General features: G+C 71.0%; 109 protein-coding genes, 1 tRNA gene and 1 pseudogene (1 of these 111 cut by a window edge). 51 read left to right on the top strand and 60 right to left on the bottom strand.

Annotation, left to right across the window (positions count from 1 at the left end; genetic code table 11):
* The 7 genes in view from AB0C38_RS36275 to AB0C38_RS36245 are tightly spaced (at most 17 nt apart) and all read left to right on the top strand, a layout consistent with a single transcriptional unit that may run on beyond the window.
* Positions 1–93: the 3' portion of a type II secretion system protein gene (locus AB0C38_RS36275; protein WP_360682251.1), read on the top strand. It extends 765 nt beyond the left edge of the window; the window shows 93 of its 858 coding nt (coding positions 766–858); its start codon lies beyond the left edge, outside the window; the stop codon is at positions 91–93.
* Positions 90–941, top strand: a complete 852-nt coding sequence (locus AB0C38_RS36270; RefSeq protein WP_360682249.1) for a type II secretion system protein — start codon at positions 90–92, stop codon at positions 939–941. The genes AB0C38_RS36275 and AB0C38_RS36270 overlap by 4 nt, the downstream gene beginning before the upstream one ends.
* Before the next feature lie 12 nt (positions 942–953).
* Positions 954–1,148 carry a hypothetical protein gene (locus tag AB0C38_RS36265; protein ID WP_360682247.1) on the top strand — a complete coding sequence of 65 codons (195 nt, stop codon included), beginning with the start codon at positions 954–956 and terminating at the stop codon, positions 1,146–1,148.
* Complete coding sequence (locus AB0C38_RS36260) at positions 1,148–1,519, top strand: hypothetical protein (protein WP_360682245.1); 372 nt, start codon at positions 1,148–1,150, stop codon at positions 1,517–1,519. The genes AB0C38_RS36265 and AB0C38_RS36260 overlap by 1 nt, the downstream gene beginning before the upstream one ends.
* The gene (locus AB0C38_RS36255) at positions 1,516–1,938 is read left to right on the top strand and encodes a hypothetical protein (protein ID WP_360682243.1); all 423 of its coding nucleotides are present in this window, start codon (positions 1,516–1,518) and stop codon (positions 1,936–1,938) included. The genes AB0C38_RS36260 and AB0C38_RS36255 overlap by 4 nt, the downstream gene beginning before the upstream one ends.
* Positions 1,935–2,348 carry a pilus assembly protein TadG-related protein gene (locus AB0C38_RS36250; RefSeq protein WP_360682241.1) on the top strand — a complete coding sequence of 138 codons (414 nt, stop codon included), beginning with the start codon at positions 1,935–1,937 and terminating at the stop codon, positions 2,346–2,348. Before AB0C38_RS36255 ends, AB0C38_RS36250 begins: the two co-directional genes overlap by 4 nt.
* A 17-nt stretch (positions 2,349–2,365) precedes the next feature.
* The gene (locus AB0C38_RS36245) at positions 2,366–4,870 is read left to right on the top strand and encodes a BTAD domain-containing putative transcriptional regulator (RefSeq protein ID WP_360682239.1); all 2,505 of its coding nucleotides are present in this window, start codon (positions 2,366–2,368) and stop codon (positions 4,868–4,870) included.
* A 25-nt stretch (positions 4,871–4,895) separates the two neighbouring features.
* Here the strand turns inward: AB0C38_RS36245 and AB0C38_RS36240 are convergent, their stop codons facing one another.
* Positions 4,896–5,513, bottom strand: coding sequence for a hypothetical protein (locus tag AB0C38_RS36240; RefSeq protein ID WP_360682238.1), 618 nt, complete (start codon positions 5,511–5,513; stop codon positions 4,896–4,898).
* Positions 5,514–6,028: 515 nt separating this feature from the next.
* Here AB0C38_RS36240 and AB0C38_RS36235 point away from each other — a divergent pair.
* Positions 6,029–7,324: pseudogene (locus AB0C38_RS36235) on the top strand (recombinase family protein); the annotation flags it as partial.
* 614 nt (positions 7,325–7,938) lie between these two features.
* Here AB0C38_RS36235 and AB0C38_RS36230 read toward each other — a convergent pair.
* Positions 7,939–8,012: transfer RNA gene (locus AB0C38_RS36230), tRNA-Leu, on the bottom strand.
* Positions 8,013–8,184: 172 nt separating this feature from the next.
* Here AB0C38_RS36230 and AB0C38_RS36225 point away from each other — a divergent pair.
* Together AB0C38_RS36225 and AB0C38_RS36220 are read left to right on the top strand one after the other, a co-directional pair.
* The gene (locus tag AB0C38_RS36225; RefSeq protein WP_360682236.1) at positions 8,185–8,799 is read left to right on the top strand and encodes a response regulator; all 615 of its coding nucleotides are present in this window, start codon (positions 8,185–8,187) and stop codon (positions 8,797–8,799) included.
* 34 nt (positions 8,800–8,833) lie between these two features.
* Complete coding sequence (locus AB0C38_RS36220) at positions 8,834–9,373, top strand: DUF4352 domain-containing protein (protein WP_360682234.1); 540 nt, start codon at positions 8,834–8,836, stop codon at positions 9,371–9,373.
* A 42-nt stretch (positions 9,374–9,415) separates the two neighbouring features.
* On the opposite strand, the gene AB0C38_RS36215 is transcribed toward AB0C38_RS36220, so the two are convergent.
* The 5 genes from AB0C38_RS36215 to AB0C38_RS36195 all read right to left on the bottom strand — a co-directional run bounded on the left by AB0C38_RS36215 (position 9,416) and on the right by AB0C38_RS36195 (position 14,251).
* Positions 9,416–10,129, bottom strand: a complete 714-nt coding sequence (locus AB0C38_RS36215) for an ABC transporter ATP-binding protein (protein ID WP_360682232.1) — start codon at positions 10,127–10,129, stop codon at positions 9,416–9,418.
* Entirely contained in the window at positions 10,119–10,892 is a 774-nt protein-coding gene (locus tag AB0C38_RS36210; RefSeq protein ID WP_360682231.1) for an ABC transporter ATP-binding protein, read from the bottom strand. Before AB0C38_RS36210 ends, AB0C38_RS36215 begins: the two co-directional genes overlap by 11 nt.
* Positions 10,889–12,016, bottom strand: coding sequence for a branched-chain amino acid ABC transporter permease (locus tag AB0C38_RS36205; protein ID WP_360682229.1), 1,128 nt, complete (start codon positions 12,014–12,016; stop codon positions 10,889–10,891). Before AB0C38_RS36205 ends, AB0C38_RS36210 begins: the two co-directional genes overlap by 4 nt.
* Positions 12,013–12,984 carry a branched-chain amino acid ABC transporter permease gene (locus AB0C38_RS36200; RefSeq protein WP_360682227.1) on the bottom strand — a complete coding sequence of 324 codons (972 nt, stop codon included), beginning with the start codon at positions 12,982–12,984 and terminating at the stop codon, positions 12,013–12,015. The genes AB0C38_RS36205 and AB0C38_RS36200 overlap by 4 nt, the downstream gene beginning before the upstream one ends.
* A 112-nt stretch (positions 12,985–13,096) precedes the next feature.
* Positions 13,097–14,251 carry a branched-chain amino acid ABC transporter substrate-binding protein gene (locus AB0C38_RS36195; RefSeq protein WP_360682225.1) on the bottom strand — a complete coding sequence of 385 codons (1,155 nt, stop codon included), beginning with the start codon at positions 14,249–14,251 and terminating at the stop codon, positions 13,097–13,099.
* Positions 14,252–14,812: 561 nt separating this feature from the next.
* Between AB0C38_RS36195 and AB0C38_RS36190 the strand changes: the two genes are divergently transcribed.
* A complete protein-coding gene (locus tag AB0C38_RS36190; RefSeq protein ID WP_360682223.1) occupies positions 14,813–15,625 on the top strand; it encodes a prolyl oligopeptidase family serine peptidase in 813 nt (270 codons plus the stop codon).
* On the opposite strand, the gene AB0C38_RS36185 is transcribed toward AB0C38_RS36190, so the two are convergent.
* On the bottom strand, positions 15,591–16,562 hold the full coding sequence (locus AB0C38_RS36185; RefSeq protein ID WP_360682221.1) for a LysR family transcriptional regulator: 972 nt from the start codon (positions 16,560–16,562) through the stop codon (positions 15,591–15,593). The genes AB0C38_RS36190 and AB0C38_RS36185 overlap by 35 nt on opposite strands.
* A 3-nt stretch (positions 16,563–16,565) precedes the next feature.
* Positions 16,566–17,006 carry a hotdog fold thioesterase gene (locus tag AB0C38_RS36180; RefSeq protein ID WP_360682219.1) on the bottom strand — a complete coding sequence of 147 codons (441 nt, stop codon included), beginning with the start codon at positions 17,004–17,006 and terminating at the stop codon, positions 16,566–16,568.
* A gap of 62 nt (positions 17,007–17,068) precedes the next feature.
* Here AB0C38_RS36180 and polA point away from each other — a divergent pair, with 62 nt between their 5' ends.
* The 3 genes from polA (at position 17,069) to AB0C38_RS36165 (ending at position 22,287) form a co-directional block, all read left to right on the top strand.
* Positions 17,069–19,819, top strand: a complete 2,751-nt coding sequence (gene polA, locus AB0C38_RS36175) for a DNA polymerase I (RefSeq protein WP_360682217.1) — start codon at positions 17,069–17,071, stop codon at positions 19,817–19,819.
* Between the two features lie 197 nt (positions 19,820–20,016).
* Positions 20,017–20,550 (top strand): EF-hand domain-containing protein, encoded by a 534-nt coding sequence (locus AB0C38_RS36170; RefSeq protein WP_360682216.1) that lies wholly within the window; start codon positions 20,017–20,019, stop codon positions 20,548–20,550.
* Between the two features lie 126 nt (positions 20,551–20,676).
* Entirely contained in the window at positions 20,677–22,287 is a 1,611-nt protein-coding gene (locus tag AB0C38_RS36165; protein ID WP_360682214.1) for a trypsin-like peptidase domain-containing protein, read from the top strand.
* A 173-nt stretch (positions 22,288–22,460) separates the two neighbouring features.
* On the opposite strand, the gene AB0C38_RS36160 is transcribed toward AB0C38_RS36165, so the two are convergent.
* From AB0C38_RS36160 to AB0C38_RS36135, 6 genes are all read right to left on the bottom strand, one after another.
* Positions 22,461–23,033 (bottom strand): TetR/AcrR family transcriptional regulator, encoded by a 573-nt coding sequence (locus tag AB0C38_RS36160; protein WP_360682212.1) that lies wholly within the window; start codon positions 23,031–23,033, stop codon positions 22,461–22,463.
* Positions 23,030–24,925, bottom strand: coding sequence for a YhgE/Pip domain-containing protein (locus tag AB0C38_RS36155; RefSeq protein ID WP_360682210.1), 1,896 nt, complete (start codon positions 24,923–24,925; stop codon positions 23,030–23,032). Before AB0C38_RS36155 ends, AB0C38_RS36160 begins: the two co-directional genes overlap by 4 nt.
* Positions 24,922–25,611, bottom strand: a complete 690-nt coding sequence (locus tag AB0C38_RS36150) for an ABC transporter ATP-binding protein (protein ID WP_360682208.1) — start codon at positions 25,609–25,611, stop codon at positions 24,922–24,924. Before AB0C38_RS36150 ends, AB0C38_RS36155 begins: the two co-directional genes overlap by 4 nt.
* Before the next feature lie 192 nt (positions 25,612–25,803).
* The gene (locus tag AB0C38_RS36145; protein WP_360682206.1) at positions 25,804–26,724 is read right to left on the bottom strand and encodes a GNAT family N-acetyltransferase; all 921 of its coding nucleotides are present in this window, start codon (positions 26,722–26,724) and stop codon (positions 25,804–25,806) included.
* A 20-nt stretch (positions 26,725–26,744) separates the two neighbouring features.
* The gene (locus tag AB0C38_RS36140; RefSeq protein ID WP_360682205.1) at positions 26,745–27,656 is read right to left on the bottom strand and encodes a GNAT family N-acetyltransferase; all 912 of its coding nucleotides are present in this window, start codon (positions 27,654–27,656) and stop codon (positions 26,745–26,747) included.
* The gene (locus tag AB0C38_RS36135; RefSeq protein ID WP_360682203.1) at positions 27,653–28,504 is read right to left on the bottom strand and encodes a class I SAM-dependent methyltransferase; all 852 of its coding nucleotides are present in this window, start codon (positions 28,502–28,504) and stop codon (positions 27,653–27,655) included. Before AB0C38_RS36135 ends, AB0C38_RS36140 begins: the two co-directional genes overlap by 4 nt.
* A gap of 301 nt (positions 28,505–28,805) precedes the next feature.
* Between AB0C38_RS36135 and rpsA the strand changes: the two genes are divergently transcribed.
* Positions 28,806–30,305: a 30S ribosomal protein S1 gene (gene rpsA / locus AB0C38_RS36130; protein WP_360682201.1), complete on the top strand. Its 1,500-nt coding sequence runs from the start codon at positions 28,806–28,808 to the stop codon at positions 30,303–30,305.
* A 211-nt stretch (positions 30,306–30,516) separates the two neighbouring features.
* On the opposite strand, the gene AB0C38_RS36125 is transcribed toward rpsA, so the two are convergent.
* Positions 30,517–31,131, bottom strand: coding sequence for a WHG domain-containing protein (locus tag AB0C38_RS36125; RefSeq protein ID WP_360682301.1), 615 nt, complete (start codon positions 31,129–31,131; stop codon positions 30,517–30,519).
* A 168-nt stretch (positions 31,132–31,299) separates the two neighbouring features.
* On the opposite strand from AB0C38_RS36125, the gene AB0C38_RS36120 reads away from it, so the two are divergent.
* On the top strand, positions 31,300–31,920 hold the full coding sequence (locus AB0C38_RS36120) for an HD domain-containing protein (protein WP_360682200.1): 621 nt from the start codon (positions 31,300–31,302) through the stop codon (positions 31,918–31,920).
* A gap of 5 nt (positions 31,921–31,925) precedes the next feature.
* The gene (locus AB0C38_RS36115) at positions 31,926–32,372 is read left to right on the top strand and encodes an OsmC family protein (protein ID WP_360682198.1); all 447 of its coding nucleotides are present in this window, start codon (positions 31,926–31,928) and stop codon (positions 32,370–32,372) included.
* A gap of 33 nt (positions 32,373–32,405) precedes the next feature.
* Here the strand turns inward: AB0C38_RS36115 and AB0C38_RS36110 are convergent, their stop codons facing one another.
* Positions 32,406–32,654, bottom strand: coding sequence for a hypothetical protein (locus AB0C38_RS36110; protein WP_360682196.1), 249 nt, complete (start codon positions 32,652–32,654; stop codon positions 32,406–32,408).
* Positions 32,655–32,795: 141 nt separating this feature from the next.
* The gene (locus AB0C38_RS36105) at positions 32,796–33,038 is read right to left on the bottom strand and encodes a hypothetical protein (protein WP_360682194.1); all 243 of its coding nucleotides are present in this window, start codon (positions 33,036–33,038) and stop codon (positions 32,796–32,798) included.
* Between the two features lie 142 nt (positions 33,039–33,180).
* On the opposite strand from AB0C38_RS36105, the gene coaE reads away from it, so the two are divergent.
* Complete coding sequence (gene coaE, locus AB0C38_RS36100; protein WP_360682192.1) at positions 33,181–34,365, top strand: dephospho-CoA kinase; 1,185 nt, start codon at positions 33,181–33,183, stop codon at positions 34,363–34,365.
* Here coaE and AB0C38_RS36095 read toward each other — a convergent pair.
* The 7 genes from AB0C38_RS36095 to AB0C38_RS36065 all read right to left on the bottom strand — a co-directional run bounded on the left by AB0C38_RS36095 (position 34,362) and on the right by AB0C38_RS36065 (position 42,551).
* Positions 34,362–34,985 carry a response regulator transcription factor gene (locus tag AB0C38_RS36095; RefSeq protein WP_360682190.1) on the bottom strand — a complete coding sequence of 208 codons (624 nt, stop codon included), beginning with the start codon at positions 34,983–34,985 and terminating at the stop codon, positions 34,362–34,364. The genes coaE and AB0C38_RS36095 overlap by 4 nt on opposite strands.
* Positions 34,982–36,253: a sensor histidine kinase gene (locus AB0C38_RS36090; protein WP_360682188.1), complete on the bottom strand. Its 1,272-nt coding sequence runs from the start codon at positions 36,251–36,253 to the stop codon at positions 34,982–34,984. Before AB0C38_RS36090 ends, AB0C38_RS36095 begins: the two co-directional genes overlap by 4 nt.
* On the bottom strand, positions 36,250–37,758 hold the full coding sequence (locus AB0C38_RS36085) for a glycosyltransferase family 39 protein (RefSeq protein WP_360682187.1): 1,509 nt from the start codon (positions 37,756–37,758) through the stop codon (positions 36,250–36,252). The genes AB0C38_RS36090 and AB0C38_RS36085 overlap by 4 nt, the downstream gene beginning before the upstream one ends.
* A gap of 94 nt (positions 37,759–37,852) precedes the next feature.
* On the bottom strand, positions 37,853–39,358 hold the full coding sequence (locus AB0C38_RS36080; RefSeq protein ID WP_360682185.1) for a glycosyltransferase family 39 protein: 1,506 nt from the start codon (positions 39,356–39,358) through the stop codon (positions 37,853–37,855).
* Positions 39,349–40,092, bottom strand: coding sequence for an ABC transporter permease (locus AB0C38_RS36075; RefSeq protein WP_360682183.1), 744 nt, complete (start codon positions 40,090–40,092; stop codon positions 39,349–39,351). Before AB0C38_RS36075 ends, AB0C38_RS36080 begins: the two co-directional genes overlap by 10 nt.
* 10 nt (positions 40,093–40,102) lie before the next feature.
* Complete coding sequence (locus tag AB0C38_RS36070) at positions 40,103–41,008, bottom strand: ABC transporter ATP-binding protein (protein ID WP_360682181.1); 906 nt, start codon at positions 41,006–41,008, stop codon at positions 40,103–40,105.
* Positions 41,009–41,123: 115 nt separating this feature from the next.
* Positions 41,124–42,551: an MFS transporter gene (locus tag AB0C38_RS36065; RefSeq protein WP_360682179.1), complete on the bottom strand. Its 1,428-nt coding sequence runs from the start codon at positions 42,549–42,551 to the stop codon at positions 41,124–41,126.
* An 87-nt stretch (positions 42,552–42,638) separates the two neighbouring features.
* On the opposite strand from AB0C38_RS36065, the gene AB0C38_RS36060 reads away from it, so the two are divergent.
* Positions 42,639–43,271 (top strand): TetR/AcrR family transcriptional regulator, encoded by a 633-nt coding sequence (locus AB0C38_RS36060; protein ID WP_360682177.1) that lies wholly within the window; start codon positions 42,639–42,641, stop codon positions 43,269–43,271.
* Here AB0C38_RS36060 and AB0C38_RS36055 read toward each other — a convergent pair.
* Positions 43,268–43,786, bottom strand: coding sequence for a DUF402 domain-containing protein (locus AB0C38_RS36055; protein ID WP_360682175.1), 519 nt, complete (start codon positions 43,784–43,786; stop codon positions 43,268–43,270). The two genes, AB0C38_RS36060 and AB0C38_RS36055, sit on opposite strands and share 4 nt — an antisense overlap.
* 103 nt (positions 43,787–43,889) lie before the next feature.
* On the opposite strand from AB0C38_RS36055, the gene AB0C38_RS36050 reads away from it, so the two are divergent.
* The 6 genes from AB0C38_RS36050 (at position 43,890) to AB0C38_RS36025 (ending at position 49,397) form a co-directional block, all read left to right on the top strand.
* On the top strand, positions 43,890–45,395 hold the full coding sequence (locus AB0C38_RS36050) for a DUF5685 family protein (RefSeq protein WP_360682173.1): 1,506 nt from the start codon (positions 43,890–43,892) through the stop codon (positions 45,393–45,395).
* Between the two features lie 12 nt (positions 45,396–45,407).
* A complete protein-coding gene (locus AB0C38_RS36045) occupies positions 45,408–46,013 on the top strand; it encodes a carboxymuconolactone decarboxylase family protein (RefSeq protein WP_360682172.1) in 606 nt (201 codons plus the stop codon).
* 46 nt (positions 46,014–46,059) lie between these two features.
* Positions 46,060–48,216, top strand: a complete 2,157-nt coding sequence (gene uvrB, locus AB0C38_RS36040; RefSeq protein ID WP_360682170.1) for an excinuclease ABC subunit UvrB — start codon at positions 46,060–46,062, stop codon at positions 48,214–48,216.
* Positions 48,217–48,385: 169 nt separating this feature from the next.
* Positions 48,386–48,658: a type II toxin-antitoxin system VapB family antitoxin gene (locus tag AB0C38_RS36035; RefSeq protein ID WP_360682168.1), complete on the top strand. Its 273-nt coding sequence runs from the start codon at positions 48,386–48,388 to the stop codon at positions 48,656–48,658.
* Between the two features lie 20 nt (positions 48,659–48,678).
* A complete protein-coding gene (locus AB0C38_RS36030) occupies positions 48,679–49,053 on the top strand; it encodes a type II toxin-antitoxin system VapC family toxin (RefSeq protein WP_360682166.1) in 375 nt (124 codons plus the stop codon).
* Positions 49,050–49,397 carry an MmcQ/YjbR family DNA-binding protein gene (locus AB0C38_RS36025; protein ID WP_360682164.1) on the top strand — a complete coding sequence of 116 codons (348 nt, stop codon included), beginning with the start codon at positions 49,050–49,052 and terminating at the stop codon, positions 49,395–49,397. Before AB0C38_RS36030 ends, AB0C38_RS36025 begins: the two co-directional genes overlap by 4 nt.
* On the opposite strand, the gene AB0C38_RS36020 is transcribed toward AB0C38_RS36025, so the two are convergent.
* Entirely contained in the window at positions 49,394–49,783 is a 390-nt protein-coding gene (locus tag AB0C38_RS36020) for a VOC family protein (RefSeq protein ID WP_360682163.1), read from the bottom strand. The genes AB0C38_RS36025 and AB0C38_RS36020 overlap by 4 nt on opposite strands.
* Before the next feature lie 70 nt (positions 49,784–49,853).
* Complete coding sequence (locus AB0C38_RS36015; protein ID WP_360682161.1) at positions 49,854–51,257, bottom strand: S28 family serine protease; 1,404 nt, start codon at positions 51,255–51,257, stop codon at positions 49,854–49,856.
* Positions 51,258–51,484: 227 nt separating this feature from the next.
* Here AB0C38_RS36015 and AB0C38_RS36010 point away from each other — a divergent pair, with 227 nt between their 5' ends.
* Positions 51,485–51,988, top strand: a complete 504-nt coding sequence (locus AB0C38_RS36010; RefSeq protein ID WP_360682159.1) for an SRPBCC family protein — start codon at positions 51,485–51,487, stop codon at positions 51,986–51,988.
* On the opposite strand, the gene AB0C38_RS36005 is transcribed toward AB0C38_RS36010, so the two are convergent.
* The 3 genes from AB0C38_RS36005 to AB0C38_RS35995 form a co-directional block, all read right to left on the bottom strand.
* Entirely contained in the window at positions 51,985–52,719 is a 735-nt protein-coding gene (locus AB0C38_RS36005) for an enoyl-CoA hydratase/isomerase family protein (protein ID WP_360682157.1), read from the bottom strand. The genes AB0C38_RS36010 and AB0C38_RS36005 overlap by 4 nt on opposite strands.
* Positions 52,720–52,783: 64 nt before the next feature.
* Positions 52,784–53,716, bottom strand: coding sequence for an ABC transporter permease subunit (locus AB0C38_RS36000; RefSeq protein WP_360682155.1), 933 nt, complete (start codon positions 53,714–53,716; stop codon positions 52,784–52,786).
* Positions 53,713–56,574, bottom strand: coding sequence for an alpha/beta fold hydrolase (locus AB0C38_RS35995; RefSeq protein ID WP_360682153.1), 2,862 nt, complete (start codon positions 56,572–56,574; stop codon positions 53,713–53,715). Before AB0C38_RS35995 ends, AB0C38_RS36000 begins: the two co-directional genes overlap by 4 nt.
* A gap of 305 nt (positions 56,575–56,879) precedes the next feature.
* Between AB0C38_RS35995 and AB0C38_RS35990 the strand changes: the two genes are divergently transcribed.
* Genes AB0C38_RS35990 through AB0C38_RS35980 form a run of 3 tightly spaced genes read left to right on the top strand, consistent with a single transcriptional unit; the run spans position 56,880 to position 60,216 of the window.
* Positions 56,880–57,842 (top strand): TerC family protein, encoded by a 963-nt coding sequence (locus AB0C38_RS35990; protein ID WP_360682152.1) that lies wholly within the window; start codon positions 56,880–56,882, stop codon positions 57,840–57,842.
* A 52-nt stretch (positions 57,843–57,894) separates the two neighbouring features.
* Positions 57,895–59,841: a S9 family peptidase gene (locus AB0C38_RS35985; protein ID WP_360682150.1), complete on the top strand. Its 1,947-nt coding sequence runs from the start codon at positions 57,895–57,897 to the stop codon at positions 59,839–59,841.
* Between the two features lie 42 nt (positions 59,842–59,883).
* The gene (locus AB0C38_RS35980; RefSeq protein WP_360682148.1) at positions 59,884–60,216 is read left to right on the top strand and encodes a YciI family protein; all 333 of its coding nucleotides are present in this window, start codon (positions 59,884–59,886) and stop codon (positions 60,214–60,216) included.
* Positions 60,217–60,364: 148 nt separating this feature from the next.
* On the opposite strand, the gene AB0C38_RS35975 is transcribed toward AB0C38_RS35980, so the two are convergent.
* From AB0C38_RS35975 to AB0C38_RS35960, 4 genes are all read right to left on the bottom strand, one after another.
* Positions 60,365–61,021 (bottom strand): RES family NAD+ phosphorylase, encoded by a 657-nt coding sequence (locus AB0C38_RS35975; RefSeq protein WP_360682146.1) that lies wholly within the window; start codon positions 61,019–61,021, stop codon positions 60,365–60,367.
* 51 nt (positions 61,022–61,072) lie between these two features.
* On the bottom strand, positions 61,073–61,654 hold the full coding sequence (locus AB0C38_RS35970; RefSeq protein ID WP_360682144.1) for a DNA-binding protein: 582 nt from the start codon (positions 61,652–61,654) through the stop codon (positions 61,073–61,075).
* Between the two features lie 420 nt (positions 61,655–62,074).
* Positions 62,075–63,052, bottom strand: a complete 978-nt coding sequence (locus AB0C38_RS35965) for a LacI family DNA-binding transcriptional regulator (protein ID WP_360682142.1) — start codon at positions 63,050–63,052, stop codon at positions 62,075–62,077.
* Between the two features lie 105 nt (positions 63,053–63,157).
* Positions 63,158–64,183: a helix-turn-helix domain-containing protein gene (locus tag AB0C38_RS35960; RefSeq protein WP_360682141.1), complete on the bottom strand. Its 1,026-nt coding sequence runs from the start codon at positions 64,181–64,183 to the stop codon at positions 63,158–63,160.
* Positions 64,184–64,193: 10 nt separating this feature from the next.
* On the opposite strand from AB0C38_RS35960, the gene AB0C38_RS35955 reads away from it, so the two are divergent.
* From AB0C38_RS35955 to AB0C38_RS35945, 3 genes are all read left to right on the top strand, one after another.
* Positions 64,194–64,619: an NUDIX domain-containing protein gene (locus AB0C38_RS35955; protein ID WP_360682140.1), complete on the top strand. Its 426-nt coding sequence runs from the start codon at positions 64,194–64,196 to the stop codon at positions 64,617–64,619.
* Positions 64,620–64,739: 120 nt separating this feature from the next.
* Positions 64,740–65,213, top strand: a complete 474-nt coding sequence (locus tag AB0C38_RS35950) for an MmpS family transport accessory protein (RefSeq protein ID WP_360682139.1) — start codon at positions 64,740–64,742, stop codon at positions 65,211–65,213.
* Positions 65,214–65,229: 16 nt separating this feature from the next.
* A complete protein-coding gene (locus tag AB0C38_RS35945) occupies positions 65,230–65,997 on the top strand; it encodes an ABC transporter permease (RefSeq protein WP_360682138.1) in 768 nt (255 codons plus the stop codon).
* Here the strand turns inward: AB0C38_RS35945 and AB0C38_RS35940 are convergent.
* Together AB0C38_RS35940 and AB0C38_RS35935 are read right to left on the bottom strand one after the other, a co-directional pair.
* Positions 65,960–66,646 carry a histidine phosphatase family protein gene (locus AB0C38_RS35940; protein WP_360682136.1) on the bottom strand — a complete coding sequence of 229 codons (687 nt, stop codon included), beginning with the start codon at positions 66,644–66,646 and terminating at the stop codon, positions 65,960–65,962. The genes AB0C38_RS35945 and AB0C38_RS35940 overlap by 38 nt on opposite strands.
* Before the next feature lie 10 nt (positions 66,647–66,656).
* Positions 66,657–68,540 (bottom strand): Na+/H+ antiporter, encoded by a 1,884-nt coding sequence (locus tag AB0C38_RS35935; protein ID WP_360682134.1) that lies wholly within the window; start codon positions 68,538–68,540, stop codon positions 66,657–66,659.
* A 72-nt stretch (positions 68,541–68,612) separates the two neighbouring features.
* Here AB0C38_RS35935 and AB0C38_RS35930 point away from each other — a divergent pair, with 72 nt between their 5' ends.
* On the top strand, positions 68,613–69,998 hold the full coding sequence (locus tag AB0C38_RS35930; protein ID WP_360682132.1) for a carboxylesterase family protein: 1,386 nt from the start codon (positions 68,613–68,615) through the stop codon (positions 69,996–69,998).
* Positions 69,999–70,031: 33 nt separating this feature from the next.
* On the opposite strand, the gene AB0C38_RS35925 is transcribed toward AB0C38_RS35930, so the two are convergent.
* The 4 genes from AB0C38_RS35925 to rnhA form a co-directional block, all read right to left on the bottom strand.
* On the bottom strand, positions 70,032–73,103 hold the full coding sequence (locus AB0C38_RS35925; RefSeq protein WP_360682131.1) for a carbohydrate-binding protein: 3,072 nt from the start codon (positions 73,101–73,103) through the stop codon (positions 70,032–70,034).
* A 233-nt stretch (positions 73,104–73,336) separates the two neighbouring features.
* A complete protein-coding gene (locus AB0C38_RS35920) occupies positions 73,337–73,753 on the bottom strand; it encodes a hypothetical protein (RefSeq protein ID WP_360682129.1) in 417 nt (138 codons plus the stop codon).
* A complete protein-coding gene (locus AB0C38_RS35915) occupies positions 73,753–74,133 on the bottom strand; it encodes a YchJ family metal-binding protein (RefSeq protein ID WP_360682128.1) in 381 nt (126 codons plus the stop codon). Before AB0C38_RS35915 ends, AB0C38_RS35920 begins: the two co-directional genes overlap by 1 nt.
* Positions 74,134–74,185: 52 nt before the next feature.
* The gene (rnhA, locus tag AB0C38_RS35910; RefSeq protein ID WP_360682126.1) at positions 74,186–74,647 is read right to left on the bottom strand and encodes a ribonuclease HI; all 462 of its coding nucleotides are present in this window, start codon (positions 74,645–74,647) and stop codon (positions 74,186–74,188) included.
* A gap of 74 nt (positions 74,648–74,721) precedes the next feature.
* Here rnhA and AB0C38_RS35905 point away from each other — a divergent pair, with 74 nt between their 5' ends.
* From AB0C38_RS35905 to AB0C38_RS35890, 4 genes are all read left to right on the top strand, one after another.
* On the top strand, positions 74,722–75,429 hold the full coding sequence (locus AB0C38_RS35905; RefSeq protein ID WP_360682125.1) for a Crp/Fnr family transcriptional regulator: 708 nt from the start codon (positions 74,722–74,724) through the stop codon (positions 75,427–75,429).
* Positions 75,430–75,806: 377 nt separating this feature from the next.
* Positions 75,807–76,772, top strand: coding sequence for a hypothetical protein (locus AB0C38_RS35900; RefSeq protein WP_360682124.1), 966 nt, complete (start codon positions 75,807–75,809; stop codon positions 76,770–76,772).
* A 3-nt stretch (positions 76,773–76,775) separates the two neighbouring features.
* On the top strand, positions 76,776–77,381 hold the full coding sequence (locus AB0C38_RS35895) for a hypothetical protein (protein WP_360682123.1): 606 nt from the start codon (positions 76,776–76,778) through the stop codon (positions 77,379–77,381).
* A 20-nt stretch (positions 77,382–77,401) separates the two neighbouring features.
* Complete coding sequence (locus tag AB0C38_RS35890) at positions 77,402–78,184, top strand: DUF1684 domain-containing protein (RefSeq protein WP_360682121.1); 783 nt, start codon at positions 77,402–77,404, stop codon at positions 78,182–78,184.
* A gap of 15 nt (positions 78,185–78,199) precedes the next feature.
* Here AB0C38_RS35890 and AB0C38_RS35885 read toward each other — a convergent pair whose 3' ends face one another.
* The 4 genes from AB0C38_RS35885 to AB0C38_RS35870 form a co-directional block, all read right to left on the bottom strand.
* Positions 78,200–78,691: a hypothetical protein gene (locus tag AB0C38_RS35885; protein WP_360682120.1), complete on the bottom strand. Its 492-nt coding sequence runs from the start codon at positions 78,689–78,691 to the stop codon at positions 78,200–78,202.
* A gap of 105 nt (positions 78,692–78,796) precedes the next feature.
* Positions 78,797–79,075, bottom strand: coding sequence for a hypothetical protein (locus AB0C38_RS35880; RefSeq protein ID WP_360682118.1), 279 nt, complete (start codon positions 79,073–79,075; stop codon positions 78,797–78,799).
* A 206-nt stretch (positions 79,076–79,281) separates the two neighbouring features.
* Positions 79,282–79,512 (bottom strand): hypothetical protein, encoded by a 231-nt coding sequence (locus AB0C38_RS35875; protein ID WP_360682117.1) that lies wholly within the window; start codon positions 79,510–79,512, stop codon positions 79,282–79,284.
* A 524-nt stretch (positions 79,513–80,036) separates the two neighbouring features.
* Complete coding sequence (locus tag AB0C38_RS35870) at positions 80,037–80,714, bottom strand: MBL fold metallo-hydrolase (protein WP_360682115.1); 678 nt, start codon at positions 80,712–80,714, stop codon at positions 80,037–80,039.
* A gap of 109 nt (positions 80,715–80,823) precedes the next feature.
* Between AB0C38_RS35870 and AB0C38_RS35865 the strand changes: the two genes are divergently transcribed.
* Entirely contained in the window at positions 80,824–82,029 is a 1,206-nt protein-coding gene (locus AB0C38_RS35865; protein ID WP_360682113.1) for an acyltransferase, read from the top strand.
* Positions 82,030–82,105: 76 nt separating this feature from the next.
* Positions 82,106–84,967 (top strand): excinuclease ABC subunit UvrA, encoded by a 2,862-nt coding sequence (gene uvrA, locus AB0C38_RS35860; RefSeq protein ID WP_360682112.1) that lies wholly within the window; start codon positions 82,106–82,108, stop codon positions 84,965–84,967.
* 4 nt (positions 84,968–84,971) lie between these two features.
* Here uvrA and AB0C38_RS35855 read toward each other — a convergent pair whose 3' ends face one another.
* Complete coding sequence (locus tag AB0C38_RS35855; RefSeq protein WP_360682111.1) at positions 84,972–85,571, bottom strand: fibronectin type III domain-containing protein; 600 nt, start codon at positions 85,569–85,571, stop codon at positions 84,972–84,974.
* Between the two features lie 222 nt (positions 85,572–85,793).
* Between AB0C38_RS35855 and AB0C38_RS35850 the strand changes: the two genes are divergently transcribed.
* From AB0C38_RS35850 to AB0C38_RS35835, 4 genes are all read left to right on the top strand, one after another.
* The gene (locus tag AB0C38_RS35850; RefSeq protein ID WP_360682109.1) at positions 85,794–86,297 is read left to right on the top strand and encodes a hypothetical protein; all 504 of its coding nucleotides are present in this window, start codon (positions 85,794–85,796) and stop codon (positions 86,295–86,297) included.
* 146 nt (positions 86,298–86,443) lie between these two features.
* Positions 86,444–86,995, top strand: coding sequence for a sigma-70 family RNA polymerase sigma factor (locus tag AB0C38_RS35845; protein WP_026469270.1), 552 nt, complete (start codon positions 86,444–86,446; stop codon positions 86,993–86,995).
* On the top strand, positions 86,992–87,711 hold the full coding sequence (locus AB0C38_RS35840; RefSeq protein ID WP_360682107.1) for a zf-HC2 domain-containing protein: 720 nt from the start codon (positions 86,992–86,994) through the stop codon (positions 87,709–87,711). The genes AB0C38_RS35845 and AB0C38_RS35840 overlap by 4 nt, the downstream gene beginning before the upstream one ends.
* Positions 87,712–87,739: 28 nt before the next feature.
* Positions 87,740–88,183, top strand: coding sequence for an SRPBCC family protein (locus AB0C38_RS35835; RefSeq protein WP_360682105.1), 444 nt, complete (start codon positions 87,740–87,742; stop codon positions 88,181–88,183).
* 64 nt (positions 88,184–88,247) lie between these two features.
* Here the strand turns inward: AB0C38_RS35835 and AB0C38_RS35830 are convergent, their stop codons facing one another.
* Positions 88,248–89,666: an MFS transporter gene (locus AB0C38_RS35830; RefSeq protein ID WP_360682103.1), complete on the bottom strand. Its 1,419-nt coding sequence runs from the start codon at positions 89,664–89,666 to the stop codon at positions 88,248–88,250.
* Between the two features lie 105 nt (positions 89,667–89,771).
* Between AB0C38_RS35830 and AB0C38_RS35825 the strand changes: the two genes are divergently transcribed.
* Positions 89,772–90,173: a helix-turn-helix domain-containing protein gene (locus AB0C38_RS35825; protein ID WP_360682101.1), complete on the top strand. Its 402-nt coding sequence runs from the start codon at positions 89,772–89,774 to the stop codon at positions 90,171–90,173.
* 100 nt (positions 90,174–90,273) lie between these two features.
* Here AB0C38_RS35825 and AB0C38_RS35820 read toward each other — a convergent pair whose 3' ends face one another.
* Positions 90,274–91,641, bottom strand: coding sequence for a cation:dicarboxylase symporter family transporter (locus AB0C38_RS35820; protein WP_360682100.1), 1,368 nt, complete (start codon positions 91,639–91,641; stop codon positions 90,274–90,276).
* Positions 91,642–91,732: 91 nt separating this feature from the next.
* Here AB0C38_RS35820 and AB0C38_RS35815 point away from each other — a divergent pair, with 91 nt between their 5' ends.
* Positions 91,733–93,370: a sensor histidine kinase gene (locus tag AB0C38_RS35815; RefSeq protein ID WP_360682098.1), complete on the top strand. Its 1,638-nt coding sequence runs from the start codon at positions 91,733–91,735 to the stop codon at positions 93,368–93,370.
* Complete coding sequence (locus tag AB0C38_RS35810) at positions 93,367–94,035, top strand: response regulator (protein WP_360682096.1); 669 nt, start codon at positions 93,367–93,369, stop codon at positions 94,033–94,035. Before AB0C38_RS35815 ends, AB0C38_RS35810 begins: the two co-directional genes overlap by 4 nt.
* 4 nt (positions 94,036–94,039) lie before the next feature.
* Here AB0C38_RS35810 and AB0C38_RS35805 read toward each other — a convergent pair whose 3' ends face one another.
* Positions 94,040–94,687: a hypothetical protein gene (locus tag AB0C38_RS35805; RefSeq protein ID WP_360682095.1), complete on the bottom strand. Its 648-nt coding sequence runs from the start codon at positions 94,685–94,687 to the stop codon at positions 94,040–94,042.
* Between the two features lie 63 nt (positions 94,688–94,750).
* On the opposite strand from AB0C38_RS35805, the gene AB0C38_RS35800 reads away from it, so the two are divergent.
* Positions 94,751–96,505 (top strand): M64 family metallopeptidase, encoded by a 1,755-nt coding sequence (locus AB0C38_RS35800; RefSeq protein WP_360682094.1) that lies wholly within the window; start codon positions 94,751–94,753, stop codon positions 96,503–96,505.
* Here AB0C38_RS35800 and AB0C38_RS35795 read toward each other — a convergent pair whose 3' ends face one another.
* The 8 genes from AB0C38_RS35795 to AB0C38_RS35760 all read right to left on the bottom strand — a co-directional run bounded on the left by AB0C38_RS35795 (position 96,506) and on the right by AB0C38_RS35760 (position 106,489).
* Positions 96,506–97,876, bottom strand: a complete 1,371-nt coding sequence (locus AB0C38_RS35795) for a beta-N-acetylhexosaminidase (RefSeq protein ID WP_360682092.1) — start codon at positions 97,874–97,876, stop codon at positions 96,506–96,508. It lies immediately after the preceding gene.
* Between the two features lies 1 nt (position 97,877).
* Complete coding sequence (locus AB0C38_RS35790) at positions 97,878–98,732, bottom strand: carbohydrate ABC transporter permease (protein ID WP_360682090.1); 855 nt, start codon at positions 98,730–98,732, stop codon at positions 97,878–97,880.
* On the bottom strand, positions 98,723–99,667 hold the full coding sequence (locus AB0C38_RS35785; RefSeq protein ID WP_360682088.1) for a sugar ABC transporter permease: 945 nt from the start codon (positions 99,665–99,667) through the stop codon (positions 98,723–98,725). Before AB0C38_RS35785 ends, AB0C38_RS35790 begins: the two co-directional genes overlap by 10 nt.
* 2 nt (positions 99,668–99,669) lie before the next feature.
* Positions 99,670–100,953, bottom strand: coding sequence for an extracellular solute-binding protein (locus tag AB0C38_RS35780; RefSeq protein WP_360682086.1), 1,284 nt, complete (start codon positions 100,951–100,953; stop codon positions 99,670–99,672).
* A 72-nt stretch (positions 100,954–101,025) separates the two neighbouring features.
* Positions 101,026–102,153, bottom strand: a complete 1,128-nt coding sequence (locus tag AB0C38_RS35775; RefSeq protein WP_360682084.1) for a lactonase family protein — start codon at positions 102,151–102,153, stop codon at positions 101,026–101,028.
* A gap of 48 nt (positions 102,154–102,201) precedes the next feature.
* Positions 102,202–103,590, bottom strand: a complete 1,389-nt coding sequence (locus AB0C38_RS35770) for a gluconate:H+ symporter (RefSeq protein WP_360682082.1) — start codon at positions 103,588–103,590, stop codon at positions 102,202–102,204.
* Complete coding sequence (locus AB0C38_RS35765) at positions 103,587–105,182, bottom strand: D-aminoacylase (RefSeq protein ID WP_360682080.1); 1,596 nt, start codon at positions 105,180–105,182, stop codon at positions 103,587–103,589. The genes AB0C38_RS35770 and AB0C38_RS35765 overlap by 4 nt, the downstream gene beginning before the upstream one ends.
* A complete protein-coding gene (locus tag AB0C38_RS35760; RefSeq protein ID WP_360682078.1) occupies positions 105,182–106,489 on the bottom strand; it encodes an amino acid deaminase in 1,308 nt (435 codons plus the stop codon). The genes AB0C38_RS35765 and AB0C38_RS35760 overlap by 1 nt, the downstream gene beginning before the upstream one ends.
* 113 nt (positions 106,490–106,602) lie before the next feature.
* Between AB0C38_RS35760 and AB0C38_RS35755 the strand changes: the two genes are divergently transcribed.
* From AB0C38_RS35755 to AB0C38_RS35745, 3 genes are read left to right on the top strand one after another with little or no spacing between them, the layout of a single operon-like run.
* Positions 106,603–107,577: a sugar kinase gene (locus AB0C38_RS35755; RefSeq protein WP_360682076.1), complete on the top strand. Its 975-nt coding sequence runs from the start codon at positions 106,603–106,605 to the stop codon at positions 107,575–107,577.
* Positions 107,574–108,332 carry an IclR family transcriptional regulator gene (locus AB0C38_RS35750; RefSeq protein WP_360682075.1) on the top strand — a complete coding sequence of 253 codons (759 nt, stop codon included), beginning with the start codon at positions 107,574–107,576 and terminating at the stop codon, positions 108,330–108,332. Before AB0C38_RS35755 ends, AB0C38_RS35750 begins: the two co-directional genes overlap by 4 nt.
* The gene (locus AB0C38_RS35745; RefSeq protein ID WP_360682073.1) at positions 108,332–108,715 is read left to right on the top strand and encodes a RidA family protein; all 384 of its coding nucleotides are present in this window, start codon (positions 108,332–108,334) and stop codon (positions 108,713–108,715) included. Before AB0C38_RS35750 ends, AB0C38_RS35745 begins: the two co-directional genes overlap by 1 nt.
* A gap of 37 nt (positions 108,716–108,752) precedes the next feature.
* On the opposite strand, the gene AB0C38_RS35740 is transcribed toward AB0C38_RS35745, so the two are convergent.
* Genes AB0C38_RS35740 through AB0C38_RS35730 form a run of 3 tightly spaced genes read right to left on the bottom strand, consistent with a single transcriptional unit; the run spans position 108,753 to position 110,797 of the window.
* Positions 108,753–109,748: a 1-aminocyclopropane-1-carboxylate deaminase gene (locus AB0C38_RS35740; protein WP_360682071.1), complete on the bottom strand. Its 996-nt coding sequence runs from the start codon at positions 109,746–109,748 to the stop codon at positions 108,753–108,755.
* On the bottom strand, positions 109,745–110,389 hold the full coding sequence (locus AB0C38_RS35735) for a GntR family transcriptional regulator (protein WP_360682069.1): 645 nt from the start codon (positions 110,387–110,389) through the stop codon (positions 109,745–109,747). Before AB0C38_RS35735 ends, AB0C38_RS35740 begins: the two co-directional genes overlap by 4 nt.
* 48 nt (positions 110,390–110,437) lie before the next feature.
* Positions 110,438–110,797 (bottom strand): DUF1844 domain-containing protein, encoded by a 360-nt coding sequence (locus tag AB0C38_RS35730; RefSeq protein ID WP_360682067.1) that lies wholly within the window; start codon positions 110,795–110,797, stop codon positions 110,438–110,440.
* 148 nt (positions 110,798–110,945) lie between these two features.
* On the opposite strand from AB0C38_RS35730, the gene infC reads away from it, so the two are divergent.
* Positions 110,946–111,623, top strand: coding sequence for a translation initiation factor IF-3 (gene infC, locus AB0C38_RS35725; protein ID WP_360682066.1), 678 nt, complete (start codon positions 110,946–110,948; stop codon positions 111,621–111,623).
* The last annotated feature ends 182 nt before the right edge of the window (positions 111,624–111,805 follow it).

Here is a 111,805-nt window from a genome sequence, read left to right as displayed (position 1 = left end):
GTACTTGGCGTCGTCGGCATCGCAGTGGTGTGGCTGCGGCGGCTCGGTGTCGAGCCATCGGCACCGCGGTTCCTGCACCGGGAGTCGACATGAGTACCGAGGCGGCGCTGATCGCCTTGGCGATCACGGCGGCGATCGGCGTGACGCTGATCGTGGCGGCCTTCGCGCCGACGCGGCCGCGCCTCGCCGACGTGCTCAACGAGACATCGCAGGGCTCGCGTGGACTGCGCGATGTCGCGGTTGCCCACGCCGACAGGCTGAAACTGATCGCGAAGCCGGCTGACCTCGCGCTGGTCGGGCAGTCGAGCGAGTCCCTTGTGGCCCAGCGAGTCGGCTTCCTGCTCGTTGGTGCACTGTGGATCCCGGTGCTGACGACCGTCCTCGTGTTCGTCGGGGCCATGACGCCGATGGTGCTGACCGGCGGGGCGTCCGTGGGGTGTGCGCTCGTCGGGTGGCAGCTGCCGGTGCTGGTGCTGAAGAACAAGGTCAAGCACGCGAGGGCGACGTTCGCCGGCGCGCTGGCTGCCTATTGCCGGCTCGTCGCGTTAGGGAGGCTTGGCGACCGTGGTCCCGTCGAGGCGCTGCGCTACCCGGTCACCCTCGGCACGGGCTGGGCGTTCCGGCGGATCAAGCTGGCTATCGACGAAGCTGTGCTCCGTGGTCGGATGCCGTGGGCCGGATTCGCCGAGCTGGCCGAGGAGACCGGCGTCCGCGAGCTGAAGGACGTCGGGCACATCATCGCCAGCGCCGGCCAGGACGGCGCCAGCATCGTCGACACCCTCCGCGCCAAGGCCTCGGCCCTGGACGAGAAGCAGCTCGCAGAACGCAAAACCGGCTCGGCGATCCGCTCCGACCGCATGGACATGCCCGTCGCGCTGCTCGGGCTTGCGTTCATCGCCTTCCTCGCGTTCCCCGGCCTCTACCTGATGCTCCACACCTGAGAGGAGAAGATCATGCTCGGCAAGATCACGTTCTGGTGGCTGTACCTCCAGGCGCGCCTGAGTCAGTTCGCCGCTGAGGGCGAACGCGGCGACGAAAACATCACCAAGGCCTTCTACGCCGCGCTCGGCATCACCGTCGCCACGCTGATCGGCGCTGGCATCACGGCTTTCGTCAACGGCAAGCTTCCGCTGATCGGCGGCCACTGATGCTCGCGGGCGAGCGCGGCGACGACAACGTCGCCGCCGCGGTCATCTACAGCGCGATCTTGCTCGTCGCGTGGGCGGGCATCCAGATCGCGTTCGTCCTTCTCGGTCGCGGCGTCGCGCTGGAGGCCGCGCGGGACGGCGTGCGGTCGGCCCGACTCCCGCCGGCGAATCCGGCGACCGCAGCGTCGGCCGCCGAGACGTACACCCGCGACGTCACCGGCACCTGGCTTTCCGACGTGCGCGCGCGGGCCGGCACGGACGGCGACCACATCACCGTGACCGTGACCGGCGAGGCGGCTTCGCTCGTGCCGTTCGCCCGGTTTCCTATCAGCCAGACGGCGTCCGGCCCGATCGAGCGGATCGAGCCATGACCGGCGACGAGCGCGGCGACGTCACCGTCGAAGCGGCAGTCGGCGTGACTGCGTTGTTCCTGCTTCTAGGGCTGGGACTGGTCGGGGTCCGCGTTTTGGTCGCCGACGCGGCGATCGACGAAGCTGCGCGGTCGGCTGCCCGCGCCGCGTCCATTGCCCGAGATGGCGACGCCGCAGCTGTGGCCGCCGAGCACCGCGCCCGCGAAGTGTTGGCCGAGCAGCAGTTGACCTGCAGCAGCCTCAAGGTTGCGGTCGATGCCGAGGACTTCGCGAAGTCCCTCGGCGAGCCTGGATATGTCACCGCCACGATCACCTGCGACGTCCCGCTGGACGGCCTCGCGATCCCCGCTATTGGGGGTTCGAAGACGCTACAGGCGCAGTTCTGCTCGCCGATCGACCGCTACGGCTCACGATCATGAAGCCCCGCGGCTTTCTTCGCGATGAACGCGGCTCGGCGTCGGTACTGATGCTCGGCCTCTGCCTCGCGCTGCTCATCGCGGTCGGCTTCGCCATCGACGGAACACGCAAGGGCCTGGCCTACTCGCAGGCGACAGCCATCGCCGAAGAAGCCGCCCGCGCTGGCGCGCAGGCCCTGCACGCACGCTCCCTCGCGAACGGCTCTGACGCCGACGTCGAGCCGGCCGTCGCCGAGGCAGAGGCACAGCGCTACATCGCGTCGGCTGGAGTCACCGGCACTGCCCACGCCGACGAGCGCGAAGTCGTCGTCGACACCGTCATCAGCCGCACCACGATCTTCCTCGGCTCCGTCGGGATCGCCGAGTTCACCGTTCACGGCCACGGTGCCGCCGTCCTCGTCTCGGCGGACTGAGCCGGGAGGAGCACACCATGCGCATCACACTCCGGACTCTCGCCGGACTCACGGCGATCAGCGCCTTGATCGGGGGCCCTCCTGCCGCGCTGTGGCACTTCCGCACCGCGTACCTGCCTGACCGGTTCGACGACGTCTTCACCTGGCTGACCACTCGCGACGACGGCAGCCTGTTTCTCCTGCTGCTGGTGGGCATCGGCCTGATCGCATGGCTCCAACTGCTCGTCGCCTTCGGCGTCGAAGCCGCAGCGACCCTTCGCGGGACACGAGCTCTGCGACTGCCGGGCTTCGGCTGGGCTCAGCGTCTCGCTGCCGGAGTGCTGCTCCTGCTGCTGGCCGGCACGGCGACGGCCGAAGCCGCCGAGGTACCGCCTCACATCGTCGTCACCGGCGACAACCTCAGCTCGGTCGCCGCGGCCGAGCTCGGCGATGCAGGTCGCTACCGCGAGATCTACGAACTCAACCGCGGAGTCCCGCAGCCCGGCGGCGGCGCGCTTCGCGACCCAGAACTGCTGAAGCCCGGCTGGGTTCTCCAGCTGCCGGAGTCCGGCGAGGTCACCGTCCGGCCCGGGCAGACCCTGTCCGAGATCGCCCGTGACCGGCTCGGCGACGCTCACCGCTATCAGGAAATCTTCGACCTCAACCGAGACCGCCCGCAGCCGTCCGGTCGCCCGCTCACCAGCCCGGACCAGCTGCACCCCGGCGATGTCCTCCGGCTGCCGGGCCACGACCCGAAGCCCACTCCGAGTGCGCCACCAACTCCGGCTCCGGTGCGTACGCCGGCCCCATCTCACCCCGCAGCCGTCGTCCCGCCTGCGACGCCACGTCCCGCCGAGGCCGCGCCTGCCGTCGAACAGGACAGCGGCGTGCCGCCCGCGCTGCTCGCCGGCGCCGGGGGAGTGCTGGTGGCGTCTCTGCTCTTGCTGATGTCCGCGCGGCGCGGGCGTGTGCGTCAGCAGGCCGTCGTCGAAACGCCGTCAGTGCAGCAGCTCGACCGCGCGCTGCGAGCGATGGCCCGCAACGCTCGCCGAGACGGATCTGAGCTGCCCGCGGTCGCTGGGGCAAGCATCGGAGCAAACGGGATTCGCCTCCGGCTTGCTCGACCCGCCGAAGTCATCCGTCCGTTCACCGCTCTGACGGAGACCGAGTGGCTGTTGAGCGAGCAGCCGAGTGCGTCCGAGGTGGACGAAGATCTGGCTCCCTATCCAGCTCTGGTCTCCCTGGGCCACACGAGTGAGAGCGATTTGGTGCTGGCGAACCTCGAGCAGGCGGGCCTGATCGCGGTGCGAGGTGGCCCGGAGGACGTCGGCGCTGTGCTGGCCGCGATGACGTGGGACCTTCTCTCCGCCCGCTGGACCAGCGACATCATGATCGTCCTTATCGGAACAGGCATGCGCACTGCCGCCTGCAATGCCGACCAAGCTCGATTCGCCGAGAACTGGGGCGAAGCTCTCCAGACCGTGGCGACCGAACCTCGTCGCTCCGTGATCCTCTCGGCTGTGCCGGTAAACCACGCTCAGCTCGGCGACCTTGCAGCTGTAGATGAGCGAGTCGCCGCCATCGTGGCGGTCGTCCCGGACGGCGAGGTCCTCCCGGGGGCGTGGAGCCTGGATGCCGGAACTGGTCGCACCCTCGTCGCCGAGCTCGACATGGATGTCGAGCTGCAACGGCTGACGCCCGACCAGGTCACCCAGCTCACCGCCGGCCGCACTGAACCGGAAGCCCCCGAGCCAGAACCTCAACCCGAGCCGATGCCCTCACCTTCCGCTGTCGCCCGCGAGGTCCGGGCTCCCGCGATCAGGCTGCTCGGCCCGGTCAGCTTGATCGGCGTCGACCCCGCGGCCGTCGAGGCGAAGAAGATCAACCGGCTGACCGAGCTGGCGGCCTTCCTCAGCCTCCACCCCGGAGCGAACGCGGACGAGATCTCGCGGCAGCTCGGCACCGACACCGCACCGTGGTCGCCGGCGACCCGCCAGGGCTACATCTCGCGCCTGCGCACCTGGCTCGGCCGAGACTCCGACGGCGAGCTGTACCTCCCGAACGTCGACGCGAGACGAGGCGGCTACCGGCTCTCGGAAGCCTTCGAGAGCGACTGGGACCAGTTCCGAGACCTGTCTCGCCGTGGTCTCGCAGACCCCGAGACCTCGATCGACCAGCTGAAAGATGCCATGGAGCTGGTATCGGGCTTGCCGTTGAGCAACGTCCCGTCAGGCCGGTACGCATGGAGCTCGTGGATCCAGCGGGAGATGATCGACGCCGTTGTCGATGTAGCGCATGCGCTGGCCGCCGCCAGCTACGACGCCGGCGACCTCACGACCGCGCGCCGGGCAGCTGTCCGCGGACTCCAGGCCGACCCGGTCAGCGAACTCCTCTATCGAGACCTACTCCGAGCCGAACACCGCGCCGGCAACGTGGCAGGACTGCGCGAGATCGCCGACAGACTGGATTCATTTGCCGTCTCGCTCGACATCGAACTCGACGAGGAGACGACTCAGCTAGTGACCGCCTTACGGCCTGGCTGACGAACTCGCTGCGTCGAAGTTAAGTTCAGGAACGTATCTGTTCGGGTGGTTGGGAGCCGATGCGCCGCCATTTCGTTCCGCCGACGTCCTCGAAGACGACCTCGATCTCCGTGTTACCGCCGCTGGCCTCGATGTCAGCTATCGTTTCCTGTAATCTGCCGTCATCAGGCAAGGCCCACGGCTCCCAGGGGGCGTCCTCTCTCAGGAGGACCGAGCGCTTTCCGTCGGTGGCTCTGCACAGAATTTTGCGATCTTCCGACGGTAAGTGAACATGGATCGCAGCAACGTCCACTTCGATGATCGGTGACTCGCCCCGGTTCTCGATCTGCACTCGGACGCCTTGGCTCGCGACTTGTACCTGTGACACCTTGACGTAGAACGCTTGCACCCGTGCCTGTTCCCATTCTCGTCGGTTCTCGCGAGTGGTTTCTTTTCGTGAGATGCGAAGGGCTGCCCAGGCCGCAAAGAATGCTCCGAGGCCGCCGAACCACTGGCCGAGCCCCGCCCACCCATCCGGGTCGTGGTCGAACGGCCAGTAGCGGGAGCCGATCATCACGACAAGACCGGACAGTAGTCCGGCCAGGAAGCCCCACCTGCCGAAGAGGAAGCGGTTGGTCTTGATGAAGATCTGATCCGTGGGCATCGTGCCTCCGGCAAGTCTGTGAGACCTGATGTGCGGACTTCTGCCCTGCGTCAGTCGTTGCGAGACCAGTTGTTGTTACGAGGGGTCGATCGGTGCATGCCTTCTGTCATCGGTCTCGCGAATGAATGGCAACGTATTTACTGCTTGTCTCGGAGAAGGGCGTCACTCTCTGATGGGTCTCGCGAGCGACCGGCTTATTTGAGCGGTGAGTCTCGTCGGTCTCGGTCAAAGTCTCGGGGCAGGTCTCGGTGGATGAAGAGGTCGACAAGCCAAAGGTGCAGATGCAGCGGTGCGATGCAGGGTTCGCAATGCCACCGAGGCGGGCTGAGTCCAAATCGTGTTACGGTAAGGAACGCTCACGCGGTGAAACCTGCTGTTTCAGTGGTCGTGTCGAGCTAATTCACGGCGTAAGCGCAGAAAACCTGCGCTCCCGACTTGCTCGCGTATCGGCAGACCTCCTTCGCTGGGCTGCGGAAGCGCATCCTGCTGAGTCTGCTGAGGACACCTGACCCGTCATGACTTCATACGATCGAGTGCACATCAACCCGCCGGCTCCGGGCTTGAGCGGCTTCGGCCAGCGAGACCACGGCCCCGGTGTCTCGGGGCCGTCGGGACTCTCCGACCATGCTGTCTCACCCCTCGGCATGCCCCTTGCCCTGCTGCGTGACGAGGTCCGTGTCGCCTTCCTGGGGCGGACGTCCACCGAGGAGCAGCAGGACCCCCGGCAGTCGATCCTCCGCCAGCTGGGCAACTCCAAGGCCGCGTTGCCCCAATCCTGGGTCATCGTCGCGCACTTCTACGACGTCGAGTCCGGCCGGATGGAACTCGAGCGCCGCGGCCGTGGCGACCACTACGACCGGTTCGACATCCCGATTGCCCGCGATGGCGGCATTGCCGACCTGCTCTCGGAAGCAGCGAGCCCGGACCGCCGGTTCGACGTCGTCATCTGCGAGAGCATCGCGCGGGTGGCTCGCCGCGCTTACGAGGGACTCTCGGTCGAGCGAGACCTCGAGCGGTGCGAAGTCTCGCTGTTCGCGGCCAACGAGACCATCAGCGTCTCGGGCAGCCGAGCCCAGCGGATCCTGCAACGCCGGATCAACCAGTCCGTCGCCGAGTACGAAGTCCTGAACACCCTCGAGCAGTCCTGGGGCGGCCTCTGCACCCACGTGCGAGAAGGCTGGAACATCGGCAAGCCCTGTTACGGCTACAAGGCCAAGACCTTCCGGCACCCGAACCCGGCGAAGGCGGCCAAGGGCATCACGAAGACCCGCCTCGAGCCGGACGGACCTTGCGGTGAGACTGTGACGCAGATCGCGGCCTGGGTCTACTACGACCACTTGGGCACCGACGTGATCGCGGACTTGCTCAACCAAGACCTCGTGAAGCACCCGCCGCCGAGCCCACCCGGTGGTCGTCGAGCGAGGGGGTGCTGGAGCAGGTCGAGCATCAACGACATCCTCCGGAACCCCAAGTACACCGGCTACCAGGTCTACAACCGCCGTGCCACCCGGTCGGGCCGAGGCAAGCACAACGACCCGGTCAAATGGATCTGGTCGCCCGAGCCCGCCCACGAGCCGCTCATTCCGAAGTGGATGTACGACGAGCTCATCGGTCGCCGGCAGAGCAAGCAGCGGTCCCGTGCGAGCAACGCGCCGAACTCGCACCCGCAGACGAAGCGAACCTACCTCTTCCGTGGCAAGATTTTCTGCCCCTGCGGGCGTCGGATGGTGGGGGAGATCCGTCACGACCGGGCCTACTACCTGTGCCGACCGAGCAACAACAACCGCGGTCGGCCGGACAACTACCTCGGTCATCCCAAGACGCTCTACTTGCGCGAAGACGCGCTCCTCGACGCCGTCGCCGCCTTCCTCGCCGACCGCGTCTTCGGCCCAGAACGCCGGGCGATCCTCGATGCCCAGCTGGCGGGTATGGACACCGGTGAGGCCGACGAGCGTGAAGCTCAACGTACGCAGCTGCAGAAGGCCATGGATGGTCTTGTCAAGAAGCAGGAGTCTGTCCTTAGGCAAGCGATGGATGGAGACCCCAACGATGCCTTCACGAAGGCCCTGAGAGGGCGGTACAACGATCTCGAAGCCCAGCGCGCGGACTTGGCTGCGAAGCTGGCCGCCGTCGTCCAGGCAGCCGGGAATGTACCCGGCAAGCCGAGCGACCAAGCGCTCTCGCTCCTTGACGCGCTGCCGTGCCTGGCGGTGAACCTCGCGAAGGCGCCCGAGGATCTACTGAGGACCCTCTTCGAGGTGGTTCAGCTCAGCGTCCAGGTCCACGACGAGGGCGAGCATGCGACAATGACGATCACCCTGCCCGCTGACCAGCTCATCAAGGTGGCGGGCGCAGCAGAGAGGATTGGCGACCAGATGAACCCGCAAGGGACGCCCGAGGGGCGCGCCCGTGGGGTTCTGGATCGTGCCCCCGGTGAGATTCGAACTCACACTGGACGGGTTTTGAATCCGTTGCCTCTGCCAGTTGGGCTACGGGGGCGCGACGCCGCGACTCTACGGGATCACCGGACTTCGGCCGCTACCGGGGCGGAGTGTCGCGTGAGCCACTACGTGGTGAACGCCATCTCTTCTTCTGGATCGTTCCCGGTAGGCTTCAGGTTCGCGGGAAGCCGCGAAACCGACCGTCCCGCCGAGTATTCAGGAGGACCCCGGTGACCGATCAGGCTACCGAGGCCAACGGTGCCGCCACCGTGCCGCAGCGTCGGGTGCTCGTCGCCGAAGACGAGGCGCTCATCCGGCTGGACCTCGTCGAAATGCTGCGCGAAGAGGGGTATGAAGTCGTCGGCGAAGCCGGGGATGGCGAACAGGCCATCGCGCTCGCCACCGATCTCAAGCCCGACCTCGTGATCCTCGACGTCAAGATGCCCAAGCTGGACGGCATCGAAGCCGCGGCCAAGATCACCGGTGACCGGATCGCGCCCGTCGTCATCCTCACCGCCTTCAGCCAGCGTGACCTCGTCGAACGGGCGCGGGACGCCGGCACCATGGCCTACCTCGTCAAGCCCTTCGCGAAGCGGGACCTCGTGCCCGCCATCGAGCTCGCCGTCAGCCGGTTCTCCGAGCTGCAGGCCCTCGAAGCGGAGGTCGCCGGCCTCACCGACCGGCTCGAGACGCGGAAGGTCATCGACCGCGCCAAGGGCTTGCTCATGAGCAGGCAGGGCCTCACCGAACCCGACGCCTTCCGCTGGATCCAGCGCACCGCCATGGACCGCCGGACCACCATGAAGGCCGTCGCCGAGGCCGTCGTCGAAAGCATCGGAACCTAGCCGGACCGACGGCCGGCGGGGCAGAATCACGAGCGTGAAACTGCGCCTGCCGGCCGTCGTCGTCCTGGGACTGGTACTGGTACTGACCGCTGGCTGTGACGCCGCCGCGCCGAGCACTCCTGCGCCGACGACCTATGAACTGCCGCCGCGTCAGGTCCGGCCCGACGAGACCGCCCTCAAGGTGCCGCCCGCGAAGAACGGCGACACCGAGTTCACGCTGATCGGCCTGGCCGCCGGGCTGCCCAGCATCACCGGCAGCCACACCGAGATGCCCGCCAAGGGCCAGTACGTCCGGCTCCGGCTCGTCATCGCCAACACGGGCACCTCGAGCGTCCTTTTCGACCCGAAACGGCAACTGCTCGTCGACGACCAGGGCGCCACCCACCCGCCGGACGAGCAGGCCATGCTGATCAAGCGCCAGCCCGCCCAGTTCGACCTCGGGCACGGCGTGCGCGTCGAGTTCGACCTCTACTGGGACATCCCCAAGGACCGGAAGCCGGTCGCCGTACGGGCCTTCGGCGGCCCCACGATCAGCGACATGAAGAACGTCGACGGCACCGACATCAAGCTATGAGAAAGGGGCCCGGCACGAAGCCGGGCCCCCTTGCGAAAACACTCAGACGCCGAGGTCGCCACCGAGGTAGGCGGCCCGCACCTTCGGATCGTTGAGCAGGTCGGCCCCGCGGGCGCTCTGGACCACGCGGCCCGTTTCGAGCACGTACGCCCGGTCCGACAGCTTCAGCGCCTGCTGGGCGTTCTGCTCCACCAGCAGCACCGTCGTGCCGCGCTTGTTGATCTCCCGGATGATGTCGAAGATCTGCGCGATCAGCATCGGCGCCAGGCCCATCGACGGCTCGTCGAGCAGCAGCACCTTCGGCTTCGTCATCAGCGCCCGGCCGATGGCGATCATCTGCTGCTCGCCACCGGACATGGTGCCGCCGAACTGGGTCTTCCGCTCCGCGAGCCGGGGGAACAGCTCGTAGACCTCGGCGAGGTCGGCCTGGAGGTCGTCCTTGCGGGTGTAAGCACCCATCAGGAGGTTCTCCTGCACCGTCATGCCGGGGAACACGCCCCGGCCTTCCGGCGACTGGCCGATCCCGAGCAGCACGCGCTTGTGCCCCGGGGTCTTCGAGATGTCCTGGCCGTTGAACACGATCCGGCCGCTGGTCAGCGGCCGCAGGCCCGAGATCGTCTTGAGCGTCGTGGTCTTGCCGGCGCCGTTGGCGCCGATGAGGGAGACGATCTCACCCTCGTCGACCTGGATGCTCATGCCCTTGAGGGCGGCGATCTTGCCGTAGTGGACGTTGATGTCCTCGACCTCAAGAAGCATCTTCGGACACCCCCAGATACGCCTCGATCACCTTCTGGTTGTTCTGCACCTCTTGCGGCAGCCCTTCTGCGATCTTCTGGCCGAAGTCGAGCACGGCCAGCCGGTCGCTGATGTGCATGACCAGGCCCATGTCGTGCTCGATCAGCAGCACGGTGCGGCCGTCGTCCCGGATCTTGCGGATCAGCGCCTGCAGGGCGTTCTTCTCCGCCGGGTTCATGCCCGCGGCCGGTTCGTCGAGCAGGAGCAGCTTCGGGTCGGTGGCCAGGGCCCGCGCGATCTCCAGGCGACGCTGGTCGCCGTAGGAGAGGTTCTTCGCGACGTTGTGCTCGACCCCGCCGATGCCGACGAAGTCGAGCAGCTCACGTGCCCGCTCCCGGCCGTGCTTTTCTTCCTTGCGGTGCCACGGCAGGCCGAGGGTCGCGCCGATCGCGCCCGTCTTGTGGTGCGCGTCGACGCCCACCATGACGTTCTCCAGCGCCGACATGTTGTGGAACAGCCGGATGTTCTGGAACGTCCGGGCGACGCCGCGCTTGGTGACCTTGAAGCGCTTCATGCTGTCGATGCGGTCGCCGTCGAAGCGGACCTGGCCCTCGGTCGGCTGGTAGACGCCGGTGACCACGTTGAACACCGTGGTCTTGCCCGCGCCGTTCGGGCCGATCAGGGCGAAGATCTCGCCTTCGTTGATGCTGAGGTTGACCTCGCGCAACGCCGTGACGCCGCCGAAGCGCATGGTCACGTTGTCGAATTCGAGCAGTGCGCTCACTTCGTCACCTCCGCCGAAGCCTCGGAGTCCGGGCCGGCCACTTCCGCGCCCATGGCACCCATGCCGCCGGTTCCTTCCCGTAGTTCGGCCTTGCGCTGCCGCGACGGCAGCAGGCCCTCCGGCCGCAGCGCCATCATCAGCACCAGCACGGCACCGAAGATCAGGACGCGGTAGTCGTTGAACTGCCGGAACCGCTCCGGCAGCCAGGCGATCACGAACGCGCCGAGGATGACGCCGGGGAGGTTGCCGGACCCGCCCAGCACGACCGCGGCCAGGATGGTCGCGGACAGGATGAACGGGAAGTTCTCCGGCTGGATGAAGATCGCCTTGCTGGCGTAGATCGTGCCGGCGAAGCCGCCGATCATGGCGCCGATGGCGAAGGCGAGCAGCTTGAACTTGAACGTCGGAACGCCCATCAGCTCGGCCGCGTCCTCGTCCTCGCGGATCGCCGCCCACGCCCGCCCGACCCGGCTCTTGGTGAGCCGCACCGAGAAGATGATGACGAGGACGATCGCGAACACCATCAGGTAGTAGTACGGCGCCGGGTCGAGGAAGAACTCCATCCCGAAGATCGGTTCCGGGTGCGGGATGTTCGTGATGCCGGGGGCGCCACCGATGGCGGTGGTGTTGTTCGCCGTGATCCGGACGATCTCCCCGAACCCCAGCGTCACGATGGCCAGGTAGTCCCCGCGTAGCCGTAGGGTCGGCGCACCGAGGATGACGCCGGACACCGCGGCCAGGAAGATCCCCAGCACCACCGTCGGCCAGAACGACCAGCCGTACTTCGTGCCGATCGACGCCCACGTGTAGGCGCCGATGGCGAAGAACGCGACGTACCCGAGGTCGAGCATGCCCGCGTGGCCGACGACGATGTTGAGGCCGACGGCCAGCAGGATGTACGTGCCGACCGGGAAGATCAGCACCGTCGTCCAGTCCGAGTACGGGGACATGAACGCCCCGATCCAGGGCGCGGGCAGGATCAGGACGATGACGATCAGTGCGAGGTAGACGCCGTAGCGCTGCCAGTGCGGCGCGTCGGCCCACCAGTCGCGCATGCCGTCGATGGGGTGGAAACCCTTGCGCGCCGGGGTTTCGTTGTTGTCTGCCACTCCGTCGCCTTTCATGCGCGTGCCCGCTGCAGGGATTCACCGAGGATGCCGGTGGGCCGGAGCATGAGCACGAGGACGAGGACCACGAACGCGGTGACGTCCTTCCACTCGGAGCCGAGGAAGATCGAGCTCCAGTTCTCGACCAGGCCCAGCACGATGCCGCCGAGGAGGGCGCCGCGCAGGTTGCCGATACCGCCGAGCACGGCCGCGGTGAACGCCTTGATCCCGAGCAGGAAGCCGACCCGGTAGTCGGTGTTCTCGTATTCCATGACGTAGAGCGCCGCGGCGACGCCGGCCATCGCCCCGCCGAGCAGGAACGTGATCCGGACGATGCGGTCGATGCTGACGCCCATGAGCACGGCGGCTTCGGGGTCCTGGGCGGTCGCCCGGATGCCGCGGCCGATGCGCGTGCGGCTGACCAGCTGGTCGAGCACGATCATCACGACCACGGCGGCGATGATGACGAAGACGTGGTCGGTGCGGACGACGCCGTTGCCGATCCGGAACAGCTCCTCGTGCGGCACGAACCGGGGCGCGTTCTGCTGAACCTTGCCCGCCTTGTCCGAAAGCGCGGGGATGATCGCGAGGCCGAACAGCTCCTGCAGGAACAGGGAGGCGCCGATCGCGGAGATCAGCGCGGCGAGGCGGGTCGCGCCCTTCTTGCGCAGCGGCCGGTAGGCCAGCTGCTCCAGCACGATGGCCGAGCCGCCGGAGACGGCCGCGGAGGACACCGCGATGAGCAGGAGGATGCCGATCATCCCGACCACGCCGACGGTGATCGGGGCGGTGCCACCGGCGATGGCGATGAGGATGAACAGGGACGTCATCGTCCCGATCATGAAGATTTCGGAGTGTGCGAAGTTGATGAGCCGCAAGACGCCGTAGACCATCGTGTAGCCGAGGGCGATGAGGGCGTAGATGGAGCCGGCTACCAGGCCGCCGATGGTGCTGCCCAGAAACTGGCTCTGCAGATCTTGGAACATGACGTAGTTGCCTTACCTGACGGGGCGAGGATGGTCGCCACATTGGCGGGGAGCGGGGGTGCTGTGTCCGTACACAGCGCCCCCGCTCCCGTTAGGTGTTTCTACCGCTCCGTCAGCCGGTGATCTTGGCTTCGGTCGAGGCGCCGAGGTTCTTGATGACCCCGCCGACGACCTGGTACACGTAGATCGCGTTGGTCTGCGGCTCGCCGTTGTCCTTGAACTTGATCTGCTTCGACGCGCCCTTGAAGTCCTCGGTCTTGAGGAAGTCGTTGATCTTCTCGCCGGTGGTGTTGCCCGCCTTGACCGCGTTGATGATGGCGGTCGCGGCGTCGTAGCCCTCGGTCGCGTAGATCGCCGGGGCGACGTTGAACTTGGCCTTGTACTTGGTGGCGAAGTCGTTGGTCGCACCCGCGTCCGGGATGTTGCACGGGCAGCCGACGACGGCACCTTCGGCGGCCGCGGCACCCGCACCGGAGACCAGCTGCGGGTCGAGCGAACCGTCACCGGTGGCGAAGACGGCCTTCACGCCGCCGTCACGGAGCTGCTTGAGCAGCCGGCCGGCCTGGGCGTAGTAACCGCCGTAGGTGATGACGTCCGGGTTGGCCGCCTTGACCTTCTGCACGGTCGACGAGTAGTCCGACGCGTCCTTGGCGAACTTGTCGCGCTCGGTCGTGATGCCCTTGTCCTTGAAGGTCTTCTCGAACGCGTCCGCCAAGCCGACGCTGTACTCCTGGTCGTCCGAGAGGACGTAGGCGTTCTTCGGCGACTTCGCCGTGATGAGGAAGTTCGCGATGCCGGGGCCCTGGTCGTTGTCGTTCGCGACGACGCGGTGCCAGTACTTCCAGCCGTTCGCGGCGAGACCCGGGTTGGTCGCCGACGGCGACACGCTCGGGATCTTGCCCTGCTCGAGGACGCCGCCGACGGCCTTCGACTCGCCCGAGAAGGCGGGGCCGATGAGCGCGGTGATCTTGTCCGTTCCGATCGCGGTCTGCACCAGCGAGGTGGCCTGCTCCGGCTTGCCCTGGCTGTCGTAGTTCTTCAGCTCGAGCTTCACCGAAGGATTCGTGGCGTTGTACTCGTCGATGGCGAGCTTGGCGCCGTTGTTGGGCGGGATCACGATCCCGGAGTTCTCACCGGTCAGGTCGCCCATGAACCCGATCTTCAGCGTGCTGCTGTCACCGCTGCCCGACGAGCTGCTGCCGCCGGCACAGCCCGCCAGCGCAAGCGACGTCGCCGCCGCGAGGGCGAGAACCCGTCCAAAACGCACTCCTGACACCGACTACCTCCCATGACCAACCAGCCGCCGGTAGGCGTTGCCCCCGACACAGGGGCTAGGTTAGGGCAGGAAGATATCCCTCTCGCCCGTCATGTGCACAGGCGGCCTCACTACTCTGTGTCCACATCGTGACGATCGCAACCGACACGAATTGCACGAAAAGGCGAACGACGTTTCGTTACAGCTCGCCGCTGGTCACGCAGCGATGCTAAGTATCGGCGCTCGTTTGGCGAATGGGTGACAGCTGTGTTTCACCGGTATGTCATCGCCCATTTCGGCGGCCGGTGCGTGGCCGGTTTCCCGGCGATCCGCTGTTCACCCTGGCGGGGGCCTCGCGAGGGGGGCACCGCCGTAGGGATGCACCTTACGTCCGGTTCGGGCGGCCGAACGGACCACCCCCGCTCACCGGGACCGGCAGGTCTGCCCGAACGGCCGCCTCTTCGGGCACCACGGTCACAACCAGCGGTTGTCGTGGGCGCCGGAACGGCTGTTGGACCCGCCCCGCCACCCGGCGGTTGGCTGGGGACACAGCCGAGAGACAGGGAGAGCGGGATGCGGATCGCGGAGCGGGAAGTGGTCGAGGGCGTCGCGGCGGGAGTGCCGTTCGTGGCGGTGCCGCCGAGGGACCCGGGGGCGCCGGCGGCGCTGGTGGCCGGCTGGCACCTGATGGACGCGCCGGCGAGTGAACGAGCAATGGCGGCGGCGCTGCCGATGGCGGGGCTGCAGGCGTGGCGGGTGTACTTCGGGCTCCCGCTCAGCGGGGCACGGCTGCCCGAAGGCGGCTACGACGAGGTCTTCCGCCGGGCGAGCGAGGACGCCGTCCTGAACATCTACGCGCCGGTCACCGACCAGGCGGCGGGCGAGTTCCCGGCGGCGCTCGCCGAGCTGCGCGACCGGCTGCCGGGCGCCGACGGCCCGCTCGGGGTGTTCGGGGGCTCGGCCGGCGCCGCCGTCGCGCTGGAGGTGCTGGCTCGCGGAGACGCCGGCATCGCGGCCGCCGCGGTCGTCAGCCCGGTCGTCCAACTGGCCCCGGTGATCACCGCCAACGAACGGCGCTTCGGCGTGACCTACACCTGGACCGAGCGATCTCGCACGGCCGCGGCGCGCTTGGACTACGTCAGCCGGGCCGCCGAGCTGACGGCCCCGCTGCTGCTGGTGACCGGCTCCGGCGACGACATCGCGATCCGGGAGCCGGCCGCGGCGCTGTGCGAAAAGCTCGGCGACCGGGCCGAACTGGTGACGGTCGAGGGCATGGCCCACGACTTCGCGGAGGCGCCGGGGCTCGAGCCGGCCCCGCAGACGCCGGACGCGGCCCGCGTCGACGCGGCGTTCAGCGAGTGGTTCGCGCGGCGGCTGCCAGCCTGAGGTCCTCCTCCGGCAGCCAGGCGTGCTCCGGGTCGTAGGCGCACCAGTCCTCTTCACGGCTGGTGCGCCCGGCCAGGGCGAGGAGCCGCCGCAGCGCCGGGTGCGGCTTCCCGCGCCGCCAGACCAGCGACCACGGGAACAGCGGGGACGGCTCGAACGGCAGCACCTTCAGGTTGAGGTCGGGCGCGAGCTCCATGTCGGCGCCGGCGAGGGTGACGTGCCGCTTGCCGTACCGCGTCTGCTCGAGCGTGTGCCGCAGGTCGTAGCTCACGCCGGAGTCGTCGATCGGCACGTCGAACCGGGCGCACATCGCCTGCAGGTAGGACAGCCATTCGGCGGCCCCGCCGGACCCGGGCAGCCAGATCCCGTCGGCGCGCAGCTCGGCGAGCGGCAACACGGCCAGCTGGGCCAGGGGGTGTTCCGGGGCGAGCAGCGCGACCAGGGGTTCGAGCCGGATCGGGCGGTGCTCCAGCTCTTCGGGCAGCGGCCCGCCGAAGCCGGTGACCCGGCCGACGGCGGCGTCGAGGTGGCCGGACAGCAGTGGCTCGACGGCGTTCGCGAACCCGCCGCCGGCGACCCGGTCGATCCGCAGCGCCGGCTCCCGCGCGGCGAGCCGGCGCAGCAGGAACATGGGGGACAGCCGGAAGTCGACGACGTCGAGGCGCAGCGGCCGGTCCTCGGCGCCCATGGCGGCCACCGCCGCGTCGGCCACCCGCACCAGCTCGCGCGCGTGCGGGAGGAAGCGCTCGCCCTCGGCGGTGAGCTCGACCGAACGGTTGGTGCGCAGGAACAACGGCGTGGCGAGGGTGTCCTCGAGCTTCCGGATCCGCTTCGACAACGCCTGCTGGGTGAGGAACAGCGCCTGGGCCGCGCGCCCGAAGTGGCGCTGCTCCGCGGTGACGACGAACGCCCGCACCTGGGCGAGGTCGAGGTCCACGGCTCAGGCGCCCGGCGGGCGGTCCCGGACGACGCAGGTGAGCCGGGCGGTGCAGGTGCGCCGGCCCTCGTCGTCGGTCAGCACGATCTCCGCGGTGATGGTGCCGCGGCCGACGTGCAGCGGCGTCGCGACACCGGTGACGGTGCCCGCGCGGACGGCCCGGTGGTGCGTGCAGGACAGCTCCAGCCCCATCGCCGCGCGGTCCGGGCCCGCGTTCAGCGCGGCGACCGTCGAGCCCAGCGCTTCGGCGAGCACGGCGTTGGCGCCGCCGTGCAGCAGGCCGTACGGCTGGAGGTTGCCCTCGACCGGGATCGTGCCGACCACGCGTTCGGCGGTCGCTTCCAGCAGCTTCATGCCGACCTTGTCGTTCAGCTGCTGGTCCGCGGCGGCCGGGTCGATGCCCGACAGCCGGTCCACGTCGATGGGGGCGGCACTTTCGATCACGCAAAGCTCCTGTTCCTATGCGACACGTAAGAGTGTCGGACCCTCAGCCTAGACTCGGGCCCGTGAGCCCGAGTGAGAAGACGACCGTTGCCAACGCCACAGGAACGACCGCCACCGGAATCGGCACGGAGCGGCCGAAGCTGCTGCTGATCGACGGCCATTCGATGGCCTACCGCGCCTTCTTCGCGCTGCCCGCCGAGAATTTCAAGACCAAGACCGGGCAGGTCACGAACGCGGTCTTCGGGTTCACGTCGATGCTCATCAACCTGCTGCGCGACGAGACGCCGACCCACCTGGCGGTGGCGTTCGACCTCTCGCGCAAGACGTTCCGCTCGGAGACGTTCGCCGACTACAAGGCGAACCGCAGTGCGACGCCGGACGAGTTCCGCGGCCAGGTCGACCTCGTCCGCGAGGTGCTGGACGTGCTCGGCATCCCGTCGCTGACGAAGGAGAACTTCGAGGCCGACGACATCATCGCCACGCTCACGACGCAGGCGACGGCCGAAGACTTCGACGTCCTCATCTGTACGGGCGACCGCGACGCGCTGCAGCTGGTCACCGAGCAGGTCACCGTGCTGTACCCGAAGCGCGGCGTCTCGGAGATGACGCGGTTCACGCCGGACGCCGTCGAGGAGAAGTACGGGCTCACCCCGCGGCAGTACCCGGACTTCGCGGCGCTGCGCGGCGACCCGTCGGACAACCTGCCGAACATCCCCGGCGTCGGCGAGAAGACCGCGGCCAAGTGGATCAAGCAGTTCGGCTCGCTCGACGACCTGATCGACCGCGTCGACGAGGTCAAGGGCAAGGCGGGGGAGGCGTTGCGCGCGCACCTCAGCTCGGTCCAGCTGAACCGCCAGCTCACCGAGCTGATCCGCGACGTCGAGCTGGAGATCGGCCCGTCGGGGCTGGAGCTGCGCCCGTGGGATCGCGAAGCCGTGCATGCGCTGTTCGACGAGCTGGAGTTCCGCGTCCTGCGGGACAGGCTGTTCGCGACGCTGCAGAGCGCCGAGCCGGAGGCCGACGAAGGCTTCGAGGTCTCGGGATCCGCGCTCGCGCCGGGCGCCCTTGCGGCGTGGCTCGCGGCGCACGCGGGCGAGGGCGAGCCGGTGGCGCTGGCGTTCCGCACCGTGGGCACGTCGGTCCGGTCCGACCTGCGCGCGGTCGCTTTCGCGTCGGCCGACGGCGAAGGCGCGTACGTCGACGTGACGGCGATGGACCAGGCCGACGACGCGGCGCTCGCCGCGTGGTTCGCCGACCCCAAGATCCGCAAGACGGGCCACGACCTCAAGGTCCCGCTGCACGCGATCCACTCCCGCGGCTGGGTGCTGGCCGGGCTCGCCATGGACACCGCGCTGGCCGCGTACCTCGTGCGGCCCGGGCAGCGCACCTTCGAGCTGGACGACCTCGCGCTGCGGTACCTGCACCGCGAGCTGCGCTCGGAGACCGACGGCGGCGACGGGCAGCTGTCGCTGCTCGACGGCGGCGCGGAAGGCCTGGAGCAGAAGGAGATCGACGAGGAGCTGGTCAAGGCCCGCGCGATCTTCGAGCTGGCCGGCGCGCTCGACAAGGAGCTCGAGAAGATCGGCGGCGCGCGGCTGCTCGCTGAGCTGGAGCTGCCGCTGCTGGAGGTCATCACGGCGCTGGAGATCGCCGGCGTCGCCGTCGACCTCGAGCAGCTGACCTCGCTCGAGGCGCACTACCTTTCGCGCGTGACGCAGGCGGCCGACGAGGCGTACGCGGTGATCGGCAAGCAGATCAACCTCGGCTCGCCGAAGCAGCTGCAGGTCGTGCTGTTCGACGAGCTCGGCATGCCGAAGACCAAGCGCACCAAGACCGGCTACACCACCGACGCCGAGGCGCTGCAGGGCCTGTTCGAGAAGACCGAGCACCCGTTCCTGCAGCACATGCTGGAGCACCGGGACGCGACGAAGCTGCGCACGACCGTCGAGGGCCTGATCAAGGCCGTCGCCGACGACGGGCGCATCCACACGACGCTGCTGCAGACCATCGCGGCCACCGGGCGGCTGTCCTCGACCGAGCCGAACCTGCAGAACATCCCGGTCCGCACCGAAGAAGGCCGCCGCATCCGCGACGCGTTCGTGGTCGGCGAGGGCTTCACCGAGCTGATGACCGCGGACTACAGCCAGATCGAAATGCGGATCATGGCGCACCTCTCCCAGGACGAGGGCCTCATCGAGGCGTTCAACAGCGGCGAGGACCTGCACACGTTCGTGGCGTCGCGGGCGTTCTCGCTGCCGCCGGAGGAGATCACGCCGGAGCTGCGCTACCGCGTCAAGGCGATGTCGTACGGCCTCGCGTACGGCCTGTCGGCGTACGGGCTTTCGCAGCAGCTGCGGATCTCGACCGACGACGCCAAGTCCCAGATGGAGGCGTACTTCGACCGCTTCGGCGGCGTGCGCGACTACCTCCACTCGGTCGTCGGCGTGGCCGCGAAGAACGGGTACACCGAGACGGTCTTCGGCCGCCGCCGTTACCTGCCCGACCTCAACAGCGACAACCGTCAGCGCCGCGAGATGGCCGAGCGGATGGCGCTGAACGCCCCGATCCAGGGCAGCGCGGCCGACATCATCAAGGTCGCGATGCTCAACGTCCACCGCGCGCTGGTCGAGGCGAAGCTGAAGAGCCGGATCCTGCTGCAGGTCCACGACGAACTGGTGCTCGAGGTCGCCGACGGCGAGCGCGACGAGCTGGAGAAGCTCGTGCGCGACGGCATGGGGTCGGCCTACGAGCTGGCGGTGCCGCTGGAGGTCTCGGTCGGCTACGGCCGGTCCTGGAACGACGCCGCGCACTGACGCTTCGCCGTTTCCGACGAACCCCGCGCCGCCTGGTGCGGGGTTCGTTCGCGTCCGGGCGCCTACGGAGTGTCGCCGCGCGAATCACCGGGTCGTGGCGCGGATCTACTCGGCCGGACGGCGCCGGGGACTGGTCGTCACGACGATGCTGGGTGGCCCGAACAGCCCAACCCGGGCCCGGCCGGAAGGACCAGCACATGGCCACCGACTTCCAGCGGCGCAAGATTTCCGGCGTCTTCGGCGCCATGGACGCCGACGACGACGGCTACCTGACCGAATCCGACTTCCGGGCGCTCACGACGAGATGGCTCGACCTCCGCGGCACCGACGGCAGCACGCCCGAAGGGGAGCAGCTCGCCGCCATCATGATGGGCTGGTGGGCGACGCTGCGCGACGCGTCCGACCGCGACCGCGACGGCAAGGTGACCCTCGACGAGGTCCTCGGCGTCGTCGACGAGCTCCCGAAGATGTCGGGCGCCGTCACGGGAACCGCCGCGGCGATGTTCGAAGCCGTCGACGAAAACGGTGACGGCGCCATCTCCGCCGACGAGTACCACCGCTTGATCGCGGCGTGGAGCGGCGTCGACACGCCCACCGAGGAAGTCTTCGCGCGTCTCGATCTCGACGGCGACGGCAGGCTTTCCCACGCGGAGTTCACCGGGCACTGGTACGAGTTCTGGGCCGGCGACGACCCGGCCGCGCCCGGCAGCTGGGTGTTCGGGCGGGTCTGACCCGCTCACCGGCACCGGAGTCCCCAGGCGTTGCGACGAACGGCGGAGTCCGTTCGGGTGAGCCATTACCGCTGGGTAGGGAGGTCGGCGCCCGAGGCAAGGCGATCACGGCGTAGGGTCCGCCGAATGGGGTTCGAGCGTGAGCGACGACGCTGGCGGGTCCGGCTGCACGACGAACTCGGCCGGGTGTGCGGTGCGGGCACGGTGCTCGACGAGTACCACGTCCTCACGAGCGCGCACGTCGTCGAAGCCGCCGGGGGTCCGCGGTCCGCGCTGAGCGTCGACTTCGTCGGCCTGGCCGAGGCGATGCCCGGCACCGCCGCCGTCGTCGAAGGCTGCTGGGTGCCCTCCGATGGCGGCGGTCGCGGCGACCTCGCCGTGCTGCGCCTCGAACGGCCCGAATCCCGCGTCTTCCGCGCTCCGCTGCACCGCATGCCGCTGGGCGAGCACCAGCTCGTCCGGGCCTTCGGCTTCCCGCCGGGTTCGGTCGGCCGCTGGATCCACGCCCGGCTCGGCGGCCCCGAGCACCCCGGCAGCGCCGGCGGCGAGTGGGTCCGGCTGTTCCGCACCGCCGAAGCCGAACCGATCGGCCCCGGCTTCGGTGGCACGGCGGTGCTCGACGAGGCGACCGGCCACGTCGTCGGCGTGGTCGTCGGCAAGGACACCGGCACCTGGATGATCCCGGTCGAGACCATGCTCGGGCACCTGCCCCAGCTGAGCATCTGGACCTCGGGCAGCCCGGCCGTCGACGCCAGTTTTTCGCGGCCTGTGGGCGAAGCCGTCGACGTCTCCTTCGTGCAGCGCGTCGCCGACTGGTTCGCCAAGGCCGAGCCCGGCACCGTCTGGGTGGTCGACACCGGGGAGGCCGGTTCGCCCGTCGCCGCGGCGCTGCGGTTCGGGATCGTCCTCGCCGACCGCGAACGCTCCCTCGGCGTGCCCGGCCTGCCGCCCACGCTCGGCGAGATGCCGCCGGCGGGCAGCGTCGACCTCGCCGTCGATGCCACCGGCCGCACCGCCGACGCCGTCCGCCACCGGATCGCCGACCGGCTCACGACCGGTGTCGCGGGCCGCACCCTCGTCATCGACGCGATCGACGACTCCGCCGAACCCGACCGGCTCGTCGGCGAGGTGCTGGCCCCGCTCGCCGGCCGCGCGGCCGAGCTCGGCATCCGCCTGCTGCTCGGGTTCCGGGAGGAGTCCTCGCCCGGCGTCGCGGCGGTGCAGGCGAGCACCCTCGGGGCCCGCCCGGCGCCGGACGACCTCGCGGGCCGCCTCGACGTGCTGACCCAGTCCGTGGAGGAGCTCGCCGAGATCGAGGCGTACCAGCTGCGCGTGGCGACCCGGTTCACCGGCGTCGCGATGCTGCCGGCCCGGGCCCAGCGGCTGCGCGGCGCGCTGAAGCAGCTGCGGTCGGCCGAGGTCGACGGCGACGCGGAGTGGGTCGAGAAGCACATCGGTGGCCACGAGCACGCGGTCGCCCCGGCGGTCGAGGACGGCCGCCGCCAGCGCGCGGTGCTCGACGGTCTGGTCGCCCGCCGCGAGGAGCTGCGGGCGCGCTTGGCCGCGGACAACGAACTCGCGCGCGAGCAGGGTTTGGCGGGCGATCCGGAGCTGGAGCAGGCGTACGTGCCGGCGAAGAGACTCCTGATCGACGGCCCCTGCGAGCTGACGGCGGCGGCCACGGCGGTCGACACGTACGCGGCCGCGGTCCGGGCCCGCATCGAAGACCGCGGCTAGCGCTCCGCCCGCCCGCGACCCGGACTGTCATCGGCCGCACGCTCTTCGCCCGACCCGGAACTGTCGGTGCCGGCCGGTAGCGTGGAAAACGGGGGCGCCCCCGCGGGCCCGGGTGGGCGGCGGCCGGCGCACCAGCCCGGGTGGGCGGCGGCCGGCGCACCGCGAGGCCCGGCTCAGCGGCGGCCGAGGCCGCGGATCAGCACCATCACCGCTTCCCGCACTTCGGCCCGCGTCCGCTGCGGCCCGAACACCTGCCAGTCCAAGGCCACCACCAGCATCGTGCCGAACAGGCCCGCCGCCGCCGTCGGGATCTGTACCCCGTCCGGCAGCCGGCCGGCCTCCTCCAGGCGGGCGAGCTGGTGCTTCACGATCGAGATGATCTCCTCGCGCAGCAGGGAAAGCGTGCCGTGCCACTGGCCCGGTGTCCGCCACAGCTCGCTCACCAGGATCTGCGAAAACCCCGGATAGGTCGCGATGAACTCCAGCGTCGTGTCGACCTGCGCCTCGATCACTTCGAGGGGATCCGCGTCGGTCACGGCGGAGCGCAGCCGGCCGGCGAGCATGTCCACCCCGTACCGCAGGAGCCCGTCGACCAGGCCGTCCTTCGAGCCGAAGTTGTAGTAGACCGTGCCCTTCGCGACGCCGGCCTCGGCGGCGATGTCGTCGACCGTCAGGCCGACCAGGCCCCGGCTCTTCGAGAGCCGCAAGGTGGCCTCGAAGAGCTTCTGCTTCGTCCCGCCGCTCACAGGCTCAGCTCGGGTTTGAGTGCCGACACCGTCCAAACGCGACGTTTGCGCGCGGCCAGGGTGGACACCAGGATCCCGCCGGCGAGGTACGCCAGCAACACTCCGATGTCACCCAGGATCTGCACGGTGGCGCCACTGTAGAACAGGTGGCGGAAGCCGTCGATGGCGTAGCCCATCGGAAGCACGACGTGCAATGGGTACAGCGCGTCCGGGATGGTCTGCCACGGGAACGTCCCGCCCGCGCTGACCAGCTGCAGCACCAGCAGCACCAGCCCGAGGAACTTCCCGACCGCGCCGAAGAACGCGTTGAGCGCGTGCACCACCGCGGTGAACGTCAGCGACACCAGCACGGCGAACCCGATCGCGCCCAGCGGGTGCGCGATGTGGATGCCGACCAGCCACGTCACCGCGCCGAAGAGCACGACCACCTGCGCGATGCCGAGCAGCGCCGACGACAGCCAGCCGCCCACGGCGACCCGGAACGGTGCCGCGCCCGCGGTCAGCGCGCGCGTCGAGAGCGGGCGCAGCAGCAGGAAGAGCACGAACGCGCCGATCCAGGTGGCCAGCGAGATGAAGAACGGCGCGAGACCGGCGCCGTACGTCCCCGCCGACGCCTCGCCGTTGGCGTTCACCGCCACCGGGTCGGCGATGGTGTTGGCCGTCGCCGAGCGGGTCGGGTCGTCCGGGTTCGGGATCTCCTTGAGCCCGGCCGAAAGCCCGTCACGCAGCTTCACCGCGCCGTCCGCGAGCTGGTTCGTGCCCGTGACGGCGGTCTTCTCGCCGTCGTTCAGCTTCGCGGCGCCGTCGCGAAGCTGGTTCGCGCCGTCGGACGCCTGGGCGATGCCGCTCGTCAGCTGCGGGGACGCGGCGGCGAGCTTGGCCGCGCCGTCGGAGACCTGCCGGGCACCGTCGGCCAGCTTCGCGAGGTCGCCGTTGGCCTGCTGGATCGTGGTGTTGGCCTGGTCGACGGGGGAGCGCAGCTGGTCGGCCTTGGCGACGATGGCCTGGACTTGGGCTTCCGGCACGCCGGCGTCGCGCAGGTCCGTCACGAGCTGGGTGCGGTAGGAGTCGAGCTTGCCCTGGATGCCGGACGACGCCGTGGCGGCCACCGACGCCGCGTCGGCGACCTTCTGGTCCCCGGTCGCCACCTGCGAAGCGCCGTCGGCCAGCTTCTGCGTCTGCGACGGCAGTTCCGCGGTGCTGCTCTTGAGCGTGCCCAGGCCGGTCGCCAGCGTCGACGAGCCGTCCGCGAGCTTGGCGGCGCCGTCGGCCAGCTGCTGCTGCCCCGACTTCAGCTGGTTGGCGCCGTCGGCGAGCTGGGACGCACCGGTCGAGGCTTCCTGGATCTTGGCGTAGATCGTGGAGAAGCCGACCAGGAACCGGTCCGCGGCCTCGCTGCCGACCTTCTCCGCGATCGTCTTGCGGACCTGTTCGGCCACCTGTTTCGCGATGGTGCCGGACAGGTAGTTGTTGGCATCGTTGGTCGTCAGCGTGATCGTCGCCTGCTGCGGCTGGAAGGTGCCGACTCCCAGCAGGGCGGCGGAGAAGCCGTTGGGGATGCCGATCGCGAACGAGTACTTGTCGTCGCGGACGCCGTCGCGCGCCTCCTGCTCGGACACCTCGTGCCACTGGAAGGTGCCGGACTTGACCAGCTCGTCGGTCACCTCGCGGCCGACGTTGCGCTGCTGGCCGCCGGCGTCCTTCGCGCCGCTGTCGCTGGTGAAGACGGCGGCGGGCAGCTTGTCGAGGCGGCCGTACGGGTCGTAGTTCGCGTAGAGGTAGAAGGACGCGTAGAGCAACGGCACCAGCACGAGCGCGACCAGCGCGAGCTTGGGCATCGTGCCGGTCGAGAGGCGGCGCAGCTCGTTGCGCGCGATCCGGAAGGCGTTCATTCGGGGACTCCGTCAGTGCTCTCGGGGAGCTCTTCGGTGGGGGCGGGTTCGGGGGCGTGGTGCTGCGGCTCGGGCTGCTCGGCCGAGCCGAGGCGCGCGGGCGTGAAGGGCAGCGCGGACAGCGGCGTCGTCGCGGTCAGGACGACGACGGCGAGGCCGCGTTCGGCCTGTTCGCGCGCGAGCTCGGCCCAGCTGCCGACGTCGCTGGTGTGCCGGTCGGGGGTGTCGAGGACGAGCAGCCGCACGCCTTTGCGCCCGGCGGCCAGCTCGGTGAGCAGCCGCGTGCGCAGGGCCGGGGCGAGGTTCTCGAACCGCGCGCCCGCGAACGGCGCGGCGTCGTGCTCGGCCAGCCAGCGGGCGACGTCCTCCTTGCCCGCCGGGCGGTGGGCCAGCGCCAGCTCCTCGCCGACGACCACGCGCAGGGCGAGGGCGTCGTCGGGCTCGCTGACGCCGGGGGCGTCGACGACCGCGACGAGCTCGGGCAGCCCGGCGTCGGTTCCTTCGGCGTGCACCGTGCCGGTGGTCGGCTTCAGCCGCCCGGCCAGGGCCAGCCCGAACGCGGTGACGCCGACGCCGGGTTCGCCGTGCACGATCGCCAGGTCGCCCTCGCCGACGGTCAGCGAGGTGGGCGGTAACAAGGGGCCGTGGTGCCCTTCGAGGGACACCCGATCGGCTCGGACCTGCACGGTTACTCCAGCGTCGGAACTTTTGAACTGACCGGTCAGTTCAAAAGCTAGCCCTCGCGGAGGGGTACGGCAAGATCATCGGACGCACGTCACACCCGTGGGTGACACGGGGAGTCCGCATCGTGGCCGACTTTCGCATTCCGTGAGCCGCGCCGCCGCCCGGCGGCCCCGGGTGGGGGAGAGCGAGCCGCGCTACCGGAGCGCCGAGGCCGGCCGAACCTCCCAGCTGGTCCACAGTGGACGGTAGCCCTGCCGGTGCCAGAACACCGAGGACAGCGGGTTGGTCGGGTTGTAGTAGAGGTAGGTGCGGGTGGCGCCGCCCCGGTGCAGCTCCCGGTGCACGTGGGCCATCAGCGCCCGGCCGAGGCCGCCGCCGCGGCGTCCGGGCGCGGTCACGACGTTGTTCACGTAGCCCCAGCGCCCGGCGGGGAGCAGCTCGCCCGCTTCGTTGCCGTCGGTCGCGTCGACCCACGCGCAGTGCGCCAGGGAGCGGACCTCGCCGTCCTCTTCGGCCAGCCACACCGGCGGCTCGTCCTCGGCCAGCGCCTCCCGCAGCGCGGGGGCGAGCAGCTCGGCCGTGTTGGTCCGGCGGGCCGCGGCCACGAGGCCGGTGTAGTCGAACGTCGCCGTGGCCAGCTCCAGCGCCGCGGCGAAGTCGCCGGGCCCCGCGCGGCGGACGGCCACCGCCGGGTCCGCCTCGATCGGGGGACCGGTGCGCACGCCCAGCGCGCCCAGCGGGACCAGGCCGTGGTCGAGGAAGGCGCGGACCGCCTCGGCGTCGCGGCTCGGCCAGACGACGACGCACGACGAGTCGTCGCCGACCTCCTCGTCCTCCACGGCGTCCTGGAGCCGGCGCAGCAGCAGGCCGGCGCCCTCGGTGCCGGTGTCGCCGAAGTACGGGAACAGCTGCCAGGTGTCGGCCGCCGACCACAGCATCGGGACGTCGCCGGGTTCGAGCCGGTGCCGCTGGAGGACGCCGGCGACCCGGGTGCCGTCCGCGGTCGCGGCGTCCAGCCGCCGGCCCACGGCGGGGGGCGCGGCGGGCGGCAGCAGTGCGTCGACCGCCGCGAACCGCGCGCGGTTCGCGGCGAGCAGCGGCTCGGCGATGTCCATGGACCCCCCTGGTGCGTCGATCAGGACCAGGCGGGTCGCCGGATCCACATCGTCCACAGTGGACGATAGCCCTGCCGGTGCCAGAACACCGGCGAGAGCGGGTTCGCCGGGTGGTAGAAGAGGAACGTACCGCGCACCTCCGGCAGGAGCAGCCCGCGATGGGCCACCGCCATCAGGGCCCGGCCCACGCCGGCGCCGCGCGCGCCGGGCGCGACCGACAGCGTGTCGACGTACCCCCAGCGGCCCGGTTGCAGCCGGCCGTGGATGCCGTCGCCCGGCGCGGGCGAGGTCGGGACGCACGCGGCCAGGCCCACCGGGACGCCGTCGTCCTCCGCGATCCAGACCAGGCCGCTGAAGCGCAGCGCGCGCACGACCTCCGCGCGCAGCAGCGCCCGTGCACCGGCTCGCGGCACCGCGGTGCCGACCAGCGACGTGTACTGCCATTCCGCCACCCGCAGGTCCGTGAGCGCCTCGACGTCGCCCTCACCGGCGAGACGGACGGTCACCCGCGACGGCCCCTCGTCCGCGGGTGGCGCGGGGAGCCGCACCGCCAGGCACGTCATCGGCGCGAAGCCGTGGGCCAGCAGGACCGCCGACGCCTCGGCGTCGCGGCTCGGCCAGGCCAGCGTGCAGCCCGAGTCCGGGTCGGGCCGCGTCCCGCGCATCCGGTCGCGCCAGGCCCCCAACAGCGCGGTCAGGCCCGCCGCGCCGCTGTCGCCCGGCACCGCGGTCAGGTCCCAGATCTCCAGCGGGCCCCACAGCGCCGGCCACGCTCCCGGCGCGTGCACGACGTGCGTCAGCAGGCCACCCGCCCGGCGCCCGCCGGTGGTCACCACCAGCGGCTCGCTCACCGCCGGCGGGGCGGCGATCGGCGGCAGCAGCGGGTCGAGCGCGGCGAACCGGGCGTTCTGCTCCCTTTCCAGGGGGTTCACGAGCGGCGCGTGCGGAAGATCGCGGTGCCCGGGAAGAGCCGGCCCCGCAGCGGGCTCCACTGGCCCCAGACCCGCGTGTGCCCCTCCGGCCACTCGGGCTCGACCAGGTCGGTGAGGGTGAACCCGGCGGCGGCCAGCGCGTGCACGTAGTCGCCGAGGGTGTGGTGGTATTCGACGTAGGTCGCGGTGCCCTCGTCGTCGACCTCCACGTACGGCGTGCGGTCGAAGTACGGCTGGGTGACGGTGAGCCCCTGCGGGCCGGGGTCGTCCGGGAAGATCCACCGCATCGGGTGCGTCACCGAGAACACCCACGGCGCGCCCGGCCGCAGCACCCGGTGCACCTCGGCGAAGACGGCGTCCACCGAGGCCACGAACGGGATCGCGCCGAAGGCCGAGCAGGCCGCGTCGAAGCTCCCGGACGCCAGCGGCAGGTACTCGGCGTTCGCCTGCACCAGCGGGACGGCGGCGCCGGTGCGCTCGTTGCCCTCGCGGGCGTGGCGCAGCATGCCGGCGGACAGGTCGGTCGCCACGGCGCGGGCGCCCTGCGCCGCCAGCCAGCGCGAGCACGCGGCCTGCCCGCAGCCGACCTCCAGCACGCGCTTGCCGCGGACGTCGCCGAGCAGCCGCGCGTCCGCCTCCCGCACGCCCTCGGGGCACCAGACGAAGTCGGCGTCGCCGAGGAACCCGCCGTGTTCGGCCTGGTAGTCGTCGGCGTCGGCGTCCCACCAGGCGAGGTTCGCGGCGGCCGCTTCCGGGCCCCCGACCTCGCGGTAGGCGACGGCCGTGGTGCCCAGCCGGTGCTCGGCCGCGTCGTGGCGCCCCGGCGCGGGCGGCTCCTCCGGTGGCATGATGGTGGTCTCCGGTCCCTGCGTCCTGGTGCCTGCGGTTTGCTTCCGCGAGGACCTTAGCGACCGAGGGGGACCCTGATTGTGCCGCCTAGCGGCCGCCGCGTAGGATAAGCGTTAGCGCAGTGGGTTCGCGCTGCCTTCCGCTCAGCTTCTGGTCGGGCTCGGGTCGCGCACCGTTTGCGGGTCATGCCGCGGTCGTTCACTGGTGGACGTTTGCTCGCAGGGTCGTCGCATGCCGTAGCACCCCATCGCGCCGACAACTGCCAACCCTCGATTCCCATCCACCGGAGCAACCCGCCTAATGACCATCGACACCGCCACCGCCCCGACCGCCCCGAACGCGGCCCCGCAGGTCGCCATCAACGACATCGGGTCGGAGGAAGATTTCCTCGCGGCTATCGACAAGACGATCAAGTACTTCAACGATGGTGACATCGTCGAAGGCACGATCGTCAAGGTCGACCGCGACGAGGTCCTGCTCGACATCGGCTACAAGACCGAGGGCGTCATCCCCTCGCGTGAGCTGTCCATCAAGCACGATGTCGACCCGGCTGAGGTTGTCACCGTCGGCGATGAGGTCGAAGCCCTCGTTCTCCAGAAGGAGGACAAGGAAGGCCGTCTGATCCTGTCCAAGAAGCGCGCGCAGTACGAGCGCGCCTGGGGCACGATCGAGGAGCTCAAGGAGAAGGACGAGCCCGTCAAGGGCACCGTCATCGAGGTCGTCAAGGGCGGCCTCATCCTGGACATCGGCCTGCGCGGCTTCCTCCCCGCGTCCCTGGTCGAGATGCGCCGCGTCCGCGACCTGCAGCCGTACGTCGGCCGCGAGCTCGAGGCGAAGATCATCGAGCTGGACAAGAACCGCAACAACGTGGTCCTGTCCCGCCGTGCCTACCTCGAGCAGACTCAGTCCGAGGTGCGCAGCGAGTTCCTCAACGCGCTCGCCAAGGGCCAGGTCCGCAAGGGCGTCGTGTCGTCCATCGTCAACTTCGGTGCCTTCGTGGACCTGGGTGGCGTCGACGGCCTGGTGCACGTTTCCGAGCTGTCCTGGAAGCACATCGACCACCCGTCCGAGGTCGTCGAGGTCGGCCAGGAGGTCACGGTCGAGGTCCTGGACGTCGACATGGACCGCGAGCGCGTCTCGCTGTCGCTGAAGGCGACCCAGGAAGACCCGTGGCGCCAGTTCGCCCGCACCCACGCGATCGGCCAGATCGTGCCGGGCAAGGTCACCAAGCTGGTTCCGTTCGGTGCGTTCGTGCGCGTCGAAGAGGGCATCGAGGGTCTGGTCCACATCTCGGAGCTGGCCGAGCGCCACGTCGAGATCCCGGAGCAGGTCGTCCAGGTCAACGGCGACGTCATGGTCAAGGTCATCGACATCGACCTCGAGCGTCGTCGCATCTCGCTGTCGCTGAAGCAGGCGAACGAGGGTGTCACGCCGGACACCGAGTTCGACCCGGCCCAGTACGGCATGGCCGCCGAGTACGACACCGAGGGGAACTACATCTACCCCGAGGGCTTCGACCCGGACACCCAGGAGTGGCAGGACGGCTTCGACAAGCAGCGTGAGGAGTGGGAGCGCCAGTACGCCGAGGCGCACACTCGTTACGAGGCCCACATGAAGCAGGTCGTCAAGGCCGTCGAGGCCGACGCGGAAGCCGCGGCGGACGCGGCGACCGGCATCGAGGGTGGCGCGGAAAGCTACACCTCGGGCTCGGCCCCGGCCGACACGAAGAGCACCGGTGGCACCCTCGCCTCCGACGAGCAGCTCGCGGCTCTCCGCGAGAAGCTCTCCGGCGGTGCGTGAGCACTAGCGCTCTGAGCTGACAGCGAACCCCCGGTCCCCAGCGGATCGGGGGTTCGCTGCGTTCCCGGCCCGCCCCGGCCGGTTCGCTGCCGCCGGGCCCAAGCGCCCCAATGTGGCCTTCGGTGCGTTGAACGCACCGAAGGGCCCCTTGGGTGCGTTGGACGCAACCAAGGCCACATTGGGGCGCTGGCCGGCGGAACCTCGGTCCGGCTCAGGGGTTGCGCAGGCCCAGGCCGGTGATGATCGCGACGACGCCGCGGCGGTAGATCTGCTCGTTCGCCTCTTCGGTCGGCGGGATGAACCAGTCCGGCAGCGGCCTCCGCGAAGCCATCAGCAGCTCCGCCCCGACCAGGCCGTGCATCGCCGTCCACAGCTGGTACGCCGCCTCGCGGGCGTCCACTCCCGGTGGGCACACCCGCTGGACCCGCGCGGTGAACAGGGAGAACGTCGTCCGCAGGACCGCTGACCGCAACGCCGGGTCGGGGTCGAACCCCGGCACCGGGCGCTCGAACATCAGCGCGTAGCGGACCGGGCTCTCCCGGGCGAACAGCCGGTACTCGCGCGCCAGGTACAGCAGGTCGGCGATGCCGTCCGGGCTCGCCGGCGGCAGGCCCTCCAGCAGCTCCCGCAGCGAGTCGAACGTGCGCTCGTACAGCGCGTCGAGCAGGCCCGCGCGGCCGCCGAAGCGCGCGTACACCGAGATCGTCGACGCGCCGGCCGCCTCGGCCACGCCGCGCACCGTCAGCCCCGTGACACCGCGGTCGAACAGCACCGCCAGCGCCGCGTCCAGGAAGCGTTCGCGGTTGCCCTGCTCGGCGGGGCGCATCGACAGATGCCTGGTGGCCACGGCGCACCCCCTTCGCGCACAACGACGCCCGCAGCAGAAGATACGATATCCGGCGCGTCTTGGGAATGCGCCGGATGTCCGGATCTGCGGGGTTCCCGTCCGGCGGACGCATGTCCGGGCAGCTCGCGGGCGGGCATCGTCGGCGTCATGACCATCGACGTCCCCGACACCGCCCTCGCCCGTGAAGCCACCGAGTACGTCCGCGACACCGTGGGCCCGCTCCTGTACGACCATTCCGCGCGCGTCTACCAGTTCGGCGCGCTCCAGGGCCGGCGCCGCGGCCTCGGCTTCGACCCCGAGCTGCTCTACGTGGCCGCGCTGTTCCACGACCTCGGGCTCGTCGAAGGCCACCGCACCGACCGGCGCTTCGAGCTCGACGGCGCCGACGAGGTCCGGCGCTTCCTGCTCGGCCACGACGTGGACCCCGAGAAGGCCCGGATCGCCTGGACGGCCATCGCGCTGCACACCACCCCGGGCATCCCCGAGCACATGGAACCCGAGGTCGCGCTGGTGACGGCCGGGGTCGAGTACGACGTCCTGGGCATCGGCTACCACGACCTCCCCGCCGAGGCCCGGGCCGCGGTCGTGGCCGCGCACCCGCGGCCGGACTTCAAGCGGCGCATCCTCGCGGCGTTCACCGACGGCATCCGTGACCGGCCCGACACGACTTTCGGGAACGTCAAAGCCGATGTCCTGGCCCGGTTCGTGCCAGGCTTCGAGCGGACGGACTTCGTCACCACGATCTTGGCATCACCCTGGGAGGACTGACGCGGATGGAGCACCCCGAGCCCGGCACGGTCGTCGTCACCGCGAGCGGCGACGGCACCTACACGCAGCAGGTCACGACGGCGACCCACGAGCTGCTCGTCGACGAACCGGTCGCGGTCGGGGGCGCCGACGCCGGCCCGAACCCGTACGAGCTGCTGCTCGCGTCGCTGGGTTCGTGCACGGCGATCACGCTGCGGATGTACGCGAACCGCAAGGGCATCCCGCTGACCCGGGCGACGATCCGGCTCCGCCACGACCGCATCCACGCCGAGGACTGCGAAAGGTGCGAGACCGAGCACGGGATGCTGAGCCGGATCACGCGGGAGATCGAGCTGGACGGCGAGCTGGACGACGACCAGCGTGCCAAGCTCATGCTGATCGCCGACAAGTGTCCGGTGCACCGGACACTGTCCGCGGAGATCTCGATCGAGACGAGCGAAGCCGGTCGCTGAGGCGAGGGCGCCGGCGAGGCCGAGCGGAGTGCGTCAGGCGGCCTGGGCGGTCGCCGGCCGGATCGTCACGGTGCCCACCGCCGGAACCCAGATGCGCTCGAGCGCCGCGGCGCGCGCCTTGCGGCGGAGTCCGGCGAAGCTGTGCTTGGCCGGGACGAGCAGGGCGCTGAGCCAGGTCCGGCGGTAGTCCGCCAGCGCGTCGGCCACCGTGTGGTGCAGAAGGCAGTGCACCAGCCCCGGCTTGCCGAGCCGGTGCCTCCCGACGTGCTTGCTGTCCGCCATCGTTCCTCCGTGTGGGCGACCCTGTCGCGCGCACGGTACGCAGTTGGCCCGGCGTAGGTGGGTAAGCAACCCGGCGTGTCCGGATATCGGTTGAGTCACGCGTCACGATCGGCTTGCGGATCACCCGTTCGTGTGCAGTGGTCAGGCCGTCAGGCGACCCGAGGCCCTGACCTCGCTCTTCAGGCACGTCGTGGTGAACGGGATCCACTCGCTCCGCACCGCGTACAGCGTGCGGGACGGCTGGACGTGGACCCGGTAGACACCGGACAGGCAGCGGGCGGCCGGCTCGGCCGGCTTCGCCGTCGTGACCTCGGGCACCGCCACGGCGAGCCCGCCCACCCCCAGCAGCACGACCGCCGCCCGGCTGATCCTCGTCATCTCCATGGTCCCTCCCCTGACCCGGCGGGCCGGTGACCCGCTGCCAGTCGCATCGGTAAACGATTACCCGCGTTACGGGGTGAGCCGCTGTGTCCCACGAATGGGCGCACCACCCGGTACCCCAGGTGGCTTGGCTAGGGTGATCGGCATGTTGCGCGTGGGGCTGACCGGTGGCATCGGGGCCGGCAAGTCGACCGTGGCGAACCGGCTCGCCGAGCACGGCGCCGTCCTGATCGACTCCGACCGGATCGCCCGCGAGGTGGTCGAGCCCGGGACCGCGGGGCTCGCCCGGCTCGTCGAGGAGTTCGGCGAGGAGATCCTGGCCGCCGGCGGTTCGCTCGACCGGCCCGCGCTCGCCGCGAAGGCGTTCGCCGACGACGAGTCGCGCCGCCGGCTGAACGCGATCGTGCACCCGCTGGTCGGGGCCCGCACCGGGGAGCTGATGGCTGCCGCCGCTCCGGACGCCGTCGTCGTCCACGACATCCCGCTGCTGGTCGAAGGCGGCCTCGCGACCGCGTACCACCTGGTCGTGGTCGTCGACGCGCCGGTCGAGGTGCGGGTCCGGCGCCTGGTGACGGCGCGGGGGATGGCCGAGGAGGACGCGCGGGCCCGGATCCGCGCGCAGGCGAGCGACGAGCAGCGCCGCGCCGTGGCGGACGTCTGGCTGGACAACGGCGGTGCCGAAGACGCCGTGCTCGCCGACGTCGACGCGCTGTGGGCCGACCGGCTCGTGCCGTTCGAGGCGAACATCCGGCTGCGCCGGCCGCGGCCGCCGGTGTCCCCGAAGATCGCCGAGTACGACCTCACCTGGCCCGCGCAGGCCGAGCGGGTGCTCGCCCGGGTCCGCGCCGCGGCCGGGCAGCTGGCCCGCCGCGCCGACCACATCGGCTCCACCGCCGTGCCCGGCCTGCCCGCCAAGGACGTCCTCGACTTCCAGCTGACCGTGGCCACTTCGGACGACGCCGACACGCTGCGGGAGCTGCTGTCCGACGCCGGGTTCCCGCGGCTGGAGGGCGACTGGGTCGACGACGCCCAGGACGGCACCGGGACGTGGCCCAAGCGCCTGCACGTCGGCGCCGACCCGAAGCGCCCGGTGAACCTGCACGTCCGGTCCGAAGAGACGCCCGCGTGGCGGCTCGCGCTGCTGTTCCGCGACTACCTGCGCGCGAGCCCGGAGGAGCGCGACGACTACCGCGACGTCAAGCTGCGGCTGGCCGGCGCGCACGCCGAGGACGGCAACGTCGCGGCCTACGCGGACGAGAAGCAGGAGTTCGTCAACGGCGTGTTCGCCCGCGCGGAGAAGTGGGCCGCGACCACCGGCTGGAAACTCTAGGAGCCCAGCAGCCCGCGCTCGAACGCGACCGCGACGGCCGCCGCGCGGTCCTTCACGCCGAGCTTCGCGTAGGTGTGGATCAAGTGCGTCTTGACCGTCGCTTCGCTGATGAATAGCTTCTTGGCCGCTTCCTTGTTCGTCGAGCCGCGGGCGACCAGGGTGAGCACCTCGAGCTCGCGCTGGGACAGCGTTTCCCGCACCGGCTCGCGCATCCGGCCCATCAGCCGGCTGGCGACCGCGGGGGAGAGCACCGCCTCCCCGCGGGCGGCGGCCTCCACGGCGCGGAAGAGGTCCTCGCGCGGGGCGTCCTTGAGCAGGTAGCCGGTCGCGCCGGCCTCGATGGCGGGCAGGACGTCGGAGTCGGTGTCGTAGGTCGTGAGCACCAGTACCCGCGCCGGGTTGCCCAGCCGGGCCAGCTCGGTGATCGCTGCGACGCCGTCGGTGCCCGGCATCCGCAGGTCCATCAGCACGACGTCGGGACGCAGCCGTTCGGCGAGCGTGACGGCTTCGGTGCCGTTCGCCGCCTCGCCGACGACCTCGAAGCCGCGGCCGGTGAACATGCCGCGCAGCCCGTCGCGGACGATCGGGTGGTCGTCGGCGATGAGCACGGTGATCGTCATGCGGAGACCTCCGGCGGGTACTGGACGGCGGGCAGGACGGCCGAGATCGCGGTGCCGCCGCCGGGTTCGGACTCGACGTGCAGCGTACCGGCGAGCCGCTCGACGCGCCGCCGCATCCCGGGCAGCCCGAAGCCGGGTCCGGGCCCCGGGGTGAAGCCGGCGCCGTCGTCGCGGACGTCCAGGGTCGCCTCGTCGTCCATGTAGGACAGCGTGATCCCGACGCGTCCCGCCGCGGCGTGCTTGTCCACATTGGACAGGGCTTCCTGGGTGACCCGCAGGACGGTCGACTCGATCTCGGGGTGCAGCGGCCGCGGGTCACCGGTGGCGGTGAACGCGGCGGGTACGCCGGTCCGCGCGCTCCACCGCGCCGCGACGTCGGTGAGCGCCTCGGGCAGCGTCGCGGTGTCCAAGGGCTCCGGGTGCAGGGCGTGCACCGAACGACGGGCGGCGGTGAGGTTCTCCCGCGCCAGCGCGATCGCGGAGTCCAGGTGCCGCTGCCGTTCCGCGGGCTCGTCCGTGGCCTGCGCGGCGGCTTCGAGCTGGGTGATGATGCCGGTGAAGCCCTGCGCCAGGGTGTCGTGGATCTCCTGGGCGAGCCGTTGCCGCTCGTCGAGGGTCCCGGCTTCGCGGGCCTGGCTGAGCAGCTGCCGTTGCAGGCCTTCGTTTTCCGCGTGCGCCGCGGCGAGGTCGTCGAGCATCCGCCGGCGGTCCTCGCTTTGCCGGGCGACGGCGGCCGCGATCGCGGCGCCCCCGCCGATGGCCGTCGTCTGCACCAGGACCAGCGTGATCCAGATGCCCGGCCGCTCGCGCAGAGCCTGCACAGGGCCGCCGTTGCCGACGGTGTTGATCAGCAGCGACGTCGCCGCCAGCCCGATGAGCGCGAGCCACATCGGCCGCAACCTCAGCGCGGCGAGAAAAGCGAAGATGGTGAAGATGAGGAAGGTGGGATCCCGGGTCTGCAGCTCGGAGGCCACCGCCAGGGCGCCGCCGAACGTCAGCAGCGTGGCCGCCGGGTGCTCGCGCAGCCGCGGCGGTGCCAGCGTCACGGTGGTGAGCAGCCACAGGACCGCCACGCCGACCAGCGGCGCGGTCGAGGCCCACCAGCCCAGGTCGTGCCCGCCGATCGCCGCGCTGAGGACCGTCGCGAGGGCCAGCAGGAGGAAAGACAGGTACTGTTCGACCCACTTGAGGCACGGCTGCCAGGCACCGGTCGCCGTCCCCGAGAGGGGCGGCCACATCGACCGGTTCCAGTCGACCTTGAGGCTCACGCGCTCATGTCCTTGAGCCGAGGCCAGATCGCCGCCCAGCTCGCGGTCCGGCCGGTGAGCTGCCAGACCGGCATGTGCTCGCTCGCGTTGGCGACGCCGAGCCGGTTGCCGACCTGCCCGACGATGTGCGTGTCCCCGAAGTACTTCGCGAGCTTCGACGGGTCGTAGCCGACGAAGAGCACGGTGTCGGCGTCGTCGGCGGGCCGGCCGAAGTACCAGAAACCCCGGCTCGGGCTGTAAGCCCCGGGCAGGCCGTGCTCGGGCCCGTACCGGTCGAGCGCTCCGGCCTGCCAGTAGCCACCGGTGACGACGGCCGTGTCCGGCGGGGCGGTCCGGTACAGCGCGGCGACGTCGCCGGCGAGGTCCGGCCAGCCGATCTCTTCGGCCGCGTAGGCGGGCCGCGGTGCGCCGGGGTGGTCGGCCAGCCAGTGCGCCGGCCAGAGCGGCAGCGTGAACGGCAGGCTGAACAGCGCCGACAGCACGAAGACCGGCCAAGTCGGCACCCACCTCCACCACAGCGCGGGCTCGCGTCCTTCCAAGTGCACCGCGGCCGCGGCCCACAGCACGCCGAACATCCCGGCGGCGTAGTAGTACCGCCCGTTGGCGATCAGGAAGACCGCGACGACGCCCAGCGCCGTCCAGCCGAGGAACCGGTACGACCGCAGCTGTTTGCTCCCGAGCAGCACGGCGACGCCGTAGAGGACACCGAGCGCGCCGATCACCCAGCCGGCGCCGGCCAGGAGGTCCGGGACGAAGCTCTCGCGGCCGCCCGCCGCGTCGACCTCCGCGCCGACCGCGTCGCCCATGCCGAGCTGTGGCCAGCCGTTCGCGCGCTGCCACAGCAAAGTCGGCACCAGCGAGGCGGCGGCGATCAGCGCGCCCGGCCAGAGTTTCGGGCGGCGAAGCAGCTCCCGCGGTCCGAACACGGCCACCGCGAGCCCGGCCACCACCCAGAACGCGCCGATGAGCAGCTTGTCGTTGAGCGCCACGGCCGTCACGACGCCGAGCCACACCAGGAGTGAGTCGCTCCGGGTGCGGACCCAGCGGACCAGCAGCCACAGCACGAGCGTCCAGAGCAGCGGGTCGATCGTCGAGGTCGCCAGGTAGTGGCCGCTGCCGACGAACTGCCCGCAGATCGCGTACGCCGCCGCGGCGCGCGCCTGCGCCTTGCGCCGCCCGCCGAGCTCACGCGCGATCAGCGCGGTGACGACCACTCCGGCGGTCGTCGCGGCGATCGCGGGCAGCCGGAACACCACCAGCGAGCCGGGCGCGACGGTGTTCATGGCCCAGGCCAGGAACGGGACGAGCGGCGGCTGGTCGGCGTAGCCCCACGCCAGGTGCTTCCCGGCGGCGAGGAAGTAGAGCTCGTCACCGAAGTAGCCGTAGCGGCCGGCGGTGAGCAGGAGGACGGTGGCCGTGCCGAGCGCGAGCAGCGCGACCGGCAGCCGGGCGAACGGGGCGAGCCCGGCTTTCACCTGGCCTGGGGCCGTGGCTACGGCGTCCATCGTGCTCCTTGTCCTGGGTCGGCGCCGGTCCTTCCCGCACCCTACGGGGGGCCACCCGGCGCCACCGTGCGGATGGTGACGCCGGGCACGTGCCTCATGTGTGGGTGTTCACCAGCTTCGGCCACAGCGTCGACCACGGCTCGGCCCGGCCGGTCGCCAGCCACAGCGGCACGCCGTCGAAGTGGCTCGGCTTCGCGGCACCGGTGTCCACCGCGCCGATCGGCCGTACGTCGGCGAAGTGCCCGGCCAGCGACCGGGGGTCGGCGCCGACGAACAGGACGTCCGTCGCGCCTTCGGACGGCACCACGAGGGTCGCGTATCCCCGGTTCCCGCTGGCCGGCTCGGGCAGGCCGAGGTCGCGGCCGAAGCGGTCGAGCGCACTGGCTTGCCAGTACGTCTCGGTCAGCACCGCCGTGCGGTCCCGGCCGGGCAGCCGGGCGAACGCGCCGGCGACCGACCGGGTGCCCTCCGGCCAGCCGATCTCGGCGAAGGCGAACGTCGGCGCCGGCACCGACGGGTGCTCGGTCAGCCAGGCCCGCGGCCAGATCGGCAACGCGATCGGCAGCACCAGGACCACCGCGAGCGCGTAGGCGGGCCAGGTCGCGATCCACCGCCACCAGCGCGCCGGCTCCCGGCGCTCGAGCGCGACCGCGGCCACCGCCCAGCAGAGCGGGTACATCCCGGCGACGTAGTAGAACCGGCCGTTCACCGCCAGGAACACGACCGTCAGTGCCAGCGTCGTCCAGCCGAGGAAGCGCAGCTCGCGGCTGCGCAGCAACCGCCACAAGCCGTAGCACAGCAGGACGGCACCCACCGGGAGCCCGGCGGTGACCAGGGCCGTCGGCAGGAACGTCAGCCGGCCGCCCCAGGTCCCGCCGACCTCGTGGGAGATCGCCGCGCCCATGCCCAGCTGCGGCCAGCCGTGCGTGGCCTGCCAGGCGAGCGTCGGCACCAGCGCCACCACGGCGATCCCCGCGCCGAGCCACAACGCGGGCCGGCGCAGGAGTTCGCGGGGACCGCAGACGACGAGCGCGATCCCGGCGGCGAGCCAGAACCCGCCGATGAGGAACTTCGCGTAGAGCGCGACCGCCGTCACGACGCCGGCCCAGACGAGCAGGCCGTCGGCGCGGGTGCGCAGCCACCGGACGAGCAGCCACAGCAGCAGCGTCCACAGGAACGGGTCCACTGTGGACGTCGCGAGGTAGTGCCCGCCGGCCAGGAAGTTCGTCGCCACGGCGAAAGTCGCGGCGGCCAGTGTCTGGGCCTTGGCGCCGCCGCCGAGCTCCCGGGCGATCAGCGCGGTGAGCACGACGCCGCCGAGCATCGCCAGCATCGCGGGGATCCGCAGGACGAACGGCGACTGCCCCAGCTCGTCCATGATCCTGGCGAGCAAGGGAAGCAGCGGCGGCTGGTCGACGTACCCCCAGGCCAGGTGCCGTCCCGCGGCCAGGAAGTAGAGCTCGTCACCGAAGTAGCCGTACCGGTTCGCCGTCAGCAGCAACGGGATCGCCATCAGCGTCGTGACGATCACCACTCCGGTGACGGCGACCGGGGCGATCGGCCGGACCCGGGCCGGGGCGGGCGCGGTCGTCACTCCCATCGGAACACCTTCACCGCGATCGTGGTGCAGACGACGGCGAACGCCGCCATCGCGCCGAGCTGCAGCAGCTCCGGGGCGTCGCCGGCCCACGTGGCGCGCAGTGCGTTGAGCGTGGCCCCGAGCGGCAGGACGTCGGCGACGTGCTGCAGGAAGACCGGCAGCTGCTCCTTCGGCACCCAGACCCCGCCGAGCGCCAGCATCGGGAAGAACAGCGCGCTGCCGATGCCGCTCGCCGCGCGGCCGGTCGGGGCGAGGGCCGCCACCAGCAGGCCGACGGAGAACAGCGCCAGCGCGCCGAGCACGATCGACAGCAGGAAGCCGCCCGGGTTGCCCGGCAAGGGAATGCCGAGCACGAGCCCGCCGACGCCCGCGATGAGCAGGACCACGACGACCGCGGCCGCCAGGTTGACCAGCAGCTGCGCGGCCAGCAGCCGGCTCGGCGGCACCGGGCTCGCCGAAAGCCGCTTCAACAGGCCCTTTTCGCGGTAGGTGGCCATCGCGTTCGGGAACAGCGTGAGCGCCAGCATGGCCAGCAGGATCGTGACGGCCATCGGCGCGATCACCGTGGCCAGTGCGCTGTGGCCGCCGTACTTCGGGTCCGGCTGGTTCGCGCCGGGCATCAGCCCGAACACCAGCAGCAGCGCGAGCGGGATGCCGATGACGACGGCCGGGGCGCCCGGGTCGCGCAGGAACACCTTGGCCTCGGCGGTGGTCAGCTTGGTCAGGACGGACATGGTTCCCCCTTCATTCCGGCCGGTGGCCGGTGAGCGCGACGAAGGCGTCGTCGAGGCCGGCCTGCTCGACGCGCAGGTCCCCGGCGATCACCCCGAGCCGGGCGAGCAGCGACGTCACCGCGTGGAGCACGTTCCCGCCGCCGCTGACTACGAGGCGCTCGCCCTGCCGTTCGGCCTTCCGGACCTCCGGCAGCGCCTCGAACACACCGGGGTCCAGCGGCGCCGACGGCCGGAACCGCACGACCTGCTCGTCGGACACCCGGGCGACCAGCCCGGCGGGCGAGTCGACCGCGACGACGCGGCCGGCGTCGATCAGGGCGATCCGGTCGCAGAGGCGTTCCGCTTCGGCCATGAAGTGCGTGACCAGCAGGATCGTCACGCCCTGGGCGCGCACGGCCTCGATGAGGTCCCACGTGTCGCGGCGGGCCTGCGGGTCGAGGCCGGTGGTGAGCTCGTCGAGCACCGCCAGCTCCGGGCTCCCGATCAGCGCCAGCGCGATGGAGAGCCGCTGCTGCTGGCCGCCGGAGAGCTTCTTGTACGCGGTGTCGCGGTGCTCGGTGAGCCCGAGCGTGGCGAGCAGCCGCTCCGGATCGGCGGGTGCCCGGTAGAAGCCGGCGTAGAGGTCGAGCAGCTCGCCGACCCGCAGCTTGTCCTGCAGCCGGCCCTCCTGGAGCTGGACGCCGACGCGCTGGCGCAGCTCCGCCCGGTCGCGGCGCGGGTCGAGGCCCAGCACCGAAAGCCGGCCGCCGTCGGGCGTCCGGAGGCCCTCCAGGCACTCGACGGTCGTGGTCTTGCCCGCGCCGTTCGGGCCCAGGATCCCGAAGATCTCGCCGCGCTCGACGGTGAACGACACGTCGTCGACCGCGACCTTGTCCCCGTACCGTTTGCGGAGGTGCTCGACTTCGATGACCGGCATGGCGCCGTCCCCCTTCGATCCGTTTTCCCTGGATCGAGAATCCCGCGCCGGCCCGGTCCGGGGCGTCATCAGAACGGTCCGCATCGCATCCTCCGTTCGGAGGATGCGCGGCCGGTCAGGAGCTGCGCCGGCCCTCGCGCCGGTGGGACGCGAGCACGATCAGGAAGGTGAGCACGATTCCCCCGGCGATGACGAACACCGCCGTCCTGATCCCGCCGCCGGTCGCCACCCGCAGCGCGTCGCCGTCGAGGTCCCGGGCCCGGGCGTTGGCGATCAGGACCAGCACCGCGAGCCCGGCCGCCGCACCGATGCCGGAACCGGTCGTGACGATCCCGGAGGCGACGCCTTGCTGCGGGCCGGGCACCCGCGTCGCCGCGGCGATGTACATGGCCGTGAACACCATCCCGTCACCGGCGCTGACCGCGACCAGGCCGGGCACCAGCGAGGCGTAGGAGCCGTCCGGCGTGAGGGTGAGCCCGAGCAGGCACGCGCCCAGCGCGCCGGCGGCGAGCGCGCCGAGCAGGGTGCGGTGGACGCCGATCCGGGTCACCACCGGCCCGGCCAGCACCGAGCCGGCGACCACCACCGCGGTGGGCAGCAGGAACCCGAGGCCGGTGGCCAGCGCGTCGTAGCCCCACACGTCCTGGAAGTGGAGGGACAGGAAGTACAGGAGCGAGCCGAAGGTGGCCGTGAACATGAACGCGACCACCAAGGCCAGCCGGAGGGTGGAATTGGTCAGCAGGTGACGCGGCACCAGCGGGTCGGCGCTGCGCCGCTCGATCACCGCGAAGGCGCCGAGCAGCAAGGCTCCGGCGACCAGCGCCGCCACGATCCCGGGGGAGGCCCACCCCGCGTCCGGGCCCTGGACCAGCGCGAACGCCAGCAGGGTCACCGCTCCGGTGACGCTCAGCGTGCCGGCCAGGCCGAACCGGCGCCCCGGCTCCCGGAGCCGGTCGGGCCCGATGAGCGCGAACGCCGCGACGAGCGCGACGCCGGCCAGCGGAACGTTGCCGAAGAACACCGCCTGCCAGCCGAAACCCCGCGTGAGCACACCACCCAGCAGCACGCCGACGACCAGGCCGGCGGCGCCGGCTCCGCCCCACACGCTCAGCGCGCGGTTGCGCTCGCGGCCCTCGGCGAAGGTCGTGGTGATGATCGCCAGGGTGCTGGGGAACACCAGTGCCCCGCCCAAGCCCTGGAGCGCGCGGCCGGCGAGCTGGAGCAGCGGCACGGTGGCCAGCCCGCCGACGACCGACGCGATGGCGTAGAGCGCCAGGCCGGTCACCAGCATGCGGCGCCGGCCGAGCAGGTCCGCGGCCCGGCCGCCGAACAGCAGGAACCCGCTGGAGGCGATCGCGTACGTGCTGATCACCGCTTGGAGGGTCTGGGCGGAGTAGCCCAGGTCCCGGCCGATCTCGGGCAGCGCGACCACGACGATGTACTGGTCGAGGGAGACGATCAGCATCGCGAAGGCCAGCAACGCCAACCTCGCACCTGGGTGGTCGCGGCGCGCCACCGATGTCGATTCCGGGTGGGTCAGCATGGGTTCCTCCTGGTCGTCAACCTGAACTGTACGCTTCAGTTCATGTGAACTCAACGGTACAGTTCAGTAGCTTGGTATGCTGCGACGGTGACCGAGACGCGACGGCATACCCCCACCGGCGAGCGCGCCGAGCTCAAGCGCCGGGCGATCGTGGACGCCGCCCGCGAGACGTTCCTCGCCCGCGGCTTCGAAGCCGGCATCGACGTCATCGCCCGGCAGGCCGACGTGTCGAAGGTGACGATCTACAACCACTTCGGCAGCAAGAGCGAGCTGTTCCACGCGGTCATCCACGACGCGCTCAAGGAAGCGCTCCAGCAGTCGACGCTGGCGCTGGAGAAGAGCCTGGCCGAGTCCGACGACATCCGCGAGATCCTCGTGCGGACGGCGAAAGGCTGGGTGGCGGGGATGGCGCAGCCGCAGGTGCTCGCGCTCCGCGCACTCGTCGCCGGCGAGGCGCAGCGGTTTCCCGAGCTCGGCCAGGCGTGGAAGGCCAACGGCCCCGACCTGACCTCCGCCATCCTCGCCGGGGAGTTCCGCAAGCGCATCGACGCCGGCGAGCTCGCCATCCCCGACGTCGACCTGGCCCTGGTGCAGCTCTACGCGCTGGTCCTCTACCCGCACTTCACCCACGCCGCCTACGGCGAACGGATCGGCGAGCAGCGCACCGATGACCTCATCAACCGAGGTGTCGACATGTTCCTGGCGTACTACTCGGTCTAGGGGTGCCGCCGCCAGGTCAGGGCGATGTCCTTGGTGGCCAGCCAGGCGGTGAGGTCGTAGCCGTGCGCGGCCAGCCCTTCCACCGCCGCGTAGGTGGTCTCGAGCGCGTATTGCGCGTCTTCGGCGGTGAGGAGACCGGCGGCGTGGGCCTCGAGGAGCTCGTCGGTGTCGATCACCCGCAGCGACAGCTTGTCCTTGAGCACCAGGTCGACGTAGAGGTCGGTGGCCACCCAGCGTGGGCCGTCGCGGCGGACGCGGACCACGTCGAGGTAGAAGTCCTGGTCGCGTTCGTGGCCGGGGGAGAACCAGAAGTCGGTGAAGCGCAGGCCGAGCCCGGGCACCAGCCACGACTCGAGGTAGTGGAACTGGGCGCGGCCGGGGGCGGGGCGCGCGAGGTACAGGCCGAACGGCTCCTCGCGGTACTCCTCGACCTCCCGGCGGATGCCCTTTGGATCGATGTTCACGCGCTCGGCGGGGTCGAAGAGCTCGACCTTCGGCGGGTGCAGTTCAGCCATGCGGTCATCCTGCCGGGCGGGTCACGAATCGCGAACGTGCGACGCGCGTTCTACTCGTTCGGGCTAAAGTGCGCCGACGATCGGGGGAGCCGAGGGAGCTGGGATGTTCGGGATCATCAGGCCGTGCCGGCATCGGCTGTCCGAAAACCTGCACGCGGACTGGCTCGCGCACCTGTGCGGGCTGTGTCTCACGCTGCGCGACGAACACGGCCAGCTGGCCCGCGTCGTCACGAACTACGACGGGCTGATCATCTCGGCGCTGGTCGAGGCGCAGACTCCGCGCGCCGGCCTGCGCCGGGACGCCGGGCCGTGCCCGCTGCGGGGGATGCGCTCGACGTCGGTGGCGCGGGGCGAGGGTGCCCAGCTCGCCGCCGCGGTGTCGCTGGTGCTGGCCGCGGCGAAGGTGGGCGACCACGTCGAGGACCGCGATGGCGCCTTCGGCCGGCGTCCGGTGGCCATGGCCGCCAGGCGGGTCGCGGCCCGGTGGGCTTCGCAGGGCAGCAGCACCGGCGGCCGGGTCGGGTTCGACACTTCGGTGCTGGTGGAGGCCGTCTCGCGCCAGGGCTCGCTGGAGCGGTCCCTCGGGCTCGGGGACTCGGCGCTCCTCGCGACCGAGCCCGCCGAACTGGCCACCTCCGCGGCTTTCGCGCGGACGGCGGAACTGGCCGGGCGGCCCGGGAACGTGGCGCCGCTGGCGGAGGCGGGCCGGCTGTTCGGGCGGGTGGCGCACCTGCTGGACGCGGTCGAGGACCACGCGGCCGACGCGGCCGTGGGGGCGTGGAACCCGTTGCGGGCCACGGGAACCTCCCTGGACGAGGCACGGCGGTTGTGCGACGACGCGGTGCTCGGCGTGGAGCTCGCGCTGCGGGAGGCCGAGTTCGCGGAGCCGGGGCTGGTGCACGCGTTGCTGGTCCACGAGCTGCGGCAGGCGGTGCGCCGCACCTTCGGGCACGGCTCGGCGCACGTCCACGGCGCCGGCTCGGCGCACGCTCACGGCTCCGGCCTCGGGCAGGGCTTGGCCTCCGGCACTGGCGGGGCGGCCGGAGGCGGTCAGGATTTCGGACCTGGCTCGGCGTTCGCGGCCGGCGACCAGGGGCTGGGCGGCCTTGCTGGGCAGCAGCCTCCCCCGCCCGGGTGGATCGGGCCGGGACCCACGCCGCCGCAGCACCCCCAGCAGCCGCCGCCGGGCTGGATCGGCCGGGGGCCCGCGCCGCAGCAGTACCCGCACCAGCCTCCGGGAGCCGGTGCGCCGCAGGGCTTTCCGCCGCCGGGGCCCGTTCCGCCGCCGGGTGCCCCCGGCGGTCAGGGGCCGGGTGGGCCGGGCGGACCCGGTGGGCCGGGAGGTCCCGGCGGGCCCGGTGATTCGGACGGCCCGGAGCCGCTCGACGGCAAGGGTGGCGGCCTCTGGTACCCGAAGTTCGCCGTCCCGCCGAAGAAGCGCAACTTCTTCCTCGGCTGCGCGATCGCGCCGTACATGTGCTGCACGTGCCAGTTCTGCTGCCGCGATCCCTACCCTGGGCCGTGGAGCGGGAAACCGCACTCGAGCGGGGGCTGCGACTGCGACGGTGGTTGCTGCGACTGCTGTTCCTGCTGTGACTGCAGTTGCTGAAGGGGGAGCCGGATGACGATGGACGACCTGCACGACCGGGGCCGTGAGAACTTCGCCGGGCTGGTCGAGGGCGGCGCGGCGCGGCTCGACGCGTTGTTCGCCACCGTCCCGGCGCTGGGTGAGCTGGCGGTCGGCACGGTCTACGGCCACCTGCACGAACGCCCGGCGCTGGACGGCCGGACGCGGGAGGCGGCCACGCTGGCGGCGATCGTCGCGTCGGGGATGGTGGGCCCGCCGCTGAGCGTCCACCTCCGCACGGGCCTCGCCTCGGGCCTGTCGCCGGCCGAGGTCTGCGAAGTCGTCGTCCAGACGGCGGCGTTCGCGGGTTTCCCCCGCGCGGTTTCGGCGGCCGACCAGCTGAACCGGCTCTTCGAAGGCCACGGCCTCCCCATCCCGCCCCCGCCCTCGCCGCGCGAGGTGGTGCTGGCGTACCTCGCGGAGCCCGAAGCCGAGGTCGGCGAGGTGCTCGGGGAGTTCCCGCGCACCGAGGTCCAGGCGACCGGGCCCGATCGGGTGCTGGTCTCGTGCTTCGGGGACGACCCCGTGCCGGGCGCCGTCCTGCACTGCGCGGTGACCGGCCGCGAAGTCGCCTCCGTCACGGTGTTCCGGCCCCGCTGACCAGGCCCGACGGAAATTGTCGGTGGGTCGGCTTACTCTGGTCGACGTGGCTTTCGCAACCGAACACCCCGTGCTGGCGCAGTCCGACTTCCGGCCCGTCTCGGAGATCCCCCGGGAGGGCGGCCGGTTCGAGGTCGTCAGCGACTACCAGCCCGCCGGTGACCAGCCGGCGGCCATCGACGAGCTCGAACGGCGCGTCAACGCCGGCGAGAAGGACGTCGTGCTCCTGGGTGCCACCGGTACCGGCAAGTCGGCGACGACCGCGTGGCTGATCGAGCGCGTGCAACGGCCGACGCTGGTGATGGCGCCGAACAAGACCCTCGCCGCGCAGCTGGCGAACGAGCTGCGCGAGCTGTTCCCGCACAACGCGGTCGAGTACTTCGTCAGCTACTACGACTACTACCAGCCCGAGGCGTACATCGCGCAGACGGACACGTACATCGAGAAGGACTCGTCGGTCAACGACGACGTCGAGCGGCTGCGGCACTCGGCGACGATGAACCTGCTGTCCCGGCGTGACGTCATCGTGGTCGCGAGCGTGTCCTGCATCTACGGCCTGGGCACCCCGCAGTCCTACCTCGACCGGTCCTCGAAGCTGAAGGTCGGCGAGCAGCTCGACCGGGACGTCTTCCTGCGCGCGCTGGTCGACGTGCAGTACACGCGCAACGACATCGCGTTCGCGCGCGGCACGTTCCGCGCGCGCGGCGACACGGTCGAGATCATCCCGGCGTACGAGGAGCTCGCGATCCGCGTCGAGTTCTTCGGTGACGAGATCGAGAAGCTGTACTACCTGCACCCGCTGACCGGGGACATCGTCAAGGAGGTCGACGAGGTCCGGATCTTCCCGGCGACGCACTACGTCGCCGGCCCGGAACGCATGGAGAAGGCGATCAAGGGCATCGAGCAGGAGCTCGAGGATCGCCTGGCGGAGCTGGAGAAGCAGGGCAAGCTGCTGGAGGCGCAGCGGCTGCGGATGCGCACGGCCTACGACATCGAGATGATGCGGCAGGTCGGGTTCTGCTCCGGCATCGAGAACTACTCGCGGCACATCGACGGCCGCGGCCCGGGCACGGCGCCGGCGACGCTGATCGACTACTTCCCGGACGACTTCCTGCTGGTGATCGACGAGTCGCACCAGACCGTCCCGCAGATCGGCGGGATGTACGAGGGCGACATGTCCCGCAAGCGCAACCTGGTCGAGTTCGGCTTCCGGCTGCCGAGCGCGGTCGACAACCGGCCGCTGACCTGGGAGGAGTTCTCCGACCGGATCGGGCAGACGGTGTACCTGTCGGCGACACCGGGGCCGTACGAGATGGGCCAGGCGGCGGGCGAGTTCGTCGAGCAGGTGATCCGGCCGACCGGCCTGGTCGACCCGAAGGTGGTCGTGAAGCCCACCGAAGGCCAGATCGACGACCTGGTGCACGAGATCCGGGAGCGCGCGGAGAAGGACGAGCGCGTCCTGGTCACCACGCTGACGAAGAAGATGTCCGAAGACCTCACGGACTACCTGCTGGAGCTGGGTATCCGGGTGCGCTACCTGCACTCGGAGGTCGACACGCTGCGCCGGATCGAGCTGCTGCGGCAGCTCCGTGCGGGCGACTTCGACGTGCTGGTCGGCATCAACCTGCTGCGCGAGGGTCTCGACCTGCCGGAGGTGTCGCTGGTGGCGATCCTCGACGCGGACAAGGAGGGCTTCCTCCGGAGCGGGACGTCGCTGATCCAGACCATCGGCCGTGCGGCGCGAAACGTGTCGGGCGAGGTCCACATGTACGCGGACAAGATCACCGACTCGATGCGGCACGCGATCGACGAGACCGACCGCCGCCGCGAGAAGCAGGTCGCCTACAACCTGGAGCGCGGGGTCGACCCGCAGCCGCTGCGGAAGAAGATCGCCGACATCCTCGACCGGGTGTACAGCGAGGCCGAAGACACCGAGCAGGTCTCGGTGGGCGGCTCGGGCCGCAACTCCTCCCGCGGCAAGAAGCCCGAGCAGGGTGACCGGGTGCGCAGCTCGGGGATGCTGGTCGACAAGAACGTCTCGGCGATGCCGCGCGCCCAGCTGGCGGACCTGATCCAGCAGATGACGGACCAGATGATGCAGGCGGCGCGCGACCTGCAGTTCGAGCTGGCCGCCCGGCTGCGTGACGAGATCTCGGACCTGAAGAAGGAGCTGCGCGGAATGGACGCGGCAGGCATCAAGTAGGCGCGGGCCAGGTGGTCGGGCGCCCCGCCCGGCGGTCGTGGGCCGGTGTGGTCTGGTCTCGGTGGCCGGACACCACCTTGTGGCGGTCTGTGGGCGCCTGCCGAGCTGTCGGCGCGCCTGTCAGAAGCCACGCTATCGACCATTACACCATCAACGGTATAGTTACACCATGGCGATGAACATCAAGGACGCGGAGACCGAGCGCCTCGCCGCCGAGGTCGCCGAGCTGACGGGCGACACGAAGACCGGTGCCGTCCGCGAAGCCCTGCGGCTGCGTCGTGACCAGCTCGTGGCGCGGGACAACGCCGAACTGCGGCTGAAGCGGATGCGGCGAGTACTGGAAGAGGAGATTTGGCCGTTGATCCCGCCTGAGGAGCTCGGGAAGCCGATCCCGAAGGACGAATGGGAAGAGATTCTCGGGTTCGGGCCGGGTGGCGTGTGATCGTCGACAGCTCCGCCCTAGTGGCGATCCTTCGACGGGAGCCGGATCACGAATGGCTTGAGGAGCGCCTCGCGGAGGCGGACTCGGCCAAGATCGGCGCGCCGACTCTCGTCGAGGTCGGCATCGTGCTCACGGTGAAGCTCGGCGCGCGGGGCCGGCTGGTGCTCGCCAGGTTCCTCCAGGACAACCGCATCGCGGCCGTCCCCTTCACCGAAGAACACGCGGAAGTGGCGATCGAAGCGTTCAAGCAGTACGGGAAGGGGCACCACCCCGCCAAGCTGAACATGGGCGACTGCCACAGCTACGCCACCGCCAAGATCGCCCGGGAACCGTTGCTGTGCATCGGGGACGACTTCCCGCAGACCGACCTCGAACTCGTGAAGCTCGCGTCGTGAACGTCGAAGCCGTCGTCGCGTACTGCCTCGGGAAGCCCGGGGCCGAAGAGACCTACCCCTTCGGTGACCACGTGCTCGTCGCGAAGGTCGGCGGCAAGGGCTTCGCCTTCATCGGGCAGGAGCCGCCCGGCAGCGTCGCCGTCAAATGCGGGGCCACCAGGGACGAAGCCGCCGAGGTCCGGGAACGCCACCCGGGGTCTGTCACCGTCATGGACTACCTCGGCCGCTACGGCTGGAACCGCGTCGAACTCGGCTCCGGCGTCCCCGACGCCGAGCTCGAAGAACTCATCGACACCTCCTACGAAGACGTCGTCCGGAGGCTGCCGAAGGCGAAACGGCCCTAGCCCGGCGCCGGTGCCTCCGAGTCCGGCTGCAGCATGCCGAAGATGTTGCCTTCGGTGTCCTTGACGTACGCCAGCCAGCCGACGCCCGGCACCGGGCTCTTCGGCAACGCCAGCGAGCCGCCCGCTTCGGTCACCGAGTCGAGCGCGTGGTCGAGGTCGGCGACGGCGATCGTGTTGACGAAACCGTGCACCGGAGCCGATTCCCCGGGGGCCGGGCCGACGCGGGGGACGAGCCCGCCGTCGATTCCGTTGCCGTCGCCGGTCGTGATCACCCAGTACGGGATGTCGCCCCAGCGTTCGAACTTCCAGCCGAACACCGCCGTGTAGAAGGCCACCGCGCGCTCGGGCTCGCCGGCGTGGATCTCGAAGTGGACGGGACGAGGCATGCGTGGCCTCCTCGGGCCGGGCCGTCAAGGTGACGTGAGACTACGCCCGGCCCGAGGAAAGCCCCAGAAGTCAGAGCCGTGGACGCGCCGAAAGCGTGAGGTCGGCGTCGAAGTCCGGGAAGCCGGCCGGCGCGCTCCTCGCCGTCAGACCCGACGTAGCAGCCGACGCAGGCAATCCCGCCCAGCGCCGGACCGTCGCGGTCGCCGCGGCGGCGTCGGCCGCGGGCAGCTGCGCGATCTTCGAGCCGTGGTTGCCGCCCGGCACGTAGTAGCGGTACGAGTCGCGGCTGCCGAAGCCCAGTTCGAACGGCTCGGCGCCCCACGGGTCGTTCGAGCCGTAGACGAACAGCAGCCGGGTGCCGCGGGACTTCACCCAGAAGTCCACGTCCGGCATCGCCAGGTAGTCGAACCGCGGGATCTTGACCGACGAAGGTACGAACGTCTTCGGCTGGTCGGCGCCGGGGTAGCGGAGCAGGTCTCGCAGGTAGCCGTCGTAGGCCTCGGGCGAACCCAGCTGCGTGGCCGCCTGGTAGTAGTACGGGATGTACGGCGACAGGTCCTGGTCGGAGTAGGTGTTGAGGCTCTCCACCTTCTCGTACCAGGCGTAGACGTCGGCCGCGGGCGCGCCCGGCGCGGGCACCGTCGCGCAGTCCGCCTGCGTCTGGTACTGCCAGAAGGCGAAGTACGAGTCGATCACCGAGATCTCGAGGGACTTGTCGGCCGAGCCGACGATCGAGAACGTCAGCCCGCGCTTCGCCGCGTCCGCCGCGGCGATCACGCCCAGCTCGCCACGCCGTTTGAGCGCGTCACGCTGGATCGCCTTCAGCGCGTCACGGCAGCCCGGGTCGTTGCCGACCCGGGAGAGGAGCCGGTTGTAGACGTCGAGCGGGTCGATGACGTCGTTGGGCGCGACGTACGGGATCGTCGCGTCGACGTCGTCGGGGAAGAAGCGCCGGAAGTACGTCGCGGTCATACCGCCCTTGCTGCCGCCGGTGGCCAGCCACTTGCCCGGGTAGATCGCCTTGAACGCCTGCACCGCGTGGTGCTCGTCCGCGGCGGCCTGCCAGATCGTCAGCTGCTTCGCCCAGTTCTCCGGCTGCGGCCGCGACGGCGTGAAGTACCGGTACTCCATCGAAAGCTGGTTGCCGTCGACGATCTGCGTCGGCTCCGACCGGTTCGGCGCGGTGCTGACGTTGTAGCCGCTGGTGAAGGCGACCGTCGGCGCGGTGAAGTCGCGGTGCAGCAGGGTGAACCGCTGCTGGAACGTGCCCGCGCCGGGGTGGCGGTGGTCGGCGGGCTGGGTGAGGGTCAGCTCGAAGAACCGGAACCCGGCCGGCGCCGGGTCCTCCTTGACGATCGTGAGGCCAGGGATCTTCCGCAGCGCGGCCTCGATGTCGGTCGCCGCGCCCGCGGCGGGCGCGAGCCCGGCCAAGGCCAGCACGACCACCGTGACGGCGATGAACAGTCTGCGCATGGACGCACCCTCCCCGGCTTCGGAACCCACCGTGGGACCCTCACAGAACCGGCCGCGGTCGGCAATCGGCTGTCCGGGCGCACAATCGGTCAGATCCCGACTTTCGGCGGGTGGCGCGCGCGTCCTCCGCCGTGCGCAACGGCGGGCACCGTGCGAGTTGTCCGGGTGATCAGCGCCACGTTACGGTCCGAACCCGTAGGCACCGGCATCGAGCGAGGGGTCCGCCCATGAAGGTTTCCGACTGCCCTACGACGCAGGTCGAAGTCCGCATCGCCGCGGGGCCGGCCGAGGTCTGGTCCTGGCTGCTGGACATCGACCTCCCGGCGCGGTTCTCCACCGAGTTCCAGGGCGGCGGTTGGGTCGAGGGTTCCGAGCCCGGCCTGGGCGCGCGGTTCCGCGGCCGCAACTCCCACCCGGTCGCCGGGGAGTGGGAGACGGTCTCGACGGTGACCGGCTACGAGCCCGAGCGGCTGTTCGCGTGGGCCGTGATGGACGTGACGAACCCGGCCGCGTCGTGGCGCTTCGAGCTCGTCCCCGACGGCGACGGCACGATCCTGCGCCAGTGGGCCCAGATCGGGCCCGGCCCGTCCAACCTGACGACGATCATCGGCTCGATGCCCGAGCACGAGGAGGAGATCGTCGCGATGCGGCTGGGCGAGCTGCAGGGCAACATGCAGAAGACGGTCGAAGGCATCAAGACCCTCGCCGAGAGCGGCGTGCGCGCCGCCTAGCGGAGCACCTCGTCCACATAGGACTTCACGGCGGCGAGCGCGGCGGGCGCGCGCCACAGCCGCTCCACCTCGGGGTCGTCGGTGTGGCGGTGCTCGGCGATCCGTTCGTGGAAGGGCTGGCGGATCTGGGCCTTGGTGTGCGCGAACGGCTCGGCGGGCAGCTCGCCGAGCCGGGTCGCGACGGCCAGCGCCCGGTCGAGCACGTCGTCCGCCAGCTCGTCGACCAGCCCGCGCGCGAGGGCGTCCTGGCCGCCGTGGACCTCGCCCGAGTAGGTGAGTGCGGGCAGCGGCGTCGTGCCGTAGGCGCAGCGCAGGATCTCCAGCGCCGAGAGCGGGAACGGCAGCCCGACCAGCAGCTCGGTCACACCGATGGTGCCGGGCCCGAGCACGCGGTGGTCGCACGCGGCGGCGAGCACGGCGCCGCCGGCGATGGCGGGCCCGTTCAGCGCGGCGACCACCGGACGCGGGAAGCCGAACACGGCCAGCAGGGCGTCGGACAGCAGCGGCAGGAACTCCGACACGTAGGACGCGCCGCCGTCGTGGAGCCGCTTGAGGTCGACGCCCGCGGAGAAGATGCGGCCGGTGCCGGTGAGCACCACGGCGCGGGCCGCCGAAGCTTCCTCCAGCCGGAGCACGAGCTCTCGGCAGGAGTCGCTGTCGAGGGTGTTGGCCTTGCCGTGGTCGATCCGCAGCACGGCGACGTCGTGGTGGCTGTCCAGGGTGATCGGCACGCGCCCGACCGTACCCCGGGGGAGCGGCCCGCCGCGGGATTACCGCGACCGGCCGCCCCGCGTCTCAGCTCGTGATGTCCTTCCGGGCGAACCGCCGCCCGGCGTAGAGGAAGAACACCGTCCCGTAGATCACCGCCGAGAGCATCCCGCTCGCCAGGTTGGTCCAGTCGACGTCGGTCGAGATCAGGTCCATCCACGAGAACGCGTAGTGCGTCGGCAGGTAGTTGCGCAGGCCTTCCAGCGCCGTGATCTGGTCGAGGATCTGCGACAGGATCGCCACCAGCACCGCGCCGCCGACCGCGCCGAGCGGGGCGTCGGTCGTCACGCTCAGGGCCAGCGCGAGCCCGGCCACCCAGGCCAGCTGCAGGATGATGTACACAGTGGACAGTGCGATGGCGAGCAGGCTGTCGCCGAAGGACACCGCGTCGCCGGTCGGGCTGATCGCGTCGCCCGCGCCGTACCAGAGCACCCCGACCCCGAGCGAGACCAGCGGCAGCAGGATCAGCGCCGCCGCCGACAGGATTCCCGACGCGATCGCCTTCTGGCGCAGCACCCGGTGCCGCGGCACCGGGATCGCCAGCAGGTACTTCAGGCTCGACCACGACGCCTCGCTCGCGATGGTGTCGCCGAAGAACAGCGCGACGATCATCGGCAGCAGGAACGTGCCCGACACGAACAGCGCCAGCACGACGAAGTTCGGCGCGGACGCCGTGGCCAGGTCGACGAACCCGCCGCTGCGCCGGTTCGGGTTCGACTGCCCGGCCTCGAACGCGATCACCAGGATGAACGGCAGGAGGGCGACGAACCCGAGGAGGAACTGCGTGCGCCGCCGCTTGAGCTGGCGGCGCAGCTCGACGCCGAGCCGCAGCGTCCGCCGCGCGGAGTAGCCCGCGACGGCACCGTCCGGCCCGACCTCGGTGTGTTCGTGCGACGCGACGTCGGTCAGCTCGTCGAGCGCGTGCGGGTCGGTGTGGACGCCCGAATTCGAAGTGTTCACGACTCGTCTCCGACCAGTTGCAGGAACGCGTCTTCCAGCCGGCGCCGGGGCCCGGCCTGCTCCACCGCGACGCCGGCGCGGACCAGCGCCGCGACCGCCTCGGCGCGCGGCAGCCCGTCGAGGTCGGCGTGCACGAGGTCGCCGTCGACGTCGACGGAGGTGACTCCGCCGGCCGCCTTCAGCGCGGCAGCGGCCGCTTCCGGGTCGTCGACCCGGAACGTCGCCTCGCCGCCGGCCGCGGCCAGCTCGCCGACCTCGCCCGCGGCGACCAGCGCGCCGCGGTGCATGACCACGACGTGCGTGCAGGTCTGCTCGACCTCGGCCAGCAGGTGGCTGGACACCACCACGGTGCGGCCGGTGGCGGCGTAGCGCTGCAGCACCTCGCGCATCTGGTGGATCTGGGGCGGGTCGAGCCCGTTGGTCGGCTCGTCGAGCACCATGAGCTCCGGCAGGCCGAGCATCGCCTGCGCGATCGCCAGCCGCTGCCGCATGCCCTGGCTGTAGGTCCGCACCCGCCGGTCGACCGCGGAGCCGAGCCCGGCGATCTCCAGCGCCTCGCCGAAGTGCGCCCTTTCCGCCGGCCGTCCGGTGGCCGCCCAGTACAGCTCGAGGTTCGCCCGGCCGGACAGGTGCGGCAGGAAGCCGGAGCCCTCGACGAACGAGCCGATGCGCGAGAGCACCGGAGCGCCCCCGGTGATCTTGTGCCCGAAGACCCGGATGTGGCCCTTCGTCGGCGTGATCAGGCCCATCAGCATCCGCAGCGTGGTCGTCTTGCCCGCGCCGTTCGGCCCGAGCAGGCCGAGCACCTGGCCCGGCTCGACCCGGAAGGACAGGTCGTTCACCGCGACGAACCCGCCCGGGTACTCCTTGCGCAGCCCCTCGATGACCAGCGGGGTGGCGGCGAGGTCCGGGTCGATGTCGGTGGCCCGGCGGCGGCGCAGCACCGCGAAGAGCACCGCGGCCAGCCCGATCGCCAGCGTCACGCCGATGCCCACCAGCTGCCCGACCGGGGCCGGCGAGCCGACGGACGTCCCGGGTACGACCGGCACGGCCAAAGCGGTGCCGCCGGCCAGCGCGACCCGGAACACCGCGGGCGCGGCCGGCGTCGCGAACGCCTGGTCGGTCGTGCCGACGACCAGGCGCAGCGAGTGCCCGCCCTCGATCGGCCGGACGATGCCGGGCAGCGTCACCGTGACCTGGACCGGCGTGCCGTCGGCCGGCAGCCCGCTCACCCGGAACGGGGCGATCGCGTTGGCCGGCAGCACCCGGGAGCCGTCCTGGCCGACGTCGTAGAGCTTCGCGAACAGCACCGCGTCCGGTTGCGGGTGCGCGGGGTCCGCGGCCACCTGCAGCCGCACGGTGGAGGAGCCGCTGACGACGACCTGCCCGTCGACCGGCGCGGTCGTGAACTGCGCGGCCTGCCCGGGCGGGTCGTTGCTGAACAGCGCGCCCAGCCGCGACGTGCTGCTCGCGACGCCGTTCAGGCCGGGGATCCCGCTGACCGCCGAGGGGTTCGCCCCGGCCGGGCGCACGATCGCCTGGGCGGGGCCGCCCATCGCCAGCAGCCGCCGTTCGGTGGCCGGGCCGGTGAGGCCGGGGTAGGTGTCCGCGGTGACCGTGCGGACCGACGGCGTTCCGTTGGCGCGCAACGTGCCCTGGACGTCGTAGCTGAACCCGGTGCCCGGGTCGCCGCCGTCGACGGCCGTCCACAGGAAGTCCGCGATCTTCGCGCGCAGCTGCGGTCCGGGCTTCCCGCCGTCGTGGCCGCCGGTGTACCAGATCGTCCGCACCTTGCCGCCCGCCGCGGTGATCTGCCGCGCGGTGGCGTCGGACTGGTCGAGGCCGAACAGGGTGTCGCTCTCGCCCTGGACCAGCAGGGTCGGGACGGCGATCTTGTCCGTCACCGAAACGGGGGAGACGCGGCGCAGCAGGTCGACGCTGGCCTGGCTCGCCTGCCCGGTGGTGCCGAGCTCGGTGTAGGCGCGGCAGACGGCGGCGGTGAACCGGCCGCACGGGTCGGCGGGCCCGCTCTGGCGACTTCCGCCCGCGACCGGGGGCACGGCGGGGACGGCCGCCGCGGCGCCCGCGGCCCCGGTGGATCCCGTGTCGGTCGCCTGGCCGGCTTCCGGCGCTTCGGCCGACGGCGAGCCGCCGGAAGCGGCGCCGGACCCGGCCGAGAAGAAGATGCCGGCCCAGCTCTTCTTGAACACGCCGTCGGTCGCGAAGGCGCCGGCGGCCGGGGTGCCCGAGGCTTGGAGGCCGGGCGTGGCCGCGTTGGGGACCAGGCCCTGCGCGAGGTCGTTGTAGGTGATCACCGGGGCGATCGCGTCGACGCGCTTGTCCGTGCCGGCCAGCAGCAGCGAGAGCGCGCCGCCGTAGGAGGCGCCGGTGACGGCGACCTTCGGGTCACCGCCCGCGTCGGTGGTCACCTGGTGCTGCGCGACGAGCCGGTCGATCAGGCGGCTCGCGTCGGCGACCTCGCCGTCCGGGTCGTTGAGCCCGATCTTGCCGGTGCTCTTGCCGAACCCGCGCGCGGACCACGTCATGACGACGAAGCCCTTCCGCGCGAGTTCGCGCGCGTCGTCGGCGACGCTGTTCTTGTCCCCGCCGAAGCCGTGCGCGAGCAGCACCGCGGGCGCGGGCACGGTGGCGGGCAGGTAGGTGGTCGTGTCGATCTTGACCTGCTCCGCCGAGCCGGGCGCGGCGGGCATGTCGATCAACGCGTCCTGCGTGGGCACCGGCGGGGGCGCCGCGGGCCGCGTGATCCAGAAGACCGCGCCGGCGGCCAGGACCACGACGACGGCGGCGAGCGCGGTGAGGCGGGCTCCGCGGGTGCGCGGGAGCGGGAGTCGGGGCACGTGACGAACCTATTTGAGGGTTGCTGAGAACGCCGCCCGGGCCTCACAGCGATCACACGCCCGGGACCGCCAGGTGGACTCGGGTGACCGAAATTACAGGACCAACCCGGTGACGTGCGCGATTCCGGCTGGCGCTCGGGCGGGGACAACCGGCAAACTGGACGCGCTGTGAGGGGAGTATTCCTTCGCGGCGGTGTCGTCAGCACGGTGGCCTTGCGTCCCCCGGCACCGTCGGCCGGTGTTCGCACCGGCGGAAGAGACCTCCGGTTAGTTGCTCATGCGCACTATCCGGAGGTTGGAGTTTCATGACTGTCCCCCTGTGGCTGTGGATCGCCACGATCGGTGGCCTGCTCGCGCTCATCGCGCTGGACCTGGTCATCGTCGATCGCAAGCCGCACGAAGTGACCACGGGGGAAGCCGCTCGCTGGGTGATCTTCTACGTCTCCTGCGCGATCCTCTTCGGTGCGGGCGTGTGGATCTTCGCCGGGCACGACCCGGGTGTCGAGTTCTTCACCGGGTACATCACCGAGTACTCGCTGAGCGTCGACAACCTGTTCATCTTCATGATCATCATGGCGTCGTTCAAGGTGCCCGCCATCCACCAGCACCGCGTGCTGCTGGTCGGCATCCTGCTCGCGCTGGCTTTCCGCAGCGTCTTCATCGCCGTCGGTGCCGCGCTGATCGCCCAGTTCGTCTGGGTGTTCTTCCTCTTCGGCGCGATCCTCGTCTGGACCGCGGTGAGCATGCTGCGCGGCAAGGGCGAGGACGAGGAGTACCACGAGAACGCCGTCACCCGGCAGGTCCGCAAGTTCGCGCCGGTGACCGACGACTACCACGGCCACCACTACACGGTGAAGCTGAACGGCAAGCGGATGATCACGCCGATGCTGCTGGTGATCGTGGCCATCGGCTCGGCCGACCTGCTCTTCGCGGTCGACTCGATCCCGGCGATCTTCGGCATCACGCAGGAGGCGTTCCTCGTCTTCACCGCCAACGCGTTCGCGCTGATGGGCCTGCGGCAGCTGTACTTCCTGCTCGGCGGGCTGGTGACGAAGCTGGTCTACCTGACCTACGGCCTCGCGGTGATCCTGGCGTTCATCGGCGCGAAGCTGTTCCTGCACGCCCTGCACGAGTACCACGTCGTGCCGGACTGGCTGGACATCAACAACTGGGTCTCCCTCGGCGTCATCATCGTCGTGCTCACCGTGACCACGGTGGCCAGCCTGGCGAAGGCCCGGCGCGACGAGCGCAAGCAGGTCGCCGCGTAAGTCCCGACGAAGGTCGTTCGCAGCGCTAAGGATTTCGGGTACCGTCGGGGACGTGCGTCCTGCCGACATCGAAGCCCTCGTCGTCCCCGGCCGTCCCGCGCTGCGCGGGAACCTGCTGCTCACGGCGCTGAAGAAGCCCGACCTGAAGACGAACGCCGCGCACAGCTCGGTGCGGCGCGTCTCCCTCGACGGCGGCGAGTCCGCGTGGACGCACGGTCCGCGCGACTCGGCGCCGTCGATCTCCCCGGACGGACGCTGGGTGGCGTTCCTCCGCGCCGGGGAGGGCAAGGGCGCCGACGGCAGCCCGCAGCTGCACGTCATGCCGGCCGGCGGCGGTGACGCGCGCCGCCTGACGTCGCTGCACCTCGGCGCCGGCGAGCCGGTCTGGGCGCCGGACTCGCGACGGATCGCCTTCACCGCGCGGGTGCCCGAAGCCGGCCGGTACGGGACGGCGGACGCCGGCGACGAGACGCCGGAGCCGGCCGCCGAGGCCCCGCGCCGGATCACGCGCATGGACTACCGGATCGACGACATCGGGTTCCTGGGCGACCGCACGCAGCGGCTGTTCGTCGTCGACGCGCTCACGGAAGACGTGTCACCCGAGCCCGAACCGCTGACCGGTGACGGGTTCGACGTCAGCCAGCCGGTGTGGACGCCGGACGGCGCCCGCGTCGTCTTCACCGCCCCGCCGGACTGGGGCGCGGCCGAGAGCGACTACCGCGACCTCTGCGCGATCTCCGCCGAGGGCGGCGAGCCCGAGGTCGTCGTGCGGGGCGAGGGGTTCTCGGAGCGCCCGGTGTTCGCCGCCGACGGCACGTTGTTCTACTTCGGACAGTCCTTCGAGGAGCACCACGAAGCCGCGATGACCGGCCTCTACTCGGCCACGCCGGAGTTCGGCGCCGGCCCGGTGAAGGCGCGCCGGCTCACCGACATCGAAACCGTCGACTGCGACGCCTCGGCGGGCCCGCCGGCGCCGCGCGAGACCGACGTGCTCGTCGCCGTTCGCAACCGCGGCGCGGTGGAGCTGCGCGCGGTCGCCACCGACGCCGCGGACGCCCCGCTGGCCGACCTGCCGGTGGTCTACGCGGACCGGACGGTGCTGCGGTCGTTCACGTTGGACGGCTCGGTGCTCGCCGCGGTGCTCGCGACGCCGTCGACGTCGGGTGAGGTCGTGCTGCTTCGCGACGGAGTCCCGCAGGTCCTGACGGACTACTCGAAGCCGTTGCGCGACAAGGGCATCCGGCCGTTGGTTGAGCTGGAGACCACGGCGCCGGACGGCTACCCGGTGCACGGCTGGCTGGTGCTGCCCGAGGGCGAGGGCCCGCACCCGGTGCTGCGCGTGGTGCACGGCGGCCCGTTCGCCCAGCAGGACTGGGCGGTGTTCGACGAGGCGCAGGTGTACGCGGCCGCGGGGTACGCGGTGGTGCTCGGCAACCCGCGTGGCTCGGCGGGCTACGGGCAGACCCACGGCCGCGCGATCACGCACGGCTTCGGCACGGTCGACGTCGACGACGTCCTGGCGCTGCTGGACAAAGCTCTGGAACGGCCGGACCTGGACGCCTCCCGCGTCGGCATCATGGGCGGTTCGTACGGCGGGTTCATGACGAGCTGGCTGGCGGCCCACCACGGTGAGCGCTTCAAGGCGGCGTGGAGCGAGCGCGCGGTCAACGCGTGGGACTCGATGGTCGGCAGCTCCGACATCGGCTACACGTTCGTCGACGCGTACATCGGCGCTTCGCCGGAGGTGCAGCGCGACCGTTCGCCGCTTTCGTACGCCGCGCAGATCAAGATCCCGTTCGCGGTGGTGCATTCGGAGGAGGACTGGCGCTGCCCGCTGGAGCAGGCGCAGCGGATGTTCGTGGCGCTGCGGCGCGCGGGCGCGCCGGCGGAGTTCCTGCTGTTCCCGGGGGAAGGCCACGAGCTGTCCCGGTCGGGCCGGCCGCGCCACCGCGTCCAGCGCTTCGAGGCGATCCTCGAGTGGTGGGCCCGGCACCTGTAGGTCTCTTGCGCCGGTGGCCGGCGCCTGCGAATGTCCGTGGTCATGACGCTGCCCGAGGTGGACTTCGAGCTCGAGACCTGGCGGATGGTGCTGTTCCGGGCGGGGCCTCGCGCCGGGGAGATCCCGGAGGAGATGGCTCGCGAGCTGCGGGCCCGGCACCTGTCTTCGGCGCGCCAGCAGCAGGCGGCGGGAACGCTCCTGTTCGCGGGCGCGGTCCCGGCGCCGTCGTCTTCGCTGCCGGTGACCGGGGTGGCGTTCTTCCGGACGTCGGAGGCGGAGACCCGCGCGATCCTCGACGCCGATCCGGCGGAGCAGGCCGGGTTGATCGCGTCGGAGATCGTCGGGTTCGTGTGCCCGCGAGGCACGCTGGGCTGAGCAGCCGCGTGCGCCGGACGAACACGGAGGTCGCGCGCTCGGTGCCCCGCACTCGAACGGCATTGTTCCGCACGCACGATGAGGTTCATGGTCGCCACGCTGCAACCTCCACCGCACTGGAGGTCAAACAGCGCGCGGTGACGTGCGCTCAGTTCAGCAGCGTGTAGTTCAGCTCTTCGCAGACGCGGCCCAGCGGGACGTCCAAACCCGGGTGGTCCAGCGGCAGCAGGACGTCCGGCGCGATCGGCAGCGCCGCGCCCGCCGGCGGGTCCCACAGGCAGATCGCCGGGTCGCCGGAGTCCATCGAGGAGCGGTACCAGAGGCCGTCGAGGTCGCTGAACGCGCCGCGGATCGCGCGGGCCCACGCCTGCGTCAGCTTCTTCGGCCCGCTGGAGATCTCCTGCGAGGCGCCCACCCGCGTCGGCCACAGGCCGGTCAGGTCGAGCAGGCGCAGCGTGCGGGTCGGGCGGACGACGACCAGCCGGGGGCCGCGCGTGCGGCGGTCGACCGCCGAGCTCGTCTGGAAGACCTCCGCGACCGAGGTGCGCACGGTGAGGCCGAAGTAGAGGACCCCGTTCGCGGGATCGGTGACCGGTGCGCCGCCCCGGCCGGGCGACTGCTGGTCGAACCGGCCGTGCGGGAGCGGGCCGGTGTAGCGGAACGAGTTCCACTGCTGGGGGTGGTTGCCGTGCGCGGTGAAGATCCGGACGAGCCTGGTCGCGGGCTGGACCGTCACCACGTCGTTGGCGCGGTTCAGCTGCCGGACCAGGACGGATCGGGCGGGCGGCAGCGGGAGCCGGGCCATGGGTCGGGGGTGGTCCGTCCTTGTCGGTGATCTTGCTCGGGAAGGCCCAGCCTAGAACGGCGAGCCGAGCGTGGCGATGAGGCGGGCGACGTGGTCCGGATCACCCCCGGAAAGGAGCCATTGGCGCGGGGTCGCGGGATGCTCGTTGATGACGAGGTCCGGCTGCGGGGTGCTCATGAACGCGGCGACGACCAGGGCGGGCTGGTCGTCGGGGAGGGCTTTGAGGACCACTTCGAGGCCGGGCAGCACGCCCGAGCCGGCGAACTGCCACGCGGGGAGCCGCCAGCCGCCGTCCTTCCAGCCGGTCAGCCTGCCTTCCTTGAGGCGGTGGCGGATCCGGCTGTCGTCGACGCCGAGGGCCTTCGCCGCCTCGTTGACGCTGAGCGCGCCTTCGGCGAGGACGGCGTGGGCGGCGACGGTGCGGGCCCGGAAGTCCGGTTCGCCCTCGCGGTGCGGCGAAAGATCGAGGCCGACGTCGGTGAGCGCGGCGCGCTGATCGGCGGAGAAGTAGTGCGAGGGATCCGGATTCGGCGGGGAGAGCCTGCGCGCCGCGTCTTCGACGAGCGTGAGGAACTCGTTCGCGTCGACCTTCAGGCCCGCCTTGGCGAGGATGTTCTCCAGCGCTACCGACATGAGGCTCAGGTTAACCCGAAACAGCGCGCGTGTGCGGGTTCGTGCGGTTTCTTGCCCTGACTGTGGGTGAATTCACCAGAGATCGACACTTACCGCACATCAGTCAACACGTTGAGTAAGCAACTTCCGGTTAGTCTGCCCGCATCGGACGACGTTGTCCAGGCTTGACAGAGTGCTTCCCCGGACTTACGTTCCGTGTGAGTAAACGATTTCCGCTCCGTGCTCACAGGATCCGGCGGGTTGGCGCCGGCCATGGGGGACACAGGGGGTGGGGCGTGCCTGGGGGGCCTGGCACGAGCCGGCCCCCCAGGCACGTCTGTCCCCGGAGGCCACAGCTTCGACCCGACCCTCTGGGTGCGTGAGCCGACCCTCTGGGTACGTGAGCCGACCTTCTGGGTACGTGAACCGGCTCGGTCGGCCTCAGCGGCGGGAGCTCTTCCGCTCGATCAGCCGGGCTTCGAGCGTCGTGGTCGTCGCGTCGCGGGTGCTGTCCGTGATCCTCGCCAGCAGGAGCTGCGCCGCCACGCGGCCGACCTCGTAGGCCGGCTGGGCGACGACCGTCAGGGGCGGGTCGATGAGCGTCGTCCACGGGGCGTCGTCGAACGAGACGATGCCGATGTCGCGGCCCGAACGCAGCCCGCGCGACGACAGCGCCTCCAGGACGCCGATCGCCATCGTGCTGTTCGCGACCAGCAGCGCGTCCGGCGGCGACGGCTCGTCGAGCAGCTCCAGCGCGGCCAGCCGGGCGCCCTCGGCGCGGTACTCCGCCCGCCGGGACAGGACGTTCGCTTCGCCCACGACGCCGGCGTACCCGGCCAGGCGGTCGTCGGCGGTGCGGACCCCGGCGGGCCCGGTCAGGCAGCCGACGCGGCGGTAGCCGCCCGCCAGCAGGTGCCGCGTGGCTTCGGCGGCCGCGTGGCGCGTGTCGACCAGGACCTGGTCGCCCGCGTCGGCCGGCAGCGGGCGGTCCACCGCCACCAGCGGCGTGCCCTGACGTCGCAGGCCCTCGACGTTCGTCGACCGGCCGGTGGGCGACAGCACCACCCCGGCGACCCGCTCCTGCAGCGCGACCTCGATGTAGCGCCGTTCCTTGTCTTCGTTCTCGTCGGAGTTGCAGAGCACGACGGAGTAGCCCGACCGCTGCGCGAGGTCCTCGACGCCGCGCGCGATGGCCGTGAAGAACGGGTTTTCGACGTCGGAGATGATCAGCGCCAGGACGGCGGTCTCCTGACGGCGGAGGTTCCGCGCCAGCCCGTTCGGGTGATAACCGAGCTCGGCGGCCGCTTCCTGGACGCGCGCGGCGAGCGTCGGGTCCACAGTGGACTTGCCGTTGAGCGCGCGCGACACGGTCGCCGTGGAGACGCCGGCCCTCGCCGCGACGTCGCTGATGGTGGCCACACGCCCTCCCTGATCACCGGTCGAAGGGAGGATAGCGCTCTTGGTAGTCGTTTACCGTCCGCTTACCTTCCCGGGTGAGGGGCCACTTCCGGTTGCCCGCACGGGTTACGCCGAACGGCGCCGATCACGCCCGGTCTCGTCCACAGTGGAGGGTGCGCGGAAGTAGCCGCGTGGGGTCAGCCCGGTCAGGGCCCGGCAGTCCCGGCTGAGGTGCGCCTGATCGGAGTACCCCGCGGCGGCGGCCAGCGCGGCCAGCCCGGCGACGCGCGGAGCCAGGGCGACGGCGCGCTGGAAACGGCTGACGCGGAGGTAGGTGGCCGGCCCGTACCCGACGGCTTGGACGAACCGCCGCCGCAGCCGCCGCTCGCTCACCGCGAAGGGCCCGGGGTCTTCGAGCCGAGCGGCCGCGACATCCGGCGCGCCGGACTGAGGGGCGCGGGGAGTGCCTGGCTGCCCAAGGAGGGCGGCGAGTTGCGCTGGGTCGGTGCCTTGCCGGGCGAGCACCGCGGCGGCTTCGGCGACCTGGGTCGGGTCGGCGCCTTGCCGGGCGAGTGCGGCCGCGATCGGGGCTGAACCTGCGCCACCCCGGGCGAGCGCCGCGGCGGCTTCGGCGACTTGCGCCGGGCTCGCACCGCCCCGGGCGAGCACGGCGGCGGCCTCGGCGGTTCCCATCACCATCGCCGTCGCTTCCGAAACCCGCGCCGCCCCCGCGTCCAGCCTCGCGATCAACGCCGCCACCGCCGGGTCGGGTGGTGGCGCCTCCGCCAACCGGGACGCAACCGCTTGCGCCGGCGTCAGCTCGCCCGACAGCAACCGCTCCGCCAGCTCCTCCCCGGCTCGCCCCCACAACTCGCCCAGGGACACCCGGCGATCGCGCAGCTCGTCGGCCGCCACGCCGAGGACCGCCGGGGCCCGGCCCGGCGTGAACCGGACCCCTCGGAGCTCGGCCCGCGGCCGGGTCACCGACGACCACGCCGCCGTGTCCGGGCCCGCGATGAACACCCCGCCGTCGCCGACGACCAGGTCCAGGCAGCCGTCGGGGACGATCCGCTTCGGTCCCGCCGAAGCCGACCGCCACACGCAGCGCGCCACGCCCGCCAGCGGCCCGGGTGGTGCCGCCTCTTCGTACATACTCCAGATCATGCACCCGGGGTCCGACAAAACCTCCGACACCACCATCGACTCCCTGGCCTGGATCCACCTCCGCGACCGCCGCCTGCTGTCCGTCCGCACCACCGGGAAGACGAAGTTCTACCTCCCCGGCGGCAAGCGCGAACCGGGCGAAGGCGACGTCGCCGGGCTGTGCCGCGAGATCCGCGAAGAGCTGGGCGTCGAGCTCGACCCGCTCACCTTCCGCTTCTTCGCCGCCCTCGAAGAGCAAGCCGACGGGTTCGCCGACGGCCGGGTCGTCCGGATGACCTGCTACACCGCCGACCACCAGGGCGAACCCACGCCGTCGGGGGAGATCGCCGAGGCCGCCTGGCTCACCTCGGCCGACGCGCCGGCCTGCCCGCCCGCCGGTCAGCGAGTCCTGCGAATGCTCAGTGAAGCGGGGCTCGTGGAGTAGGGCACCCGTTTGGGTGAAAGTTGGACATCTCGGAAATTGCGGCTAACGCGCAGTGAGGTCACGGCGAGATATAGGTCGACGCACTCGACGGAAGTGCGCGCGACGAGAGAAGACCTCTCCATGGGTGTTCCCACCGCGATCCGCCCGAGCCGTGACTGCCCGGGCCGCGCCCGGTCGGCCGGCAGTGTCGTGGTCGTCCTGGGCGTGCTCGCCGCGGCCTTCGCGGTGACGTCGTTCGTCGTGCCCCGGACCGAGCGCGGGCCGGCCAAGGAGGAGACGGTGGCCGCACCGGTCGTCCCGGCCGCGGTCGCCACCGCCAGCCACTCCGTCGTCTATGAACTGCTCGGCGCGCACGGCGCCCAGGACGTCACGTACGCCGCCGAGGGCTCGGCGCTGGCCCAGCGCGCCGAGGTGACGACGCCGTGGTCGGCGGAGTTCACCCGCGTCGGTCCGGCCGGCCGGACCGAGTTCTACAGCATCGCCGCCCGCAACCCCGGGCCTGGCGAGCTGCGCTGCCGGATCGTCGTCGACGGGGTCGTCGTGGCCGAGAAGGCCGTCGCCGAGCCGGGTCGCCAGTTCAGCTGCGCCGTCTGACGGGATCATGGGCGGCGTGAACGACGCCGCGATCACCTTCGGGCCTGCCCTGGTGGCGGTGCTGGTCCTGCTCGCCGTCGCCGGCACCGCGGTCGTCCAGGCGGGTGGCCTCGGGCGGGGCCGCGACGTCCTGGTCGCCGCCGTCCGGGCGGTCGTGCAGCTGGCCCTCGTGTCGCTGGTGATCACCGCCGTGCTGCGGTCGGCCCCGCTCACCGGGCTGTTCGTGCTGCTGATGTTCGGCATCGCCGCGGTGACGTCGGCGCGTCGCGCCGGCACCTGGGGAAACCTGCCCTGGACCGCGTGCGCCATCGCGGCCGGCGTCGCACCGGTGCTCGCGCTGGTCCTCGGCGCCGGGGTGGTCCCACTCAAGCCGATCGCGGTCGTGCCGATCGCCGGCATCGTCATCGGCGGCGCGATGACCGCGACGTCGCAGGCCGCCCGCCGGGCGCTCGACGAGCTGAAGGCCCGCCACGGCGAGTACGAAGCCGCCCTCGCCCTCGGGTTCATGCCCCGGGCCGCCGCGCTGGAGATCTGCCGCCCGTCGGCCGGGCACGCCCTGATCCCGGCGCTGGACCAGACCCGCACGGTCGGCCTGGTGACACTCCCCGGCGCCTACGTCGGCGTGCTCCTGGGCGGCGCCGGCCCGATCCAGGCCGGCCTGACGCAGGTGCTGGTCCTGATCGGGCTGCTCGCTGCGGAAGCCGTCTCGATCCTGGTGACCGTGCAGTTCGTCGCGGCCGGGAAGCTCAGCCGAGCGGACTGGCCAGGTGGCTCGTGTCGTTGAAGCGCCGCACGATCCAGTTGTCGCCGTGCAGCACCAGGTGTGAGACGGACCCGTTGTCGGCGCCGAGGAACGCGAACCGCTCGACCGAGCGGCTGGCCTGCGCGAACACCTCGCCGATCACGCCGCCGTGGGTGAACACCGCGACGCGCTGGTCGGGGTGCGCGGCGGCGATCCGCGTCAGCGCGCCGCGCAGCCGGGCGCCGAACCGCTCGTCGGACTCCGCGCCCGGGATGACGTCCCAGCGCTGCTCGGCCCACAGCCGGTCGACGATCGGGTGGCCGTCGGTGGTGTGCCGCCGGAACAGCCCGTTCTCCCAGTCGCCGAGGTGGATCTCGCGCAGGTCCGGCTCGACGACCGGGGTGATCCCCAGCTTCTCCGCCAGCGGGGCCGCGGTCTGCACCGTGCGGCGCAGCGTCGTCACGTAGATCGCGTCGATCCGCTCGCCGGCCAGCCGGACGCCGACGCGCTGGGCGTGGTCACTGCCCTCCGGCGCGAGGTCCGGGTCGGCCTGGCCGTCGACCAGGTCGAAGGGCTGGCTCGCCCGAGCCGGGGCCGATTCGCCGTGCCGGACCAGGAAGATCTCGGTCGCGCCGGACGGCGGGCGGAAGCGGTGCTGGCGGTATTCGATCTCCTGCTCGGGCGTGGTCATGGCCCCGAGATTAGCCGAGTTGCTTGTCCACGAAACACCATCGCCACGTCTCGCCCGGCTCGAAGCTGCGCATGACCGGATGGCGGGATTCGTGGAAGTGCCGGGTGGCGTGGCGGCGCGGCGAGGAGTCGCAGCAGGCGACGTTGCCGCACTTCAGGCACATCCGCAGGTGCACCCAGGTCGTCCCTTCCTCGACGCAGGCGGCGCACGTGTCCTTCGAGCTCGGCTCCTTGTCGGTCCAGTCGTGGGCCAGGTGCTTGCACGAACCGGCCGTCGCGGCCGGGGTACGCAGTTCGCGGCCTTCGACGTCGGGTTCCTCTTCGTCGCGGTCCAGCATGGACTCTTCGATGTCGAGCCGCTCCAGGACCTTCCGCAGGACGTCGTCATCGGCGCTGCCGGCGTCCCGGGCCTTCAGGAACTGCTCGCGTTCCACTTCGAGGAGCTGGATCCGCAGGCGGCGGTAGGCGTCGCTCGGCGTCTCGGCGAGGACGCTCTGCCTGCCGAGCTGCTCCCACGCGGAGTCGGAGCGGTTCTGCAGCCGGTCGCGGATGCGCTGGATGATCTCCGGCGGGTCGTCCGGCCGCTGGATCTCCTCGAGCTTCGCCAGCGCCGCGGCGGTCATGTCGTGCAGCACGGACGCCTCCTGCAGCGCGTCCTCCGCCGGGTCCGGCCGCGGCAGGCGCAGCCGCCGGATCAGCGGCGGCAGCGTCATGCCCTGCAGGGCCAGCGTGCCGGCCACGACGACGAACGCCGCGAGCACCAGCACGGCTCGCTGCGGGGTGTCCGCGGGCAGCACGAACGCCGCGGCGAGCGTGACCACCCCGCGCATGCCCGCCCAGGAGATCACCGCCGAGTAGCGCCACGGCCAGATCTTCGACCGGGTCTTGCCGGGCAGGAACCGCCGTTCCAGCCGTTTCACGGTGCCGATACCGATCAGCCACACCATCCGCGTGACGATGGTCGCGCCGAGCACCGCGACGCAGATCCAGGTGAGCAGTCCCAGCGACAGCCCGGATTCGCTGACTTCGGACAGGATCCGCCGCAGCTGCAGGCCGATCAGCAGGAAGACCATGTTCTCCAGCAGGAACGCGATGGTCTGCCAGTTCAGCCTGCTGGCCAGGCGCGCCGAGCCGGAGAGGATCTTCGGGGCCTTGTGCCCCAGGATGAGCCCGGCGACGACCACCGCGAGCACGCCGGACCCGTGGATCGCCTCGGCCGGGATGTAGGCGATGAACGGCACCGCGAACGACAGCGCGGTGTCGAGCACCGGCTCGTTCATCCGGGCCCGGATGAACGCGGCCACGAACCCGATGACCAGCCCGACCACGATCCCGCCGATGGCCGCGCGGAAGAAGTCCGCCCCGACCTGCCAGAGGCTGACCGAGCCGGCCAGCGCGGCGATGGCCGTGCGCAGCGCCACCAGCGCGGCGGCGTCGTTGAAGAGGCTCTCGCCCTCCAGCAGCCGGATCAGCTTCCGGGGCATGCCGACGCGGCGCGCGACGACGCTGGCCGCGACCGCGTCCGGCGGCGCCACGATCGCGCCGAGCGCGATGCCGCCGGCCAGCGGGAGGTCGGGGATCACGGCCCAGGCGACGAGCCCGACACCGAACGCGGTGAACACGACCAGCCCGACCGACATCAGCCCGATCGCGCCGCGGTTCTTCCGGAAGTCGACCAGCGACGTCTGGATGGCCGCCGAGTACAGCAGCGGCGGCAGCAGGCCGAGCAGCACGACCTCGGGGTCGAGGTGGTACTCGGGCACGCCGGGGACGTACGACGCGCCGACCCCGACGACGATCAGGCACAGCGGGGCGGACCAGTCCAGCCGCCGCGCCACCGCGCTGACGACGAGGACCGTCACGACCAACGCCACTATCTCTGCCGCTATGTGCACCGGCTAATCATTACCCGCCCACCGCCGCGGGTGTCACGTGGCCACGGCGAGTCCCGCGCCTAGGCTGGGCCCGTGACGACGGTGGAAATCTCGGCCGGCGCCCTGCGCGGGTCCGAACAGGACGGGGTCAGAATCTTACTCGGGGTGCCGTACGCCGAGCCGCCGGTGGGGGAGCTGCGGTTCCGCGCGCCCCGGCCGGTGCCGCCGTGGTCCGGGGACCGCGACGCGACGAAGTGGGCCGCACGGGCGCCGCAGCCGGAGCTGACCGGGCGGGGCTTCACCGGCGACGAGGACTGCCTCTACCTGAACGTCTACGCGCCGGCGTCGCCCGGCTCGTACCCCGTGCTCGTGTGGATCCACGGCGGGGGCGGCGTGATGGGCGCGCCGCATCAGTTCGACGCGTCCGCCTACGCGCGGCGAGGTGTCGTCGTCGTGACCGTCGCGTACCGGCTCGGGGTGCTCGGCATGCTGCACCTGCCCGGGGTCGCCGACGCCAACCTGTCCCTGCGCGACCAGGTCGCCGCGCTGGAGTGGGTGCGGGACAACGTCGGAGCTTTCGGGGGCGACCCGGGGCGCGTCACGCTCGCCGGGCAGTCCAACGGCGGCCGCACCGTCGGGACGCTGCTGGCCGTGCCCGCCACGCGCGGGCTCGTGCGGCAGGCGATCGTCCAGAGCGGCACCGGTGTCGGTTCGGTCGTGCACACACCGGCCGAAGGCGCGGCGATCGCTTCGGCGGTCCTTTCCGAACTGGACGCGACGCCGGACGACCTGGCGACGCTGCCCGTAAAGCGGATTCTCGAAGCGCAGCAACGGGTTTCGGCGGTGTCCGGGACCAAGGTGACCTACCGTGTGGTCATCGGCGACGAGTTGCTGCCCGAACGGCCGCTGGACGGCGTCCGCGACGTCCCGCTGCTCATCGGGACGACCGCCGACGAGGAAGACCTGTTCAGCTGGCTGCAGTCGGGCGGCGCGAAGCTCCTGGGCGTCGGCTCGACGATGCTGGACGCGTCCGCCATCGAAAAGGCCGTCGCGGCCTACAGCGAATTACTGGACTGGCCCGAGGAGCAGGTCCGCAACCGCGCGCTGACCGCGGGGGACTGGTGGATCCCGGCGATCCGCTTCGCCGAGAAGCAGCCGGACGCGTGGATGTACCGGCTCGACTGGCGGATTGCGCCGCGCGGCAAGGGGCTCGGCGCGCCGCACGGGCTCGACCTGCCGTTGGTGTTCGACGACATCCGCAACCGGAACTGGCGGTTCCTCTTCGCCGGGCGGACGTTCCCGGCCGAGCGGATGCAGGCGGTGGCGACGGAGATGTTCGACGCGTGGGTCCGGTTCGTCGCGACCGGCGACCCCGGCTGGCCGCGCTACACGCCGGCCGACCGCGTCACGCGCCTCTTCGACGACGTCTCCACGACTGTGTCCGACCCGGACCGCGACCAGCGCCTCCTCTGGGACTGAGCCGGGGCGGCGCGACGCCGCCCCGGCTCGGACCTAGACGGTGATCTTGTCGACGTTCGGGCCGCCGTTGGCGGTCGTCGCGGTCGCCTTGATCTTGTTCGTCCCGGCCGTCAGCGTCACGGGGATCGTGACCGTCTGCCAGGTGTCCCAGTTGCCCGTTCCGCCGAAGGCGAGCGCGGACGCCACCTTCGTGCCGTTCACCGTGACGTCCATCGGCCGGTTCACCGTGGTGCCGTTGGCGAACCGCAGGACGACGTTCGCGGAGCCCGCGGCGGCCGCGTTGACGGAGAACTCCACCGCGCTGCCGGTCGCGTTGTCGTAGTTGACGAACCCGGTGCCGGTGAAGCCGGCGTGGTTCGACTCCGCGACGCCGCTGGTGATCGTGGCGTTCTCGGCCTGGTAGTCGGCCGGGGCACCCGGGGTTACCGTGCCGTCCGCCGGGACCGTCTTCGTCCCGGTGTTCCAGCCCGCTACCCGCACGGAGGGCTTGGCGCCCTTGAGGTCCGCGGTCCGGTACGTCGCGGTCAGCGTGGTCGACTCACCCGGCCAGAGGCTGACCTGGTTGTCGGTCCACCGCACCGGCAGCACCGGTGCGCCCGCCGCGCCGACCACGTGCGCGTCGACGAAGAACGCCGGCACCTTGCCGGAGGAGCCGTTCTTCAGCGTCACCTTGGTGGTCGTGGTGCCGTCGGCGTTCGCCGTCGAGTTCGCGGTCGTGTCGACCGCGACCTGGCCCAGGCCGTTGAGCCCGGTCAGGTCGGCGTACGACGTCGTCGGCGTGTAGTACCAGTCGCTGTTGTCCCAGTCGAGGGTGTCGGCCTTGGTGGACAGCCAGTAGACGTTGCGGCTGACCTCCTTGCCCGAGGGGTCGGTCAGGACCAGCTTCGCCAGGTACGTCGTCGACAGGCCGCTCACCGAGCCGATGGTCAGCGCGGTGGTCTTGGCACCGTCACCGCCCACCGAGACGGTCTTCGACTGGGTGAACTTCTCCGTGCCGTCCAGGTTGTACAGCTTCACGGATGCGGTGAGGTTCGACGCCGCGTCGTGGTTGTGGTTGACCACCACGACGGACTTGGTGTCGTACGAGTACTGGATGTGCAGCGGCTCGTTCGCCTTCTTGGCCCCGAAGTAGGAGCCGTTCTGGTCGAGGTAGGCGTCGAACAGCTGCCAGTGCAGCGACGTCCAGCCGCTGTTGAGCATCCAGTAGATGATCCCGGTGGCCGGGTTCGAGCTGTCGCTGAAGTTGCGCGAGTGCGACTCGAACTCGGCGCGGACGTTCTCGTACTGCGCCAGCTGCGCCTTGCGGACGAAGTCGTCCAGGCTGGCCGGCTTGCCGTAGCGGCCGGTCAGCGCGTCGCCGAAGAGCTTCAGGTTGGCGAACGTCGAGGACGACGACCGGTGGTACTGCGCGGTCGACGGGCTCTTCCACATCGTGTCCAGCTCACCGGACGACATCATCCGCTTGAGCGTGTCCATCGTCGGGATGTCCGGCCCCGCACTGGTCTCGGAGTTGAAGTTCCACGCACCGCCGAGATCGCTGTGCGCCTTGTCGTACCAGTAGTTCGGCGGGACGTAGTCGTACGGGCCGTTCATCTTCATCCCGGACGCACCGAGCTGCGGCGACGACTTCGCCGACGCGGCCGGGACCACCGGGGTGGGCCAGTCCGCGGCATTGAGCGCGTCGAGGTAGTTCTTCTCGATCGTCGCGTCGGGCGCGAAGTCGCTGCCGATCAGGAACGAGATGACGCTCGGGTGATCGCGCAGCCGCTCGGCCTCCGCGGTCATCGACGCCTTCGCGACGGGGTAGTCCGCGGCGGTCCACGGGTCACCCTTCTCGTCGCCGTTGACCTGGCCTTCCCACTTGTCGCAGCACTCCCAGCCGGGCAGTGTGAGCACGCCCATCCGGTCGGCAAGGGCGAAGAACTCGTCCGGCTCGATGTGCCCTTCCAGGCGCACGGTGTTGAGCCCGAGGTCCTTGACGTAGGCGAGCTTGTCCGCGGCGTACTGCTCGTTCCAGCGCAGGAACAGGTCCGGCGAGTAGCCGCCGCCCTTGATCAGCAGCGGGCGCCCGTTGATCGTGTAGGACCGGCCGCCGCTGGAGTTCTTGTTCGCCGTCACCTGGCGCACGCCGAAGCTCTCGTGTGAAGAGTCCGACGCCGCGCCACCGGCGCTCGCGGTCAGGTCGAGGTCGTAGAGCGGCTGCCCGCCCATCCCGGCCGGCCACCAGACCTGCGGGTTGTCGATCCCGACCACCGGGAACGTGACGGTCTTCTTCTCCTTGGCCGCCAGGGAAACGGTCTGGGTGATCGCCTTGCCGGCGACCGTGCCGGAGACCGTCGTGGAGACCGCGGCCGCCGAGTCGTTGCGGACGTCGGCCTTCACCGTGAGGTCGGCGTGGGCCGTCCCGGTCAGCTTCGTGACGACGTGGCCGCCGCGCAGCGCCACCGGCCCGCTGCGGCGGACCAGGACGTCCCGCACGATGCCCATGTTCTGGTCCGGCGGGGTCTGCGCCCAGTCGATCCAGCCCATCGACAGGTCCTTGTCCGGGTCGTTCGGGTAGACCTTGAACGCGATGCTGTTGGTGCCGGCCTTCACCAGCGCGGTGATGTCCAGGTCGTGGCGGGTGTAGGCGCCGGTGACCTGGGTCTTGTCCGCGATCCGCGTCCCGTTGACCCAGACGTCGGCCTTCGACAGCACGCCGCTGAAGTCGAGGTACGTGCGCTGCGTGGTATCGGTGACGGTGAGGTCGGTGCGGTACCACCACGGGACCTTGAAGTCCGCGGTGGGCACGTTCTTCATGTTCGTCGAGTAGAAGGGGTCGGCGTACTTGCCGTTGGCCAGCAGGCCGGCGTAGACGGTCGACCGCGGGCCGACGGGGTACCAGCCGGAGGTGTTGAAGCCGGGCTTGGACACCGCCGAGTCGTCGCTGACCTGCGCCGACGTCTGGATCACGAAGCCGGGGACGGCGGTGGCCGGGCCCGCGGCCGCGACCGTCGCGCGCGCCGGTTCCTGCCCGGTGGCCGCCGGGACGGTCGCCCCGCTCACGGCGACGGCGAGCACCGCTGCCGCCACGAGGGTCCGGGTTCTTCTCTGCCGATAGCTCACTAGCGCGCCTCCTAGGCACCGTGGCGGCGTGGGACAGCGGACCATTGTTAGGGAACTTTCCTAACAATTGCGGACGATCGTAGCGGTCCGGTCACCCGGAGAACAGGGGCGTTCCGGTCAAACCCGGATGGCTTGCCACGCCGCCGCGGCGCAGCGCCGGTGAACGTCCGCCCGGATCCGTTGGGAGGTGTTTCGCTCAGCGGGACACTGCCGGCCGGGCGCGGTGGCGCCGGTCAGGCCGTTATCCCGAGATCGTTTTTGAAGAGTTCGATCACTTCGAGTCGCCGCCGGTCGACCGCGGCCACGGCCGCCTCGTCGACCCCGCCCGCGGCGATCTTCGTGTGCACGCCGATCACGGTGGCGGCCAGTTCCCTGGCGGGTCCGGCGACCTGCCGGCCGGCCAGCACCTCGATCTCGGCGGTGGCGGCGTGCAGCCGGGCGTCCTCGGAGCGGCTCCGCTCGCCGGCCATGGCCTGGCCGTGGCTCGCGCTGATCGAACGGAGGTACTCGGCGTAGGCGGCCTGCTTCAGCTTGCCGAGCGCGTCGTCCCGCTGCCACCGGCGGTTTCGTGATGCCTGCAGCAGTTGCAGGAACCCGCCGACGAGCACACCGAGGAGCGCTCCGGCCACGCCGACGAGCGCGGTGCCCATCAGGCTTCCGCGTCGAGGTAGACCCAGGCGCCGTCCGCGCGCCGGAACCGGCTGTTCTCCTCGAGGAAGCCGTCGCGGCCGTGGTGGCGGTAGTGGGCGCGGAACTTGACCGTGCCCTCGGTGTGCAGCAGGCCGCCGCCGGTGCGGCCGAGGATCTCCAGCCGCGTCCACTCCTGACCGGCGTCGAGGGCCAGCCGCCGCGGCCGGGTGTCCGGGTGCCACGTGCGCAGCAGGTAAGCGGTGTCCCCGACGGCGAAAGCACTGAACCGCGACCGCATCAGCAGTTCGGCGGTCGGTGCGGTGAGGCCGCCTTCGTGGAACCGGCCGCAGCAGGCGGCGTAGGACTCGGCGAGGCCGCACGGGCACGGGGCGGGAGGCATCGGCGAATTGTGCCACGGCGGGCCGGCCGGCGCCACGACCGTCCACTCAGGACTAACCGGCGTTGACGGGCTTTCCGCGCTCCCGGGCTTCCTGTGCCCCGCGCGTCGCGAGCCGGTCAGCTCGCTCGTTCTCCGGGTGTCCCGCGTGGCCCTTGACCCACAGCCACTCGACCTCGTGCAAGCCGGCCGCCGCGTCCAGGCGCTGCCACAGGTCCGCGTTCTTCACCGGCTCGCGCGCCGCTGTCTGCCAGCCGTTGCTCTTCCAGCGCGGCAGCCATTGTGTGATCCCGTTGCGCACGTACGTGCTGTCGGTGAACACGCGCACCTGCGACGGCCGGGTCAGGCTCTCCAGCGCGCGGATCGGCGCCGTCAGCTCCATCCGGTTGTTCGTCGTCGGGGTGGCTTCGCCGCCGTAGAGCTCGCGCTCGTGCCGCCCGTAGCGGAGGACCGCGCCCCAGCCGCCCGGTCCCGGGTTGCCGCTGCACGCGCCGTCGGTGTAGATCTCCACGTCCACGCGGCGACCCTACCGTTCCCGGCTCTCGCCCCGGCCCGCCACGCCGGGTTACGGTGGAGATCCGGAGGGGAACCATGAGCGGGCACGACGACACGGCCGAGGGAGCGCTCCTGGCCTATCTCGCCGATGCCGACCGCGACTACCTGCTCGGCCGGGGCACCCGCCGCCGGTTCCGCGCGAACGACGTCGTGCTCATGGAGGGCGACCCGTCCGACCACGTCCACGTGCTGGTCTCCGGCTGGGTGCGCGTCTCCGCGATCGTCGAGGACGGCCGTGAGGTGCTCTTCGGCCTGCGCGGCCCCGGCGAGGTGCTCGGCGATCTCGCGGCCGTGACCGGGCAGCCGCGGTCGGCGTCGGTGCGCGCGATCGAACCCTGCACCGTCTTCCAGCTGACCGGCGCGGAGTTCGTCGACGTCCTGCGCGTCCGGCCCGAGATCGCCATCGCGACGATCAAGACGGTCGCGGCCCGGCTCCGCAACGCCGAGTCGGCCCGGGTCGACTCGGCGGCCTTCGACGTCAGCCGCCGCGTCGCGGTGGTCCTGGTCCGGCTGGCGGAGGAGCACGGCCGGCGCGTCCCCGAAGGCGTGCTCATCGAGGACGCGTTCTCGCAGGAGGACATCGGCGCGCAGATCGGCGCGGCCCGGCGGACCGTCGCCCGGGCGTTGCGCGTGCTGCGCGAAAAGGGGATCGTCGAGACCGGCCGCCGCCGGATCCTCATCCGCGAGCCGCGCGTGCTGCGCGCCTTCGCCCGTTCTGAGCCAAACGGCACACAACGCCCGTGACAGCTGACCTCTGAGCGCACCCGCTCCCGGTCGATCCTGGGTGCAGGCCGGAAAAGAATTCAGATGCCTGCCGGCCGGATTCCATTTTCGAAGCGATTTCTTACGGCCACCGGAAACGGGGGGCGGCCGGTCGCAGCGGCGTCGCGCGGCTCCGCCCCGTTCTCCGCCTCGGCCCGGGTGCAGCGATGAGGAGGTGTGTGTGATGGAGAGCCACTTGATCTGGGCGCTGATCTTCGGCGCCAACTGACCCGCGGCGGCCCGGCCGGCCGGCTCGTGGGGGGTCGGCCGGCCGGGTATTTCCGTGAATGCGGGCGTCCGCGCGGAAATGTTCCTGGTAATGTGGGATGTCATTTCACCGCGGCGCCGGGAGGGGTGGGATGCGGCCGGAGAACTCCTTCCCGTTCGTGCGCGAGCTGAACGAACTGCGCCGCGGCCGCGGGCTCGACGCGGCCGACCTGCACCAGCGGATCGGCCCCTGCCTGCGCGAAGCGTGCGAGATCACCGGCGCCGACCAGCCCTCCGCCGCCCGGCAGAAGCTCGTGCTGCGGCTCACCGAGCTGTGCGGGCGGCTGCCCGCCGACCTGCGGCTGGCCGCGCTCGCGGCGCTCGGCCTGCACGAAGACGCCGCGGGGGAGTTCCTCGACCGGCGGATCTCGTGGCTGGCCAGCGTCCTGGACCGCGACCCGCGCACCGCGCGCCGCCGGATCGACCTCGCGTTCCGCCGGCTCGACGAGCTGCTCGGCGCGCCACCGCCCGGACGTGACCTGCACCCGCTGGCCGGCTGGTACATCGAGTCGATGAAGGCGGTGCTCCGGCTCGACCGCGACCCGCCGGACCTTCAGGAGGAGCGCCGGATCGTCGCGGAGGTCGACGAGCTCGACGAGCTCGTGCTGTCGTTCAGCGTCCCGGCCGAGCCGGGTAGCGACCCGGTCCCGGACATCACCGCCGACGTCCTGTTCGGCGGCGAGATCGTCGAAGCGCGCCAGATTTCGACGAGCTACGCGCAGTTCGTCATGCGGCTCCCCAGCCCGCTGCGGCTCGGGCAGCGGCACGAGTACGGGATCCGCTTCGCGCCGCGGCGCACGTCGCTGCGGCCGTACTACGTCCTGATGCCCCTGCGCCGCTGCGAAGAGTTCTCGGTGCGGGTCCGGTTCGACCGCGCGAACCCGCCGCCGCGCGTGTGGCGGCTCAACGGCGTGCCGGGCCGGGTGGTCGACGACGGCGTCGACTCGGGCGACGCGCTGGCGGTCAACCGGGTCGGCGAGGTGGGGCTCGAGTTCCACGAGCTGCACCAGGGGCTGAGCTACGGCCTGCAGTGGTCCTTCGATGCCGGGGAGGACTGAGCCGTGCGCACCGTCCCGGTGGCCGCGACCGTCGTCCGGATCGGGATCGTCGCCCCGAGCCGCGGCGGCACCGCCCGCGCGGTGCACCTCGGCACCACCCTCGACGGGGTGCTGGACGAGGTGTTCGACCACGTCCCGGTGCCGTACCGCACGCCGACCTGGTACCGCCGGCCGGAGGGGGACAACACGACGCTGGTCATCCCGCCGGCCGTGCCGCTGCGGTGGGTCGCGACGGAGTTCACCGGCGGGCTGGACGAGGCGCTGCGGCGCCGCAACCGCCACCTCAACGAGTTCGGGCGGCTGCGGCTGAGGCTCGCCGCCGACCACGGCGACGTCGTGCTGCGCCCGCCGAACTTCGGCGGCGCCGCGATCGCGCTGGCGGTGTGGCTGTGTGAATCGGAGGTGCTGAAGTCGGCGATGGCCGCGGCGCCGGAGCGCGCCCAGCTGCTGATCGTCTCCGACCGGTTCCACGCCGCTCTCGCCGATGTGCCGGAGTTCCGGCGCGTCGTCGTTCCCGCGGGTGGCGAGCGGGAAATCGCGTGGCTGTCGACGGGTCCGGATACTGGGACGCGGAATACCGGCTCCGGCGGTGGGTTGGCACCTTCGTAGCCGAGGAGAAGGGGCCCGCGATGAGCACGTTCACGAGCGAGTGGCAGGACTGGAAGACGCAGCGTGAGGAGGACCTCGCGGCACCCCACGGCTGGCTGGCGCTGGTGTCGCTCGACTGGCTGACGGACGCCCCGCGGGAGTACCCGGGCATCCCGGGCCGTTGGTGGCAGGACGCCGACGCGGCGTACGTCGACCCGGCCGGCGCGCCGCTTTCGCACGAGGGTTCACCGATCACCGAGACCCGCCGGTTCGAGCTGGTCAACAGCGGCGCGGGCACGCGCGTGCTGGCCGGCGACGTCGAGATCGAGGTCGCCCGCCGGTCCGGGTACCTGATCCGCGTGCACGACCCGAAGGCCGAGGTGCTGCGCGAGTTCCACGGCGTCCCGGCGTACGAGCCGTCGCCGTCCTGGGTGGTCTCGGGCCGCTTCGAGCCGTTCGACGAGCCGCGTCCGACGACGGTCGGCGCGGTGGTGGAGGGCCTGAGCCACGTCTACACGGCGCCCGGGCTGGTCCACTTCTCGCACGAAGGCGCGTCGCACACGCTGACCGCGTTCAACGGCAAGAACGGCGGCCTCAGCATCTTGTTCACCGACGAGACGAGCGGCGTCACGACGTACGCGGCGAACCGCTCGCTGCCGGTCGGCGCGCCATCGCCGGACGGCGCGGTGACGCTGGACTTCAACCGGGCGCTGAACCTGCCGTGCGCGTTCACGGACTTCGCGACGTGCCCGCTGCCGCCGGCGGGCAACCACCTGCCGTTCGCGGTCGAGGCGGGGGAGAAGGTCCCGTACGAGCGCGGGTGACTCCCCCGCCCGCGGTCAGTGGGCCACGTCGATGACGACGCGGTTGGGCGCGGTGAGCGTGAAGACGTTCACCGCGGTCCGCGACCGCACCCCGAGCCCGATGGTCAGGTGGGCTTCGAAGTCCCCGGTGACGGCGACGGCCATGACGTTGCCGAGGTTCCGCGTCCGGAACTTCTGCGGCCCGGGGTAGGTGAGGTTCCCGGCATCGTCGTGCGCGGCGGCGGGTGTCGCGGTGACGTTGATGAAGTACTCCCCGGTGAGCCACACGATTTCGCCGCTGGGGTCGGCGGTGAGCTCGTCGACCAGTTGGTAGCTGACCGCGGGTGCGGCGCCGCTGGTCAGGTCGAGCACGATCCGGTCGAAGCCGGGGTTGTTCCCGGTGCGGATGGTCGTGAGGGTCGGAACGCTTTGTACGGCGGCACTCGACGGCGCGGCGGCGGCGAGCGTCCCGGTTCCGGCGAGCAGGAGTGCAACGGCGGTGAGTGCACGTCTGACGGGTCTGGACATGGTGACCTCCTGGTGAACCGGTGGAAGTCCCAGCGCTGGGGTCTTTGGGGGACGTCCGGTTCGTCCGGGGAGTTGCCCGGTGGGCGGGTTTTGACGCCTCAAGCGTTACCCGCCTGCTCCGGACGTGTCGGTGGGTGAATCGTCTTCGGGGTCCGGGGCCATGGAGGAGAGTTCGTCGAGCAGCTCCGGGACTTCAGCCGGCACGCTGAAGTACGAAGCCTTCACCCCATCGGGGTAGCGGGCGACGAAGATCGGCGCGACGCGGGCCGGCACCGTGCCTTCGCCCTGCAGTGTCGCCGTCAGACGGCGGACCGGCCGGGTGAAGCCGCGCAGCATGCGGTCGTCCGCGTACTCGCCCAGCTCGTAGACCTTTTCCCGGCTCACTCGACCGTCGTTGTCGGGCGTCGCGAGCCGGAGTGCGGCTGCTTGGACCGGAGCTTCTTGGTCGAGACGCTTCAGGAGCGCCGACAGCGACCTCCAGGACGGACGCTCGCGCGAGCAGGTCCGCCGGGCGCAGCAGGAACAGCGAGGCGAGGTCGGTCAGCTCGTCGTCATCGACCCCGACGGCCTTCGCCCACACGGTCAAGGCGTCACAGATGGCCCGGCCCGACTTGGCCAGGGCGTCCGTGGCCGATTTCGTGGCGCCGCGGGGGCTGCCCTGGGAGCGTTGCCGGTGGCGCCAGAACTCGCGGAGCGCCTGGTGCGGGATCGAGGAGGACATTGGCGTCAACGGCGACGATGGCCTCACGGAGGGCGGTGTCGATCTCCTCGGAAGACGCGATCTTGAACCCGGCGAATTCCCCGTCGTACAGCCCGCTCATGGGGTGACTCTGCTCGACGGGGAACCGCGCACGGAAGCGATTGCTGCCAGCACCACCTGGTTGGAGCAGGAATCGCCGGCCACGGTCGCGCCACTCCTTCGGCTGAAGAAGCCCGGTAGCGGCCGGGGCAAGATCACCGGCAATCGGAGGCAGCGGCACTATTTCCAGTGGCCGCCGTGTTCATTGCACACCAGGCCGGTGGACGAGCACTTGCTGCACGTCAATTTGTCGCCCAGCAGGCCGCGGGCCCGTCCGCCGTTGCAGGCGGAGCAGTCGTGCAGAGGCCGGTGGCATTTTCGGCAATCGGACATGGTTACTCCTTGATCGGTTTTCCCACTGCTGCTCCGGCCGGATGCCTGGACCGTCTCGGCGCCGCTTCGTTCCAGGACATGGTCGGTATACTCGAGTTTCCTGTTACGGCACGGCCCGATATTGGGCCGGTCAGGCGAGGGTTTCGAGTGGGGGCGCGGGAAAAGCGAACGGGGCCACCTGAAAAATCACAGGCAGCCCCGATCGGATGAAATTCACCAGCCGCGCTCTCGCCACTCCTTCAGCTTCGGCCGCTCCGCGCCCAGCGTCGAGTCGTCCCCGTGGCCTGGGTAGAACCACGTCTCATCCGGCAGCTCGTCGAAGATCCGCGACGACACATCGTCCAGCAACGACGCGAAGTCCTCCGGAGACGTGGTCCGCCCCACCCCACCCGGGAACAGCGAGTCCCCCGTGAACAGATGCGGATGCCCCGCGGGGTCGCGATAAAGAAGAGCGATCGACCCCGGCGTGTGCCCCCGCAAGTGGATCACCGACAGCGTGACCTGGCCCACGGACAACGTGTCCCCGTGCTCGACCAGGAAGTCCGGCGGTACCGGCAACGGCGAGGCGTCCAACGGGTGGGCCGCCGTGTTCGATCCGTTCGCTCCCGCGACCGCTCCCAGCGCCTGCCAGTGGTCCTGGTGCTGGTGGGTCGTCACCACGGTACGGAGGGCCGGGCGGTCCGGGCCGTGGCCGATCAGGTCCGAGATGCGCTCCGGGTCGGCCGCCGCGTCGATCAGCAGGGCCTCCTGGGAGGCCCGGTCCACCAGCAGGTACGCATTGTTGTCCATCGGGCCGACGGACAGCTTGGTGATGGTCAGCGCGTCCAGGGTCCGCCGGGTGGCGTCGCCGCCCGGGTCGACGTGCCCGGTGTAGGTCTCCACGATGTTCACCCTGCACACGGTAGTCGTTTCACGCCAACCGGTTCCACCCGCACAAGCGCGCACCCGCCGCTCCACGTACGCTCACGGCAAGCCCCCGCCAGCCGACCTCAGGACGACCGTGCCCACCTCCCCGACGCCGCGCCGGATCAGCTGGGACCTCCTCCGCGTCGTCGCCGTTCTCGCGGTGATCCTCGGGCACGTCACTCACCAGGGTGCGCTCCTGCACCCGGAACTGACGGGGTACCCCGTACGGGTGACAGCGCAGTTCGGCGCCGCGGTCCTGCTGGTGATCTCCGCCTTCTTCGTTTGCGCGAGCCTCCGCAAGGGCAATCCGCGCCGGTGGCTGTGGAACCGCGTCGCGCGCCTCGTGCCCGCCTACTTCGTCGCCGTCCTGGTGACCTACGTCATCACGCGGTACGCCGCCATCTCCTTCAGTGGCCTTCCGTACCCGCCCGGCGTCTCCGGGTTCCTCTTCGGCCTGCCGCAGGGACCGCCGGCGAACCCCTCGCCGTGGTACATCCCGACCGGGCTCGACCTCGTCGCCAACCTCGGCATGGTGCAGGAGTGGGGCGTGCGCTCGGAGACGTTCTACTACCTGGACGGCTCCTACTGGACGCTGCCGGTCCAGCTGCTGGCCTTCACCGGCGCGGCCCTGCTGTGGCCGCGGTCGTGGCGCACCCACCGGCTGACCGTCGCCCTGCTCTGGGCCCTGATCCTCGGCCCGCTCGCCCTCCGCTTCCTCGTCTTCGCGCCGGGGACCGCGAGCCCGGTCGTCGAGACCTTCTTCTACGGACTGGGCCTGCACCGGCTGCACGTCTTCGCCATCGGCGTCGCGCTGTGGCTCTGGTCGCAGCACCGGCTCAGGACGTGGCACGCCGGGCTGTTCGTCGTCGCCGCGGTCGCCGCGCAGGACCTGCAGGTCTTCCCCTTCCACGTCGCCCTGCCGCAGGACGCCGAGCGCTGGCCGTCCACGATCGGGTTCGCCGTGCTCCTGCTGCTGGTCTGCCTGGCCGCCCGCGGCCCGGACTGGCGGTTCCCCGGACTGGCCAGGATCGCCCCGGCCGTCACCTGGCTCGCGGGCATCTCGTATGGTCTTTATCTGGTGCACCAGGAACTGGGTTACGTCCTGGCCCGCGCCCTGCTCGACGCCGGTCTGCCCGGCTGGCTGCGGCTCCCCGTGGTCGTCGGCGCCGCCGTGCTGGCCGGCTGGGCGGTCACCGCGGGGGTCGAACGGCCGGTCCACCGGTGGCTCACCACCCGCCGGAGGCCGGAAGAACCGCAGGTCAAGGACGCGGAGCCAGTTTCTGTCGGTGGTGGCTCGTAGCATGGAGAGGCCGCCCGTGCAGCCTCCTCTCCGGGCCGGCGACCGCAGCTGAGAATGACACTGAAGGGACCCTGGCGTGGCTGATCGCCTCGTTGTTCGCGGCGCCCGCGAGCACAACCTCCGCGGCGTGGATCTCGACCTGCCCCGCGACAGCCTGATCGTTTTCACCGGTCTGTCCGGGTCCGGGAAGTCGAGCCTCGCCTTCGACACCATCTTCGCCGAAGGGCAGCGGCGCTACGTCGAGTCGCTCTCGGCGTACGCCCGCCAGTTCCTGGGGCAGATGGACAAGCCGGACGTCGACTTCATCGAGGGCCTCTCGCCCGCGGTGTCGATCGACCAGAAGTCCACCTCGCGCAACCCGCGCTCGACCGTCGGCACGATCACCGAGGTCTACGACTACCTGCGCCTGCTCTACGCGCGGGCCGGCAAGGCGCACTGCCCCAAGTGCGGCGAGCCGATCAGCAAGCAGACCCCGCAGCAGATCGTCGACCAGGTGCTGGAGATGGACGAAGGCGTCCGCTTCCAGGTGCTCGCGCCGGTGGTGCGCGGGCGCAAGGGCGAGTACGTCGACCTGTTCGAGAACCTGCAGCAGCAGGGCTACGCGCGGGTGGTCGTCGACGGCACGGTCCACGCGCTCACCGACCCGCCGAAGCTGAAGAAGCAGGAGAAGCACCAGATCGGCGTGGTGATCGACCGGCTGAGTGTCAAGTCGAGCTCGCGCCAGCGCCTCACCGACTCGGTCGAGACGGCGCTGCGGCTGGCCGACGGGCTGATCGAGCTGGAGTTCGTCGACCTGCCGGAGAACGACCCGCACCGGATCCGCGGCTTCTCCGAGAACCTGGCCTGCCCCAACGGCCACCCGCTGGCCATCGAGGACCTCGAACCCCGCTCGTTCTCCTTCAACTCGCCCTACGGCGCTTGCCCCGAGTGCTCCGGCATCGGCATCCGCAAGGAGGTCGACCCCGAGCTGGTGGTCCCGGACGACGAGCTGTCGCTGGCCGAGGGCGCGATCGCGCCGTGGGCGGGCGGGCAGAGCGCGGACTACTTCATCCGGCTGCTCGAGTCGCTCTCGGAGACCATCGGCTTCCGGATGGACACGCCGTGGCGCCGGCTGCCCGCCCGCGCCCAGAAGGCCGTCCTGCACGGCGTCGACGACCAGGTGCACGTCCGCTACAAGAACCGCTACGGCCGCCAGCGGTCGTACTACGCGGCCTTCGAGGGCGTCATCCCGTTCCTCGAGCGGCGGCAGGAGCAGACCGAGTCCGAGTACATGCGCGAGCGGTACGAGGGCTACATGCGCGAGGTGCCGTGCCCGGCCTGCCAGGGCACCCGGCTCAAGCCGGAGATCCTCGCCGTCACGCTGGCGCACAAGACCCGCGGCGACATGTCGATCGCCGAAGTCTGCGGGCTGTCCATCGCGGAGGCGTCGCAGTTCCTCGACGAGCTGGAGCTCGGGCAGCGCGAGTCGATGATCGCCGGCGCGGTGCTCAAGGAGATCCAGGCGCGGCTGCGCTTCCTGCTCGACGTCGGCCTGACGTACCTCTCGCTCGACCGCGCGTCGGCGACGCTGTCGGGTGGCGAGGCCCAGCGCATCCGGCTCGCGACGCAGATCGGGTCCGGTCTCGTGGGCGTGCTGTACGTGCTCGACGAGCCGTCGATCGGCCTGCACCAGCGCGACAACCACCGCCTGATCGAGACGCTGACCCGGCTGCGGAACCTGGGCAACACACTGATCGTCGTCGAGCACGACGAAGACACGATCCGCTCGAGCGACTGGGTGGTCGACATCGGCCCCGGCGCGGGCGAGCACGGCGGCTACATCGTCCACAGTGGACCGTACAAGAAGCTGCTGAAGAGCAAGGAGTCGATCACCGGGCAGTACCTGTCCGGGCGGCGCAAGATCGAGGTGCCGGCGATCCGGCGGCCGATCGACAAGAAGCGGCAGCTGACCGTCGTCGGCGCGCGCGAGCACAACCTGCGCGGCCTGGACGTCTCGTTCCCGCTCGGCGCCCTGGTCTCGGTCACCGGTGTCTCCGGCTCCGGCAAGTCGACGCTCGTCAACGACATCCTCGCGACGGTGCTGGCGAACAAGCTCAACGGCGCCCGCCAGGTGCCCGGCCGGCACACCCGCGTCAACGGCCTCGGCCACGTCGACAAGCTGGTGCGCGTCGACCAGTCGCCGATCGGGCGGACCCCGCGGTCCAACCCGGCCACCTACACCGGCGTCTGGGACCACGTGCGGAAGCTGTTCGCCGCGACGACCGAGGCGAAGGTCCGCGGCTACCAGCAGGGCCGGTTCTCGTTCAACGTCAAGGGCGGCCGCTGCGAGGCGTGCGCCGGCGACGGCACGATCAAGATCGAGATGAACTTCCTGCCGGACGTCTACGTCCCCTGCGAGGTCTGCAAGGGCGCGCGGTACAACCGGGAAACCCTCGAGGTGCACTACAAGGGCAAGACCGTCTCGGACGTGCTCGACATGCCCATCGAGGAGGCGGCGGAGTTCTTCGAGCCGATCAAGGCCATCCACCGCCACCTGCAGACCCTGGTGGACGTCGGCCTCGGCTACGTCCGGCTCGGCCAGCCCGCGCCGACGCTCTCCGGTGGTGAGGCGCAGCGCGTCAAGCTGGCCAGCGAGCTGCAGAAGCGCTCGACGGGCAAGACCGTGTACATCCTCGACGAGCCGACGACCGGCCTGCACTTCGAGGACATCAACAAGCTGATCGGCGTGATCAACGGGCTGGTCGACAAGGGCAACTCGGTGATCGTGATCGAGCACAACCTCGACGTGATCAAGACCTCCGACTGGGTCATCGACATGGGCCCGGAGGGCGGCAACGGCGGCGGCACGATCGTCGCCGAGGGCACGCCGGAGCACGTCGCGGCGGTCGAGAGCAGCTACACGGGCGAGTTCCTGCGCACCGTCCTCACACCCGAGTGAGCGGTCACCGCTGCTTGCCGGTGGTCTGGTGGACCACCGGCGAGAGCGGCCCGTAGGAGAGCGCCCGGAGCCGATAGGCCGAGCCCTCCTCGCCCGGCAGCGGGGACAGGCCGCACACCGTCGTGTCCGGGTCCGTCACCTCGATCGGCGAGAACGCCGGCTCGCCCGGGCGGCGGATCTCCAGCAGGAACCCGGCTTCGTCCTTGGACATGTCGGTCCACGAGACCGTCAGCGTGCCGTCCCTGGCTTCCACCAGTCGCAGGTGCGCCGGCCCGGTGCCACCCAGCGAGGGCACCGCCGGCGCGCCCACGACCGTCTCCGCCGACACCGGGCCCGAGAACGGCTGCTCCCGGTAGTAGAACGGCGTCTCCGGGATCAGGTCCGGGTGGTGGTAGCTCGTCGTGTGCGGCGGCAGGAACCGCAGCGTCGTCCAGGGCCCGGCCGGGTCGTTGGCGTACTCGACGCGGTGCCCGTCGGCGTCGTCCGGCCAGGTGAGCACCACGTCGACCGGTGACGTCAGCGACGCCGTGAAGGACGGTGCCGGGGGAGCCGCGGAGCAGCCAGCGGCCAGCAGGGCCACGCAGACGAAGGGTTTCACGGACACGACGGCTCCCGCAGCGATCGGGGCGGCGGTGCGAACGTGGTCAGCTTAGGAACGCGCCCGCACGGCGACAAGGTCGTGCCGGTCAGCGGTAGGCACCAATCCGGCGGTGAATCGGCACCGAACCGCGCGAAAACCTCGCTGAACCGTTTCGGGCGACCGTCCGTGTCTGAGGTGTCGAGGTCCGCCGGACGGCGGTGCCGCCCTCACCGAGGAGAGAACGTCATGAACCGTATCCGGCCGGTGCTCGCCTGCGCTGCCGCGCTCGCCGCCGTCGCCACCTTGTCGGCCTGCAGTGACATGGCCGTCGGGGAGCAAGGCCCCGAGCACGGGCAGCCGGGGCACGTGATGCTGGCCGCCACGGCCGTACCGGGTGTCGGCGCGGTCGTCACCGACGCCGCCGGCAAGACGCTCTACCGGTTCGACAAGGACATGGCGGCGCCGCCGACGTCCAACTGCGACGCCCAGTGCGCCGCGACCTGGCCCCCGGCACTGGCCGGGGAGGCCGCGCCGATGCTCAAGGGCATCCAGGACAGCCAGGTCGGCACGGTGGCGCGGCCGGACGGCAGCAAGCAGCTCACGCTGAACGGCTGGGCGCTGTACGAGTTCTCGGGCGACATGACACCGGGGCAGATGAACGGCCAGGGCGTCAACGGCGCCTGGTTCGCCATCGCGCCGGACGGCAGCAAGGTCACCGCCCGGCCCGCGGCCGGCGGCTCCGGCTACTGACCCCCGACGGTTTTCCGGGCAGCACGAGGAAGGACGGGCAGCCGATGAACACCATGGTCGCGCTGCGCTCGACGCACGCACCGCCGGTGGAGCTGAGGGTTGCACTACTGTCCTCGACGACTCAGAACACCGTCGGGAGGACGAGGGTGGCCATAGGAGGCAGGCGGCCTAAGAAGGCCAAAGGCGAAGACCTGATTCGGCAGCTTTACGCCGAACACGGCCGGAGCCTGCTGGCCTACGCGACGAGGCTGACCGGTGATCGGGCGGCAGCCGAGGACGTGGTCCAGGAGACGCTGGTACGAGCGTGGAAACACGCGGACGACCTGCAGAACGACGGGAAGGGCTCGGTGCGCGGCTGGTTGCTGACCGTCGCGCGCAATCTGGTCACCGACCGGGCACGTGCCCGGGCGGCCCGGCCACAGGAGGTGGCCGAACCGGCCGAAGGCGTGCCGACGCCGGCCGTCGAGCGCGATCACGCCCAGGGCGTGGTCGACTCGATGACGGTGCTCGGCGCGATGGACGGCCTTTCTAACGAGCACCGAGAGGTCCTGGTGGAGATCTACTACCGGGGACGGACGGTGGCCGAAGCGGCGAGAACACTGGGCGTCGCACCGGGTACCGTGAAATCAAGGTCGTACTACGCACTGAGAGCACTGAGAGCAGCGATGATTTCGAGCGGAACGGAGGTGGCGCGATGAACTCGGTCGACGAGAGTCACACGCAGCTCGGCGCGTACGCCCTCGGCGCACTCGATCCCGGGGAGGCGGCCGACTTCGAGCGGCGGCACCTGCAGACCTGCGCGCAGTGCCGGTTCGACCTGAACGAGCTCGTGGCCCTGCGGGAGTCACTCGACGAGGTACCGCCCGAGGCGTTCCTCGACGGGCCGCCCGAAGGCGGGGACCTGCTGCTGCAGAAGACCCTGCGGCGGGTGCGCGACGAAGAAGAGGCAGCGCCGGTCCGCTCGGGCCGTTCGTCACGCCGGGGCCTGGCCCTGGTCGCGGCGGCGGTACTCGTGGTGGCCGCGCTCGGCGGTGGGATCCTGGTGGGACGGCAGACGGCGCCGGAGACCGGCATCGCCGCTCCGGCACCGCTACCGGACTCGCCTCCGGGCACGAAGAGCGTCGAAGGGCGCGACCCGACGACCGGGGTGCAGCTGGCCGCTTCGGTGAGCCCGTTCGCCGGCTGGGTCCGGGTCAACGTCGCCGTGAAGGGCGTCAAGGCCGGGGAACAGTGCCTGCTGCAGGTCGTCACGAAGGAAGGCCAGGCGGTCACCGCCGGCAGCTGGAAAGTGTCGGAGAAGTGGGAGAGCCAGGGCTTCTCGCTCGACGGGTCCGCGCTGGTCGCGCCCGACGACGTGAAGTCGGTCGACATCGTCACGGTGGACGGCCGGAAGCTGGTCTCGGCCCAGGTGTGACCCCAGGTGTGACCCCGGGAGTGACACGGTGACGGGCGGGCGATACCGGTTCAGCAGCAGGTGGCTGCTGCCCGGTACCGCGCCCGAGCGGGTGTTCGGCGCGGTCACCGACCTCGCCGGCTACCCGCGGTGGTGGTCGGACGTCCGCACGGTGCGCCGGGTGGACGACGACACCGCCGAGCTGATCTGCCGGTCCCGGCTCCCGTTCCGCCTGGTGGTCCGGATGCACCGGGAGCACCAGGACGAGCGGGCGGGCCTCATGCGGGTCCGGTTGAGCGGCGACCTGGACGGGGTGCTGGCCGGAGCGGTCCGCGCGGCGGGCGCGGGCACGCTCCTGGAGATCACCCAGGACGTCCAGGCTCGCAAGGAGCTGCTGCGGCGGCTCGACACGGTGGCCCGGCCGCTCTTCCGCGCGAACCACGCGCTGATGATGCGGCGGGGCCACCGTGGCCTTCGCACCTACCTCGCGTGATCAGAACGCCGACTCGCGTGATTGAAGGGTCGACACGGTCGGGGAAGCCGTGTCGACCCTTCGATCACGCCTGGCCGGCGACGCAGACCTCGGGCTCGGGTGCCGGAGCGGCCGGGCGGGAACGGCGGGCCAGCACCAGGCCGCCCAGGGCCGCCGCCGCGATCAGGAAGCCCGCGCTCACCCCGTACGCCAGCCGGAAGCCCGATGCCAAGGCCTCCCGGTGGTCAAGGGAGCCGAGGCTCGCGGTCCGGGAGGCGGCGAGGGAAGCCAGCACCGCCGTGCCCATCGCCGCACCGACCTGCTGGGTCGTGTTGATCAGGCCGGACGCCACGCCCGCGTCCTCCGGGGCGACGTCCGACATCGCCAGCCCCATCAGCGCCGGGATGGCCGCGCCCGCGCCGAGGCCCATCAGCAGCAGCGGGGGCAGCACCCCGGTGAAGTAGCTGCCGGAAACCTGCGTGAGCAGCAGCAGACCGACGATCACCAGGCCCAGGCCGGACAGCAGCACCGTCCGCGGCCCGAACCGCGACGACAGCTTGTCCGCGAACCCCAGCGACGCCACCGCGATCACCAGCGGCACCGGCAGGAACGCGACGCCCGTCCGCAGCGCGTCGAGGCCCAGCACCTGCTGCAGGTACAACGCCGTGACGAACTGGAAGCCCAGCATCCCGGCGACCATCAGCACCATCACCACGTTCGCGCCGGTGACCGCGCGGAGCCGGAACAGCCGCAGCGGCAGCAGCGGCGTGCGTGCCTTCGCCTGCCGCACCACGAACGCGGCCAGCAATACCGCCGCCGCGGCCAGCGCACCCCAGGCGGAGGACGAAATCCCGTACACCCCGAGCATCACCGCGGCGGTGACCAATACCGCGCCGAGCACGTCCAGGCCGGCCCGCAGGCCCGGGCCGCGGTCGGCCTCGACCACGCGGACCGCCAGCACCAGCGCGACCACGCCGATCGGCAGGTTGACGTAGAACGTCCAGTGCCAGCTCAGCGCCTGCGTCAGCGCGCCGCCCGCGATGAGCCCGATCGACGCGCCCGCGGCCTGCGTGAAGCTGTAGACGCCGATCGCCTTCGCGCGGGCCCGCGGCTCGGGGTACATCGTGACGATCATGCCGAGCACGACGGCCGACGCGAGCGCGCCGCCGACGCCCTGCGCGAACCGCGAAACGACGAGGACCCCCGCACTGGAAGCCAGGCCGGCGATCAGAGAAGCGAACGTGAACAGGCCGAGCCCGCCGAGGAAGACGCGGCGCCGGCCGAGCAGGTCGCCGAGGCGGCCGGAGATCAGGAGCAGGCCGCCGAAGGCGACCAGGTACGCGGTGACGACCCAGGCGAGACCGGCGGGCGTGAAACCGAGGTCGGCCTGGATGGCAGGCAGCGCCACCGCGACGATGCTGCTGTCGAGCACGACCATCAGCGATGCGGCGCACAGCACCGCCAGCGCGAGGCCGCGGGAGCGGGTGGGGTGGTTCTCGGCCATGTCAGGCCCCTCCAGTCGAGCGTTCCCCCTGGTCGTTGCCAGGGCACTTCTTGTAACAGTGCCCATCATGTGTGACCATGGGTGCGCCGGGAAGGAGGCACTTTCATGTCCCAGGGGAACATCGATGTACCTGTCCAGGTCACCGAGATCGACCCGGAGAAACTCGATGTCTGCACGGTGCTGGAGGTCATCAACCGGATCAGCGGCAAGTGGGCGATCGGCATCCTGCTGGAGGCCACGCGGGGCCCGGTGCGGTTCACCGAGCTGGAGCGTGCGGTCGAAGGGATCAGCCGCCGGATGCTGACGCTGACGCTGCGCAACCTCGAGCGCGACGGCCTGCTGGAGCGCACGATCTACCCGACGGTCCCGCCGCGCGTGGAGTACGAAGCCACGCCGATGGCGAAGGAGCTGTACCAGTCGCTGAGCGGGCTGCTCGGCTGGGCGGAGCGGCACCGCGAAGACATCGCCGCCGCGCGCGTCGTCTACGACGGGCACGCCGCCTGCTGACGCGGACATGGAAACGGGCCGCTGCGCGAAGTCGGGGAACTCGCGCAGCGGCCCGTCGTGGTTCGTGCTCAGCGGGAGCGTGAGCACGAACGTTTCGGTGTTACCTGGCGGGTTCCTTGGCGACGTCGTCCAGGTCGTCGGTCCCGGCCGCGTGGCTGTGCTCGTCGAGCATGCTGGCTTCGTCGAACGGTTCCTGCCCGGCGAAGACGCGCTGGGCCTTCTCCCGGTCGAACTCCTTCGTCCAGTTTCCGATGAGGACGGTCGCGACGGCGTTGCCGGCGAAGTTCGTCAGCGCGCGGGCCTCCGACATGAACCGGTCGATGCCGAGGATGAAGCCGACGCCGTTGACCAGCTCCGGCCGGTGCGACGCCAGGCCGGACGCCAGGGTCGCGATGCCCGAGCCGCTGACGCCCGCCGCGCCCTTCGACGCGATGATCATGAATGCCAGCAGGCCGATCTGCGAACCGATCGACAGCGGTTCGTCCTGCGCGGCGGCGATGAACAGCGTCGCCATGGTCAGGTAGATCGCGGTGCCGTCCAGGTTGAACGAGTAGCCGGTCGGCACCGTGATGCCGACGACGGACTTGCTCACGCCGACGTGCTCCATCTTCGCGATCAGCCGCGGCAGCGCCGACTCGGACGACGACGTCGACAGGATCAGCAGGAACTCGCGGCCGAGGTAGCGCAGCAGGTTCCAAATGAAGACGCGGGCGCCGAGCCACAGCACGATCCCGAGGATCACGAACACGAACACCAGGCAGGTGGCGTAGAACCCGATCATGATCACCGCGAGGCTCTTCAGCGCGGCCCAGCCGGTCGCGCCCACCACCGCGGCGATCGCGCCGAACGCGCCGATCGGGGCGGCCCACATGATCATGGCGAGGACGCGGAACACCAGCCGCTGGATGTGCTCGATGCCGCGCAGGATCGGCGCGCCCTTCGGGCCCAGCTTCTGCAGCGCGAACCCGACGAGCAACGCGACCAGCAGCGCCTGCAGGACCTCGCCTTCGGTGAAGGCGGAGACGAAGGTCTTCGGGATGATGCCGAGCAGGAAGTCGACCGGGCCTTCGGCGCCGGTGGCGGACTTCTGGACGCTCTTCACGTCGGCCGGGTTGAGGTGCAGGCCGGAGCCCGGGTGCAGGATGTTGCCGACGACGAGGCCGATCGCCAGGGCGAAGGTCGACATGATGATGAAGTAGAACAACGCCATCAGACCGACCTTGCCGACCTTGGCCGCCTTCGCGACCGAGCCGACGCCGATGACGATGGTGCAGAAGATGATCGGCGTGATCATCATCTTGATCAGGTTGACGAAGCCGTCGCCGAGGGGCTTGAGGCCCTTGGCGAAGCCGGGGAACAGGAAGCCCACCAGGATCCCGAGCGCGACCGCGACGATCACGGCCAGGTACAGGTAGTGGGTCTTGTCCCGCTTGCGCGGGGTTTCCTCGGTCGTCGGTGGGGTCGGCACCGTTGCCTCCAGCTCAGGGGTGTTCCAGGTTGCGGCACACTGTAGGCCCATCCGGGTGACCCGGCTCACTTGTGTTCATTGAGTTCGCGCGATGATCGGACCGTCGCGTTCGGACACCCGGGTGCCGGTGTGCTGGTATGAGGAGGTGTTCCCGACGTCGTCCCGCTGGAGCCTGGCGCGCCAGCTGCTCGTGCTGCAGCTGGTGGTGCTCTGCGTGCTCGCCGGCGCCGGGATCACCTTCGCTTACCTCGACGCGTCGAGGGCGGTCGACCAGAACGCCAAGGACCAGGTCCGCGCCGTCGCCTCGACGGTGGCCGACGCGCCGTCCGTCCACGCCGCCGTGGGCACGCCGGACCCGAGCGCGACGCTGCAGCCGTTCGCGGTGCAGGTGCAGGCCCACACCCACGTCGACTTCATCACGATCATGAGCCCGGCCGGGATCCGCTACACCCACCCGACCCCGGCGCTGATCGGCCGGCACTACATCGGGAACATCGAGCAGGCGCAGCGCGGGCAGGAGTACACCGAGACCTACACCGGCTCGCTCGGCCCGTCGGTGCGCACGGTCGTCCCGGTGTTCGGCCCGGGGCAGCGGGTGGTCGCGCTCGTCGCCGTCGGGATCACCGTCGCGGCGATCTCGGCCGAGCTGCGCGAACGGCTCTGGCCGCTCTTCGGCGTCGCCGGTGCGGTGCTGGTGGTCGGGGCGCTGGGCGGCTGGCTGATCAGCGCGCGGCTGCGGCGCCAGACCCGCGGGGTCGCGCCGGACGAGCTGAGCAACCTCTTCGAGTACCACGAAGCCGTGCTGCATTCGGTCCGCGAAGGGGTGCTGCTCGTCGGCCGGGACGGGCGCATCGGCCTGTGCAACGACGGCGCGCGCACGCTACTGGGCCTCGACGCCGACCCGGTCGGGCGCGAGCTGGCGTCGCTGGGCCTGCCGGACGAGCTGGCGGAAGCGTTCACGTCGGCCGAGAACCGCGCCGAGCAGCTGCACCTGACCGACGCGCGCGTGCTGCTGGTCAGCACGACCGCGGTCCGCATGGGCGGCCGCTCGCAGGGCACCGTCGTCGTCCTGCGCGACCACACGGAACTGCAGACGCTGACCGGCGAGCTGACCACCGCCCGGGGTCTCGCGGAAGCGCTGCGGTCCCAGGCGCACGAGGCGGCGAACCGGCTGCACACCGTCGTTTCCCTGGTGGAGATCGGTCAGCCCGAGCAGGCCGTCGAGTTCGCGACGGCCGAGCTCGCGCTCGCCCAGCAGCTGACCGACCGCGTCGTCGGCGCCGTCGCCGAGCCGGTGCTCGCCGCGCTGCTGCTGGGCAAGGCCGCCGAGGCGAGCGAGCGCGGGGTCGAGCTGACGATCACGCCGGACACGGTGATCGACGACGTCTCGCTCGGCGTCGCGGCCCGCGACCTGGTGACGATCCTCGGCAACCTGATCGACAACGGCATCGACGCGGCCGTGCGCGGGACCGGCAAACCGGCCGTGGTCGTCACCGCCCGCTCCGATCCCGGAGAGCTGCTGCTGCGCGTGGCCGACACCGGCCCCGGCGTCCCCGAGGACGCCGACGTCTTCCGCCGCGGCTGGTCGACGAAGGCCGGGGACGGCCACGGGCTCGGCCTGGCGCTGGTCGGCCAGGCGGTGCGCCGCTACGGCGGCGGGGTGGACGTCGGCCGGGACGGCGGCGCGGTGTTCACCGTGCGGCTCCCGCGGCAGGAGACGGACCGGTGATCCGGGTGCTGGTGGTGGAGGACGAGCCGGTGGCCGCCGAGGCGCACCGCGTCTACGTCGAGCGGCTGTCCGGGTTTTCGGTGGCCGGCGTCGTCCATTCCGGCGGCGACGCCCTGCGGTTCTGCGAACGCGAGCCGGTCGACCTGGTGCTGCTGGACTTCTACCTGCCCGACACGCACGGCCTGGCGGTGTGCCGCTCCCTGCGCGCGGCCGGCCTCCCGATCGACGTCATCGCGGTGACGTCGGCGCGCGACCTCGGCCTGGTGAAGGCCGCGGTGTCGGTGGGAGTCGTGCAGTACCTGCTGAAGCCGTTCACCTTCGCCACCCTGCGCGAAAAGCTGGAGCGCTACGCGGAGTTCCGCGACGCGTCGGGCGAGGTGACCGGCCAGGCGGAGATCGACCGGGCCCTCGGAGCGCTGCGCACGTCGGAGCAGCCGCCGTTGCCGAAGGGGATGAGCGTCCAGACCCTGGAGGCGATCACGGACGCGCTGTCCGGGGCCGCCGAAGGACTGTCGGCGGGGGCGGCGGCGAGCGCGATCGGCGCGTCCCGCGTGACGGCGCGCCGGTACCTGGAGTACTTGGCGGACAACGGAATGGCCCACCGCGAACCGCGCTACGGCCAGGTCGGCCGGCCCGAGGTCTGGTACCGCCTGACTCGCGTATAACGGCTTATAGCCGGTCGGCGAGGAGCTGGGCGATCTTCGTGTAGACGTCGGCCCGGTTGGGGCGCAGATCCAGCTCCGCCAGCCGGGTCTGGCCGTGGCTCTGCTTCACGACCAGCACCATCGCGTCGTGCTCGCTGTGGCTCTTCAGGTCGCAGGTGCGAGCGGTGGCGCTCGGGACGGTGATCGGCGACGCGGGGGCCACGCAGTCCGCGGTCCACTCCGCGAGCAGGGACGCGAGCTGCTTCGTGCCCGGGACGACGTCGACCCACAGGTCGTGCACCTGCCGGCCGCCGACCCGGCTGGGGTAGGAGCAGTGGTAGGTCGTGACGCCCGCCTTCGGGTCCGGCTTCTCTTCGACGGCCCACGCGTCGAGGGCGGCGCCCATCGCGCCACTGATGTCGGCCACCCCGAGGAACGGGCACGCCGAGGTGACCTTGTCCGGCGAGTGCGGCGGCGGTGGCTGCGGCGTGGTCGGCGGCTGCGAGCCCGGCCCGTTGCCCAGCGCCGGCGCGTCCGACGACGGCACCGTCGTCGGCGGCTTGGCCGAAGCCGGCGTAGTGGTGGTGCTCGGCGCGACCGGAGCCGGCGTCGAGCAAGCGGTCAGCAGCGCCAGCGCACCGGCTGTGACCAGGATTCCCCCTCGATTCCCCATTTCGGCAGGATAGCCCGACTTCCGGCGGTTCCGGCGGCGAAAGCACTGCGCTAGACCGGGACCATGTCGAAATGGGCCGGGTTAGTCGCAGCGCTGCTGATCGCCGCCGGGGTCGCCACACCCGCGTACGCCGCCGAGCCGGCGGCGAGTGTCACCGACGTCCAGGTGACCGGGCCGGTCGCGCAGCGGTTCAACCTCGTCGTCCTCGGGGACGGCTACACCGCCGCCGAACAGCCCAAGTTCTTCGCCGACGTCCAGCGGCACGTCAGCACCCTGTGGTCGCTCGAGCCGTTCAAGTCCTACCGCAGCTACTTCAACGTCTACGCCGTGTCGATCGCCTCGCCCGAGTCCGGTGTGGACTGTGACCCCGACCTGGCGTCACCGCGGAAGGACACCCCGCTGAACATGGGTTTCTGGGGCGGCTGCACCGCGGCGAGTGTCCAGCGCCTGCTGACCGTCGACGACGACGCCGCCCAGCGCTACGCCGATCTCGTGCCCGGCACCACCCGCGCCAACCGGCAGATCCTCGCCCTCGCGAACAGCGGCACGTACGGCGGCGCGGGCGGCACGTACGCGACGGCGTCCGGCGGGAACGCGCTTTCCGCCCTGATCTCCCCGCACGAGCTGGGCCACTCGCTCGGCGGCCTCGACGACGAGTACGACTACTACGCCCGCAACGTCCCGGGCGGCGCCTACGAAGGCGGCGAGCCCGGCTCGATCCACCACACCGTGCTGACCACGCGGCAGCTGCGCGACCAGCACGCGAAGTGGTACCGCTGGCTGGGCGAACCCAGCGAGTCCGGCGGCACCATCGGCCGCTTTGAAGGCGGGCTCTACACCCAGACCGGCGTCTGGCGGCCCAGCGAGCACTCCATGATGAAGACCCTCGGGTACGCGTTCGACCAGGTCGGCCGGGAACGGATGACGCAGCGGATCTCCGCGAAGGTGCCGCTGCTCGGCGGCGGCACGCCGGCCGGGACCATCGGCGCCGACCGCGTCGTGTGGGTCCGCCCGATGCACCCGGTGAGCCACCGCCTCGACGTCACCTGGACCCTCGACGGCGTCAAGCTGCGCGGCTCCGACTCGCTCGACCTGCGCCAGGCCCACGTGAAGCCGGGCAAGCACACCCTGACGGCGACCGTGGCCGACCCGACGCCGTTCGTGCGCGACCCGGCCGTCCGGCCGGCGGCGACCCGCACGTGGACCGTCGACACCTCGGTGACCACTCCGCCTACCGGCGGCCCGGCGGTCGTGGCGTCGACGCCCACCGCCGCACCGGTCGGCGGACACGACGTCGTCTACGTCGAAACCGGGGAACCGACCGGGTCCGTCCCGCAGGTCCGCTGGGCCCTCGACGGGAAGCCGGCCGGCAGCGGCCCCGACTTCGCCCTCGGCGAGTCCCGCGGGACGCACCGGCTGACCGCGACCACCGGCGGCACCACGCTGACCTGGACGGTGGACGCGGCGGGCCCGACGACGACCGCCGAGCTCCCGCCCGCGAAGGACAACGTCTTCCACGGCTCGTTCACGATGCGGCTGACGGCGTCGGACGGGATGCCGGAGTTCCGCGTCGACGGCGACGGCTGGCACAAGTACTACGGCTGGCCGACGGACCCGAACGCGCCGTACCTGTTCACGCCGCGCGGCACCGAGATCGACGGCCTGGCGTACGGCAACCTCGGTTCGGGTGGCCTGACGGTGTCGCCGTTCGCGGACCGGACGTCCGGCTACGGCCGCCACCGCATCGAGTACCGCTCGATCGACGCGGCGGGCAACACCGGCCCGACGCGGTCGTTCGTGGTGACGCTGCTGCCGTGATCAGCGCGGCCGGCCGGGGACGCCCGGCCGGGTCTGCCACGGGTGCGGCCCGTCGAGCGGCCGGTACTCGACGCCGAGCGCGTCCAGCCGCGGCAGGTGGTGGTCCCGCAGCCGCGCCAGGAACTCCGGGTAGTCCCGGGGGCCGCTGCTCCACGCCACCTCGGCGAACGCGGACAACCGCGGGAAAGCCATGTAGTCCACGCGCCGCACCGTGTCCAGGTGCTCGCTCCACACCTGGGCCTGCACCCCGCGCAGCCGCGGCCCGGTCAACGCCGGCTCGTACGCGTAGACGTCCTCCAGTGTGTGGACCATGCCGACCGGGATCGGCTCGTCCGGGTGCTCGGCCTGCCGGTGGTCCAGGTAGACGTGCTGTTCCGGGCACATCACGACGTCGTGCCCTTCCGAAGCTGCGCGCAGGCCCGCCGCCTCGTTCTGCCACGAGCCGATGACCATCGGCGGCAGGCCGGGGATGTCGAGGACCTCGTCCCAGCCCATCGGGGTCCGGCCGCGGGACACCAGGTGCTCGGCCAGCAGGCGGAGGAACTTGCGGTGCTCGTCGGTCGCGCCCGGGGTCTCGTCGCCGCCCAGCGCGACCACCTTCGACGGGAAGATGTCGAGGAGGTGATCGAATACGCGCCGGAAAAAGTCCAAAGTGGACTCGGACGGGTCGAGCAGGGAAGTGCTGATGCCCCAGGCGGTCCAGATTTCGTACGCGTCTTCGGTCCCCAGCGACGGGTAGGCCGCCAACGCCGCCCGGGCGTGGCCGGGGATGTCGATCTCCGGCACCACGGTGATCGCCCGCTCGGCCGCGTACGCCACGATCTCCCGCAGGTCGTCGCCGGTGTAGAAGCCGCCGTGCGGCCGCCCGTCCTGCGTACCCCCGCTGCCGGCCATCGACGACGGCCGCCAGCCGCCCACCGACGTCAACCGCGGGAACTCCGGGACCTCGAAGCGCCAGCCCTGGTCGTCGGTCAGGTGCAGGTTGAGCACGTTCAGCTTGTGCGCGGCCAGCAGGTCGACGAACCGCAGCACCTCCGCCTTCGTCCGGAAGTGGCGGGCGACGTCGAGCAGGCAGCCGCGCCAGCCGAACCGCGGGTGGTCCTCGACCACACCGCACGGGATCGAGAGCTCCCCGCCGAGCGAGGCCGCGCGGAACGCGGAAGGACCCACGAGCTGCCGCAAAGTCTGGCGTCCGTAGAACTCTCCGGCCGCGTCACCGCAATACAGCACGACTCCGGACGGCGAGATCTCCAGTCGATAACCCTCGGGTGGCAGCGAAGCGGTCTGGACGTCCACAGTGGACGGCCAGGGGCAGGAGCCCGGCGCCGGCGTCACCGAAACCGGACGGGGGAGCAAGGTGGCAAAAGACATGTCAGCCCTTCACGGCGCCGGCCATCCCGGACACCAGCCGTCGTTGCACGAGGACGAAGAACACCAGGACCGGGATCGTCATCAAGGTCGACGACGCCATCACCGCGCCCCAGTCGGTGTCCTCCGGCTTGAAGAACACCAGGATCGCCTGCGGCAGCGTCTGGTTCTCGGTCTTGGAGATGATGAACGTCTTGGCGAAGAGGAAGTCGTTCCAGGCGTGGATGAACGCGAGCACGCTCACCGCGACCAGGCCGGGCGCCACCAGCGGGAACAGGATCTGCCAGGTGAACCGCATCCGGGACGCGCCGTCGAGCTTGGCCGCCTCTTCGAGCTCCACCGGCACCGCGGCGACGAACCCGCGCAGCATCCAGATCGCGAACGGCAGGCTGAACGCCAGGTGCACCAGCACCAGCGAGCCCAGCTCGTTCAGCCCGAACGCCGGCGCGACGCCGCCGACCTGGCGCATCAGGAAGAACAGCGGGATGGTCAGCGCCTCCACCGGCACCATCTGGGCGACCAGGATCATCACCAGCAGCACGGTCCGGCCCTTGAACGAGAACCGCGTCAGCGCCACCGCCGAAAGGAACGACAGCAGCAGCGACAGCACCACGACGACCAGCGCCACCACCAGGCTGTTCACGAAGAACCGCCCGAAGCCGGACACCGTTAGCACGCGCGAGAAGCTGTCGAACGACGGGCTGAACGTCCACGGTTTCGGGTTCGCCGACTGGATCTCGCCCGGTGGCTTGAACGCCGAGAGCAGCATCCAGTACAGCGGGAACGCGACGATCCCGGCGATGACCACCGTGATGATCTCGGCGATCAGCCGCCCGGGACGGCGGACAGCTACAGCCATGCCGCGCTCCGGCGCTGAGACCGGACGTACAGCCCGGTGACCGACAGCAGCAACAACGTCATGACGACTCCGATCGCCGAGCCGAGGCCGTACTCCTGCCCGGCGAAAGCCTGTTGGTACGCGTAGACGTTGAGGACCAGGTTGCGCCCGGCGACGCCACCGCCGTTGGTCATCACGTAGATCTGCGTGAACACCTTGAAGTCCCAGATGATCGACTGGACGGTCGCGATCATCAGCAGCGGCCGCACCATCGGCAGCACGATCGACCAGGTCGTCCGCCAGACCGACGCGCCGTCGAGCGACGCGGCTTCGAGGACCTCGTCCGGCACGCCCTTGATCCCGGCGTACATCGTGACCAGCACGAACGGGAACGAGCACCAGATCACCTCGGCGGCGACCAGCCCGAACGCGCCGATCGTGCCGAAGGTCCAGGAGTGGTGTTCGAACGGCAGGCCGATTCCCGAGAGCACCTCGTTGACCAGGCCGAAGTCGGTGTCGAACAGGAACAGCCAGACGTAGGAGCCCGCGATCGCCGGCGTCGACCACGCGCCGAGCGCGGCGAGGAACAGCAGCGTCCGGGGGAGTGAACGCACCCGGCTCGCGAGCACGGCGAGGCCGGTGCCGACCAGGAGCGAACCGACGACGCAGGCCGCGGCGAAGCCGACCGTCTTGCCGAGCACCGTCCAGAACTGCGTCTCGGACAGCAGGTCGGCGTAGTTCGCGAAGCCGAGGAACACCAGCGGCGCGTTGCCCGCGGCCTGCGGCTGGCCGTAGTCGTAGAACGAGATCAGGACCAGCTCGTAGATCGGGTAGGCCAGCATCGCCGCGAGCAGGATGCCCGCCGGGGCGAGGTAGAGCGCGGCGGCCCGGCCGTCCCCCTTCCGTCTCGGCTTCCGTGCGGGAGCCGAGACGGAAGGGGCTTCCTGGACGGTCACCACTACCCGAAGGCCTTGTCCATCGCCGCGGCCGCGTCGGTGAGCGCGGTGGACGGGTCCTTGCCGCCGGTCGCGATCTGCTGGACGGCCGTCGGCAGCACGTTCTGGCTGTCGATCTTCGACCACGCCGGCGTCGCCGGGACGAACTTCGTGCCCGCGGTGAGGGTGTCGACGAACGGCTTGAGGAACGGGTCGTTCGCCGCGAGCTTCTTCTGCACGCTGCCCAGCGTCGGCAGGTTCCCCATCGCCGTGTACATCTTCTCCTGGTACTTCGCGCCGCCGAGCAGCTCGACGAACTCCAGCGCCAGGCCGCGGCGCTTGCTCGCGTTGAAGACGCCCAGGAGGTTGCCGCCGGCGAACGCGGGGGCGACGCTGCCCACGGCCGTGCCGGGGATCGGGACGACGGCGTACTTGCCCTTCACCGTGCCCTGCTCGACGGCCTTGCGGTTGAAGTCGCCGCCGATGGTCATCCCGGCCTTGCCGCCGGCGAACGCCGTGACGCTCTGCGTGCCGGTCAGGTTCGCGCACTGCGCGGGCGGGCAGATGTCGTCCTTGAGCAGGTTCGCGTACTGCGTCACGCCGGACTTGGCCTGCTCACCGGTGACCGTCGACTTCCACTTGCCGCCTTCCTCCTGCGCCAGTTCGCCGCCGTTGGCCCAGAGGAAGGGCAGCATCGCGTAGGTGTACTTGCCGCCGACGGAGATGCCGTAGAGGTCCGGCTTGGCGGCGCGGATCTTCCGGGCGTCCTCGGTCAGCTCCGACAGCGTCGCCGGCGGCTTGAGGCCGAGCTCGGTGAAGACGTCGGTGCGGTAGTACAACGCGCGGATGCCGGTGTACCAGGGCAGGCCGTAGGTCTTGCCGCCGGACTTCGCCGTGTCCAGCACGGTCGGGATGAGGTCCTTGCCCTCGCCCCACGACGCGAGGTCGCCGGTCAGGTCGGCCAGCGCGCCGGTGGCGGCGTAGCTGGAGACGTCGGTGTTGCCGAACTCGGCGACGTCCGGCGCGTTGGCCGGGTCGTTGAAGGCGCCGGAGAACTTGTCGGCGCGGCCTTCGACCGGCACCCACTGGACGTCGACCTCGACGCCCTGGTGGGCGGCCTTGAACTCGGCGATGGCGTCCTTGACCGCGGCCTCCTTCGGCGCACGGCTGGCCTCGTCGAACAGCCAGACGCGGACGGTGCCGGTCTTCTCGTCCCCGCCGGAGCCGGCGGGCGCGGACTGGGTGGGCGCGCAGCCGGCCAGCAGGGCCAGCCCGGCGACGACGGGCAGGGTGCGGCGCAGTCTCATGGGGATCCTCCAGTGGGAGGGTCGTGAGTGCGTAACAGTGTCAGAACACTGTTACGCACTCACGACCGGTGCTCAGGCGAAGTGGACCGAGTTGACGTCGGGGACCGCGAGGCTGCCGGCGACCGCGCCGGGCAGGCCGGTGGCCGGGTCGCGGGGCAGCCAGGTGACGGTGCCGGAGCGCTGGTTCGAGACGTAGAACCAGTTCTCTTGCGCGTCGAGCGCGACGTGGCGCGGCCAGTTGCCGCCACTGGACACAGTGGACACCAGCTTCAGCGTCTCGCCGGCGACGGAGAACGTCGCCAGGGTGTTCGGGCCGCGGACGGTGACGTAGGCGAACTTCCCGTCCTTGGACAGGGCGATCTCGCCGGGGAACAGGTCCCCGGTGCTGCCCGGCGGCACGGCGGGCACGACGGAAAGCGCCTTCAGCGTCCCGGTCGCCGCGTCCCAGCTCGCGACCGTCACCTCCGGCCGCAGTTCCTGCGCGATGTAGGCGAACGTCCCGGTCTTGTCGAACGCGAGGTGCCGCGGCCCGGCGCCGGCGGGCAGCTTCAGCTGCTGGTGCAGCGCGAGCTTCCCGCTGGCGACGTCGAGCGAGTAGACGTACACCGAGTCGGCGCCGAGGTCGACCGACAGCACCCAGCGACCGGTCGGGTCGTTGACGACCTGGTGGGCGTGGGCCTGCCCGGAGTCGGCCTGGTGCGTCACCAGGTCCGTGGCCGCGCCGAGCTTGCCGCCGGCCAGGATCGGCAGCACGACGACGCTGCCCGAGCTGTAGTTCGCCGCCAGCAAGTACTTCTGGCTCGAGTGCACGCTCAGGTGCGTCGGCGCGCCGCCCTTGGACGAAACCTTGTTGAGCAGCTTGGGGTTCGCGGCGTCGGCGACGTTCAGCGCCGAGACGAATCCATTCGGGTCGCCTTCGTTGGTGACGTACAGGGTCTTGCCGTCCGCGGCGCGGTCGAACCACGACGTGTCGGTGATGCCCGGCACCGTGCGGACCGGGCCCAGCGTGGCGCCCGACCGGCTCGAGACGTCGAGGCCGTGGCCGCCCGCCCCGCTGGTGTAGCTGCCGATGTACACGGTCCCTCCGGCGATGCAGCCCTTCGAAGTGGTGGCCGCGGAGGCGAACTGCGCGCCGAGAACGGTCGCGGCACTCGCCCCCGCGGCGGCGCCGAGGAACGTACGACGGGAAAGTCCGGTCATCGTCATTGTCTCCCAACGGTTCGGGCGGCGGCTTTCCTCCAGTATGGTCTAGACCACGGCCATGAGCAATGCCGAAACCGCGAAACCGGAAACGGAGAGCACGGTTTCCAGCGCTGTCCAGGACTTCAGCGTCTGGACCACGCTCATGTTGAAGTACCGCGAAACGATCCAGAAGCCACCGTCGTTGACGTGCGACGCGATGATCGACCCGGCGGAGATCGCCATGACCAGCAAGGCCAGCTGCACCTGCGAATACCCGAGCTGCGCCACCGTCGGCGCGATGATCCCGCTCGTCGTCACGATGGCGACGGTCGCCGAACCCTGGGCGATCCGCATGCCGCAGCTGATCACGTACGCCGCGAGCAGCACCGGCAACCCGGCGTCGTGCAGCGAGTCGGCGACGGCCTTGCCGATGCCGGTGGCCGAGAGCACCGCGCCGAAGAACGCGCCCGCGCCGACGACGAGCAGGATCATCGCGACCGGCCGCAGCGATTTCGCCGCCAGTTCGTTGAGGTCCTTGCCGGTGAACCCGCGACGCAGCCCGAGCAGCCAGGACGCGAACAGCACGGCGACCGTGAGCGCGACCGCCGGCGTGCCGATGAACGCGGCGACGCCGGACAGGGCGGAGTTCTTCGGCAGCCAGATGCTGCCGAACGTGCCGGCGAGGATCAGCACCAGCGGTACCGCGATGATCGAGCCGACCAGCGCGAGCGACGGAACGTCCTTGTCTTCTTCGCCTTCTTCCTCGGCGACGATCATCTCTTCGGGCACCCCGACGTCGATGCGCTTGCCGATCCAGGTCGCGTAGAGCACGCCGCCGACGAGGAACGCGGGGATGCCGCAGGCGAGGCCCATCAGGATGATCCAGCCGAGCTCGACGTGCAGCAGCCCGGCCGCGGCCACCGGACCGGGGTGCGGGGGCAGGAACGCGTGCGTGATCGACAGGCCGGCGATCAGCGGCATCGCGTAGAGCACCAGCGAGCGCTTACCCTGCTTGGCCGCGACGTACACCAGCGGCGCCAGCACGAAGATGCCGATGTCGAAGAACACCGGGATGCCGAAGATGAACCCGGCGACACCCATGGCCAGCGGCGCCCGCTTCTCACCGAAGCCCCGCAGCAGCGCCCCGGTGAGCACCTTCGCGCCACCCGAGCGTTCCAGGATCGACCCGAGCAGCGTGCCGAGCCCGATGATCGCCGTGATGTGCCCGAGGATGCTGCCGAACCCCTTTTCCAGCAAGGAGTCCGACGACTTCTGCGCGGTGCCGACGATGGTGCCGACCGGCAGGCCCGCGGCCAGCGCGGTGAGCAGGCCGACCACGATCAGGGCGATGAACGGCTCGATCTTGAGCTTGACGATCAGCAACAGCAGGACGGCGATCGAGACGGCGGCGAGCGTGAGCAGACCGCCCGTGGTGTGTTGCAGCCAGTGGATCATCGGGCTCTCCCGGGATTGCGCAGGGACGCACCGGCGAGGGCGCCGGTGGGACGGCCGTCGTCGAGGGCGGCGACGCCGTTGACGAAGACGTGGGTGATGCCCGCGGCGGGTTGCCGCGGGTCGTCGAAGGTGGCGGTGTCGGCGACCGCGTCCGGGTCGAACAGCACCAGGTCGGCGGCGTACCCGGCGCGGACCAGCCCGCGGTCGGTCAGCCGGAGCCGCCGCGCGGCCCGCCCGGTGAGGTGAGCGACGCACTCGGCGAGGTCCAGCACGCCCAACTCGCGGACGTACCGCGCGAGGTAGCGGGGGAACGTGCCCCACGCGCGCGGGTGCGGGCGCGCGCCGACGAGGAGGCCGTCGCTGCCGCCGGTGTGCGTGCGGTGCCGCATGATCGCCTGGACGTTCTCCTCGTGCCCGACGTGCATCAGGCAGGACGTGCCGAGCTTCTCGTCGAGCAGCGTGTCGAAGTACAGCGTCGCCGGTTCGAGGCCGGCGGCGCGCGCCGAACCGGCGACGCTGTGCCCCACCAGGTGGGCGTTGCGGTCGTTGCGGACACCGTTGATCTCGATGGCGTCCCAGTCGATCGGGACGCCGTGCGCACCGTCCGAACCGGACTCTTCGATCGTGGCGCGGATCCGTTCGCGTTCGTCCACATCGGACAATCGGGTGAGGGTCGGCTCCAGGCCGCCTTCGGTGGCCCAGCTCGGCAACAGCGCCGAGAGGTAGGTCGCGCCCGGCAGGTACGGGTAGGTGTCGAGACTGACGTCGCAGCCGTCGTCGAGCGCGTCGTCCAAGAGCTTCAGGAGGTCGGGCGCCTTCCCTTTGTTCACCGAGAAGTTCATCGTCGCGTGCGCGAGGTGCAGCGGGCAGCCGGACCGCCGGGAGACGTCGATCATCTCGGCGAACGCCTCCAGCGCGCCCTTGCCGTAGCTGCGGTGGTGCGGGCTGTAGAACCCGCCGCCCTCGCCGACCACCTTGCACAGCTCGACCAGCTCATCGGTCTCCGCGTACATCCCCGGCGTGTAGGTGAGCCCCGACGACATGCCCATCGCACCCTCGGCGAGGCCGGTCGCGACCAGCTCTTTCATCCGCGTCAGCTCGGCGTCGGTCGCCGGGCGGTCGTCGAAGCCGACCGCGAGCATCCGGACTGTGCCCTGCGGCACCAGGTAGGCGGCGTTGACGGCCACGCCCTGATCCAGGCGGTCGAGGTACTCGCCGACCGAGCGCCAGTTCCAGTCGAACCCCGGCGGGTCGTCGTTCCAGCCCGCGAGCTGCTGCCGCAGCGCTTCGAGGACGGCGTCGTCGACCGGCGCGTACGACAGCCCGTCCTGGCCGAGCACCTCCGTCGTGACGCCCTGGGTGATCTTGGCCGGGTGGTCCGGGTTGGCCAGCAGCTGCAGGTCGGAGTGCGAGTGCATGTCGATGAACCCGGGCGCGAGCACCAGCCCGTGCGCGTCGATGTTCCGGCGCCCGGCCAGCGAGCCCGCTTCGCCGACGCTCGCGATCTTCCCGCCGGTGATGCCGACGTCGTGGCGGGTCATGGCGTCGCCGGTGCCGTCGGCGACCATCGCGTTCTTGACGACGACGTCCATCAGAACCACGTCCGGACGAGGTCGACGACGGTTTCCCCGTCGGCGGCGGTCACCGGCAGCAGCGGCCACTTGTCGAACACCGTGCACGGGTGCGAGAGGCCGAGCCCGATCCAGTCGCCGACCTCGACCGGCGACCCGGCGGGCAGGGTGAGGAACGCGTGCTGGTCGTTCATCTTCGCGACGACGTGCCCTTCGAGGGGCTCGGCGGGGCCGTCCGGGGTGCGCCGCAGCTGCGGTTCGGGCATGCCCTCGTCGAAGGACGCGTCGCGCTTGCCGAGGGTCAGCAGCGCGAGCTCGTCCGACGGCTTCGACGTCACCTGCGCCCAGGCGCGCAGGGCGGGCCGGAACGACGCGACGCCGTCGATGCGCGGGTGGTCGCCGAGCGGGGAGATCTCGCGGTAGAAGCCGTCGTCGTGAGTGACGTACGCGCCGCTGCGCAGCACCGGCAGCACGTCGAGGCCGTCCGGCCACGGCTTCGTCAGCTCGTTCGCGACCTGGTCGAAGTACGCGCTGCCGCCGGCGGTGACGATGATCTGGCCGTCGAGGAGTCCCTTGTCCGCGAAGGTGATCGCGAGGTCGCGCAGGCCGTCCACATAGGAGCTGATCTTCGCCAGCGCGGCTTCGTCGGTGTCGTGCGAGAGCGCGCCTTCGTAGCCACCGGTGCCGCGCAGCCGCAACGCCGGGCTCGCGTGCACGGCTTCGGCGACGGCCAGCGCGGTCGCGGTGTCGCGCACTCCGGTGCGGCCGCCGTCGGCGCCCAGTTCGAGGAGGACGTCCACCGGGCGCTCGGTGCCCGCGAGGGCCTCGGTCATCAGCTCGACGCCGCGGACCGAGTCGACCCAGCAGACGAACTCGAACGCCGGGTCGGCGGCCAGCTCTTCTGCCAGCCAACGCAGGCCCGACGGGTCCAGGAGCTGGTTGGCCAGCAGGATCCGGGAGACGCCGAAGGCGCGGTAGATCCGGAGGTGACCGGCGTTCGCGCAGGTGATGCCCCACGCGCCGTGCTCGATCTGGCGGGCGAACAGCTGCGGGGCCATCGTCGTCTTGCCGTGCGGGGCGAGCACGACGCCGCGAGCGGCGCACCACGCGGCCATCGTCCGCAGGTTGTGCTCGACGGCGTCGTCGTCGAGGACGACGACGGGTGCGAAGAACCCGTCGGTGAACAGGTTCAGCCGGCGGTCCGCGGCTTCGGTGAGCGTGAGCCCGGTCAGGGCGGGGGCGGCCGACCGGAACCGCCAGTCGACGCGCTCCTGGCGGAGGGCGTCGAGCGCGGCGGTGTCGATCGAGCAAGCGGCGGGTGTGTTCATCGGCGACGACCTCGGTTGCGTATGTTGCAACGGCTGTTGCGCATTTTGAGTGCCATAGGTGTAGCATCCGGGTCGCCACAGGTCAACGGGGTGAAAGACAGGGGAGACGGAAAGTGACGAGCGGGCCCGAGGTGCTGTGTGTCGGCGAGACGATGGCGCTGTTCGTGCCCGCCGAACCCGGCCCGCCGGACGAGGTGAAGCAGTGGCTGCGCACGATCGGCGGCGCCGAGTCGAACGTGGCCTGTCACCTGCCGGCCCTCGGCGTCCCGAGCGGCTGGGTGAGCGCCGTCGGCGACGACCCGTTCGGGCGCGCGATGCTCCGCGAGATCGCTGCCGCGGGGGTCGACGTCAGCGCGTGCTACGTCGACCCGAAGCGGCCGACCGGGCTCTACATCAAGGAAAGCGGCGCCGGCGGCAGCCCGGTGCGCTACTACCGGGCCGGCTCGGCCGCGTCCGGGATGGGCCCTTCACTGCTGGAGCGTTTGAACCTCGACGGCGTCCGCGTCCTGCACCTGTCCGGCATCACCCCCGCGCTGTCCGAGAGCTGCCTCGCGCTGGTGCGGGCGCTGCTGGACATGCCCCGCGGCGACCGGCTGATCTCGTTCGACGTCAACCTGCGGCCGGCGCTCTGGGCGGGCCGCGACCCGCGGCTGCTCGCCGAGCTGGCCGGGCGGGCCGACATCGTCCTGACCGGTGACGACGAGGCCCAGCACGTCTGGGGGACCGGCGACCCCGCCGAGCTGCGGGCACTGCTGCCGGAGCCGCGCACGCTCGTCGTCAAGCACGGCGAACGCGGCGCGACGCTGGTCGAAGGGGAACCGCTGTTCGCGCCGGCGCTGCGGGTCGACGTCGTCGAGCCGGTCGGTGCCGGGGACGCGTTCGCCGCGGGTTTCCTCGCCGCGACCCTGCGCGGTGCCGAGCCCCTGGAACGGCTGCGGCGAGGCCACTTGCAGGCCGCCGCGACCCTGCTCACCCACGACGACGTCGGGGTGCCGCTGCCGCGCACGGTCGTGGATACCCTGCTCAAGGCCGGCGCGGACGAGTGGCGTTCGGCGCGGCTGACCGGAGAAGGCGTGGTGCGTACGTGAGCCAGAGCTTGGACCGCGCGTTGACACTGCTGAACTCCATCGCGAAGGACGCCCGCACCCTCGACGACCTCGCCGAGGAGATCGGGGTGCACAAGTCGACCGTGCTGCGCCTGCTGCGCACCCTCGAACAGCACCACTTCGTCCGCCGCGAAGGCACCCGCTACTACCGGCTCGGCAGCGCGATGTTCGACCTCGCCAACCAGGCCCTCGACTCGATCGACGTCCGGCGCAGCGCCCAGCCCGCGCTGGCCGCGCTCAACGCGCGCACCGGGCACACCGTGCACCTGGCCAGCTACGACGATGGCGAAGTCGTCTACATCGACAAGTACGAGGGCCGGCACTCGGTGCGGATGTACTCGCGCGTCGGCAAGCGCGCGCCGCTGCACTGCACGGCGGTCGGCAAGGTGCTCGTCGCGGCGATGCCGCCGGCGCGGCGCGAGGAGATCGCGCACTCGATCGAGTACCCGGTGCTGACGCCGAACACGATCACGACGCCGTCGGACTACCTGGCGGAGCTGGAGCGCGTGGGCCGCCTCGGGTACGCCGTCGACAACGCCGAGCACGAGGACTTCATCCACTGCGTCGCGGCGCCGGTCCGCGGGGCGGACGGTGAAGTCCTGGCCGCCGCGTCGATGTCGGTGCCGAAGGTGCTGCTCGACTACGAAGGCCTGCTGGCGCTGGTGCCGGACCTGCGGGCCGCGACCACGGAAGCTTCCGTCCACAGTGGATGGACGGAGAACGGAAAGGGGCACTGATGAGCAAGACGGCAGTTTCCACCGAGAACGCGCCGAAGCCGCCGGCGAAGTTCTCGCAGGCCGTCCGCAAGGGGAACCTGCTGCAGGTCGCCGGCCAGGTCGCCTTCGACCCGGCCACGAACGAGATCGTCGGCGACGACGTCGCGGGCCAGACCCGGCAGACGTTCAAGAACATCGAAGCCGTGCTCAAGGAGGCGGGCTCGAGCCTCGCCGACGCGATCATGGTGCGCGTCTACCTGACCGACACGGCCCACTTCGCGCCGTTCAACGAGGTCTACAACGAGCTCATCGGCGACGGCCCGCACGCCGCGCGCACGACGGTGTACGTCGGCCTCCCGGGCGCGCTCCTCGTCGAGATCGACGTGCTCTGCGTGCTGGACTGAGTTTCTCCCGGGGCCGGTTCGCCCGGCCCCGGGACGCTCAGCCCAGGACGCTCGTGTAGCCGTTGAGTGCGGGCTGCCCGCCGAGGTGGGCGTAGAGCACGTTCGAGTCGCTGCCGATTTCACCCCGGCCGACCAGGTCGATGAGCCCGGCCATGGACTTGCCCTCGTACACCGGGTCGGTGATCATGCCCTCCAGCCGGGCGCACGTCTCGATGGCGTCCACAGTGGACTTGTCGGGGATGCCGTAGATCCCGGCGTGGTAGCGGTCGTCCAGTTCGACGTCCGCGATCTCCCCGGCGCCGATCAGCTCCGCAGTGTTCCGCGCGATGCGCGTGATCTGCTCGCGGGTCTCGCCGGGCTTCGCGGAGGCGTCGATGCCGAGGATGCGCCGCTTCTTGCCGAGCGCGGTCCCGGCGACCATGCCGCCCTGGGTGCTGCCGGTGACCGAGCAGACGATCACGGTGTCGAAGAAGACGCCCAGTTCTTCTTCCTGTGCTTCGAGTTCGACGATCCAGTTCGCGAAGCCCAGTCCGCCGAGCCGGTGGTCCGACGCGCCGGCGGGGATGGCGTACGGCTTCCCGCCGCCGGCCTCGATCTCGGCGACGGCGTCCTCCCACGCCTGCTTGAACCCGATGCCGAAACCGGCTTCGACGAGCCGGACGTCCGCGCCGAGGATCCGCGAGAGCTGGATGTTGCCGACCTTGTCGTAGAGCGGGTCGTGCCAGTCGACCCAGCTTTCCTGCACCAGCACGGCTTTCAGCCCGGCGCGCGCCGCGGCGGCCGCGACCTGCCGGGTGTGGTTGGACTGGACGCCGCCGATCGAGACGAGCGTGTCGGCACCTTCTTTCAGGGCATCGGCGACGAGGTACTCGAGCTTGCGGGTCTTGTTGCCGCCGTACGCCAGGCCCGAGTTGACGTCTTCGCGCTTGGCCCACACCTTCGCGCCGCCGAGGTGCTCGGTGAGGCGTTCGAGGGGGTGCACCGGCGACGGGCCGAACAGCAGGGGGTAGCGCGGGAAGTCGGCGAGGGTCATCGGTCCTCCAGCAGGTCGGTCCAGATGGTCGAGATCACGGAGACCGCCGTGCCGGTGTCGCGTTTCTCGAGGGCGTCGATGAGCCTCGTGTGGCGCTCCACCGAGTTCCAGGCCAGCGCCGAGCTGAACCGGGTGTGTTCGAGGCGGCGCAGCAGTGGCGTGTAGCGGTCGAGGGTGGCGGCCACGGCGGTGTTGCCGGCCAGGCGGACCGGGACGTCGTGCAGCTCGTCGTCCGCTCGGACGGCGGCCGCGATGTCGCCGGCTTCGATCGCCGCGGCGAAGCGGTCGTTGGCCGCGCGCATGGCGGCGATGTCTTCCCGGCGGACCTTCGGCACGGCTTGGCGGACGGCGAACTCGTGCAGCAGCCGGACGATCTCCCGGGCGTCGAGGACGTCGGGGGACATCACCTCGGAGACGCGGGTGTAGCTCTGGGGCTTCGAGTCGACGAGACCGTCGTCGGCCAGGCGCAGCAGGGCCTGGCGGACGGGGGCTTTCGACAGGCCGAGCTGGTCGGCGAGGTCGGCGTCGCGCAGCGGGGCGCCCGGCGGCAGCGTGCCGTCGACGATCGCGTGGCGGATGCGGTCGTACGCCTCGTCGCGCAGTAGCGGGCGGGTGACCTTTGAGAGACTCACATCTAACATGTTAGATGCCGGAAGACTCGACCGGCAAGAAACCGGACGAGTGAAAGGTCAGTAGACGGGGCCGGTGTACTTTTCCCCGGGGCCCTGACCAGGGGCGTCCGGGACGGCCGAAGCTTCGCGGAAGGCCCTCTGGAGCGACTGCAGGCCATCGCGCAACGGCCCCGCGTGCAGGCCGAGGTACTCGGCGGACGCGGTGACGAGCCCGGCCAGCGCGGTGATCAGGCGGCGCGCTTCGTCGAGGTCGCGGTGCGGGGAGGTCTCCGGGTCCGGGTCGGCCAGGCCGAGCCGTTCGGCGCCGGCCGACAGCAGCATGACGGCCGCGCGGCTGATCACCTCCACGCTGGGGATGTCCTCCAGGTGGCGGGCTTCCGGGGAATACGGGGGCTGTTCGGAGGGTTGATCTGACACGTCTGGTACCCTTCCACGTGCGACCAGCTCCCGAGCGATCGGGGGCGGCAAGTGGAGCCCCGCTCCCACCCGCGTCACCGTTCAGGTGTCCGGGTCCGGTCTCGCCCGGACTGCAAGTCCAGGGTGAAGTACCCGGCTTCGCGGCCGGATGCGATCGGAAACAGAGTGGGCCCCGCACACCGCATCGGTGTCGGGGCCTTCCCTATGTGGGCACCAGGTCGATAACGAGAACAGGAAACATTCCTCGGACCAAGGAGGCCCCATCAGCTCCGAGACACGCATCAACGACCGAATCCGGGTGCCGGAGGTCCGACTCGTCGGGCCGGCCGGTGAACAGGTCGGCATCGTCCGGATCGAGGATGCGCTGCGCCTGGCGCAGGAGAACGATCTCGACCTCGTCGAGGTCGCGCCGCAGGCCCGCCCGCCGGTGTGCAAGCTCATGGACTTCGGCAAGTTCAAGTACGAGAGCGCGCAGAAGGCCCGCGAGTCGCGTCGCAACCAGCAGCTGACCGTCATCAAGGAACAGAAGCTGCGCCCCAAGATCGACCAGCACGACTACGAGACCAAGAAGGGTCACGTGTCGCGCTTCCTCGCGGCGGGCAACAAGGTCAAGGTCACGATCATGTTCCGCGGCCGCGAGCAGTCCCGGCCGGAGCTCGGCTACCGGCTGCTGCAGAAGCTCGCCGAAGACGTCACGGAGCTCGGCTTCGTCGAGTCGTCGGCCAAGCAGGACGGTCGCAACATGATCATGGTGCTGGCCCCGCACAAGAACGTGAAGCCGAAGGCCAAGGCAGAGACGGCCCCCGAGCCGGTCCCCGAGGCGTAGGCGCCGACCAGCACAGTTACCAATCCGACTGAAAGCAGGCGGATACGGTCAGCGGCCGATTCGCACAAGGCACGGGTTTCCGCCGTGACTGCCGTCGGATTGGTAACGAACTGCACAGGAGCGGGGGACCCGCATAACCCGGGGGCCGCCGCCCGATCGGAATATGACCCCGCGTTAAAACA

The sequence above is a fragment of the Amycolatopsis sp. NPDC048633 genome (assembly GCF_040650695.1).
GTDB lineage: Bacteria > Actinomycetota > Actinomycetes > Mycobacteriales > Pseudonocardiaceae > Amycolatopsis.
The sequence above is the reverse complement of the archived record's forward strand: the minus strand, read 5'-3'. Positions and strand labels throughout refer to the sequence as shown.

What these genes read in the sequence shown, in the direction of transcription:
- AB0C38_RS36270 (WP_360682249.1), top strand. Translation starts at nt 90, where the DNA reads ATGAGTACCGAGGCGGCGCTGATCGCCTTGGCGATCACGGCGGCGATC.
- AB0C38_RS36265 (WP_360682247.1), top strand. Translation starts at nt 954, where the DNA reads ATGCTCGGCAAGATCACGTTCTGGTGGCTGTACCTCCAGGCGCGCCTG.
- AB0C38_RS36260 (WP_360682245.1), top strand. Translation starts at nt 1,148, where the DNA reads ATGCTCGCGGGCGAGCGCGGCGACGACAACGTCGCCGCCGCGGTCATC.
- AB0C38_RS36255 (WP_360682243.1), top strand. Translation starts at nt 1,516, where the DNA reads ATGACCGGCGACGAGCGCGGCGACGTCACCGTCGAAGCGGCAGTCGGC.
- AB0C38_RS36250 (WP_360682241.1), top strand. Translation starts at nt 1,935, where the DNA reads ATGAAGCCCCGCGGCTTTCTTCGCGATGAACGCGGCTCGGCGTCGGTA.
- AB0C38_RS36245 (WP_360682239.1), top strand. Translation starts at nt 2,366, where the DNA reads ATGCGCATCACACTCCGGACTCTCGCCGGACTCACGGCGATCAGCGCC.
- AB0C38_RS36240 (WP_360682238.1), bottom strand. Translation starts at nt 5,513, where the DNA reads ATGCCCACGGATCAGATCTTCATCAAGACCAACCGCTTCCTCTTCGGC.
- AB0C38_RS36215 (WP_360682232.1), bottom strand. Translation starts at nt 10,129, where the DNA reads ATGCTTCTTGAGGTCGAGGACATCAACGTCCACTACGGCAAGATCGCC.
- AB0C38_RS36205 (WP_360682229.1), bottom strand. Translation starts at nt 12,016, where the DNA reads ATGAAAGGCGACGGAGTGGCAGACAACAACGAAACCCCGGCGCGCAAG.
- AB0C38_RS36200 (WP_360682227.1), bottom strand. Translation starts at nt 12,984, where the DNA reads ATGTTCCAAGATCTGCAGAGCCAGTTTCTGGGCAGCACCATCGGCGGC.
- AB0C38_RS36190 (WP_360682223.1), top strand. Translation starts at nt 14,813, where the DNA reads ATGCGGATCGCGGAGCGGGAAGTGGTCGAGGGCGTCGCGGCGGGAGTG.
- AB0C38_RS36170 (WP_360682216.1), top strand. Translation starts at nt 20,017, where the DNA reads ATGGCCACCGACTTCCAGCGGCGCAAGATTTCCGGCGTCTTCGGCGCC.
- AB0C38_RS36165 (WP_360682214.1), top strand. Translation starts at nt 20,677, where the DNA reads ATGGGGTTCGAGCGTGAGCGACGACGCTGGCGGGTCCGGCTGCACGAC.
- AB0C38_RS36155 (WP_360682210.1), bottom strand. Translation starts at nt 24,925, where the DNA reads ATGAACGCCTTCCGGATCGCGCGCAACGAGCTGCGCCGCCTCTCGACC.
- AB0C38_RS36145 (WP_360682206.1), bottom strand. Translation starts at nt 26,724, where the DNA reads ATGGACATCGCCGAGCCGCTGCTCGCCGCGAACCGCGCGCGGTTCGCG.
- AB0C38_RS36135 (WP_360682203.1), bottom strand. Translation starts at nt 28,504, where the DNA reads ATGCCACCGGAGGAGCCGCCCGCGCCGGGGCGCCACGACGCGGCCGAG.
- rpsA (WP_360682201.1), top strand. Translation starts at nt 28,806, where the DNA reads ATGACCATCGACACCGCCACCGCCCCGACCGCCCCGAACGCGGCCCCG.
- AB0C38_RS36125 (WP_360682301.1), bottom strand. Translation starts at nt 31,131, where the DNA reads ATGCGCCCCGCCGAGCAGGGCAACCGCGAACGCTTCCTGGACGCGGCG.
- AB0C38_RS36120 (WP_360682200.1), top strand. Translation starts at nt 31,300, where the DNA reads ATGACCATCGACGTCCCCGACACCGCCCTCGCCCGTGAAGCCACCGAG.
- AB0C38_RS36115 (WP_360682198.1), top strand. Translation starts at nt 31,926, where the DNA reads ATGGAGCACCCCGAGCCCGGCACGGTCGTCGTCACCGCGAGCGGCGAC.
- AB0C38_RS36110 (WP_360682196.1), bottom strand. Translation starts at nt 32,654, where the DNA reads ATGGCGGACAGCAAGCACGTCGGGAGGCACCGGCTCGGCAAGCCGGGG.
- AB0C38_RS36105 (WP_360682194.1), bottom strand. Translation starts at nt 33,038, where the DNA reads ATGGAGATGACGAGGATCAGCCGGGCGGCGGTCGTGCTGCTGGGGGTG.
- coaE (WP_360682192.1), top strand. Translation starts at nt 33,181, where the DNA reads ATGTTGCGCGTGGGGCTGACCGGTGGCATCGGGGCCGGCAAGTCGACC.
- AB0C38_RS36095 (WP_360682190.1), bottom strand. Translation starts at nt 34,985, where the DNA reads ATGACGATCACCGTGCTCATCGCCGACGACCACCCGATCGTCCGCGAC.
- AB0C38_RS36085 (WP_360682187.1), bottom strand. Translation starts at nt 37,758, where the DNA reads ATGGACGCCGTAGCCACGGCCCCAGGCCAGGTGAAAGCCGGGCTCGCC.
- AB0C38_RS36080 (WP_360682185.1), bottom strand. Translation starts at nt 39,358, where the DNA reads ATGGGAGTGACGACCGCGCCCGCCCCGGCCCGGGTCCGGCCGATCGCC.
- AB0C38_RS36075 (WP_360682183.1), bottom strand. Translation starts at nt 40,092, where the DNA reads ATGTCCGTCCTGACCAAGCTGACCACCGCCGAGGCCAAGGTGTTCCTG.
- AB0C38_RS36070 (WP_360682181.1), bottom strand. Translation starts at nt 41,008, where the DNA reads ATGCCGGTCATCGAAGTCGAGCACCTCCGCAAACGGTACGGGGACAAG.
- AB0C38_RS36065 (WP_360682179.1), bottom strand. Translation starts at nt 42,551, where the DNA reads ATGCTGACCCACCCGGAATCGACATCGGTGGCGCGCCGCGACCACCCA.
- AB0C38_RS36055 (WP_360682175.1), bottom strand. Translation starts at nt 43,786, where the DNA reads ATGGCTGAACTGCACCCGCCGAAGGTCGAGCTCTTCGACCCCGCCGAG.
- AB0C38_RS36050 (WP_360682173.1), top strand. Translation starts at nt 43,890, where the DNA reads ATGTTCGGGATCATCAGGCCGTGCCGGCATCGGCTGTCCGAAAACCTG.
- AB0C38_RS36045 (WP_360682172.1), top strand. Translation starts at nt 45,408, where the DNA reads ATGACGATGGACGACCTGCACGACCGGGGCCGTGAGAACTTCGCCGGG.
- AB0C38_RS36035 (WP_360682168.1), top strand. Translation starts at nt 48,386, where the DNA reads ATGGCGATGAACATCAAGGACGCGGAGACCGAGCGCCTCGCCGCCGAG.
- AB0C38_RS36020 (WP_360682163.1), bottom strand. Translation starts at nt 49,783, where the DNA reads ATGCCTCGTCCCGTCCACTTCGAGATCCACGCCGGCGAGCCCGAGCGC.
- AB0C38_RS36015 (WP_360682161.1), bottom strand. Translation starts at nt 51,257, where the DNA reads ATGCGCAGACTGTTCATCGCCGTCACGGTGGTCGTGCTGGCCTTGGCC.
- AB0C38_RS36010 (WP_360682159.1), top strand. Translation starts at nt 51,485, where the DNA reads ATGAAGGTTTCCGACTGCCCTACGACGCAGGTCGAAGTCCGCATCGCC.
- AB0C38_RS35990 (WP_360682152.1), top strand. Translation starts at nt 56,880, where the DNA reads ATGACTGTCCCCCTGTGGCTGTGGATCGCCACGATCGGTGGCCTGCTC.
- AB0C38_RS35980 (WP_360682148.1), top strand. Translation starts at nt 59,884, where the DNA reads ATGACGCTGCCCGAGGTGGACTTCGAGCTCGAGACCTGGCGGATGGTG.
- AB0C38_RS35975 (WP_360682146.1), bottom strand. Translation starts at nt 61,021, where the DNA reads ATGGCCCGGCTCCCGCTGCCGCCCGCCCGATCCGTCCTGGTCCGGCAG.
- AB0C38_RS35970 (WP_360682144.1), bottom strand. Translation starts at nt 61,654, where the DNA reads ATGTCGGTAGCGCTGGAGAACATCCTCGCCAAGGCGGGCCTGAAGGTC.
- AB0C38_RS35960 (WP_360682141.1), bottom strand. Translation starts at nt 64,183, where the DNA reads ATGTACGAAGAGGCGGCACCACCCGGGCCGCTGGCGGGCGTGGCGCGC.
- AB0C38_RS35955 (WP_360682140.1), top strand. Translation starts at nt 64,194, where the DNA reads ATGCACCCGGGGTCCGACAAAACCTCCGACACCACCATCGACTCCCTG.
- AB0C38_RS35950 (WP_360682139.1), top strand. Translation starts at nt 64,740, where the DNA reads ATGGGTGTTCCCACCGCGATCCGCCCGAGCCGTGACTGCCCGGGCCGC.
- AB0C38_RS35940 (WP_360682136.1), bottom strand. Translation starts at nt 66,646, where the DNA reads ATGACCACGCCCGAGCAGGAGATCGAATACCGCCAGCACCGCTTCCGC.
- AB0C38_RS35920 (WP_360682129.1), bottom strand. Translation starts at nt 73,753, where the DNA reads ATGGGCACCGCGCTCGTCGGCGTGGCCGGAGCGCTCCTCGGTGTGCTC.
- AB0C38_RS35915 (WP_360682128.1), bottom strand. Translation starts at nt 74,133, where the DNA reads ATGCCTCCCGCCCCGTGCCCGTGCGGCCTCGCCGAGTCCTACGCCGCC.
- AB0C38_RS35905 (WP_360682125.1), top strand. Translation starts at nt 74,722, where the DNA reads ATGAGCGGGCACGACGACACGGCCGAGGGAGCGCTCCTGGCCTATCTC.
- AB0C38_RS35900 (WP_360682124.1), top strand. Translation starts at nt 75,807, where the DNA reads ATGCGGCCGGAGAACTCCTTCCCGTTCGTGCGCGAGCTGAACGAACTG.
- AB0C38_RS35890 (WP_360682121.1), top strand. Translation starts at nt 77,402, where the DNA reads ATGAGCACGTTCACGAGCGAGTGGCAGGACTGGAAGACGCAGCGTGAG.
- AB0C38_RS35885 (WP_360682120.1), bottom strand. Translation starts at nt 78,691, where the DNA reads ATGTCCAGACCCGTCAGACGTGCACTCACCGCCGTTGCACTCCTGCTC.
- AB0C38_RS35875 (WP_360682117.1), bottom strand. Translation starts at nt 79,512, where the DNA reads ATGAGCGGGCTGTACGACGGGGAATTCGCCGGGTTCAAGATCGCGTCT.
- AB0C38_RS35850 (WP_360682109.1), top strand. Translation starts at nt 85,794, where the DNA reads ATGAACCGTATCCGGCCGGTGCTCGCCTGCGCTGCCGCGCTCGCCGCC.
- AB0C38_RS35840 (WP_360682107.1), top strand. Translation starts at nt 86,992, where the DNA reads ATGAACTCGGTCGACGAGAGTCACACGCAGCTCGGCGCGTACGCCCTC.
- AB0C38_RS35830 (WP_360682103.1), bottom strand. Translation starts at nt 89,666, where the DNA reads ATGGCCGAGAACCACCCCACCCGCTCCCGCGGCCTCGCGCTGGCGGTG.
- AB0C38_RS35825 (WP_360682101.1), top strand. Translation starts at nt 89,772, where the DNA reads ATGTCCCAGGGGAACATCGATGTACCTGTCCAGGTCACCGAGATCGAC.
- AB0C38_RS35815 (WP_360682098.1), top strand. Translation starts at nt 91,733, where the DNA reads ATGATCGGACCGTCGCGTTCGGACACCCGGGTGCCGGTGTGCTGGTAT.
- AB0C38_RS35805 (WP_360682095.1), bottom strand. Translation starts at nt 94,687, where the DNA reads ATGGGGAATCGAGGGGGAATCCTGGTCACAGCCGGTGCGCTGGCGCTG.
- AB0C38_RS35800 (WP_360682094.1), top strand. Translation starts at nt 94,751, where the DNA reads ATGTCGAAATGGGCCGGGTTAGTCGCAGCGCTGCTGATCGCCGCCGGG.
- AB0C38_RS35795 (WP_360682092.1), bottom strand. Translation starts at nt 97,876, where the DNA reads ATGTCTTTTGCCACCTTGCTCCCCCGTCCGGTTTCGGTGACGCCGGCG.
- AB0C38_RS35790 (WP_360682090.1), bottom strand. Translation starts at nt 98,732, where the DNA reads ATGGCTGTAGCTGTCCGCCGTCCCGGGCGGCTGATCGCCGAGATCATC.
- AB0C38_RS35780 (WP_360682086.1), bottom strand. Translation starts at nt 100,953, where the DNA reads ATGAGACTGCGCCGCACCCTGCCCGTCGTCGCCGGGCTGGCCCTGCTG.
- AB0C38_RS35775 (WP_360682084.1), bottom strand. Translation starts at nt 102,153, where the DNA reads ATGACCGGACTTTCCCGTCGTACGTTCCTCGGCGCCGCCGCGGGGGCG.
- AB0C38_RS35770 (WP_360682082.1), bottom strand. Translation starts at nt 103,590, where the DNA reads ATGATCCACTGGCTGCAACACACCACGGGCGGTCTGCTCACGCTCGCC.
- AB0C38_RS35765 (WP_360682080.1), bottom strand. Translation starts at nt 105,182, where the DNA reads ATGGACGTCGTCGTCAAGAACGCGATGGTCGCCGACGGCACCGGCGAC.
- AB0C38_RS35760 (WP_360682078.1), bottom strand. Translation starts at nt 106,489, where the DNA reads ATGAACACACCCGCCGCTTGCTCGATCGACACCGCCGCGCTCGACGCC.
- AB0C38_RS35745 (WP_360682073.1), top strand. Translation starts at nt 108,332, where the DNA reads ATGAGCAAGACGGCAGTTTCCACCGAGAACGCGCCGAAGCCGCCGGCG.
- AB0C38_RS35740 (WP_360682071.1), bottom strand. Translation starts at nt 109,748, where the DNA reads ATGACCCTCGCCGACTTCCCGCGCTACCCCCTGCTGTTCGGCCCGTCG.
- AB0C38_RS35735 (WP_360682069.1), bottom strand. Translation starts at nt 110,389, where the DNA reads ATGTTAGATGTGAGTCTCTCAAAGGTCACCCGCCCGCTACTGCGCGAC.
- infC (WP_360682066.1), top strand. Translation starts at nt 110,946, where the DNA reads ATGCGATCGGAAACAGAGTGGGCCCCGCACACCGCATCGGTGTCGGGG.